113 protein-coding genes and 1 pseudogene (1 of these 114 cut by a window edge) are annotated in these 113,023 nt (G+C 72.3%); 60 read left to right on the top strand and 54 right to left on the bottom strand.

Annotated features, from left to right (window positions below; all coding sequences use genetic code 11):
• The 4 genes from BLV76_RS23130 to BLV76_RS13305 all read right to left on the bottom strand — a co-directional run.
• Positions 1–278 carry the 5' portion of an LCP family protein gene (locus tag BLV76_RS23130; protein ID WP_245734922.1) on the bottom strand. 451 nt of this gene lie to the left of the window's left edge, so only the first 278 of its 729 coding nucleotides appear in the window; its start codon is at positions 276–278; the stop codon falls past the left edge of the window.
• Positions 275–1,108, bottom strand: coding sequence for a hypothetical protein (locus BLV76_RS23125; protein ID WP_245734670.1), 834 nt, complete (start codon positions 1,106–1,108; stop codon positions 275–277). The genes BLV76_RS23130 and BLV76_RS23125 overlap by 4 nt, the downstream gene beginning before the upstream one ends.
• Before the next feature lie 103 nt (positions 1,109–1,211).
• On the bottom strand, positions 1,212–1,814 hold the full coding sequence (locus tag BLV76_RS13310) for a GNAT family N-acetyltransferase (RefSeq protein ID WP_090969560.1): 603 nt from the start codon (positions 1,812–1,814) through the stop codon (positions 1,212–1,214).
• 7 nt (positions 1,815–1,821) lie between these two features.
• Positions 1,822–2,319, bottom strand: a complete 498-nt coding sequence (locus BLV76_RS13305) for an acyl-CoA thioesterase (RefSeq protein ID WP_090972699.1) — start codon at positions 2,317–2,319, stop codon at positions 1,822–1,824.
• A 25-nt stretch (positions 2,320–2,344) separates the two neighbouring features.
• On the opposite strand from BLV76_RS13305, the gene BLV76_RS13300 reads away from it, so the two are divergent.
• The 6 genes from BLV76_RS13300 (at position 2,345) to BLV76_RS13275 (ending at position 8,121) form a co-directional block, all read left to right on the top strand.
• The gene (locus BLV76_RS13300; RefSeq protein ID WP_090969559.1) at positions 2,345–3,559 is read left to right on the top strand and encodes an LCP family protein; all 1,215 of its coding nucleotides are present in this window, start codon (positions 2,345–2,347) and stop codon (positions 3,557–3,559) included.
• A gap of 209 nt (positions 3,560–3,768) precedes the next feature.
• On the top strand, positions 3,769–4,539 hold the full coding sequence (locus BLV76_RS13295; protein WP_090969558.1) for a PadR family transcriptional regulator: 771 nt from the start codon (positions 3,769–3,771) through the stop codon (positions 4,537–4,539).
• Positions 4,536–4,979 (top strand): DUF1707 SHOCT-like domain-containing protein, encoded by a 444-nt coding sequence (locus tag BLV76_RS13290; protein ID WP_090969557.1) that lies wholly within the window; start codon positions 4,536–4,538, stop codon positions 4,977–4,979. Before BLV76_RS13295 ends, BLV76_RS13290 begins: the two co-directional genes overlap by 4 nt.
• A gap of 51 nt (positions 4,980–5,030) precedes the next feature.
• Positions 5,031–5,582, top strand: coding sequence for a hypothetical protein (locus BLV76_RS13285; protein WP_139306572.1), 552 nt, complete (start codon positions 5,031–5,033; stop codon positions 5,580–5,582).
• Between the two features lie 78 nt (positions 5,583–5,660).
• Complete coding sequence (locus BLV76_RS13280) at positions 5,661–6,422, top strand: YcnI family copper-binding membrane protein (RefSeq protein ID WP_090969555.1); 762 nt, start codon at positions 5,661–5,663, stop codon at positions 6,420–6,422.
• 7 nt (positions 6,423–6,429) lie between these two features.
• A complete protein-coding gene (locus BLV76_RS13275) occupies positions 6,430–8,121 on the top strand; it encodes a copper resistance protein CopC (protein ID WP_090969554.1) in 1,692 nt (563 codons plus the stop codon).
• Here the strand turns inward: BLV76_RS13275 and BLV76_RS13270 are convergent.
• Together BLV76_RS13270 and BLV76_RS13265 are read right to left on the bottom strand one after the other, a co-directional pair.
• A complete protein-coding gene (locus BLV76_RS13270; RefSeq protein ID WP_090969553.1) occupies positions 8,099–8,941 on the bottom strand; it encodes a hypothetical protein in 843 nt (280 codons plus the stop codon). The genes BLV76_RS13275 and BLV76_RS13270 overlap by 23 nt on opposite strands.
• 15 nt (positions 8,942–8,956) lie before the next feature.
• Positions 8,957–9,646 (bottom strand): GntR family transcriptional regulator, encoded by a 690-nt coding sequence (locus BLV76_RS13265; RefSeq protein ID WP_090969552.1) that lies wholly within the window; start codon positions 9,644–9,646, stop codon positions 8,957–8,959.
• A gap of 105 nt (positions 9,647–9,751) precedes the next feature.
• Here BLV76_RS13265 and BLV76_RS13260 point away from each other — a divergent pair, with 105 nt between their 5' ends.
• The 3 genes from BLV76_RS13260 to BLV76_RS13250 are packed head-to-tail and all read left to right on the top strand — an operon-like array spanning position 9,752 to position 13,837.
• The gene (locus BLV76_RS13260; protein WP_090969551.1) at positions 9,752–12,013 is read left to right on the top strand and encodes an alpha-ketoacid dehydrogenase subunit alpha/beta; all 2,262 of its coding nucleotides are present in this window, start codon (positions 9,752–9,754) and stop codon (positions 12,011–12,013) included.
• Positions 12,014–12,032: 19 nt separating this feature from the next.
• Complete coding sequence (locus BLV76_RS13255) at positions 12,033–13,265, top strand: dihydrolipoamide acetyltransferase family protein (protein ID WP_245734669.1); 1,233 nt, start codon at positions 12,033–12,035, stop codon at positions 13,263–13,265.
• On the top strand, positions 13,262–13,837 hold the full coding sequence (locus tag BLV76_RS13250) for a VOC family protein (protein ID WP_090969549.1): 576 nt from the start codon (positions 13,262–13,264) through the stop codon (positions 13,835–13,837). Before BLV76_RS13255 ends, BLV76_RS13250 begins: the two co-directional genes overlap by 4 nt.
• Before the next feature lie 20 nt (positions 13,838–13,857).
• Here the strand turns inward: BLV76_RS13250 and BLV76_RS22585 are convergent, their stop codons facing one another.
• The 17 genes from BLV76_RS22585 to BLV76_RS13165 all read right to left on the bottom strand — a co-directional run bounded on the left by BLV76_RS22585 (position 13,858) and on the right by BLV76_RS13165 (position 30,507).
• Complete coding sequence (locus tag BLV76_RS22585; protein ID WP_175539673.1) at positions 13,858–14,460, bottom strand: TetR/AcrR family transcriptional regulator; 603 nt, start codon at positions 14,458–14,460, stop codon at positions 13,858–13,860.
• 89 nt (positions 14,461–14,549) lie between these two features.
• Entirely contained in the window at positions 14,550–15,362 is an 813-nt protein-coding gene (locus tag BLV76_RS13240) for an SDR family NAD(P)-dependent oxidoreductase (protein ID WP_090969548.1), read from the bottom strand.
• Positions 15,359–16,516 carry an acyl-CoA dehydrogenase family protein gene (locus BLV76_RS13235; RefSeq protein ID WP_090969547.1) on the bottom strand — a complete coding sequence of 386 codons (1,158 nt, stop codon included), beginning with the start codon at positions 16,514–16,516 and terminating at the stop codon, positions 15,359–15,361. The genes BLV76_RS13240 and BLV76_RS13235 overlap by 4 nt, the downstream gene beginning before the upstream one ends.
• Entirely contained in the window at positions 16,513–17,907 is a 1,395-nt protein-coding gene (locus tag BLV76_RS13230) for an acetyl-CoA carboxylase biotin carboxylase subunit (protein WP_090969546.1), read from the bottom strand. The genes BLV76_RS13235 and BLV76_RS13230 overlap by 4 nt, the downstream gene beginning before the upstream one ends.
• A complete protein-coding gene (locus BLV76_RS13225; RefSeq protein WP_090969545.1) occupies positions 17,904–19,049 on the bottom strand; it encodes a thiolase family protein in 1,146 nt (381 codons plus the stop codon). Before BLV76_RS13225 ends, BLV76_RS13230 begins: the two co-directional genes overlap by 4 nt.
• Position 19,050: 1 nt before the next feature.
• Positions 19,051–19,425 (bottom strand): Zn-ribbon domain-containing OB-fold protein, encoded by a 375-nt coding sequence (locus BLV76_RS13220; RefSeq protein ID WP_090969544.1) that lies wholly within the window; start codon positions 19,423–19,425, stop codon positions 19,051–19,053.
• A gap of 14 nt (positions 19,426–19,439) precedes the next feature.
• Positions 19,440–20,642, bottom strand: a complete 1,203-nt coding sequence (locus BLV76_RS13215; RefSeq protein ID WP_175539672.1) for a CaiB/BaiF CoA transferase family protein — start codon at positions 20,640–20,642, stop codon at positions 19,440–19,442.
• Between the two features lie 25 nt (positions 20,643–20,667).
• Positions 20,668–22,134, bottom strand: coding sequence for a hypothetical protein (locus BLV76_RS13210; protein ID WP_090969542.1), 1,467 nt, complete (start codon positions 22,132–22,134; stop codon positions 20,668–20,670).
• A 2-nt stretch (positions 22,135–22,136) separates the two neighbouring features.
• Positions 22,137–22,667, bottom strand: coding sequence for an acetyl-CoA carboxylase biotin carboxyl carrier protein (gene accB, locus BLV76_RS13205; RefSeq protein ID WP_090969541.1), 531 nt, complete (start codon positions 22,665–22,667; stop codon positions 22,137–22,139).
• A gap of 170 nt (positions 22,668–22,837) precedes the next feature.
• Positions 22,838–23,632: an MBL fold metallo-hydrolase gene (locus BLV76_RS13200; protein ID WP_090969540.1), complete on the bottom strand. Its 795-nt coding sequence runs from the start codon at positions 23,630–23,632 to the stop codon at positions 22,838–22,840.
• Positions 23,625–24,098, bottom strand: a complete 474-nt coding sequence (locus BLV76_RS13195; protein WP_090969539.1) for a Zn-ribbon domain-containing OB-fold protein — start codon at positions 24,096–24,098, stop codon at positions 23,625–23,627. The genes BLV76_RS13200 and BLV76_RS13195 overlap by 8 nt, the downstream gene beginning before the upstream one ends.
• Positions 24,095–25,252 (bottom strand): thiolase family protein, encoded by a 1,158-nt coding sequence (locus BLV76_RS13190; protein ID WP_090969538.1) that lies wholly within the window; start codon positions 25,250–25,252, stop codon positions 24,095–24,097. The genes BLV76_RS13195 and BLV76_RS13190 overlap by 4 nt, the downstream gene beginning before the upstream one ends.
• Before the next feature lie 7 nt (positions 25,253–25,259).
• Positions 25,260–25,760, bottom strand: coding sequence for a MaoC family dehydratase (locus tag BLV76_RS13185; protein WP_090969537.1), 501 nt, complete (start codon positions 25,758–25,760; stop codon positions 25,260–25,262).
• 36 nt (positions 25,761–25,796) lie between these two features.
• Positions 25,797–27,791 (bottom strand): acetoacetate--CoA ligase, encoded by a 1,995-nt coding sequence (locus BLV76_RS13180; protein WP_245734668.1) that lies wholly within the window; start codon positions 27,789–27,791, stop codon positions 25,797–25,799.
• Between the two features lie 45 nt (positions 27,792–27,836).
• The gene (locus BLV76_RS13175) at positions 27,837–29,090 is read right to left on the bottom strand and encodes an acetyl-CoA C-acetyltransferase (protein ID WP_090969536.1); all 1,254 of its coding nucleotides are present in this window, start codon (positions 29,088–29,090) and stop codon (positions 27,837–27,839) included.
• 79 nt (positions 29,091–29,169) lie between these two features.
• Positions 29,170–29,883: an SDR family NAD(P)-dependent oxidoreductase gene (locus BLV76_RS13170; protein ID WP_281246181.1), complete on the bottom strand. Its 714-nt coding sequence runs from the start codon at positions 29,881–29,883 to the stop codon at positions 29,170–29,172.
• An 81-nt stretch (positions 29,884–29,964) separates the two neighbouring features.
• Positions 29,965–30,507 (bottom strand): 2,4'-dihydroxyacetophenone dioxygenase family protein, encoded by a 543-nt coding sequence (locus tag BLV76_RS13165; RefSeq protein WP_217630338.1) that lies wholly within the window; start codon positions 30,505–30,507, stop codon positions 29,965–29,967.
• A 208-nt stretch (positions 30,508–30,715) separates the two neighbouring features.
• Between BLV76_RS13165 and BLV76_RS13160 the strand changes: the two genes are divergently transcribed.
• From BLV76_RS13160 to BLV76_RS13115, 10 genes are all read left to right on the top strand, one after another.
• On the top strand, positions 30,716–32,323 hold the full coding sequence (locus tag BLV76_RS13160) for a thiamine pyrophosphate-binding protein (RefSeq protein WP_090969533.1): 1,608 nt from the start codon (positions 30,716–30,718) through the stop codon (positions 32,321–32,323).
• 160 nt (positions 32,324–32,483) lie between these two features.
• Complete coding sequence (locus BLV76_RS13155; RefSeq protein ID WP_090969532.1) at positions 32,484–33,317, top strand: ABC transporter ATP-binding protein; 834 nt, start codon at positions 32,484–32,486, stop codon at positions 33,315–33,317.
• A complete protein-coding gene (locus BLV76_RS13150; RefSeq protein WP_090969531.1) occupies positions 33,314–34,171 on the top strand; it encodes an ABC transporter permease in 858 nt (285 codons plus the stop codon). The genes BLV76_RS13155 and BLV76_RS13150 overlap by 4 nt, the downstream gene beginning before the upstream one ends.
• 145 nt (positions 34,172–34,316) lie before the next feature.
• The gene (locus BLV76_RS13145) at positions 34,317–35,444 is read left to right on the top strand and encodes an ABC transporter substrate-binding protein (RefSeq protein WP_090969530.1); all 1,128 of its coding nucleotides are present in this window, start codon (positions 34,317–34,319) and stop codon (positions 35,442–35,444) included.
• A 109-nt stretch (positions 35,445–35,553) separates the two neighbouring features.
• Positions 35,554–36,960 (top strand): FAD-binding oxidoreductase, encoded by a 1,407-nt coding sequence (locus BLV76_RS13140; RefSeq protein ID WP_090969529.1) that lies wholly within the window; start codon positions 35,554–35,556, stop codon positions 36,958–36,960.
• A gap of 84 nt (positions 36,961–37,044) precedes the next feature.
• Positions 37,045–38,517: an NAD-dependent succinate-semialdehyde dehydrogenase gene (locus tag BLV76_RS13135; RefSeq protein ID WP_090969528.1), complete on the top strand. Its 1,473-nt coding sequence runs from the start codon at positions 37,045–37,047 to the stop codon at positions 38,515–38,517.
• Positions 38,518–38,544: 27 nt separating this feature from the next.
• Positions 38,545–39,429: a transketolase gene (locus BLV76_RS13130; RefSeq protein WP_090969527.1), complete on the top strand. Its 885-nt coding sequence runs from the start codon at positions 38,545–38,547 to the stop codon at positions 39,427–39,429.
• The gene (locus tag BLV76_RS13125) at positions 39,426–40,382 is read left to right on the top strand and encodes a transketolase family protein (RefSeq protein ID WP_090969526.1); all 957 of its coding nucleotides are present in this window, start codon (positions 39,426–39,428) and stop codon (positions 40,380–40,382) included. Before BLV76_RS13130 ends, BLV76_RS13125 begins: the two co-directional genes overlap by 4 nt.
• Before the next feature lie 14 nt (positions 40,383–40,396).
• Positions 40,397–41,401: a zinc-dependent alcohol dehydrogenase gene (locus BLV76_RS13120; protein WP_090972693.1), complete on the top strand. Its 1,005-nt coding sequence runs from the start codon at positions 40,397–40,399 to the stop codon at positions 41,399–41,401.
• A gap of 10 nt (positions 41,402–41,411) precedes the next feature.
• Positions 41,412–41,738 carry a carboxymuconolactone decarboxylase family protein gene (locus BLV76_RS13115; RefSeq protein WP_245734666.1) on the top strand — a complete coding sequence of 109 codons (327 nt, stop codon included), beginning with the start codon at positions 41,412–41,414 and terminating at the stop codon, positions 41,736–41,738.
• Here BLV76_RS13115 and BLV76_RS13110 read toward each other — a convergent pair whose 3' ends face one another.
• The gene (locus BLV76_RS13110; protein ID WP_090969525.1) at positions 41,739–42,650 is read right to left on the bottom strand and encodes a LysR family transcriptional regulator; all 912 of its coding nucleotides are present in this window, start codon (positions 42,648–42,650) and stop codon (positions 41,739–41,741) included.
• Positions 42,651–42,721: 71 nt separating this feature from the next.
• Between BLV76_RS13110 and BLV76_RS13105 the strand changes: the two genes are divergently transcribed.
• From BLV76_RS13105 to BLV76_RS13095, 3 genes are all read left to right on the top strand, one after another.
• Complete coding sequence (locus BLV76_RS13105) at positions 42,722–43,768, top strand: YeiH family protein (RefSeq protein ID WP_090969524.1); 1,047 nt, start codon at positions 42,722–42,724, stop codon at positions 43,766–43,768.
• A 91-nt stretch (positions 43,769–43,859) separates the two neighbouring features.
• A complete protein-coding gene (locus tag BLV76_RS13100; RefSeq protein ID WP_090969523.1) occupies positions 43,860–44,222 on the top strand; it encodes a hypothetical protein in 363 nt (120 codons plus the stop codon).
• Between the two features lies 1 nt (position 44,223).
• A complete protein-coding gene (locus BLV76_RS13095) occupies positions 44,224–45,348 on the top strand; it encodes a hypothetical protein (RefSeq protein WP_090969522.1) in 1,125 nt (374 codons plus the stop codon).
• 33 nt (positions 45,349–45,381) lie between these two features.
• On the opposite strand, the gene BLV76_RS13090 is transcribed toward BLV76_RS13095, so the two are convergent.
• Positions 45,382–46,125, bottom strand: a complete 744-nt coding sequence (locus BLV76_RS13090; protein ID WP_245734665.1) for a dienelactone hydrolase family protein — start codon at positions 46,123–46,125, stop codon at positions 45,382–45,384.
• A 137-nt stretch (positions 46,126–46,262) separates the two neighbouring features.
• Between BLV76_RS13090 and BLV76_RS13085 the strand changes: the two genes are divergently transcribed.
• Positions 46,263–46,895 (top strand): isochorismatase family protein, encoded by a 633-nt coding sequence (locus tag BLV76_RS13085; protein ID WP_217630337.1) that lies wholly within the window; start codon positions 46,263–46,265, stop codon positions 46,893–46,895.
• 27 nt (positions 46,896–46,922) lie between these two features.
• On the opposite strand, the gene BLV76_RS13080 is transcribed toward BLV76_RS13085, so the two are convergent.
• The 3 genes from BLV76_RS13080 to BLV76_RS13070 are packed head-to-tail and all read right to left on the bottom strand — an operon-like array spanning position 46,923 to position 50,922.
• Positions 46,923–49,613 carry an FtsX-like permease family protein gene (locus BLV76_RS13080; RefSeq protein ID WP_090969520.1) on the bottom strand — a complete coding sequence of 897 codons (2,691 nt, stop codon included), beginning with the start codon at positions 49,611–49,613 and terminating at the stop codon, positions 46,923–46,925.
• The gene (locus tag BLV76_RS13075) at positions 49,610–50,329 is read right to left on the bottom strand and encodes an ABC transporter ATP-binding protein (protein WP_090969519.1); all 720 of its coding nucleotides are present in this window, start codon (positions 50,327–50,329) and stop codon (positions 49,610–49,612) included. Before BLV76_RS13075 ends, BLV76_RS13080 begins: the two co-directional genes overlap by 4 nt.
• Positions 50,326–50,922, bottom strand: coding sequence for a PadR family transcriptional regulator (locus BLV76_RS13070; RefSeq protein ID WP_090969518.1), 597 nt, complete (start codon positions 50,920–50,922; stop codon positions 50,326–50,328). Before BLV76_RS13070 ends, BLV76_RS13075 begins: the two co-directional genes overlap by 4 nt.
• A gap of 119 nt (positions 50,923–51,041) precedes the next feature.
• On the opposite strand from BLV76_RS13070, the gene BLV76_RS23120 reads away from it, so the two are divergent.
• Together BLV76_RS23120 and BLV76_RS23115 are read left to right on the top strand one after the other, a co-directional pair.
• Positions 51,042–51,896 carry a hypothetical protein gene (locus BLV76_RS23120; RefSeq protein ID WP_245734664.1) on the top strand — a complete coding sequence of 285 codons (855 nt, stop codon included), beginning with the start codon at positions 51,042–51,044 and terminating at the stop codon, positions 51,894–51,896.
• Positions 51,893–52,342 carry a SigE family RNA polymerase sigma factor gene (locus tag BLV76_RS23115; RefSeq protein WP_245734663.1) on the top strand — a complete coding sequence of 150 codons (450 nt, stop codon included), beginning with the start codon at positions 51,893–51,895 and terminating at the stop codon, positions 52,340–52,342. Before BLV76_RS23120 ends, BLV76_RS23115 begins: the two co-directional genes overlap by 4 nt.
• Position 52,343: 1 nt before the next feature.
• Here BLV76_RS23115 and BLV76_RS13060 read toward each other — a convergent pair whose 3' ends face one another.
• Positions 52,344–53,111, bottom strand: coding sequence for an NADPH-dependent F420 reductase (locus tag BLV76_RS13060; protein WP_090969517.1), 768 nt, complete (start codon positions 53,109–53,111; stop codon positions 52,344–52,346).
• A gap of 6 nt (positions 53,112–53,117) precedes the next feature.
• Between BLV76_RS13060 and BLV76_RS13055 the strand changes: the two genes are divergently transcribed.
• Both BLV76_RS13055 and BLV76_RS13050 read left to right on the top strand, forming a co-directional pair.
• Positions 53,118–53,699 (top strand): DUF6636 domain-containing protein, encoded by a 582-nt coding sequence (locus BLV76_RS13055; RefSeq protein ID WP_139306570.1) that lies wholly within the window; start codon positions 53,118–53,120, stop codon positions 53,697–53,699.
• A gap of 91 nt (positions 53,700–53,790) precedes the next feature.
• On the top strand, positions 53,791–55,206 hold the full coding sequence (locus BLV76_RS13050) for an HNH endonuclease signature motif containing protein (protein ID WP_139306569.1): 1,416 nt from the start codon (positions 53,791–53,793) through the stop codon (positions 55,204–55,206).
• A gap of 55 nt (positions 55,207–55,261) precedes the next feature.
• Here the strand turns inward: BLV76_RS13050 and BLV76_RS13045 are convergent, their stop codons facing one another.
• From BLV76_RS13045 to BLV76_RS13035, 3 genes are all read right to left on the bottom strand, one after another.
• On the bottom strand, positions 55,262–56,131 hold the full coding sequence (locus BLV76_RS13045) for an HAD-IIB family hydrolase (RefSeq protein WP_175539671.1): 870 nt from the start codon (positions 56,129–56,131) through the stop codon (positions 55,262–55,264).
• A gap of 93 nt (positions 56,132–56,224) precedes the next feature.
• A complete protein-coding gene (locus BLV76_RS13040) occupies positions 56,225–57,397 on the bottom strand; it encodes an acyl-CoA dehydrogenase family protein (RefSeq protein ID WP_090969513.1) in 1,173 nt (390 codons plus the stop codon).
• 24 nt (positions 57,398–57,421) lie between these two features.
• On the bottom strand, positions 57,422–58,276 hold the full coding sequence (locus BLV76_RS13035) for a 3-hydroxybutyryl-CoA dehydrogenase (RefSeq protein ID WP_090969512.1): 855 nt from the start codon (positions 58,274–58,276) through the stop codon (positions 57,422–57,424).
• A 44-nt stretch (positions 58,277–58,320) separates the two neighbouring features.
• Here BLV76_RS13035 and BLV76_RS13030 point away from each other — a divergent pair, with 44 nt between their 5' ends.
• On the top strand, positions 58,321–59,013 hold the full coding sequence (locus BLV76_RS13030) for a TetR family transcriptional regulator (protein WP_090969511.1): 693 nt from the start codon (positions 58,321–58,323) through the stop codon (positions 59,011–59,013).
• Positions 59,010–59,438, top strand: coding sequence for a CoA-binding protein (locus tag BLV76_RS13025; protein ID WP_245734661.1), 429 nt, complete (start codon positions 59,010–59,012; stop codon positions 59,436–59,438). Before BLV76_RS13030 ends, BLV76_RS13025 begins: the two co-directional genes overlap by 4 nt.
• On the opposite strand, the gene BLV76_RS13020 is transcribed toward BLV76_RS13025, so the two are convergent.
• Genes BLV76_RS13020 through lhgO form a run of 3 tightly spaced genes read right to left on the bottom strand, consistent with a single transcriptional unit; the run spans position 59,435 to position 62,524 of the window.
• Positions 59,435–60,298 (bottom strand): phosphotransferase enzyme family protein, encoded by an 864-nt coding sequence (locus tag BLV76_RS13020; protein WP_090969510.1) that lies wholly within the window; start codon positions 60,296–60,298, stop codon positions 59,435–59,437. The two genes, BLV76_RS13025 and BLV76_RS13020, sit on opposite strands and share 4 nt — an antisense overlap.
• Positions 60,295–61,293 (bottom strand): Gfo/Idh/MocA family protein, encoded by a 999-nt coding sequence (locus tag BLV76_RS13015; RefSeq protein WP_090969509.1) that lies wholly within the window; start codon positions 61,291–61,293, stop codon positions 60,295–60,297. The genes BLV76_RS13020 and BLV76_RS13015 overlap by 4 nt, the downstream gene beginning before the upstream one ends.
• Positions 61,294–61,318: 25 nt before the next feature.
• Positions 61,319–62,524, bottom strand: coding sequence for an L-2-hydroxyglutarate oxidase (gene lhgO, locus BLV76_RS13010; RefSeq protein ID WP_090969508.1), 1,206 nt, complete (start codon positions 62,522–62,524; stop codon positions 61,319–61,321).
• 79 nt (positions 62,525–62,603) lie between these two features.
• Between lhgO and arfB the strand changes: the two genes are divergently transcribed.
• Positions 62,604–63,038 (top strand): alternative ribosome rescue aminoacyl-tRNA hydrolase ArfB, encoded by a 435-nt coding sequence (gene arfB, locus BLV76_RS13005; protein ID WP_090969507.1) that lies wholly within the window; start codon positions 62,604–62,606, stop codon positions 63,036–63,038.
• On the opposite strand, the gene purE is transcribed toward arfB, so the two are convergent.
• The 6 genes from purE to BLV76_RS12975 all read right to left on the bottom strand — a co-directional run bounded on the left by purE (position 63,035) and on the right by BLV76_RS12975 (position 67,537).
• Positions 63,035–63,571 carry a 5-(carboxyamino)imidazole ribonucleotide mutase gene (gene purE, locus BLV76_RS13000; RefSeq protein ID WP_090969506.1) on the bottom strand — a complete coding sequence of 179 codons (537 nt, stop codon included), beginning with the start codon at positions 63,569–63,571 and terminating at the stop codon, positions 63,035–63,037. The two genes, arfB and purE, sit on opposite strands and share 4 nt — an antisense overlap.
• Before the next feature lie 18 nt (positions 63,572–63,589).
• On the bottom strand, positions 63,590–64,759 hold the full coding sequence (locus tag BLV76_RS12995; RefSeq protein WP_090969505.1) for a 5-(carboxyamino)imidazole ribonucleotide synthase: 1,170 nt from the start codon (positions 64,757–64,759) through the stop codon (positions 63,590–63,592).
• Between the two features lie 21 nt (positions 64,760–64,780).
• Complete coding sequence (locus BLV76_RS12990) at positions 64,781–65,098, bottom strand: winged helix-turn-helix domain-containing protein (RefSeq protein WP_090969504.1); 318 nt, start codon at positions 65,096–65,098, stop codon at positions 64,781–64,783.
• Positions 65,099–65,202: 104 nt separating this feature from the next.
• On the bottom strand, positions 65,203–66,225 hold the full coding sequence (locus tag BLV76_RS12985; protein WP_090972683.1) for an adenylate/guanylate cyclase domain-containing protein: 1,023 nt from the start codon (positions 66,223–66,225) through the stop codon (positions 65,203–65,205).
• A complete protein-coding gene (locus BLV76_RS12980) occupies positions 66,215–66,724 on the bottom strand; it encodes a PH domain-containing protein (protein ID WP_090969503.1) in 510 nt (169 codons plus the stop codon). Before BLV76_RS12980 ends, BLV76_RS12985 begins: the two co-directional genes overlap by 11 nt.
• Positions 66,725–66,739: 15 nt before the next feature.
• Positions 66,740–67,537, bottom strand: coding sequence for a biotin--[acetyl-CoA-carboxylase] ligase (locus BLV76_RS12975; protein ID WP_090969502.1), 798 nt, complete (start codon positions 67,535–67,537; stop codon positions 66,740–66,742).
• Positions 67,538–67,604: 67 nt separating this feature from the next.
• Between BLV76_RS12975 and BLV76_RS12970 the strand changes: the two genes are divergently transcribed.
• From BLV76_RS12970 to BLV76_RS12945, 7 genes are all read left to right on the top strand, one after another.
• Positions 67,605–69,233, top strand: a complete 1,629-nt coding sequence (locus BLV76_RS12970) for an acyl-CoA carboxylase subunit beta (RefSeq protein WP_245734660.1) — start codon at positions 67,605–67,607, stop codon at positions 69,231–69,233.
• Positions 69,233–69,463, top strand: coding sequence for an acyl-CoA carboxylase subunit epsilon (locus BLV76_RS12965; RefSeq protein ID WP_090969500.1), 231 nt, complete (start codon positions 69,233–69,235; stop codon positions 69,461–69,463). Before BLV76_RS12970 ends, BLV76_RS12965 begins: the two co-directional genes overlap by 1 nt.
• A 116-nt stretch (positions 69,464–69,579) precedes the next feature.
• Complete coding sequence (locus BLV76_RS12960; protein ID WP_090969499.1) at positions 69,580–70,578, top strand: type IV toxin-antitoxin system AbiEi family antitoxin domain-containing protein; 999 nt, start codon at positions 69,580–69,582, stop codon at positions 70,576–70,578.
• 71 nt (positions 70,579–70,649) lie between these two features.
• Positions 70,650–72,341: a DUF885 domain-containing protein gene (locus BLV76_RS22855; protein ID WP_245734659.1), complete on the top strand. Its 1,692-nt coding sequence runs from the start codon at positions 70,650–70,652 to the stop codon at positions 72,339–72,341.
• Positions 72,338–72,934, top strand: coding sequence for a Maf family protein (locus tag BLV76_RS22850; protein WP_217630334.1), 597 nt, complete (start codon positions 72,338–72,340; stop codon positions 72,932–72,934). Before BLV76_RS22855 ends, BLV76_RS22850 begins: the two co-directional genes overlap by 4 nt.
• Positions 72,935–72,989: 55 nt before the next feature.
• Positions 72,990–73,604: a CDP-alcohol phosphatidyltransferase family protein gene (locus BLV76_RS12950; protein ID WP_090972679.1), complete on the top strand. Its 615-nt coding sequence runs from the start codon at positions 72,990–72,992 to the stop codon at positions 73,602–73,604.
• Positions 73,601–74,065 (top strand): VTT domain-containing protein, encoded by a 465-nt coding sequence (locus tag BLV76_RS12945; RefSeq protein ID WP_175539670.1) that lies wholly within the window; start codon positions 73,601–73,603, stop codon positions 74,063–74,065. The genes BLV76_RS12950 and BLV76_RS12945 overlap by 4 nt, the downstream gene beginning before the upstream one ends.
• Positions 74,066–74,077: 12 nt before the next feature.
• Here the strand turns inward: BLV76_RS12945 and BLV76_RS12940 are convergent, their stop codons facing one another.
• The 4 genes from BLV76_RS12940 to BLV76_RS12925 form a co-directional block, all read right to left on the bottom strand.
• A complete protein-coding gene (locus BLV76_RS12940) occupies positions 74,078–75,277 on the bottom strand; it encodes an ABC transporter permease (RefSeq protein WP_090969497.1) in 1,200 nt (399 codons plus the stop codon).
• A complete protein-coding gene (locus BLV76_RS12935; protein WP_090969496.1) occupies positions 75,274–76,155 on the bottom strand; it encodes an ABC transporter ATP-binding protein in 882 nt (293 codons plus the stop codon). Before BLV76_RS12935 ends, BLV76_RS12940 begins: the two co-directional genes overlap by 4 nt.
• Positions 76,156–76,236: 81 nt before the next feature.
• A complete protein-coding gene (locus tag BLV76_RS12930; protein ID WP_090969495.1) occupies positions 76,237–76,905 on the bottom strand; it encodes a response regulator in 669 nt (222 codons plus the stop codon).
• Positions 76,902–78,224 (bottom strand): sensor histidine kinase, encoded by a 1,323-nt coding sequence (locus BLV76_RS12925; protein ID WP_090969494.1) that lies wholly within the window; start codon positions 78,222–78,224, stop codon positions 76,902–76,904. Before BLV76_RS12925 ends, BLV76_RS12930 begins: the two co-directional genes overlap by 4 nt.
• A 62-nt stretch (positions 78,225–78,286) precedes the next feature.
• On the opposite strand from BLV76_RS12925, the gene BLV76_RS12920 reads away from it, so the two are divergent.
• Positions 78,287–78,787: a P-loop NTPase family protein gene (locus tag BLV76_RS12920; protein WP_090969493.1), complete on the top strand. Its 501-nt coding sequence runs from the start codon at positions 78,287–78,289 to the stop codon at positions 78,785–78,787.
• 84 nt (positions 78,788–78,871) lie between these two features.
• A complete protein-coding gene (locus tag BLV76_RS12915; protein ID WP_090969492.1) occupies positions 78,872–79,207 on the top strand; it encodes a YnfA family protein in 336 nt (111 codons plus the stop codon).
• Between the two features lie 24 nt (positions 79,208–79,231).
• Here the strand turns inward: BLV76_RS12915 and BLV76_RS12910 are convergent, their stop codons facing one another.
• Entirely contained in the window at positions 79,232–80,431 is a 1,200-nt protein-coding gene (locus BLV76_RS12910) for an acyl-CoA dehydrogenase family protein (protein ID WP_090969491.1), read from the bottom strand.
• Positions 80,432–80,592: 161 nt separating this feature from the next.
• On the opposite strand from BLV76_RS12910, the gene BLV76_RS12905 reads away from it, so the two are divergent.
• The 4 genes from BLV76_RS12905 to BLV76_RS12890 all read left to right on the top strand — a co-directional run bounded on the left by BLV76_RS12905 (position 80,593) and on the right by BLV76_RS12890 (position 86,739).
• A complete protein-coding gene (locus BLV76_RS12905; protein ID WP_217630333.1) occupies positions 80,593–82,320 on the top strand; it encodes an alkaline phosphatase in 1,728 nt (575 codons plus the stop codon).
• 170 nt (positions 82,321–82,490) lie between these two features.
• A complete protein-coding gene (locus BLV76_RS12900) occupies positions 82,491–84,272 on the top strand; it encodes an acetyl/propionyl/methylcrotonyl-CoA carboxylase subunit alpha (RefSeq protein ID WP_217630332.1) in 1,782 nt (593 codons plus the stop codon).
• A 143-nt stretch (positions 84,273–84,415) separates the two neighbouring features.
• On the top strand, positions 84,416–85,054 hold the full coding sequence (locus BLV76_RS12895) for a TetR/AcrR family transcriptional regulator (RefSeq protein WP_175539669.1): 639 nt from the start codon (positions 84,416–84,418) through the stop codon (positions 85,052–85,054).
• Complete coding sequence (locus BLV76_RS12890) at positions 85,051–86,739, top strand: FAD-binding dehydrogenase (RefSeq protein ID WP_090969489.1); 1,689 nt, start codon at positions 85,051–85,053, stop codon at positions 86,737–86,739. Before BLV76_RS12895 ends, BLV76_RS12890 begins: the two co-directional genes overlap by 4 nt.
• Here BLV76_RS12890 and BLV76_RS23345 read toward each other — a convergent pair.
• Positions 86,729–87,669: pseudogene (locus BLV76_RS23345) on the bottom strand (AraC family transcriptional regulator). The gene BLV76_RS12890 and the pseudogene BLV76_RS23345 overlap by 11 nt on opposite strands.
• Positions 87,670–87,749: 80 nt before the next feature.
• Here BLV76_RS23345 and BLV76_RS12880 point away from each other — a divergent pair.
• Complete coding sequence (locus tag BLV76_RS12880; protein WP_217630331.1) at positions 87,750–88,253, top strand: anthrone oxygenase family protein; 504 nt, start codon at positions 87,750–87,752, stop codon at positions 88,251–88,253.
• Positions 88,254–88,345: 92 nt separating this feature from the next.
• Positions 88,346–88,780: a VOC family protein gene (locus BLV76_RS12875; protein ID WP_090969488.1), complete on the top strand. Its 435-nt coding sequence runs from the start codon at positions 88,346–88,348 to the stop codon at positions 88,778–88,780.
• On the opposite strand, the gene BLV76_RS12870 is transcribed toward BLV76_RS12875, so the two are convergent.
• Positions 88,691–89,491 carry a TetR/AcrR family transcriptional regulator gene (locus tag BLV76_RS12870; protein WP_175539668.1) on the bottom strand — a complete coding sequence of 267 codons (801 nt, stop codon included), beginning with the start codon at positions 89,489–89,491 and terminating at the stop codon, positions 88,691–88,693. The genes BLV76_RS12875 and BLV76_RS12870 overlap by 90 nt on opposite strands.
• Positions 89,492–89,618: 127 nt before the next feature.
• Between BLV76_RS12870 and BLV76_RS12865 the strand changes: the two genes are divergently transcribed.
• Both BLV76_RS12865 and BLV76_RS12860 read left to right on the top strand, forming a co-directional pair.
• On the top strand, positions 89,619–90,572 hold the full coding sequence (locus BLV76_RS12865) for an NAD-dependent epimerase/dehydratase family protein (protein ID WP_090969487.1): 954 nt from the start codon (positions 89,619–89,621) through the stop codon (positions 90,570–90,572).
• 62 nt (positions 90,573–90,634) lie between these two features.
• Complete coding sequence (locus tag BLV76_RS12860; RefSeq protein ID WP_090969486.1) at positions 90,635–94,021, top strand: pyruvate carboxylase; 3,387 nt, start codon at positions 90,635–90,637, stop codon at positions 94,019–94,021.
• Positions 94,022–94,025: 4 nt separating this feature from the next.
• On the opposite strand, the gene BLV76_RS12855 is transcribed toward BLV76_RS12860, so the two are convergent.
• The 3 genes from BLV76_RS12855 to BLV76_RS12845 form a co-directional block, all read right to left on the bottom strand.
• A complete protein-coding gene (locus BLV76_RS12855) occupies positions 94,026–94,496 on the bottom strand; it encodes a hypothetical protein (RefSeq protein ID WP_175539667.1) in 471 nt (156 codons plus the stop codon).
• Between the two features lie 72 nt (positions 94,497–94,568).
• The gene (locus tag BLV76_RS12850; protein ID WP_175539666.1) at positions 94,569–95,510 is read right to left on the bottom strand and encodes an SGNH/GDSL hydrolase family protein; all 942 of its coding nucleotides are present in this window, start codon (positions 95,508–95,510) and stop codon (positions 94,569–94,571) included.
• Entirely contained in the window at positions 95,507–96,748 is a 1,242-nt protein-coding gene (locus BLV76_RS12845; protein ID WP_090969484.1) for a SpoIID/LytB domain-containing protein, read from the bottom strand. The genes BLV76_RS12850 and BLV76_RS12845 overlap by 4 nt, the downstream gene beginning before the upstream one ends.
• Positions 96,749–96,857: 109 nt before the next feature.
• Between BLV76_RS12845 and BLV76_RS12840 the strand changes: the two genes are divergently transcribed.
• The 7 genes from BLV76_RS12840 (at position 96,858) to BLV76_RS12810 (ending at position 104,603) form a co-directional block, all read left to right on the top strand.
• Entirely contained in the window at positions 96,858–97,517 is a 660-nt protein-coding gene (locus BLV76_RS12840) for a hypothetical protein (protein WP_090969483.1), read from the top strand.
• 122 nt (positions 97,518–97,639) lie between these two features.
• A complete protein-coding gene (locus BLV76_RS12835; protein WP_090969482.1) occupies positions 97,640–98,923 on the top strand; it encodes an MFS transporter in 1,284 nt (427 codons plus the stop codon).
• A gap of 41 nt (positions 98,924–98,964) precedes the next feature.
• On the top strand, positions 98,965–100,332 hold the full coding sequence (locus BLV76_RS12830; protein ID WP_245734658.1) for an FAD-binding oxidoreductase: 1,368 nt from the start codon (positions 98,965–98,967) through the stop codon (positions 100,330–100,332).
• 41 nt (positions 100,333–100,373) lie between these two features.
• Positions 100,374–102,065 (top strand): helix-turn-helix domain-containing protein, encoded by a 1,692-nt coding sequence (locus tag BLV76_RS12825; RefSeq protein ID WP_090969480.1) that lies wholly within the window; start codon positions 100,374–100,376, stop codon positions 102,063–102,065.
• A 63-nt stretch (positions 102,066–102,128) separates the two neighbouring features.
• Positions 102,129–102,944, top strand: coding sequence for an alpha/beta fold hydrolase (locus tag BLV76_RS12820; protein WP_090972670.1), 816 nt, complete (start codon positions 102,129–102,131; stop codon positions 102,942–102,944).
• Positions 102,941–103,681, top strand: a complete 741-nt coding sequence (locus BLV76_RS12815) for an alpha/beta fold hydrolase (RefSeq protein WP_090969479.1) — start codon at positions 102,941–102,943, stop codon at positions 103,679–103,681. The genes BLV76_RS12820 and BLV76_RS12815 overlap by 4 nt, the downstream gene beginning before the upstream one ends.
• A 31-nt stretch (positions 103,682–103,712) precedes the next feature.
• On the top strand, positions 103,713–104,603 hold the full coding sequence (locus tag BLV76_RS12810) for a DNA-formamidopyrimidine glycosylase family protein (RefSeq protein WP_090969478.1): 891 nt from the start codon (positions 103,713–103,715) through the stop codon (positions 104,601–104,603).
• Here BLV76_RS12810 and BLV76_RS12805 read toward each other — a convergent pair.
• Positions 104,539–105,930 carry an NAD(P)H-quinone dehydrogenase gene (locus BLV76_RS12805; RefSeq protein ID WP_090969477.1) on the bottom strand — a complete coding sequence of 464 codons (1,392 nt, stop codon included), beginning with the start codon at positions 105,928–105,930 and terminating at the stop codon, positions 104,539–104,541. The two genes, BLV76_RS12810 and BLV76_RS12805, sit on opposite strands and share 65 nt — an antisense overlap.
• Positions 105,930–107,330 (bottom strand): dihydrolipoyl dehydrogenase, encoded by a 1,401-nt coding sequence (gene lpdA / locus BLV76_RS12800; protein ID WP_090969476.1) that lies wholly within the window; start codon positions 107,328–107,330, stop codon positions 105,930–105,932. Before lpdA ends, BLV76_RS12805 begins: the two co-directional genes overlap by 1 nt.
• A gap of 66 nt (positions 107,331–107,396) precedes the next feature.
• Between lpdA and BLV76_RS12795 the strand changes: the two genes are divergently transcribed.
• Genes BLV76_RS12795 through BLV76_RS12775 form a run of 5 tightly spaced genes read left to right on the top strand, consistent with a single transcriptional unit; the run spans position 107,397 to position 110,956 of the window.
• On the top strand, positions 107,397–107,849 hold the full coding sequence (locus tag BLV76_RS12795) for a gamma-glutamylcyclotransferase family protein (RefSeq protein ID WP_090972668.1): 453 nt from the start codon (positions 107,397–107,399) through the stop codon (positions 107,847–107,849).
• A 17-nt stretch (positions 107,850–107,866) separates the two neighbouring features.
• Positions 107,867–108,667 (top strand): purine-nucleoside phosphorylase, encoded by an 801-nt coding sequence (locus BLV76_RS12790; RefSeq protein WP_090969475.1) that lies wholly within the window; start codon positions 107,867–107,869, stop codon positions 108,665–108,667.
• 15 nt (positions 108,668–108,682) lie between these two features.
• Positions 108,683–109,492, top strand: a complete 810-nt coding sequence (locus BLV76_RS12785; RefSeq protein ID WP_090969474.1) for an NAD-dependent epimerase/dehydratase family protein — start codon at positions 108,683–108,685, stop codon at positions 109,490–109,492.
• A gap of 44 nt (positions 109,493–109,536) precedes the next feature.
• Entirely contained in the window at positions 109,537–109,911 is a 375-nt protein-coding gene (locus tag BLV76_RS12780) for a MerR family transcriptional regulator (protein WP_090969473.1), read from the top strand.
• Between the two features lie 46 nt (positions 109,912–109,957).
• Positions 109,958–110,956 carry an aldo/keto reductase gene (locus BLV76_RS12775; protein WP_090969472.1) on the top strand — a complete coding sequence of 333 codons (999 nt, stop codon included), beginning with the start codon at positions 109,958–109,960 and terminating at the stop codon, positions 110,954–110,956.
• Positions 110,957–110,978: 22 nt separating this feature from the next.
• Here the strand turns inward: BLV76_RS12775 and BLV76_RS12770 are convergent, their stop codons facing one another.
• Positions 110,979–112,307, bottom strand: coding sequence for a DUF2252 domain-containing protein (locus BLV76_RS12770; RefSeq protein ID WP_090969471.1), 1,329 nt, complete (start codon positions 112,305–112,307; stop codon positions 110,979–110,981).
• Between the two features lie 54 nt (positions 112,308–112,361).
• Between BLV76_RS12770 and tpx the strand changes: the two genes are divergently transcribed.
• Positions 112,362–112,859, top strand: a complete 498-nt coding sequence (gene tpx, locus BLV76_RS12765; RefSeq protein WP_090969470.1) for a thiol peroxidase — start codon at positions 112,362–112,364, stop codon at positions 112,857–112,859.
• Positions 112,860–113,023: the final 164 nt, after the last annotated feature.

The following is a 113,023-nucleotide window of genomic DNA, read 5'->3' as shown; positions in this document are numbered from 1 at the left end:
TTCGTGAGCGCGGTCTGCGGGCTGACCTGGTCGAGCATCGCGCCCATCACGCACTTCTGCCGCGCCATGCGCGAGTAGTCGTCGGAGTCGTAGCGGGCGCGGGCGAACCAGAGGGTGTCGACGCCGTCGAGCGTGCGCGTGCCCGGCTCGATGTAGTGGAAGTAGGAGTCGCTCGGCAGGCCGACCGGGATCTTCTGGCGGACGTTGAGCTCGACGCCGCCGACGGCGTCGACGAGGTCCTTGAAGCCCTGGAGGTTGACCATCGCCCAGTAGTTCACGTCGAGGCCGGTGATGCCCTCGACGCCCTGGATGGTCGCGTCGACGCCGGGGTTGTCGGAGTCGGGGAACACGTCGGGGTGGTCGAGCGCCCAGGTCGCGAGGCCGTTGAGGTACATCCCTCCTCGTCGAACCCGTCGGGGAACTGCCCGGCCATCTCCGAGCCCTTCGGGAAGGGGAAGTTCTGCATGTTGCGCGGCAGCGAGATGAGCACCGTCTTGCCGGTCTCGGCGTCGATGCTCGCGACCGTCATCGAGTCGGGGCGCAGCCCCCAGCGCCCGGCGCCGGAGTCGCCGCCCATCAGCAGCACGTTGTAGCGGCCGTGGCTCGCGCCGACCGCGTCGCCGTTGCCGAACATGGTGATCATGAACTGGCGCTGCACGCCGACCATGTGGGCGCCGAAGAGCAGCGCGCCGGCGACGCTGAAGCAGAGGAAGCCGTTGACGCCGACGATGGCCAGGCGGTGCTGGCGCTGCAGCGTGAGGGGCTGGCCGAGGCGCCAGGCGTCGACGAACAGCCACGCCCACCCGACCGCGAGGGCCATCAGCCCGAGCCGCACGACCTGCAGGATCCAGGTGTTGGTGCCCGCCCAGAAGGCGATCCCGTGCCAGAAGTACGACGCCAGCGCGGTGCCCAGCGCGAGCGCGACCAGCGCGAAGAAGGTGCGCATCGCGATCATGCCCACGCGCCGCTTGCCCACCACGAGCTGGGCCGAGCCGGGGAGGACGAGCGTCATCAGCATCAGCGTCACCGCGCGGCGGAACCGGACGCGCTGCGCACGGTCGAGCGTGGTGAATCGCTGCTGCGACCCGGAGGGCGGGACGGGCGACATCGGGTACCTCTTCTGTGCTGGGGGAAGTCAGCCCGCCCAGTATCACCAGTCACACCCGTCCCACCGGGTCGCGACGCGCCGTCGCGCGCGGATCGGGCCCGCGTCAGGCCCGGACCAGCCCCGACCCGGGCATCGCGGCGGCCGCCATCGCGACGACGAGGAGGTCGTCGGGCTCGCGGTCGAGGAAGACGAGGCGTACGGCACCGGGGTCGGGGTTGCCGTCGTCCGGTCCGCGCCAGGCCAGGCGCAGGCCGAGCTTCTCCGCGGTCCGGCGGGACCCGACGTTGTGCTCGAGGAGGTAGGCCATCACCGGGCGGTCGGGGGCCACGTCGTGGGCCGCGTCGACCGCGGCGGCCCCCATCTCGGTGGCGTAGCCGCGGCCCACGACGCCCTGGTCGAAGCGGTAGTAGAGGTTCCACCAGCCGCGCCCGTCCGGCGGGGCGTCCGGGCCGAGGCAGCCGCCGCGGCCCACGACCGGACCGCCGTCCTCGTCACGCACCGACCAGTACGCCAGCCCGTCGCGGTCGAACCGGTGCCGGCTCGCGCCGACCATCGACTCCCCCACCGCCGGGTCGGTCAGCCTGCCGGACGGCAGGTGCACCCACGAGGCGGGGTCGCTGTGGATCTCGAAGAGGGCCCCGGCGTCGCCGTCGACCGGCTCGTCGAGCCACAGCCGCTCGGTGCGGACGTGGCGCCAGTCCCTCACCGCGTGCTCACTCCTCGCGCCCGCGGTCGATCTCGGCCTTCCTCGCCAGCCGGTGCGCGCGGCGGATCTCAGCCTCGCGCTGACGTCGTACGTCGTCGGGGGTCTCGGTCTCCAGCGGCGGCACGGGTCGCGGGTGGCCCTCGTCGTCGATCGCCACGAAGACGAAGTAGGCGCTCGCGACGTGCAGCGGCGCGTCGGCCGCGTCGCCCCAGGGCTGCGCCTCGACCCGCACCCCGATCTCCATCGACGAGGTGCCGGCCCAGTTGACCTGGGCGTAGGTCTTGATGATGTCGCCGACGTGCACGGGCTCCAGGAAGGTCATCTCGTCCATCGCCGCGGTGACGGCCGGACCGCCGCTGTGCCGGTAGGCCACCGCGCCCGCGGTCGAGTCGGCGAGCTTCATGATGTCGCCGCCGTGGACGTTGCCGAGGAGGTTCGCCTCGGTGCCCGAGGCCAGGATCCCGAGGCTCACCCGGCTGTAGGACGTGGTGCGGGCCTCGCTCATGATCCGCACGGTAGCGTCACTTCCCATGGCTGATCGACCACAGGGCTCCGGGATGCCCGAGAAGGGCACGCCCGAGTACGACTGGCTCTACGGGACCCAGTCCTCCGGCCCCTCCGGCGACGCCACGCAGCAGATGCCGGCAGGAGGGCGCAGCCAGGCCCGCCCCGACGAGACCCGGGTGATGCCAGTGGCCCGACGTGAGGCGCGCGCGTCCGGTGCGCAGCCGCCCTCCGGCAGCGGTCGTACGCCGACTCCCGCCCCGACCCCGGCCGGCGCGCGGCCGAAGAAGCGGCGGTGGCGTCCGCGGATGCGCCTCGTCCCGCTCGTGCTGCTGCTGGTCCTCGTCTACCTCCTCGGCGTGCCGCTCTACCACTGGACGAAGATCGACAAGGTCGACACCGAGCCCACCGGCCAGCGGCCGGGCGACCAGCCGGGCACGAACTACCTGATCGTCGGCTCGGACAAGGCCGACGACCTCACCGACGAGCAGCGCAAGGAGCTCGACACCCCCGAGCGCGGCGGCACCAACACCGACACGATCATCGTGCTGCACACGGGCTCGAGCGGCCGGACGATGATGTCGATCCCGCGCGACACGCTGGTCGACGTACCCGGCGGCGGCACGCAGATGATCAACGCGGCCTTCGCGAGCGGCGGCGCGCCCCTGCTGGTGCAGCGCGTCGAGGCGCTGACCGGCATCCACATCGACCACTACGTCGAGCTCGGGTTCGGCAGCGTGATCAACACCGTCGACGCCTTCGGGGGCGTGGAGATCTGCCCGAAGCAGGACATGGTGGACCCGATGGCGCGCCTCGACATCAAGAAGGGCTGCCAGGAGGTCGACGGCATCACCGCGCTGGCGTACTCCCGCTCCCGGCACGTCACCGCGCTCAGCGACCTCGACCGCGTGGCCCGCCAGCGCGAGGTGATCAGCGCGATCGGCGACGAGGCGCTGTCGCCGTGGACCTTCGTGAACCCGCTGCGCTACTGGCAGATCAACGACGCCGCCACCGGCGCGATCGTCGTCGACGAGGGGATGAACCCGCTCGACCTCGGCCGCTTCGCCCTCGCGATGACCGGCAAGAGCCAGACCTGCACGATGCCGAACCTCAACGCCCCGAGCGACCCGAACCGGATCATCGCCGACCCCGACCGGGCGCCCGCGCTCTTCAACGCGATCATCGACGACGCGAAGGTGCCGAAGTCGGCGTGCACGCCGACGGGTCGCGTCATCGGCTGACGACTCGCCTGGTCCATCGCCTGAGCGGTGAGTGAGCCACATTCCGCGCGCCTGGAACGTGGCTCACTCACCGCTCGGACAATTTCAGGACCCGCTCTTGAACGACAGGTTCCGCCGACGTACGCTCACGATATATCGCGATAGGTCACCGATAGATCTGCGATACATCACGAACTTCTCGGATCACCACACGTACGAAGGAGCACGACATGGGACAGCAGTGGCCCGGGTCCGACTGGCCCGAGAGCAACGACAGCGACAACGACGAGACCCGCGACCGGTACGACCGTCGCGGCCCGGCCCGCGGCGGCAACGACTGGACCGGCGGCTGGAGCGGCAGCTGGAGCCACGGCTGGGGCGGCCCGGGTGGTGGCGCAGGCGGGCACAGCAGGCGCGGACGCCAGAGCGGCCCGCCGCCGTGGCTCGGCGAGATCTTCGGCAACGCCTTCGCCCCGCAGCGTCCGCAGCCGCGCGGGCCCAAGGTCCGCCGCGGCGACGTCCGCACCGCGATCATCGACGTGCTGCACCGCGCGCGCCGTGCCGACGAGCCGATCAACGGCTACCAGGTGATCCAGGAGATCGCGGAGCTGAGCAACGGCGAGTGGCGCCCCTCCCCCGGCTCGGTCTACCCGACCATCCAGCAGCTGCAAGACGAGGGCCTGGTCGAGTCCGACGACGAGCGCGGCCGCCGCACCATCCGGCTCACCGACACCGGTGTCGCCTGGGCCGAGGACAACACCGACGAGCTGGCCTCGGTGTGGGCGCCCTTCGCCCGCGCGGAGGCCCCGGCCGACCAGCCGTCCGGCCACGCCGACATCAAGAGCGAGATCGCCCAGGTCGGCAGCGCGGTGTGGCAGCTCGCCACCCAGGGGTCGGAGCCCCAGAAGCGGGCCGCGCTCGACGTCCTCGTCGAGACCCGCCGCCGCCTCTACGGCATCCTCGCCGACGGCCGTGACGGAGACACCGAGGTCGAGCGATGAGCCAGCCCGACCCGCGCCTGCGCATCTCCGACGCCGACCGCGAGCGCGCGATGGCCGACCTCGCCGGCCACTACGCCGACGGACGCCTCGACCACGAGGAGTACGACGAGCGGCTCGACGCGATCTGGACGGCGCGCACCCGCGCCGACCTGGCGGTGCTCTTCAGCGACATGCCGCGCCCGCAGGCGCCGCAGCCGCCGGCCCGTGCGGTGCAGCGGGGCCGCGGGCGCGGCTCCCGGTTCCCGCTGATGCCCGTCCTGGCGGTCCTGATCGTGCTCAGCGTGCTGACCGACGCGCCGTTCTGGGTGCTGGTGTTCCCGCTGATGTTCTTCATGGGTCGTCGCCGGACGGCGTGCGCACCGGCCCGGACGGGACACGGCGGCCCGATGGGCCACGGCCCGGCCGACTACCGGCGCCCGAGGGGCTCGCGCGGCTGGTAGCCCGACCGGACGCCTCGCGCGCACATGGACCCCGTCTGGGACCATGTGCGCGTGACGTTCGAGGCCGAGGTGGTGCAGGCGCGTGCGCCGCATGCCCTGGCCCGCGCCCTCGCCGCGACCGCGGTGGTCGTGAGCGGCGCCGCGTCCGCCCACACCTGGGCCGGCGGCACGGTCCCGACCGGCCCGGGCCTGGCACTGGTCACCGTCGTCGTCCTGGCAGGTGGCCTCCTCCTCTTCACGCGCGACGTGCCCGTGTGGGCGCTCCTCCCGGCCGTCGCGCTCGCCCAGCTCGGACTGCACGAAGGCTTCGGGCTCGTCGCGCACCACGACCACGCGGCGATGGCGGCGATGCCCGGCATGCCCGAACAGGGCTGGACCTGGCAGATGGTCCTCGCCCACGGCTCCGTCACCCTGGCCACCGGGCTCCTGTGGTGGCTCGGCCGGCGGGCGGCGTCGTACGCCGTCGTGCTGCGCCGGCACGCCACCCTCCCCGTCGCGGGGCGTCCGCTGCCGGCCGCCACCGAGGCGCGCACGCACCCCCTGCAGGTCCACCTCCTGGTCCCGCCGAGGCGGGGGCCGCCGCGGGTCGTCGCTCCCGCCTGAGCCGCGAGGCCCGGGCGGGACACGCACGCCCCGACCTCACCCCTCAGGACCCCACCCCAGGACCACCAGGAGAAACCCGTGTCCACCCGCACCCTCGCGCGCCTCGGCGTGCTCACCGCCGCCACGTCGGCCATCGCCCTCTCGCTCGTCGCCCCGGCGAGCGCCCACGTCACCGCCACCCCGTCGAGCAGCGCCGCCGGCGCCTACACGGTCGTCACCTTCAGCGTCGGCCACGGCTGCGAGGGCTCGCCGACCACCGGCATCGAGATCCAGGTCCCCGAGTCCGTGCTCGCCGTGACCCCGAGCCGGAACCCGTTCTACGACGTCGAGAAGAAGATGGAGCAGCTCGCCGACCCCATCACCGACTCCCACGGCAACGAGGTCACCGAGCGGGTCGCCTCGATCGCCTACACCGCGACCACGCCGCTGCCCGACGGGCAGCGCGACTGGTTCGAGCTGTCGCTCCAGGTTCCCGACGCCGAGGGCGAGACGCTGTCGTTCCCGACCATCCAGACGTGCGAGAAGGGCGAGACCCGCTGGGTCGAGGTCCCGGCCGAGGGACAGGACGCCGACGCGCTCGAGAGCCCGGCGCCGGCGTTCGAGATCACCGCGGCGAGCGCCGAGGGCGACCACCACGGCGACGAGACCGCTGAGTCGGCGGACGAGTCGGCGGAGGAGTCGGCGGAGCAGACCAGCACCTCGACCGGGACCGGAGCCGACGCGGACGGCTCCGACTCCGACGAGGGCTCCTCCGCGCTGGGCTGGGCCGGCCTCGGGCTCGGCCTCGTCGGCGCCGTCCTCGGCGGCGTCGCCCTCGCCCGCACGCGCAGGACCGCGTGACCCGGGCGTGACGACGTACGCGCGACCGGCGCGGTGGCGCCGGATCCTCCGCACAGGGGTGGGTCCGGTCCTCGCCGCGCTGGTCGCGTGTGCCTGCGTGCTCCTCGGCAGCGCGCCGGCCTCGGCGCACGCCGAGCTGGTCGGCACCGACCCCGCGGAGGGAGCGGTCGTCGCGACCGCGCCCGGGTCGGTGAGCCTGACCTTCAACGAGCCGGTCCGGCTGACCTCGCAGGAGGTGGCCGTCTACGACGCCGAGGGCGACCCGGTCGACTCCTCGGCGGGCGCCAACGGCGACGTCGTCACCGTGACGCTGCCCGGGGCGGCCGACCTCGCCGACGGCACCTACGTCGTGTCATGGAACGTGCTCTCCGACGACGGCCACCCCGTCGCGGGTGCGCTGACCTTCTCGATCGGCTCGCCCAGCGCGTCGGTCGCGGCGCCGCCGGAGCCGTCGACCTCGTCGGCGGTCGTGACCGTGCTGCGCGACGTGGTCACCGTGGTGACCGTCGTCGGGCTGCTGCTCGCCGCCGGCCTGGCGCTCTTCGTCGCCTTCGTGCTGCCCCGGACGTGGGGAGGTGGCGAGGTGCGCTCGCGGCTGCGCCGCCTGACGTCGTACGCCGCCGGGGCGGGCGCGGTCGGCGCGGTCCTGCAGGTGCCGGTCGCGGCGGTCTACGGCCAGGGCCTCGAGCTCACCGACGTGGTCTCGTCGTTCGACGTCTCCCTCGTCACCAACGAGCTGCTCAGCGCCGCCCTGGTGGTCGTCGGGCTGGGTGTCGTGGTGCGCACGATGTCGGACGCGCCACCCGGACCCACGGCCGCGCGCGTGCTCGGAGCGGGCTCGCTGCTGGCGCTCGCCGGCCCGTCGATGGTCGGCCACACCCGCGCCTTCGCCCCGTCGCCGGTCCTCGTCTTCTACGACGTCCTCCACGTCACCGCCGGTGCCGTCTGGCTCGGCGGCCTGGTCGGGCTCGTGCTCACGCTCGGCGCGCTCGCCGGCCGGGAGCTGCTCGCCGCCCAGGCCCTGGCCCGCTTCTCGACGTTCGCGGCGGTCTCCCTGCTGGTCGTCGCGGGCGCCGGCGCCTTCCTGAGCTGGCGGATCCTCGGCTCGTGGGCCGGGTTCGTCGAGACGACCTACGGCCGCCTCCTGCTGGTCAAGATCGGGATCGCCCTGCTGGTGGCCGGGATCGGCGCGTGGAACCGGTGGCGGACGCTGCCCGCGGTCCGCGCGGCGACGGGCTTCGCCGACCGCGGGCGTGCGGCCGGGCTGGTCACGCGCGCCGTCCGCGTCGAGGCCGCGCTGCTGGTCGTGCTGCTCGGCGTGACCGGCTTCCTCGTCAACCAGTCCCCCCGTCCGGCGCCCGTCACCGCGGCGTCCGGCACCACCGGCGTCGGCGCCGCGACCGCCGGCGACCTGCGCGTGCTCGCGGTCCTCGACCCCCGGCGTACGGGCTCCAACACCGTGCTCGTGCAGGTGCAGGACGCCAGCGGCGAGCCCTACGACCCGCCGTCGAACCCGGTGGTGGAGCTGCGCACCGAGGGCCTCGACATCGGCGCCGTCGCGGTGGTGCCGATCGCCGCCGGCACGTACCGCGGCAGGGTCGTGATCCCGCGCGCCGGCGAGTGGGAGGTGCAGGTCAGCATCCCGCTGAGCCGCTTCGAGAACCCCGTGACGACGGTCAGGCTGAGCGTGCGACCGTGAGCTCGACGGGCACCGTGTGCAGGAAGCCGTCGACGCGCACCTGCACGAACAGGCGGTACTCGCCGGCCTGCTCGATCTCGGAGTGGAACGTCAGCTCGGAGCCGGCCTCGGTGATCTCGGGCGCGTCGAGCGGGTGCAGGTGCACCATCGCGCCGGTCTCGGTGTTGAAGCCGGTGACGTGGCTGTAGGCGCCGAGGTACGTGCCGAGGTTGACCGGCCGGCCGTCCGCATCCCGCACGACGAGCCGGAGCTCGCCGTCGGGACCCGTGGTCGGCGACTCCGAGACGGTCACGCCGACCACCGCGTCGTCGGCGACCGTGTCACCCGGGTCACCGGGCGGCAGGGCGAGCGGTCGGCCGAGGATGACGTGGTCGCCGTTGCCACCCTCGTCCACCGCGGTGAACTCGGTCACGGCGCGGTAGCCGCCGGCGTCGGGCACGTCGAACGGCGCCGACCAGGTGCCCTCGTCGTCGAGGGTCGGGTGGAGGTGCCGGAAGACGGTGAGGTCGTCGTTGACGACGTAGAGGTGGAGGTCCTTGGTGAGCTCCTCGACGTAGTCGGTGACCGGGTCGCCGTCGTAGTCGTCGATGCGGAAGCGCAGCTCGCCGATGCCGTCGGCGCGCTCGCGGACCTGGAGCCCGTCGAGGGAGTAGCCGACCTCGCTGACGCGCGTGCCGTCGCCCACCGGGAGCGAGGTGTGGCCCTGCCCGGGAGCGTGGGTGTGTCCGGCCTCGACCTGCCCGTCCTCGTCGGACCCGTCGCCGGCGCTGCACCCCGTGGCGAGCAGCGCGGCGAGCGCGAGCGGGAGGAGGGCCTTCACGCCGACGATCCTCCCCTACCGCTCCAGCGAGCTGTCCGCCAGGCGGATCCTGCTGCGCTGGACGTGCCCGGCGAGGAGGTGCCCGGCCTGTGCCCCGTCGCCCTCGCGGATCGCCGCCAGCATCAGCCGGTGCTCGGCATCGGCGATCCACCAGCCGGCGTCGTCGGCCTCGCCCTCGTCGCCGAGCAGGCGGGTGTAGAGCCGTCGGTAGTGCTGGGTGGTGTCCCAGAACCGCTCGACCATCTCGAGCATCGACTCCATCGGGCAGCCGGCGTAGGTGAGCAGGTGGAAGCGGCGGTCGAGGTCGAGGAACTCCTCCACGTCCCGGGTCCCGGCGATCTGCTGCTGGAGGTCGCCGAGCTCGGCGACCTGCTGATCCGTCAGGTGCGGGACCGACTCCGCCAGGACGATCGGCTCCACCTGCTCGCGCACCCGGTAGATCAGGTCGCACTCGGCCGGGTCGAACGGCATCACGCTCGCGCCGGAGTTGGGCTTGAGGCGCACCAGTCCCTGGTGGCGCAGGATCTGCAGCGCCTCGCGCACGGGCAGCCGGCTCGAGCCGAGCTCCGCGGCGACCTCCTCCTGCCGGATCCGGGCGCCGGGGGCGAGGGCGCCGGACAGGATCAGGCCCCGCAGGTGCTCGACGACCTTGCCGCTGGCGAAGCGGCCGTCCTGCGACGGGTCCGGGGTGACGGGCTGACTCACGCGCCACAGTATGACTCTTCCCTTTTTGGATCCAATATGTGATCGTCATCGCGTGGCCACCGCAGATGCGAGGGCCGTAGGCGATGGATTGGATTCGATCTAGCGATGCCGCACCGCTCTCCGCTCACCACGGATGTCCCGTGGACCGCGCTCTCCGCGACCGACGCCGACTGGGCGGAGGCCGAGCCCACGCTCCTGCGGACGATGCACGCCCAGCTCGTCCTCGTCCGCGCCTTCGAGGAGTCCGTGCTCGACCTCGCCGGCAACGGACTCGTCCACGGCCCCGCGCACTCCAGCATCGGGCAGGAGGGCGGGGCGGTCGGCTCGATCGTGACCCTGCGGTCCGGCGACACGGTGAACGGATCCCATCGCGGCCACCACCAGTTCCTCGCCAAGGCACTCGCGCACGTCAGGCCCCTCGGCGACGGCGGTGCGGGCAACGGTCTCGACCCGCGCGACAAGGTCGAGCCCGAGGTCCGCGAGGTGCTGCACCGCACGCTGTCCGAGATCTGCGGCCTCGCCGCCGGCTACTGCAACGGCCGGGGCGGCTCGATGCACCTCAAGTGGCAGGAGGCGGGGGCGATGGGCACCAACGCCATCGTCGGCGGCGGCGTCCCCCAGGCGGTCGGCTTCGCCTGGTCCCACCGCCAGGCAGGCACCGACGACGTCTCGGTCGCCTACTTCGGCGACGGCGCGATGAACATCGGCTCCGTCCTGGAGAGCCTCAACCTCGCGGCCGCGTGGCGCCTGCCCGTCCTGTTCTTCGTCGAGAACAACCAGTACGCCGTCGCCACGACCGTCGCGGAGTCCACTGCCGAGGTGCGGCTCTCGGCCCGCGGACCGGGCTTCGGCATCCCGAGCTGGCGCGTCGACGGGATGGACCCGCTCGCGGTCCACCTCGCGACGCAGGAGGCGCTCGACCACCTGCGCTCGGGCCGGGGCCCCGCGATCATCGAGGCCGACGTCTACCGCTACTTCCACCAGAACGGCCCGTTCCCCGGCAGTGCCTTCGGCTACCGCGAGAAGTCCGAGGAGAAGGCCTGGCGCGAGCGGGACCCGATCGCGATGGTGAGGCGTCGCCTCGTCGACCTCGGCCTGCACACCGACGCCGAGCTGACGGCGTACGACGAGCACGTCCGTGCCGTCATGGCCGACGTCACCGCCGAGATCGTCGAGCCCGCGCCCGGCGGCAGGCCCGGCGAGCGACGGATCCGCGCGTCGGCCTGGCCGGACCCCGGCTTCGTCGACGTCGGCCTCGTCGGCGACCTGTCCGAGCTGGCCGCCGTCGAGTCCGTCGAGGAGGAGTCGTGGCCCGGCGAGCTCGCCGAGAGCGGCTTCATCGACGTGGTCGCCGAGGTGATGGGGCGCCGGCTCGAGAGCGACGTGCGCGTCGTCGTGATGGGCGAGGACATCCACCGGCTCAACGGCGGCACCAACGGCGCCACCCGCGGCCTGGCCGCTCGCTTCCCCGACCGGGTCCTCGGCACGCCGATCTCGGAGAACGCCTTCACCGGCCTCGCCGGGGGCATCGCGCTCGACGGGCGCTACCGCCCGGTCGTGGAGCTCATGTTCGCCGACTTCATGTGGGTGGCCGCCGACCAGGTCTTCAACCAGATCGGCAAGGCGCGGCACATGTTCGGCGGCGACGACGCCGTCCCCCTGGTGATCCGCAGCAAGGTCGCGGCCGGCACCGGCTACGGCTCCCAGCACTCGATGGACCCAGCCGGCGTGCTGGCGATGTCACCCGGCCTGCGGATCTGCGCTCCGACGACCCCGTTCGACTACGTCGGCATGATGAACGCCGCGCTCACCTGCGACGACCCCGTCGTCGTGCTCGAGCACGTCGACCTCTACGCGTCGAAGGGGCTCGCCCCGGTCGAGGACCGCGACTACCTGCTCGAGGTCGGTCGGGCGCGCGTGCGCCGCAGCGGTGAGCACCTCACCGTCCTCACCTACCTGTCGATGGTCGACACGACCCTCCGCGCGGCGGAGGTGCTCCACGCCGAGACCGGCCTCGACGTCGAGGTGGTCGACCTGCGCTGGCTCGACCGGCACTCCCTCGACTGGGACACGATCTCGGAGAGCGTGCGCCGCACCACCAACGTCGTGGTCGTCGAGCAGGGCGCGCGGGCGACGTCGTACGGTGCCTGGCTGGCCGACGAGGTCCAGCGCCGGCTCTTCGACTGGCTCGACCAGCCCGTGCAGCGGGTCACCGGCGCGATGGCCTCGCCCAGCATCAGCAAGGTGCTCGAGGCGGCTGCGCTCGCGCAGGAGGCCGACGTCGTCGCGGCGCTGCGGGCGATGGATCCGCGGATCTCGCCGTCCTCCTCCGAGGCGACCTCCTCGCTCGAGGGCGGGGTGGCCTGACGTGCCCACGCTCATCCGGATGCCTGCCGTCGCCGCCGGCGCCACCGAGGTGGTGCTCGCCGAGTGGCCGGTCGCCGAGAAGGAGTCCTTCGCCTCGGGCGAGGGCTACGCGGTGATCGAGACCGACAAGGCCGTGGTCGACCTCGAGGCCGAGTCCGACGGCGTGCTCGTCCGGACGCTCGTCGCCCCCGGCGCCAAGGTGCAGGTCGGCGACCCGATCGCCCTCGTGGCTGCACCCGGCGAGACCGTCGACGACGTGGAGGCCGCGCTCGCCGCGCTCGGGTTCTCCCCCGCCCCGAGCGGAGCCGTCCCCGTCCTCGTTCCCGCCCCCACGCCGGCTGACGCCCGGCGCGTGTTCGCCAGCCCGCTGGCCCGGCGGCTGGCGCGCGACGCCGGCCTGACGACGGACGACCTGGTGGGCACCGGGCCGGGCGGTCGCGTCGTACGCCGCGACGTGGAGCTCGCGATCGCGGCGAGGCACGCGACGCCGGGCGACGCGCCCGCCGCGCCCGCCGCGCCCGTCGTCGTACCCACTCCCCCGACGCCAGCCGCAGCGGCGCCGGCACCGACCGCCGGGACGACGGAGGTCCCGCACACCCGGCTGCGGCGGGCGGTGGCCAGCAGGCTCGTGCAGAGCACGCAGGAGGCGCCGCACTTCTACGTCTCCGGCACTGCGCGTGTCGACCGGTTGCTCGCGCTCCGCGCCGAGGTCGCCGACGCCACCGGCACCAGGGTCTCGGTCAACGACCTCGTCGTGCGCGCCGTCGGCCGGGCCCACGAGCTCGTGCCCGAGCTCAACGTGACGTGGACCGAGGACGCCGTCGTCCAGCACTCGCGCGTCGACGTCGGGATCGCCGTCGCCACCGCGCGCGGCCTGGTGACGCCCGTCGTCACCGACGTGACCGGCCGGTCGCTGCTCGACCTCTCCGCGGCCACGAAGGACCTCGCGACCCGGGCCGCCGGCGGCGGCCTGCGCCAGCACGAGCTCGAGGGCGGGACCGTCGCGGTGTCCAACCTGGGCATGTTCGGGGTGGAGGAGTTCAGCGCGATCATCAATCCTCCGCACTCCTCGATCCTCGCGGTCGGCGCCGCGCGCCAGGAGGCGGTCGTCGTCGACGGCGCGCTCGAGGTCGCGACGGTGATGCGGTTCGTGCTCTCGGTCGACCACCGACCCGTCGACGGCGTGGTCGCGGGCCGCTGGATGCAGGCGTTCCTGCGCCTGGTCGAGCAGCCGCTGGGGATGCTGGCATGAGCACCAGCGAGAGCCGTCGCGAAGCCTCGGCGCGACCGGGGCTGCCCGGACTCCAGCGCCTCGACCACGTCGGCTTCACGGTCCCCGACCTCGCGCAGGCCCGGCACTTCCTCGAGGAGGTGCTCGGCTGCGAGTACCTCTACGCCAACGGCCCGTTCCGCGACGAGGAGGGGACGTGGATGTCGGACCACCTCGACGTGCATCCCCGCGCGACCTGCATGCTCCACTTCTTCCGTCTCGGCGGGCAGGCGATCTTCGAGGTGTTCGTCTACTCCTCGCCCGACCAGCGCCGGGTGTTGCCGGCCAACAGCGACGTCGGCGGTCACCATCTCGCGTTGTACGTCGACGACATCGATGCCGCGGTCTCGCACCTGCGGGCCCACGGCGTCCGGGTCCTCGGCGAGCCCACGACGAGCGGCGGTCCGAGCGCCGGCCAGCGGTTCGTCTACTTCCTCAGCCCGTGGGGCATGCAGTTCGAGCTGGTGTCCTACCCCGCGGGCAAGCAGTTCTTCCTCGACGAGGAGCGGGCCAGCGCCGCGTGGGCCGAGGCCGAGCGGGCGCTCGGGGACTGAGCCGCGCCCCTCCGGAGTGCTCAGGGGATGTCGAGGGCCTTGCAGCAGATGTCGGTCGCGACACGGAGGAGCTGGTCCTCGCCGCCGGTCCAGACGCCCTGGACCAGCGCGTGGAAGAACATCTGGTCGAGCATGACCACGAGCATCTGCACGCGGACCTTCATGTCGGCGCGGTCGTCGGCCGGGACGGTGACGAGGAACTGGGCGATCTCCTCGGAGAGCCGGTCGTAGCGCGGCTGGAACTCCTTGGCGAACTCCGGGTCGCTGGCCATCGCCTCGTGCTTGGACGGCATCAGGTTGGCGTTGTCGCGGGCCCAGTGGGTCAGCCGGAGGATCCAGCGCGCCATCGCCTCGCGGGTGCCGGCCATCAGCGCGGTGTTGAGCTCGCGCCAGTACTCGTCGGTGTGCATCCGATCGAGCGCGACGACCTCGCGGAAGACCGCGGCCTTGTCGGGGAAGTGGAGGTAGAACGTGGCGCGGTTGATCGCGGCCTCGGTGGTGATGAGGCCGATGGACGCACCGGCGTAACCCTGCTGCTCGAACACCACCCGCGCCGCGTCGATGATGCGCGAACGCGTCAGCGCCTTCTGCGCCTCCCTGAGGGACCCCGTGCCAGTCGTCACACGCGCACTGTAGGCGGTACGCCGTTCACTCGACAAGATGTTGCCTCTTTCGACAGGGAGTGGCTGGTTGGCTCGGACGTGCGGACCGCTCAGCCCTGGGGCGTGAAGTCGCGTCCGGCCTTGGAGGAGTGCGAGCCGCCGTCGACGAACAGCGACGTGCCCGTGGTGTACGCCGACAACGGGCTGGCCAGGTAGACGATGGCGTCCGCGACGTCGTTCGGCACGCCCAGCCGGCCGAGCGGCACCGACGTGCCGGGCTCGTCGGCGAGGTGCGTGTCCTGCTGGGTCATCGCGGTCTCGATGACGCCGGGGTGCACGGCGTTCACGCGGATCCCGCGCGGACCGAGCGAGGCGGCGAGCGAGTAGGTGAGCATCCGGACGGCGCCCTTGGAGATGTTGTAGGTCGGCATCGACGCCGACCCGAGCACGCCGCCGACCGACGAGATCGTGACGATCGCGCCCTCGCGGCCGCCGGCGACCATCGAGCGCGCTGCCGCCTGGCACGAGAAGAAGGTGCCCTTGACGTTGACGTCCATCATCGCGTCGTAGTCGGCCTCGCCGACCTCGAGCACGTCCTCCATCCGCAGGATGCCCGCGGCCGGGACCATGATCGTGACGCCACCGAACGCGTCGGCCGCAGCGACAGCCTCCTCGATCGAGGCGGGCGAGGTGACGTCGCACCGGACGAAGACCGACGGGACGCCGAGGTCGGCGAGGGCCTTCGTCGTCGGGTCCCCGCCCTCGCGCGGGTCCTCGCGGAGGTCGGCGACGACCACGGCGGAGACTCCGGCCTCGGCCAGCCGCAGGGCGGTCGACCGGCCGAGGCCGGAGGCGCCGCCGGTGACGACGGCAACCTGACCGGCGAGGAGGTCGGCCGGCCAGGAGCCCTGGCCGGGCTTCACGAGACGCCCGACGTGAAGGGCTTGAGGATCTGCGAGCCGATCAGGTTGCGCAGCGCCTCGGTGGTGCCGCCGCCGAGGGTGAACATGCGCGCGTCGCGGTAGAGCCGCTCGACGCGGATGTTGCGCGAGTAGCCCAGCGCACCGTGCAGCTGCAGCGCGGTGGAGCTGACCGTGATGGCGTTCTCGGCGGCGTGCAGCTTGGCGAGCGCGGCGAGCTCGGGGTCGGGAAGGCCCGACTCCGACAGCGACGCCGAGGCGGCGGCCCGGTGGATCAGCAGGCGCGAGGCGTCGAGCGCCAGGCGCATGTCGACGAGCTTCCAGCGCAGGCCCTGGAAGTCGGAGATCGGGTGCCCGAACTGCTGGCGCTGCGTCGTGTAGTGCAGCGCGTCCTCGTACGCCGCCTGGGCGAGGCCGAGCGCGACCGTGGCCGCGCCGACGCGCTGGTTGTTGTAGCGACCCATGATGTCCTTCAGGCCGAACATGAGGACGTTCGAGCGCGGGACGACCAGGTCGTTGAAGTGGACGTCCATCTCGGGGATGCCGCGCAGGCCCATCATGTAGTTGCGCTTGCCGAGGTCGAAGCCCTCGTCGTCGCGCTCGCAGTAGACCGCGCACAGACCCTTGTCCTCGCCGTCCTCGACCAGCTTGGCGACGACCACGTTGACGACGGAGTCCTTGGCGCCGGTGATCCAGGTCTTGGTGCCGTTGAGCACGACGGTGTCGCCGCGGACCTCGGCGGTGGTCGTCATCGCGTTGACGTCGGTGCCGCCGGCCGGCTCGGTGATCTGGATGACCGGCTTGTCGCCGCCCAGCACGAGGTCGGCGACGTGCTTCTTCAGCTCCTCCGAGCCCGCCCTCATGATGATGCTCAGCGCGCCGAGGTTGCCGTCGACGACGATGCGACCCGAGACGCCGCAGCCCTTCGCGATCTCCTCGATCACCAGCACCACGTCGTACAGCGACAGGCCGGGGCCGCCGTACTCCTGCGGGATGGTCATGCCCATGAAGCCCGCGGCGGCGAGCTCCTTGGCGTTCTGCATCGGGTAGTCCTCGGTGCGGTCGACCTCGGTCGCACGCTCCTTGAACACCTCGGAGAGCTCCCGCGCGCGGGCCTGCAGGTCGAGCTGCGCGGCGGTGGGGGTGGGGACGGTCATCGGGGTTCTCCTACGAGGTCGGTGGTCTCGAGCCAGGTCGTGGTGTGCCGGGAGCCGGCGAAGTCGGGGTGGGCCAGGACGCCGAGGTGCAGGGGCGCGGTCGTGGTGGGTCCGTCGATCCGCAGCTCCTGGAGTGCGCGGCTCATCCGGGCGATCGCGACGTCGCGGGTCGGGCCCCACGCGATGACCTTGGCGATCATCGAGTCGTAGTAGGGCGAGATCGTGTAGCCGGCCGTGCAGTGCGTGTCGATGCGTACGCCGATGCCGCCGGGCAGGTCGAGCTCCGTGATGGTGCCGGGGCGCGGCATGAACGTGCGCGGGTCCTCGGCGTTGATGCGGCACTCGATGGCGTGCGCGGCGGGCAGCTGCGAGGCGGGCTCGGTGATCGGGACCTCGCCGGTCGCGGCGAACCACAGCTGGGCGGCGACCAGGTCGACGCCGTGCACGACCTCGGTGACCGGGTGCTCGACCTGGATGCGGGTGTTCATCTCGATGAAGAAGAACTCCCGCGAGTCCATGTCGTAGAGGAACTCGACCGTGCCGGCCCCGGAGTAGTTGATGCCGGACGTCAGGGCGCGCGCTGCCTCGGTGAGCGCCGTCCGGGTCTCGGGCGAGAGCACCGGCGACGGCGACTCCTCGACGAGCTTCTGGTGGCGTCGCTGGACCGAGCAGTCGCGCTCGCCGAGCACCACCACTCCCCCGGCTCCGTCGCCGAAGACCTGCACCTCGACGTGGCGCGCGGCCTGGACGTAGCGCTCGACGTACATCTCGCCGGAGCCGAAGACCGCGAGCGCCTCGGCGCTGGCCTCGAGGTACTGGTCGACGAAGTCCTCCCGGCGCAGCACCGGGCGGATGCCCTTGCCGCCGCCTCCGGCCGCTGCCTTGAGCAGAACGGGGAAACCGACGGCCGCCGCGGCCGCGAGCGCCTGCTCGGGAGTCGCGTCGGTCAGCGTCGCGCCGGGCACCACCGGCACCTCGAGCTTCTCGGCGGCCTCGCGGGCCGCGATCTTGTCGCCCATGGTGTCGATCGCCTCGGCGCTGGGGCCGACGAAGGTGAGCCCGGCCTCGGCGATCGCCCGCGCGAAGGCGGCGTTCTCGGCGAGGAAGCCGTAGCCGGGGTGGATCGCGTCGCAGCCGGCCGCCTCGGCGACGGTCACGATGGTCTCGATGGAGCGGTAGCTCCTGGTGACGTCGGCCGGGCCGATGCACACTGCCCGGTCGGCGAGGCGGACGGCGAGGCCGTCGCGGTCGACGTTGCTGTGCACCACGACCGTCTCGAAGCCGAGCTCCTGGCAGGCGCGGACGATGCGGACGGCGATCTCGCCGCGGTTGGCGACCAGGACGCGGTAGCGCTCGCCGGCCCGGCCGACCGGGGCGGGTGCGGCGCTCATCGGCGGGCCAGCACGTGGACGGCTGCGGCGCCGTTGTCGACGCCCCAGATGCCGCCGCCGGTGCAGTGGGCGACGCCGACCCGGGCGCCGTCGACCTGGTTGGCACCGGTCTCGCCGCGCAGCTGGGCGACGAGCTCGACGACCTGGACCACGCCGGTCGCGCCGAGCGGGTGGCCGCGCGAGAGCAGGCCGCCGCCCGTGTTGACGGCAGTCTTCCCGGCGAGCGCCGACCGGCCGGAGAGCACGAAGGCCGCGCCCTCGCCCCGCTCGCAGAGTCCGAGCGCCTCGTAGTACATGACCTCGCCGATCGCTGCGGCGTCGTGGACCTCGGCCACGTCGACGTCCTTCGCGGTGATGCCGGCCTGGCCGTAGGCCTGCTCGACCGCGCGGAGGGTGATGTCGGGCCAGGCCATGTCGCGCCAGCCCTGGAAGAACTGCCCGCTGAGCACGGCCGAGGAGAGCACCTCGACCGAGCGCGCGTCGCCGACGGCAGCCGGGTCGCTGGTCACGACGACCGCGGCGGCGCCGTCGGCGTTGGGGCACATCTGGAGCAGGGTGATCGGGTCGGCGACCAGGCGCGACTCCATCACCTCGTCGATGGTGACGGGCGTGCGGTACTGCGCGTTCGGGTTGCGCGAGGCGGCGTCACGGCTCTTCACCGAGACCTGCGCGATGTCCTCCGGCTTGCCCCCGAAGCGGGAGAGCCACGACTCGGTGCGCATCGCGTAGGCGGCCGGCATGGTGAGGCCGGCCTTGATCTCGGGGTCCCCCGGGCCGATCGGCAGCAGCCCGCCGCCGAGCGCGCTGAGCTGCTCGACGCCGATCACGAGGACGGTCGTGAACTCGCCGTTCCTGACGGAGCGGTAAGCCTGCGCGAGGGCGCTGGCACCGCTGGCGCAGGCGTTCTCGAAGTTGTAGCAGGGCAGGCCGTCGAGGCCCATCTCCTTGCCGATGCGCTGGCCGACGAGCGAGCCGGCGTAGGCGTTGCCCGAGAAGAGCGCCTCGATGTCGGTGCGCTGGAGACCTGCGTCGCGGACGGCGGCGATGCCCGCCTCGACAGCGAGCGACTCCAGGGTGCGGTCACGGAACTTCCCGAACGGCGTCGTGGCCGCGCCCACGATGCGGGGGGTGGTGACAGCCATGTCAGGCCTCCTGCTCGGTCGGCGCGGACGCGTGGTCCACGGTGAAGAAGTGGTCACCGGTCTCGGCGTCGGCGTGGGTGGTCACCGTCATGCCGGGGGCGAGGGGCTGGTCCTCGGACCAGTTCACGACGCGGCCCAGGACGCGCACGTCTCCGGCGAAGTCGGCGTAGCAGAGGGCGTAGGGCACCTCGAAGAGCTTGCCCATCCGGACGACGGTCCAGGTGGCGATCGTGCCGGTCGGTGCGAGGTCCTGGGCGGGCAGGTCGGTCGCCCAGCACGTCGGGCACAGCTCGCGGGCGGGGTAGAAGCCGCGGTCGCAGGTGGCGCAGTGGGTGCCGGTGAGCGGGACCACGGCGAGGTCGAGGGTGTCGGTCATGGTTCTCTCCAGACTCAGGCGGGGACGGCGCCGGTCGCGCGGGCGAGCTGCTGGGTGTCGAGGCCGAGGGCGCCGAGGACGGCGTCGTTGTCGGCACCGAGCCGGGGCACGGTGCCCGCGGGGACGGGGCCCATGTCGCTCATGGTGAAGGGGGCGTGCGGCATCTTGATCTCGCCGACGTCGGGATCCTGCACGCGGACGAACATGCCGCGCGCCTCGAGGTGCGGGCAGCCGGAGATGTCGGCGGAGTCCTGCACGATGCCGGCCGGCACGCCGCCCTTCTCGAACGCGGCGACGACGTCGGCGCGGGAGCGCTCCTTCATCCAGGCGAGCATCGCCGGGAGGTAGCCGTCGGGGTTCGCGGCGCGGGCCGCGCCGGTCGCCGTGGCCGGGTCGGTGCCCAGCTCGGGACGGCCGATGATCGTCGCCACCCGACGCCACATCAGGTCGTTGGGCACGACCAGGGAGATGAAGCCGTCCGCGCACTCGTAGGCGCCCATCGGCGCCTGGAAGCGGTCGGGGCCGCGCGTGATGACGTCACCGGTGAAGGCGTGCTGCATCAGCGGGCGCTCGTTGAGCGCGACCATCGTGTCGTACATCGACACGTCGATCAGGCGGCCCGTGCCCGTGCGGGTGCGGTCGTAGAGCGACATGAGGATCTGGTAGCCGGTGAGGATCGCGGTGGTCATGTCGGCCAGGCCGTACATCGGCAGCTCGGGCGGCAGGTCGCCGCTCCGACCAGTCATGTGGGTGATGCCGGCCATGCCGAGGATCGCGGCGTCGAACGCGGGGCGACCGGCGTACGGGCCCTCGCTGCGGCCGTAGCCGGACACGGCGGCGTAGATGAGGCCGGGGTTGTCCGCGCTGAGGTCGGCGTAGCCGATGCCGAGCTTGTCGGTGGCGCCGGGACGCAGGTTCTCGACGACCACGTCGGCCGTCGCGACCAGCGCCTTGTAGGCCTCGCGGCCCTCCTCGCTCGCCAGGTCGAGGGTGACGCTCCGCTTGTTCCGGTTGAACGAGAAGAAGCCGCCCGAGACCGATGCGCCGTCCTCGCCGGTGAGCTGCGGCATGAACACGCGGCGGGGGTCACCGCCGTCGGGGCGCTCGACCTTGACCACCTCGGCGCCGGCGTCGGCCAGCCACATGGTGCAGTAGGGGCCGGAGATGTACTGCTCGAGCGCGACCACGCGGACGCCTTCGAGGGGCAGTCGGGACACGGGGACTCCTAGTTCGTGGATGGTTTCAGCGACTGACGTCGATGCGGACGTCGAGCCGGGAGATGTCGTCGCGGCCGGCGAGGTGGCCGACCAGGGCACCGAGCGGGCTGAGCTCGCGCACGGGCAGCTCGTCGGCGGGGTGCTGCCGCACGCTTGCGACCTGCGCCGGCTGGCAGAAGAGGGCGAAGAAGAGGTCGTCGTCGGTCGCGTCGGCCGGCAGGGTCGCGCGGATGCCCGGCAGCATCGGCTCGGCGTAGGCCGCCATCGGGTCGACCACCGGCTCGTCGCCGAGGATCCGGTCGAGCACGTCGGGGTTGATCGGACCGGGCGGCTCGCCGTAGTGGCCGGCGGCGTAGGTGCGCAGGTCGGCGGGCACGGTGTGGAACCGCTTGCCGTCGAGCACGTTGAGCATCGCCTGGACGCCGACGAGCTGGCTGAACGGCGTGACCATGCCGGGGCAGCCGAGGTCGACCCGCACCCGGGCTGCCTCCTCGAGCACCTCCGGGAGCCGGTCGATGAGTCCGAGCGACTCCAGCTGACCGACGTAGTGCGACATCATCCCGCCGGGGATCTGGTGCCCGACGTAGTCGCGATAGTTGTCCTCGTCGTAGGCGACGTGCGGCGCGAGCTCCTTGCCGTAGTCGTAGGCGACGTAGCGGAAGTAGGAGTCCATCCACGCGACCTCGTCCTCGTCGAGGTCGACGCGCACGCCCTCCTCCCTGGCGACGGCGATCAGGTCGGTCGTGGAGGGGACCGAGTTGCTGCCCGCGACGGAGCGAGCGGCGCTGGACAGGGCGGTGACGCCGTGGCGCAGAGCCTCGCGGTAGCACTCGAGGGCGAGGCCGGTCTGGTCGTGGACGTTCATCTCGATCGGGAGGTCAGGCGCGGCCGCACGGATCGCGGTCAGCAGGGGCCCGACGCGCTCAGGGCGCAGCACGCCACAGGCGTCGTAGAGCAGCAGCGCGGAGGCACCGTAGGACGCGAACTCCTTGGCCTTCGTGGCGAAGTAGTCGTCGGTGTGGATCGGCGACTCCGAGTAGATCAGGCAGGCCGAGCTGTGCAGGCCGAGCCGGGCGCCCTCGCGGATGTGGTGCTCGACGTTGCGGGTGTCGTTGAGCGCATCGAACATCTCGAACTCGTCGAGACCCATGCTCGCGAGGTGCTCGAAGAAGAACGTCACGGCGTCGTCGGAGTAGCGCTTCCAGCCGAACAGGTGACGGCTGCGCACCAGGATGGTGCTCGGGGTCTCCCCCATCAGCTGGCGCAGCAGCCGGAAGCGCTGGAGCGGGTCCTCCTCGAGGAACGACACCGCGACCTCGAAGCCGACGCCGCTGAGCAGGTTGCTGCGGGTGAACCCCGCGTTGGCGGCGTGCGGCGCCGCGGGGAGCATGTGCCGGGTCCGGAGCCGGTTGGCCCACAGCGACTGCGGACCGTCGCGGAACGTCTCGTCCGCGACCTTGAGGGTGAGCTGCTCGCTCGCGTCAGCGGGCACGATCAGGCCTCGATCCGGACCAGGACCTGCTCGAACTCCACGAGCTCGGCGTTGTCGACGCAGACCTCGACGACCGTGCCCGTGATGCCCGCACGGACGGTGTTCATCAGCTTCATCACCTCGACGATGCCGATGACGTCGTCGGCCGAGACCTGCTGGCCGACCTCGACGAAGGCCGGGGCGTCCGGGCTGGGCGCGCGGTAGAAGACGCCGGCGATCGGAGCGGTGACGGGCTCACCGCGACCCTCGGAGTCGGCGGCGACCGCAGGGGCGTCGTGCACCGGGGCGGCGGGAGGAGCAGGAGCGGCAGCCGGTGCGGCAGGAGCGGGAGCCGGAGGCGCGGCGACGAGCGCCGGCGCGGGAGCCGGGGCGGGGACCGGGGCGTGGACCGTGCCGCGCTCGACCTCGAGGCGGAGCGGGCCGTCCTTGTAGACCACGCGGGTCGGCAGGTCGGAGCCGTCGAGCATCGTCAGCAGCTCGACGACGGTGTCGAAGGTGAGCCCGCTGGAGGCCTTGCCGGACGTCTTGGCCATCGTCTTGTTCTCCTTCTCAGCACTGTCGGACCGACCGACGAGTGACGGCTGTCACGTTATGAGTCAACACTATGTCGTGTCAAGAGACATGGTGTCGTCTCTTGTGGGTACGACGACCCGGCGCGAGGAGGTGTGGCTCCCCGCGCTGGTCGCCGGCGGACCGGGTGGGGCTACTTCAGGTCGTAGGTGTGGAACTGCCGCGCGAGCCGGTAGTGCCCGATGTCCTCGCTCGGCTGGTCCGGGTCGTCGTCGTAGGCGCCGTCGGCGTAGTGCACCATCAGGGTCTTCTCCTGGAAGTCCTGTGGCATCGAGAGCAGGTCCTCGATCGGCGAGTGCAGGTTGCGGATGTCGGCGCCGAGGGCGTCGGTGGGTCCGAACCACGCGTCGTGCATGACCAGGTCGCAGTCGTCGAACCAGGCCCACTTCTGCTTGTCGACCCCGGCGTCGGGCGCGTAGCCGAACTTCACGCCGCCGAAGTCGAACTTGTACTGCAGGCACCGCGGGTGGTGCCGGGTCTCGGTGAAGTCGACGGTGAAGCCGCCCAGGTCCATCCCCGGCTCGATCGGCTGGGCGTCGAAGAACCAGTCGAAGTTCGCCAGCCCGCCGTCACCGCGTGCGGACTCCTCGAGCGAGGGACGCAGGCTCGACCAGATGTCGCTCAGCAGCCACTGCGGGGCGTACAGCTTGATCGGGTTCTCCGTCACGTAGTACTGGAGGTAGGCCAGCTCCTCGAGCCCGTTCACGTGGTCGGCGTGCATGTGCGTGATGAAGATTTCCCTGTACTGCGTGTGCTCGACCTGGCGGGTGCCCTCGCGATTGTTGGTCGCGAGCATCTTGGGCAGGTAGGGCGGGCAGTCCAGGAAGACCTCGCGCCCGTCGATGTCCATCAGCACGTGGGTGTTGAAGTGCCGCGTGGTGAAGGCGTCGCCCACGCCCAACGTGTAGAGCTTGACCGAGTCAGCCATGTCCGTGCCTTTCTGGAGAGGTGCTCTCGACGCTATTGCGGACCCGGAAGAACGGCAGGACCCACTCCCCGACCCGTGTCGGTACGACGTCGCAGCGGTCGCCGACGCGCGGGCGGCGGTCGTCGGGCAGGTCGTCGGTGAGCAGGTGCGTCAGCAGGGTCGCGCCCTCCTCGAGCCGGACGAGACCGACGTAGTAGGGAGCGAGCACGCCCCAGGAGGCCTGGCCCGGACGATGCACCTCCGAGTGGGTGACGAGCTCGGCCCGGCCGGTCGCGTCGACCAGTGAGAGGTCGTCGGACCAGCAGCGCACGCACCGGGTGCGGGGATAGCCCTGCGCCGCGCCGCACGCACCGCACGACTGGACCGTGAATCGGCCCGCGCGCAGGGCGTCCCACCAGGGTTGCGACTCCGCCGTCGGGGTCGGCGGTGCGACGGACAGGTCCGCGAAGGTCTCGAGGATGGTCACGGGGTCCCTCCCAGGACGACGGCGGCGGCCTCGCTCAGGGTCGCGCCGTTGCCCGTGACCATGCTGAGCCGCGGGTCCGGGACCTGGCGCTCCCCCGCCTCGCCGCGGAGCTGGCGCACCGCCTCGACGACGTGGGACATCGGCCCGGCCAGGCCGCACTGGCTGAAGCCGAGCTGGCCGCCGTGGGTGTTCAGCGGGAAGTCGCCGGTCGGCGAGAAGTCGTGGTCGGCCAGCCAGGGCCCGAACTTGCCGGGCCCCACGACACCGAGGTCCTCGAGGGTGACGCCGACGACGATCGTGTAGCAGTCGTAGAGCTGGTAGTTGCCGAGGTCGGCGAGGCCCACGCCGGCCTGGGCCATCGCGCGGGCCATCGCGTCCTTCAGGGGACCGGTGGTGATCGCCGGCGCACCCGACAGCGCTCGGTGGGTGACCTTCTCCCCCGCCCCGAGCAGGTGGGCGCCGGCCCGGCCGAGCGAGGTGGCCCGCTCGGGCGAGACGACGACGAAGGCGCTGGCGCCGGCGGCCTCCATGACAGCCTCGAGCATGTGGATCGGTGCGCTCACCATCGGCGAGTCGAGCACGTCGTCGACGGTGATCGGCGTGCCGTGGAAGATCGCCGCCGGGTTGAGCTGCGCGTTGGCACGCGCCCGCACGGCGATCTCGGCGAGCTCCTCGGCCGTCGTGCCGTAGGTGTCCATGTGCGCCTGCGCGATCATCGCGTACGTCGTGTTGGCGCCGCTGGCGCCGAAGGGGACGTCGTACTCCCGGATCGGGGCGCGGTAGCTCGACTTCGGGAACCCCGTCGCGGGACGAGCCGCACCGCCGACGCACAGCACCACCTCGCACATCCCCGCCCGGATGGCGGCCGCCGCGCGCCACACCATGCCGGCGGCGCTCGCGCCGCCGAGGTCGACGACGTTGGCCATCGTCGGGTGCAGCCCGAGGTACTCCGCGACCGAGGCGGGCACGTGCATCGGCATCTCGCCGTACTGCTGGCCGACGAGGAGGCCGTCGACGTCGTCGTGGCCGAGCCCCGCGTCGGCCACCGCCAGAGCGGCCGCCTCGGCCATCAGGCCGAGGGAGCTCTCACCGGTGGTGGACCGCCGCGGGGTCAGCTCGCCGATGCCGACGATCGTGGCAAGTGGCGCTCTCACGGGAGGCTCAGGAGGTCTTCTCGGCCTCGGCCGCGGCGACCAGCGACTTGCGGGGCGACATGTAGGTCAGCACCTCGCCGTCGAGCACGACCTGGCCGTCGGAGCGGGTCACGGTCTGCTTGAGCTTGGCGATCGGCTTGTCGTGGCGCACCTCGAGCACCTCGACGCGGGAGACGACCTCGTCGGGGATGTAGACCGGCGCGACGAAGCGCCAGTTCACCGAGAGGAAGACGCTGCCCGGGCCGGGGATGTCCTGGGCGCCGACCTCGCTGATGGCGCCGATGATCAGGCCGCCGTGGGAGATCCGGCCCTCGAACATCGTCGAGTCCTCGATGAAGGCGTCGTCGAAGTGCAGCGGGTTGTAGTCGCCGCTGGCCTTCGCGAACGCGTCGACGTCGTCCTGGGTGATGGTCCGGGTGCGCTCCGCGGTTTCGCCGACCACGAGGGGGCGGCCGAGGAAGGTGTTGTGCCAGACGGAGTTGGTCTCGTCGTAGGTGCTGTCGGGCATGGGTCGTTCTTCTCCTCTACATGGGGGGATGGTGGTTCAGGACCGCACCGCGAACGCGGTGAACTGGTCCAGCGAGTCGGGGTTCTGCATGGCACCGGGGGTGGCGACGTCGGCGACGGCGGCCCCCTCGAGGATCTTCTTGACCGGCACCTCGAGCCGCTTGCCGGTGAGGTTGCGCGGCACGTCGCGGATCGCGAGGACCTCGTCGGGGAGGTGGCGCGGCGACAGGTTGGACTTGATCGCGCCGCGGATGCGGCCGAGCAGGTCGTCGTCGAGCGCGTGGCCGTCGGCGAGCACGAGGAAGAGCAGCAGCCTGCCGCCTTCGCCGGGGCTGGGCTCGGCGTGCACGACGAGGGCGTCGTCGACCCCGGGCATCGCGTCGAGCAGCTCGTAGTACTCCGCCGTCCCGAGGCGCACACCGTCGCGGTTGAGGGTCGCGTCGGAGCGACCGTAGATCGCGCAGGACCCGTCCTCCCAGAAGGTGATCCAGTCGCCGTGGCGCCACATCCCGGGGAAGTCCTCGAAGTAGGCGGCCCGGTAGCGCGCGTCGTCGACGTCGCCCCAGAAGCCGATCGGCATCGAGGGCATCGGCCTGGTGATCACCAGCTCGCCCTGCTCCCCCACGAGCGGCGTGCCGTCTGCGGCGTACGCCGTCACCGCGACCGCGGGGTACGCCGACGCCATCCGGCCGGTGCGCACGTCCTGGGCCGGCGAGTCCCCGACGAAGCCGGAGCAGATGTCGGTGCCACCCGACCCGGACATGAGGCGCACGTCGTCGGAGATCGACGCACACCCCCACGCGGCCAGGTCGCCCGGGCATGCCGTGCCGGTGACGCCGAGCTGGAGGATCGCGGACGTGTCGACCTCCTCGCGCGGCACGAAGCCGGCCTTGCGGCACAGCTGGAGGAAGCCGGGCGAGGTGCCGAAGTGGGTGATGCCGGCGTGGTCGGCGATCCGCCAGAGCGCACCCACGTCGGGGGCGGTCGGGTTGACGTCGGTCGTGACGACGGCGGCGCCGAGGCCGAGGCCGGAGACGACGAGGTTCCACATCATCCAGCCGGTGGTGGTCTGCCAGAAGATCCGGTCGCCGGGCTGCACGTCGTGGGCGAAGGCCAGCGACTTGAGGTGCTCGAGGGTGATCCCGCCGTGGCCGTGGACGATCGCCTTCGGCAGGCCCGTCGTGCCGGACGAGAACAGGACGTAGAGCGGGTGGTCGAACGGCACCCGCTCGGCGACCGGCTCGGCGGGCGTCGCGACGAGCTCGGCCCAGGTCGCCGTCGCGCCCTCGACGGCCGGCGCACCGGCGAGGTAGGGCAGCACCACGAGCCGCTCGACCGACGGGAGCGAGGCCACGATCGAGGCGACCTCCTCGTGCCGGGCGACGTCCTTGGTGCCGTAGCGGTAGCCGTCGATGGCGACCACGACCTTCGGCTCGATCTGGCGCCAGCGGTCGATCACGCTCTGCACGCCGAACTCGGGAGCACACGAGGTGAACACCGCGCCCACACCGGCGCTGGCGACGAGCAGGGCGACCGTCTCGGGGATGTTGGGGAGGTAGGCCGCGACGCGGTCGCCCCGGCCGACCCCGGCGGCGCGGAGGCCCTCCTGGATCCGGCCGACCAGGTCGCGGAGCTCTGCGACGGTCAGCGTGGAGTCGGCGCGGCTGTCGGAGTAGCCCAGCAGGGCGACGTCGTCGTCCGCGCGACCCGGCATCGCCAGCATCCACTCGGCGTAGTTGAGCTCGGCGTCCGGGAACCACTCCGGCTTGAAGACCTGGTCACGCTGCTCCGGTCGCAGCGCGACGTGCCCGGTGCCGGGCAGGCCGCCCCAGTCCCACAGCAGCGACCAGAACGTGTCGTGCTGGTCGACCGACCACTCGAGGAACGCCTCGTAGCCGTCGAAGGACAGGTCGTGGTGCTCGACGAGCCAGGCGAGGAAGCCGTCGAGCGCGGTGGCGCGGCGGCCGTCGGCCGGCGTCCACAGCACCTCGGAGGGCGCCTGGTCCAGGTCGGGGGCAGCGGTGAGGGTCAACGGGGTGGCTCCAGGATCAGAGGGGGTGGGAGTACGACGACTCGGTCAGACGCGCTCGATGACGAGGGCCATGCCCTGGCCGCCGGCGACGCACATGGTGGCGAGGCCGGTCTGCTGGTCGCGCGCCTCGAGGGAGTGGAGGAGGGTGGTGACCAGCCGGGTGCCGGTCATCGCGAACGGGTGCCCGATGGCGATGGACCCGCCGTGCACGTTGAGCTTGTCGTCGGGGATGCCGAGGTCGTCGGCGCACGGGATCGCCTGCGCCGCGAAGGCCTCGTTGAGCTCGACGAGGTCGAGGTCGTCGATGCTCATCCCGGCTCGGCGCATCGCCTGGCGCGAGGCCTTGATCGGGGCCAGGCCCATGATCTCGGGCGAGAGGGCGCTGACGCCGCTGGCGACGATGCGGGCGCGGGGCCGGATGCCGAGCTCGAGGGCCCGCGACTCCCGCATCACGATGATCGAGGCGGCCCCGTCGTTGAGCGGGCACGCGTTGCCGGCGGTGACGGTGCCGCCCTCCTCGGCCGACCGGAAGACCGGCTGGAGCGCCGCGAGCTCCTCGATCGTCGAGCCCGGACGCGGTGACTCGTCGTCGGTGATCCACTCACCGGCGGCGTTGCGGACCGGGGTGATGTCGGTCTTGAAGAATCCGGCCGCGATGGCCGCCTCGGCCTTCCGCTGGCTGTGCAGGGCGAACTCGTCCTGCACCCGGCGCGAGACACCCTTCAGCCCGGCGACGTTCTCGGCGGTGCGGCCCATCTCCATGTAGACGTAGGGCAGCTCGCCGCGCTCGCGCGGGTCGCTCCAGAGGTCGCCGGCCTGCTCGTGGGCACGGGCCCGCGCGTCGGCCTCGTCGTACCCGGGGTGCTTCCAGCTGCCACCGACGAGCGCCTGCGCGTCGGCCGGCAGGTGGTCGCTCGTGCCGCGGCGGTGGCGGCTCTCGAGCTCCAGACCGCCCGTCACGAAGACGTCGCCCTCCCCCGCCGCGATCGCGTGGTGGGCCGTGCGCAGCGCCTGGATCGACGCTGAGCAGTAGCGCGTCATCGTCATGGCCGGGACGGTGTCGAGGCCCATCTGCACGGCGATGACCCGGCTGATGTTGCTGCCGTGCTCGCCGCCCGGCTGGCCGCAGCCGAGCACGATGTCGTCGATGGTGTGCGGGTCGAGCTCGGGAACCTGGGCGAGCGCGGCCTCGATGACCTGCCGACCGAGGTCCTCGGGTCGGGTCCCGGCGAACGCGCCCTTGTAGGCGCGCCCCATGGGCGATCGAGCGGCTGCGACGATCACGGCCCGGTCCGACATGCGCTCTCCTCACCTGCTGTGACGGGTGTCACGCGATTGGGTCAACATAGTGACGAGTGAATCGTCGCCATGTCAACGGCTACGCCCTCACGTCCCGGATCGTGTTCGACATGAAGCCGCCGTCGACCAGCAGGTCGTGCCCGCAGACGTAGGACGACTCGTCGCTCGCGAGGTAGACCACCGCAGCCGCGATGTCCGCCGGCTCGCACGTGCGACCGAGAGGCGTGGCGTCACTGAACGAGCGCACGAGGTTCGGCGCGTTCTCCGTCAGTGGGGTCGGCACGAAGCCCGGCGACACCGAGTTGACCCGCACCCCGCGCGCACCCAGCTCGTCGGCGGCAGTCTGCGTCAGCCCGCGCACGGCCCACTTGGAGGCGGCGTACGACGCCGCGCGGTAGCCGGTGTAGGACGCGAACGAGGCGATGTTGACGATGCTCCCGCCGCGGTTGCCGACCATCGACCGGCCCGCGTGCTTCATGCCGAGGAACACGCCGGTGAGATTGACGCCGATCACGCGGTCCCAGTCCTCGAGGGCGGTCTCCAGGACACCGAACCGGTTGGTGATGCCGGCGTTGTTGACGAGCGCGTCCACGCCCCCGACCTCGGCCTCGAGCCGCGCGACGAGGGCCTGCCAGGACGGCTCGGAGGCCACGTCGAGCACAGCGCCGACGGCACCGACACCGGACTGGCGCAGAGCGGCGGCGGCCGCCTCGACGCGCGCCTCGTCGAGGTCGGCCAGCACCACGGTGCCGGCCCCCTCGCGGGCAGCGAGGGCGACGGTCGCCGACCCGATCCCCCGAGGGCGCCGGTCACCAGGACGGTCTTGTTCTTCAGTCGGTCGGTCATGCGGGTGCTCCAGTTCAGGGATCGGGGGTCAGCGGACGAGGGCGTCGACAGCGTCGAGGCCCAGGCCGGTGGACTCGTAGTGGGTGCGGGCGGCGGTGAGCTTGGAGAAGACGTCCTCGACCCCGACGGGAGTGCCGTCGACGTCGACGTAGATGTAGGCACCCGAGACGTGGAACAGCGTGCGCATCTCGACGCAGTCGTCGGGCACCTCGAGCGTGTGGATGTCACCCGGCGGCTCGAAGGCGTACGACCCCTGCTCGGCCCACCAGTCGTGCTCGAGGTAGTGCCAGCGGCCCATGAGGGTCAGCGCATGGACCGGGCCGGCGTGGCGGTGGCGCGACAGGATGCCCGAGCGGCGCACCCGCAGGATGTTGACCCAGTAGCCCTGGGTGACGTTGAGCAGCAGTGGACGGAAGTCCACCCCGGGCGCCTGGGGCACCCAGAGCCGCTCGTCGACGTCCTCGTGGAGGGCGCCCCCGACGACGAGGTCGTCGACGACGAACGGCAGCGGGTCCCCGGCGTAGGGGACGGCGTCCTGGTCGGGTCGGGCGGAGGGTGCGGCGGTGCTCACGGGCTTCGTTCTCCTTCGGGGTCGGCTCTCGAGACGTTCTCGATCAGCTCTCCGGCATGTGCAGTGGACCGCCACGCGGATGACCCATGTCACCAGTGGAGGGGGGTATCCGATTTTCGAATGACACCTTGACGAATTGCACAACAGCCTGTTGTGTGTGGCGAGCATCACTTCTACCACAGATGCCTCTGCCGCCGGAAGGACCGAGATGTACTACCACCAGGCGCTGGCCCGGGCGATGGCCGACCAGGGCATCACCGACGTCTTCGGTGTCCTCGGCGACGCCAACCTCTACTTCATCCAGGCGTGGGAGAGCGCGGGCGGGCACTACGTCGCCGCCGCCCACGAGGGTGCCGGCGTGCTCGCCGCGACCGGCTACGCCTCGACCGCCGACCGGGTCGGGGTCGCCACCGTGACCCACGGCCCGGCACTCACCAACGCCCTGACCGCGCTGGTCGACGCCACCCGCGCCCGGATGCCCGTCCTGGTCATCGCCGGCGACACCGACCCCGAGGTCCGCGGCCACCTCCAGAGCATCGACCAGCACAGCGTCGTGCAGGTGAGCGGCGCCGGCTGGGAGCCGGCGACCACCCCGGAGAACGTCGCAGTCGACCTCGCCCGCGCGCTGCGCCGGGCCTGGGCCGAGTCGCGGCCGATCGTGCTGAACATCCCGATCACCTTCCAGTGGACCGAGGTCGACTACACCCCCGTGCCGCCCGCCTCGGTGCGCCATCGTCGTACGCGCCCCGACCAGGACGCGCTCGAGGAGGCCGCCGGCATCCTCGCCTCGGCCCGCCGTCCCGTCGTGCTCGGCGGTCGCGGCGCCCGGCACGCTCGCGACCAGCTGGTCGCCCTGGCAGAACGCATCGGTGCGCCGCTGGCGACGTCGCTGCGCGGCAAGGGGCTGTTCTCCGGCCACCAGCACGACCTCGGCATCTGCGGCACGCTCTCCCACGAGACCGCGCTCGCCACGTTGGACCGCGCGGACTGCGTGGTCGCGTTCGGAGCGGCGCTCAACGACTTCACGACGGCCGAGGGCTCGCTGCTCCAGGGCAAGCGGGTCATCCACGTCGACACCGACGCCGGCCGCCCCGACCTGTGGTCGTCCGCGGACGTCGGCGTGGTCGGCGACGCCGGTGCCGTGGCCGACGCGCTCGTCGAGCTCCTCGACGAGATCGAGCACTCCCCCACCGGCTTCGCCGACGACACGCTCGCCCTCGCCCTCAAGGACCCGCGCCCCGCGCTGCGTTCCACGAGGACCGGCGGGCTCGACGTCGTCGCCGTGCTGCGGCGCATCGACGAGGCCTTCCCGGCCGAGCGCACCCTCGTCATCGACGACGGCCGCTTCATCCTCACCGCCTACGCCGAGCTCGGCGCGCCGCACCCGTCGGCCTACGTCCACACCTGCAGCTTCGCCTCCATCGGCCTGGGCCTGGGCAACGCGATCGGCGCGTACGCCGGCGCGCCCGGGCGACCGGTGCTGGCCGTGGTGGGCGACGGCGGCTTCATGAGCGCCGGACTCAACGAGCTCAACACGGCCGTACGGGCCGGCACCGACCTCGTGCTGGTCGTCGTCAACGACAAGGCCTACGGCGCCGAGCACGTGCAGCTGGTCAACAAGGGCATCGACCCCGCGATCTCCACCTTCGACTGGCCCGACTTCGCACCCGCGGCCGACTCACTCGGTGCGCGCGGCCTCACGGTGCGCTCGCTGGAGGACCTCGAGGCCGCGCTGTCGACCCTGGCCGAGCGCGACCGCCCGGTCCTCATCGACGTCCAGGTCGACCCCTACGACGTGCCGGGATCGTTCGTGTGACGACCACCCCAAAACACCCCGCCTCATCCATTGACATGTTGCCGATTCACCCAACAAGATGTTGCCCGAACCGAGCTGTGACCGCGATCACACCCCCGCACCACCGATGCACCCGTCGCGGACACCACCCGGTCACACCCCTCGATGAAACGGAGTCCTGATGGTCTCTGCACCACCCGAGAAGCTCCTCGCCCACCCGCACGTGGGCGGCGCCGAGCAGATCGCGATCGACTCAGCGGCCAAGACCTACCTGCGCCGCGGCGCGTCGCCGGTGGAGGCCCTCCGCCCCACCGAGCTCGTCGTCAAGCCTGGTGAGTTCGTCAGCCTCGTCGGCCCCAGCGGTTGCGGCAAGACCACCCTGCTGAAGCTCGTCGCCGGTCTCGACCACGCCACCGGCGGGCGGATCGTCGTCGGCGAGCGCACGGTCCGGAAGCCCGACCCCCAGGTGTCCGTGGTGTTCCAGAAGGCGGCGCTGCTCAAGTGGTACACCGTCGAGCAGAACGTCCTGCTGCCCGCGAAGATCGCCGGCACGCTCACGAAGGAGACCCGCCAGCGGGCAGCCGAGCTGCTGGAGTTCATCGGCCTGGCGGACTTCAAGGACCGCTATCCCGGCGAGCTGTCCGGCGGCATGCAGCAGCGCGTCTCGATCGCACGTGCCCTGGCCGGCGAGCCCAAGGTGCTGCTCATGGACGAGCCGTTCTCCGCGCTCGACGAGTTCACCCGCGAGGTGCTGCACGACGAGCTCCTGCGCCTGTGGACCAGCCACCCCAAGACGGTCATCTTCGTGACCCACAACATCAGCGAGGCGGTCTACCTCTCCGACCGCGTCGCCGTGATGGCGCCGCGACCGGGCCGCATCGAGGCCGTCGTCGACATCGACCTGCCCCGTCCGCGCACGTCCGCACTGCGCACCGACCCGCAGTTCTTCGAGATGGTCTCGACCATCCGCTCCCACTTCAGCAAGGCCGGCGCCCTCGGAGGTGAGTCCGCATGACGATGACCGCAGAGCCCACGTCCACCCTCGACGAGGGCAAGGGACCGAAGAGCCGCAAGGCCCAGCCCGACGTGCTGCCCACGCCCAGCCGGGCCGGCGTCCTCGCCAAGAACCTCGGCCTCCGGCTGATCGTCCCCGCGATCGTGTTCCTGGCCTGGTGGTACACCACCTCCAACGACATGGTGTCCGCGCTGATCGTGCCGGCGCCTGCCGACGTGTGGGACGCGCTCAGGAGCTACCTGTTCGGCGGCGTGTGGAACGAGGACATCATGTCCAGCGCCCGCGGCACGCTGTGGAGCTTCGCGATCGGCCTCGTGCTCGGCATCGTGGGCGGCTCGATCATGGCCTTCATCGCCTCGGTCAAGACGGCCGTCTACCCCTACATCCTCGCCTTCCAGGCCTTCCCGAAGATCGCGGTCGCGCCGCTCTTCGTGGTCTGGCTCGGCTACGGCGACGGACCGAAGATCATCATCGGCACCTCGCTCGCCTTCTTCCCGGTCATCAGCGCGACCATGGCCGGCCTCCTCGACGTGGACCCCGACGAGCACAACCTGATGCGCTCGATCGGCGCCAGCAAGCGCCAGGAGCTGCGCCACCTGCGGCTCCCCCGCGCGATGTCGTACGTCTTCCCCGCCCTCGACATCGCCGTGGTCGGCGCCCTGCTGGGCGTCATCACCGCCGAGATCGTCGGCACCGAGTACGGCCTCGGCCGCGTCATCACCGAGCGAGCCGCCTACGGCGACTCGGCCGCGGTCTACGCCGTCCTCATCGTCCTGGCCGTGGCGGGAGCGATCCTCCACCTGGCCGTCAGCATCCTCCACAAGGTGATGCCCCGGTCGATCGTCCCGAAGTAGCGGACGCCCGACCACCAGCACGTCCGACCGCGAAGGCGGGCACCGGCGAGCACTCACCACCGCTCGTCCGGCGTCCGGCTGGTCAGCCCTGCCCGCACGCGGGCGCCTCTCGGGTCCTACCCACATCACAGGAAGTCTCACGACCATGACCCTCTCCACCACCCGCCGCGCCCGGCGCGGCCTGGCCACGGCGCTCGTGCTCTCGATCGCCTCCGTGTCCCTCGCCGCCTGTGGCGGTGGCGGCGACGAGGCCAACGCCGATGGCACCACCTCCCTCTCCGGGGTGAACGGCGACCCGTCCAACGGCCCGTCGGGCGCCCCGTGGGGCTCGGTCCAGATCCAGGAGGGCTGGGACAAGGCGGACGGCTACACCCTCAAGTGGGACGTTGCGCAGAGCGCGGCGGCCGGCCTCCAGCTGCTCAGCGCCGGCAAGGTCGACATGGCGCAGGGCTCCGCCCCGACGGCGTACGCCGCCGCGAAGCTCGACCCGGACCTGCGCATCATCGGCTTCCTCAACGGCCCGGCCTACCTGATGGTCGCCCCCGAGGGCAGCGGCATCGAGACCGCCGCGGACCTCAAGGGCAAGAAGATCGGCGTCCTGGCCCTCGGATCGGCCTCCGACATGATGGTCCGCGGCTCGCTGGCCGAGGTCGGGCTCGACCCGGACAAGGACGTCAAGATCCTCCCGATCGGCGTGGGCGCGCCGATGGCCGAGGCGCTCAACTCCGGCACGGTCGACGCGATCGCCGGCTGGGAGGGCATGTGGCAGAGCATCTCCGCGCTGACCGACGCGCCGCTCCAGCCGGTCGAGGCGGCCATGTCCGACCTCCCCGGGATGATGCTGCAGACCACGACGCAGGAGGTGCTCGACACCAAGCACGACGCGCTCGTGGCCTACATGCGCAACTTCTACAAGGGCTGCCAGATCGGCGCCGACGACCCCGAGCGCGTGGTCGCCGACCACTGGGACGTCTTCTCCAACGTCGCCCCGCCCGCCGACAAGTACGACGAGCAGCTCGCCGACCAGGCCGACTGGAACCAGAACTTCTTCTCGATCTGCGCGGCGCCCGGCGCCGACACCGACACCCCCGGCGTGCTCTCCGACGCCGAGGTCAAGGAGGTCTACGACTGGCTGCGCAAGTACAACATCCTCGAGGACGACGTCGACTACTCGACCATCGTCGACACCTCGGTCACCGAGGAGGCCATGAAGGGCCTCGACCTCACCTCGTGGGCGACCGACTACCTCAAGGACAACCCCGACCAGGGCTGATCCCGGCGCGACTCCCCGTGGCGGCGGGTGCACCTCCACCCGCCGCCGCGGCGGCACCGCACGTCCCGACACCTGTCACCCCCGCTGGCACGAGATCAGGAGCGACCCCATGTCCGTCACCGCCACCGCCCGGTCCGCGGTCGACGCCCTGGTCTCCGCCCTCCCCGCCGGGGTCGTCGTCACCGACGCCGTGCGCGTCGAGAAGTACCGCCACGACCGGTTCGAGGACCTGGCCGCCGGCATGCCGTGCGCCGTCGTACGTGCCGAGAGCACCGAGCAGGTCCAGGTCGCGCTGCGGTGGGCCACCGAGCACCGCGTACCGGTCGTGCCCCGCGGTGCCGGCACCTCCCTGTCCGGCGGCGCGACCGCCGTCGACGGTTGCCTGGTGCTGACCCTCGAACGGATGAGCGGCATCCGCGTCGACCCCGACCGCCGGGTCGCGCACGTCGAGCCCGGCGCCCTCAACATCTCCGTCAAGGAGGCCGCCGCGGGCCACGGGCTCTGGTACCCGCCCGACCCCGGCTCCTACCGGATCTCCACCATCGGCGGGAACATCGCGACCAACGCCGGTGGCCTGTGCTGCGTGAAGTACGGCGTGACCGCTGACTACGTCCTCGGCCTCGACGTCGTCCTCGCCGACGGCCGGCTGCTCCGGCTCGGCGGCGAGACCATGAAGGACGTCGCCGGGCTGAACCTCCGCCAGCTCTTCGTCGGCAGCGAGGGCACCCTTGGCGTGGTGACCGGCGCCGTGCTGCGCCTGGTCCCCCAGCAGGGCGAGGTCTCGACCCTCGTGGCGAGCTTCCCCGACCTCGTCTCCGCCGGCACCGCCGTCACCCGCATCGGGCGCACGGTCCGTCCCGCGATGCTCGAGCTGATGGACCGGGTCTCGATCAACGCCGTCGAGGACCACTCTCCGCGCGGCCTCGACCGCGAGGCCGGCGCCCTGCTCATCGTGCAGTCCGACGCACCGGGCCGCTCCCGCGCCGAGGAGATCGCGACCGTCGAGGCGCTGTGCGAGGAGGCCGGCGCGACGGAGGTCGCCACCACCGACGACGCCGACGAGGGACTGATGTTCGTCGACGCGCGCCGCAGCGCCGGCGACGCGACCGAGGCGCGCGGCACCCTCCTCGCCGAGGACATCTGCGTGCCGGTCGACCGGCTCCCGGAGGTGCTCGCCGAGATCAGCGCCATTGCCGTCCGCCACGACCTCGAGATCCCCGTCGTCGCCCACGCCGGCGACGGCAACCTGCATCCCGGGATCGTCTACCCGCCCGGCGACGCGGCCGCGCGCGACCGCGCCTGGCTCGCCTTCGACGACCTCATGGCGCTCGCGACGACCTTCGGCGGCACCGTCACCGGCGAGCACGGGGTCGGCCGCACCAAGACCCGCGGGCTCGCCGCCCAGGTCGGCCCGGACGTGCTCGCGGTGTCGCACGCGATCAAGGCGACCCTCGACCCGCTCGGCCTGCTGAACCCCGGTGCGCTCCTCCCCCGGGACCCCGCGGAGGGGTCGTGACCGGCGGAGTCCCACCGGGCTGATGAAGCCCCTCGTCGACCACCCCGACCACCCCGACCACCCCACCCCGCACAGGAGCCCCGCATGAGCGCCACTGCCGGCGTGACGACCGACCCCGTGACCGGGCCGCTCCCCCGGATCCCGCTCGACCTGCTGGTCGGGGGCGCCTGGGAGTCGACGGCCGAGCGGTTCACCGTCGACGACCCGGCCAGCCTGACCACGATCGCGCGCGTCGCCGACGCCGGCGAGGCCGAGGCCCGGGCGGCCGTGACGGCCGCGCACGACGCGTTCGGGCCGTGGGCCGAGCGGGCTCCGCGCCAGCGCGCCGAGGTGCTGCGCCGGGCCCACGAGCTGATGGTCGCCGAGGCCGAGACGGGCGCCCTGCTGATCACCCGCGAGAACGGCAAGGCGTGGCGCGACGCGCTCGGCGAGGTGACCTACGCGGCCGAGTTCTTCCGGTGGTTCGCCGAGGAGGCGGTGCGGGTCCGGGGCGACTTCCGCACGGCGCCGGGCGGCGACAAGACGATCATCGTCGACCACCACCCGATCGGGGTGGCGTACCTCGTCACGCCCTGGAACTTCCCCGCCGCCATGGCGACCCGCAAGATCGCGCCCGCGCTCGCTGCCGGGTGCACCTGCATCCTCAAGCCGGCGGCGGAGACGCCCTTGACGGCGCTGTGGATCGGCGACGTGCTGCAGAGGGCCGGCGTGCCGGCCGGTGTGGTCAACATCCTCCCGACCTCCGACCCCGGCCCGCTCTCCGACGTGATCCTCGGCGACGCGCGGGTCGCGACGCTCTCCTTCACCGGCTCGACGCCGGTCGGCAAGCAGCTGATGGCGAGCACGGCCTCGCGCGCGCTGCGGGTCTCGATGGAGCTCGGCGGCAACGCGCCGTTCCTCGTGCTCGAGGGCGCGGACGTCGACCAGGCTGTCGAGATCGCTGTGGTCGCGAAGATGCGCAACGGCGGCAGCGCCTGCACCGCCGCGAACCGGCTCTACGTCCACGCCTCCCTCGCCGAGGATCTCGGCCACCGGCTCACCGCCGCCTTCGCGGAGCTGCGGATGGGGCCGGGCGCCGACCGCGCGACCGAGCTCGGCTCGATGGTCTCGACCCGCGAGCAGGCCAAGGTCCACCAGCTGCTCGAGGTCGCGGAGTCCGAGGGCGGGCGGGTCGTCCAGGCCCAGGCCGCGCCCGACGGCGGCGCGTTCGTGGCGCCGTACGTCGTCCACGACGTCGCCCACGGCGGCACCCTCACGAGCACCGAGATCTTCGGGCCGGTCGCCCCGATCATCGCCTTCGACTCCGTCGACGAGGCGGTCCGGATGGCCAACGACACGACCTTCGGGCTCATCTCCTACGTCGTCTCCGGCGACACCGGCCGCGGCATCCAGGTGGCGCGCCGGATGGAGAGCGGGATGGTCGCGGTCAACAAGGGCGTCCTGTCCGACCCCGCCGCCCCGTTCGGCGGCATGAAGGAGTCCGGCATCGGCCGCGAGGGCGGCTTCGCCGGCATCCACGAGTTCCTCGAGTCGCAGTACATCGCGGCCGACCTCTGACCCGCACCCACCACAGGAGACCTCCGCATGACGGTCAGCGCACCACCCCCGCCCACCGACGCCGAGCTGGCTGCCCTTGCCCGGCAGGTCCGTTGGCACGTCCTCCACACCGTCGCGGGCGCGGGTGCCGGCCACGTCGGTGGCCCGATGTCGGCCACCGACCTGCTGGTGACGCTCTACTTCGCCCAGCTCCGCACCGACCCGGCCGATCCGCAGGCGCCGGGCCGCGACCGCTTCATCCTGTCCAAGGGCCACTGCGCGATCGCGCTCTACGCCACCCTCGCGCTGCGCGGCTACTTCCCCGTCGAGGAGCTCGCGACGTTCGACCAAGGCGACTCGCGGCTCCAGGGCCACCCCGACATGCGACTCACCCCGGGGATCGACGTCTCCACCGGCTCGCTCGGCATGGGCCTCTCGGTCGGCGCGGGGATGAGCCTTGCCGCCCGGCGCGCCGGCACCGACCAGCACACGTGGGTGATGGTCGGCGACGGCGAGCTCCAGGAGGGCATGGTCTGGGAGACGGTCATGTCCGCGCCCCGCTTCGGCCTCGACAACCTCACCCTGGTCGTCGACCTCAACGGCCTGCAGCAGTACGGCTGGCACCCGCAGCCGGGCGACCGCTTCGACCGCAGCGAGCCTCAGGGCCACGTCGACCTGCCGGCGGTGTTCCGCGGCTTCGGCTGGCACGTGCTCGTGGTCGACGGTCACGACCTGCCGCAGATCCGGGAGGCGTACGCCGCCGCTGCCGCTGCCCGCGGCGTCGCCGGTCGCCCGACCGTCATCGTCGCGCGGACGACGAAGGGAGCGGGCGTCTCGTTCACCGCCGGCAGCTACCGCTGGCACAACGGCATCGCGACCGCCGACGAGCTGACGGTGGCCCGCGACGAGCTGGGCATCGGGGTCCTCGCGTGAGCCGCTCGCAGCGCGAGGTCTTCGGGGAGACGCTCGCCGAGCTCGCCGCCGCCGACCCGCGCGTCGTCGTCCTCGACGGCGACCTCGCCACCTCGACCCGGGCCGACATCGTCGCCGAGCAGGCGCCCGACGCCTTCGTCCAGGTCGGCATCGCCGAGCAGAACATGGTCGGCATGGCCGTCGGGATGGCCACCTCCGGCTACGTGCCGTGGCTCTCGTCGTTCGGCGTCTTCCTCACCCACCGCGCCGTCGACCAGGTGCGGATGCTGGTCTCGCAGACCCGGCTCCCGGTGCGGGTCGTGGCGTCCTACGCCGGCCTGCTGAACGGTCGCACCGGCAAGACACACCAGGACGTCGAGGACCTCGCGATCATGCGGGCGATGCCGCACATGACGGTGCTCGCGCCTGCCGACGAGCACGAGGCCGAGGCGATGATCCGGTGGGCGGCGGACTTCGACGGACCGGTCTACCTCCGGCTCGCGCGCGACCGGGTGACTCCGGTCTTCGAGGCCGGCCACGTCTTCGAGCCCGGTCGGACCCACGTCGTCCGGGACGTCGACGCCGGTGCCGACGTCACGCTCGTGTCGACCGGCACCCAGACCACGCGCGTCCTGGCAGCCGCCGACCTGCTCGCTGCCCGCGGCATCGCAGCCCGCGTGCTGCACGTCCCGACGGTCAAGCCACTCGACACGGCGGGCTTCCTCGCCCTGCTCGACGAGTCACTCGTCGTCACCGTCGAGGAGCACTCGGTGCTCGGCGGCCTCGGCGGACTGGTCTCGGAGATCACCTCGACCCACGCCCCGCGTCACGTCGTCCGGTTGGGTCTCGCGGACGGCTGGGCCGAGTCGGCGCCCGACGACTTCCTGCTCGACCGCTACGGGCTGTCCGCGGAGCGGGTCGCCGAGCAGGTCGAGGCGGCGGTCCGGTCGCAGGTGGCCGTGGTGCCGGCGTGACCTCGGGGGCGCAGATGCAAGCCGTCGTGAAGACGGCCGACGGAGCTGCCGGGATCGAGGTGCGACCGGTTCCCCTTCCGGTCCCCGGTCCCGGTGAGGTGAGGGTGCGGGTCCTGGCCGCCGGGGTGTGCGGCACGGACCTGCACCTCGCCGACGACGAGTACGCCCACGCGCGTCCCGTCGTGATGGGCCACGAGGTCACCGGCGTCGTCGACCTCGCGCCCGGCCACGCGGAGTGGGTGGGCCGTCGGGTCGCGCTCGAGACCTACGCCAGCACGTGTGGCTCGTGCCCGATGTGCCGCGACGGACGGCCGAACCTCTGCCCCGGGCGTCGGTCGATCGGCTCGTTCGTGAACGGCGGCTTCGCCGGGCACGTCGTCGTACCCCTCCACAACCTGCACGCCCTCCCCGACCACGTCGCGGAGCTCGACGGTGCGCTGGCCGAGCCGCTCGCGTGCGTCGCGCACTGCCTGCTCGACCCACCGCGGGTCCAGGCCGGCGACCGGGTGCTGGTCACCGGGCCCGGCACGATGGGCCAGCTCACCTCGCGTGTCGCGACCGCCCTCGGTGGTGCCGTCACGCTCGTGGGACTCGACAAGGACGCCGACCGGCTGGCCGTCGCGGAGCGCCACGGCGCCTACACCCTGCTGCCCGGCGACGTCCCCGAGGGGCAGTACGACGTCGCGGTCGAGGCGTCCGGCAGCGCGCCCGCCCTCGCCACGGCCCTCGCCGGGCTGCGACGCGGCGGCCACCTCGTGCTGATGGGGATCATGGGCCGGCCCGTGGAGGTCGACCTCGACGTCGTCTTCTACAAGGAGCTCACGATCTCCACCGGCTTCGCCTCCACCCCCGACTCGTGGCGCCGCGCGCGGACGCTGCTCGAGACTGGTGCGGTCAGCCTCACCGACCTCGTCACCACCACCCGCCCGCTCGAGGAGTGGGGCGCGGCGCTCGACGACGTCCGCGCCGGCCGCGGGCTCAAGACGGTCCTGGTGCCCGCCAGGGACCGACGACCCTAGAAGGAGAGACGTGCACTTCCACGACACCGAGGACAGCCAGTACCACCGCACCCTGCGCCAGGCCGCGCCCGAGATGGTCGAGGCGTTCGGCGCCTTCGACGCGGCCGTGTTCGGCACCGAGGGTGCCCTCGACGCGAGGACCAAGGAGCTCATCGCGATCGCCGTCGCAGCCACCACCCAGTGCCCCTACTGCATGGACGCCCACGTCACCGCCGCCAAGAAGGCCGGCGCCACCGAGCCCGAGGTTGCCGAGGCCGTGATGGTCGCCTCCGCACTCCGCGCCGGGGGCGCGCTGACGCACGGCTGGCTCGCGCTCAAGCAGTACGACCAGCCCTGATCAGGTGGGCCGCGTCCCGCCGGCCGCGCGGCACGCGATCCGCAGCAGCGCGGCGGCGGGGCCGTCGAGGGGCCGGTCGCGGCGCCAGATCGCGGTGAGCGGCCGCTCGAGGTCGAGGTCGTGGCGCACCTCGACGAGCTCGCCCGTGTCGAGCCCGGCGCGCACGGCGTACGGCGTCACGACGGCGGGTCCGACGCCGGCGAGCGCGGCACCGACCATCGCCGTCGTCGACGTGGCGACCATCGCGATGCGGGGCTGGGCGGCGAGGGCTCGCTCGAACGTGCTGCGGGTGCCGCTCCCCTCCTCGCGCACGACGAACTCGGCGGCGAGCAGCTGGTCGCGTGACAGCGGCGTGCTGCGCCGCGCCCACGGGTGCGCGGCGGGCACCACGATGACGAGGCGGTCGGTGCCCACGACCCGCCTGGCGAGGTCCTCCGACACGCGCGTCGACTCGACGAAGCCGATCGCGCAGTCGCCGGAGTGGACGAGGTCGTCGACCCGGTCGGAGTTCTGCACCTGCAGGCGGAGGTGAACCTCGGGCATCGAGGCGCGCAGCTCGCCGATCCACCGCGGGAGCACGAACTCGGCCACCGTGAGGCTCGCCGCGACGCCGAGGTCCGAGCCGCCCTGGGACCGCCGGGCGCTCAGCGCCTGGAGGCCGCCTCGCATGGTGTCGATCTGGTGGAGCACGTCTCGCGCCCAGGCCGCGACCGTCACGCCGTCGGGGGTGAGCCGGGTGCCGCGCGGCGTCCGCTCCGCCACGCGCAGCTGCCAGCGCGTCTCGAACGCGCGGAGCGAGATGCTCGCCGCAGGCTGCGTGATGCCGAGGCGGCGGCCGGCGGCGCCGAGGCTGCCCTCCTCCTCGAGGAGGACCAGGAGGCGCAGCGCCTGGAGGTCCAGCTCCTTGCTCATAAGCAACGATTATGACCTGCCCCCGGGTCCGCGTCTAGTCGACACTATGTCGTGCGAAACATCCTTGGACCGTGGCCCTCCTCCCTCCCGAGACCGTCTCGACCCCGACGTCGCCCGCGCCCCCGTCCGCCACGACGCCGTCGCGACGCGCCACCTACCTCCGCCGCGCGATCCTCGCCTTCGCCGTCGCGGGCGTCGCCCTGGCGATCAGCACCGCGGCGCCCCTCATGGGCCCGCTGCTGGTCGCGCTCGTCATCGGCGTCGCCGCCGCGAACACCCCGGGCCTGAGCCGTTACGTCGTCGGCACAGCGCCCCGGCTCGACAAGCTCCTCCTCCGCTCGGGCATCGTGCTGCTCGGCCTCAAGATCGCCATCACCGACGTGCTGGCCCTCGGCGCCTCCGGCATCGCGGTCGTGCTGGCGACGGTCGTGACGACGTACGCCGCCACCCAGCTCGCCGGCCGGCTCCTGGGACTCGAGCGCGACCTGGTCACCCTGATCGCCGCCGGCTTCTCGATCTGCGGCGCGGCCGCCGTCGCCGCCGTGGAGTCCTCGATCCGGGCCAGGCCCAAGGACGTCGCGCTCGCGGTCGCCCTGGTCACCGTGTTCGGCACGATCATGATCGGCGCGGTCCCCGCGCTCGGCAGCGCCTTCGGCCTGACCGACGAGCAGACCGCGGTCTGGGCGGGCGCCAGCATCCACGAGGTCGCCCAGGTGATCGCCGCCGCGTCACTCATCGGCGCGGGCGGGGCGACGGTCCTGGCCACCGCCACCACGGTCAAGCTCGCCCGCGTCGCGCTGCTCGCACCGGTGCAGCTCGTCTCGGCCCGGATCTGCCGCTCGGAGGACGCGACCCGTCGAGGCCCGCTCGTCCCGCTCTTCCTCCTCGGCTTCCTGGCCGCCGTCGCGGTCCGCACGACCGGGGTCCTCCCCCAGGGCGTCCTCGACCTCGCAGGCCAGCTGACCACGCTCCTGCTCAGCGCCGCGATGTTCGGCCTCGGCACCGGCATCGTCGCCCGCTACCTGTGGCCGGTCCCGGTCCGCGCCCTGCTGCTGGCGACGATCTCGACCCTCGTGGCAGCCACTGTGGCCCTCGCACTCGTGACCCTGCTCGTCTGACCGTCCCGCCGCCCTGCGACTCCCCGGTTCCGGGTGTGTTTCCGCGACGCCCGGCACGGGTACGAACGGAGCACACCGAAGGGACGCACACATGACCGTGATCGACATCAAGATGAGCGCGATCTACCGCGCCGCGCACGAGGAGCTCCCGGCCAGGGCCGCGGACTTCGCAGCGCACGCCACCAGCGACTCGGGCGCGATCAACCCGATCGCCGCCCAGCTGGCCCTCGCCGGCAACCACCCGATCGCCGGCGACCTCTCCGACATCTCCGTCGAGCTCTTCCTCCACCTGCGCTCGATGGTGCGCACCTTCAACGACAGCGCGACCGCGCTCGACCTCATCGCCGACGACTTCGTGGCCGTCGACGCCGAGGCCCAGGCGTGGTTCGACCAGCACACGCAGTACGTCGGCGACCCCGAGCTCGCCACCGAGCCGACCGGTCCGGAGGTCTGACGTGGCCGGGATCCTCGACCAGCTCGACCCCCTGTTCACCGAGATCGTCGACGGCATCGGCGAGCTCGACGGCAACGAGGGGTGCGCCGACCTGTTCGAGGGCGAGCAGGGCCGCACGCTCGAGGAGGGCTGGTGCTGGATGCCCGGCTACTTCAGCATCCCGGGTTCGCACGCCTGGGAGACCCAGGCCAACTACGTCGGCATGCACCCGACGCACCCCGACTGGTACGAGCAGACCGTCACCAACGCCGACCGTGAGCGACTGTTCCAGGAGGCCCTGACCTCGGTGTGGAACCAGCGCCACGACAGCTGGGTCAACAGTGCCGTCACCACCGTCTACCGCAGCGCCACCCGCGACGTGTGGGAGCCCGACGCCGAGGCGATGCACGCGCCCGTCGAGTCGCTCTACGCCCTCACCCAGTGGCTCCACCAGCAGCTGGAGCCCGAGGCGGGCTGGGCCGCGCCCGGCGACCCCCACGCCCCCCAGTGGCTCACCGACCTGCAGCAGCACTGGCCGGCGACCTCGCAGAGCTCGGAGTCGTTCTACGACTTCTGGACCGACGTCAACGAGAAGTGCGCCCTCTACGTCCAGGCGGCCGCGCGGCTCGCCTCCTCGAGCGCTCAGGTCGCCACGGCCATCTCCCGCTACCAGAAGAACATGGTCAAGGCGTCGACCAAGTGCCGCGACCGGGTGGTGGAGGCGCTCGAGCAGTGGCAGGCGTGGAAGGACCGCAGCGGTGCCTGGCCGACCGGGGCGATGACGAGCAACGAGGGCGTGAAGGACATCCTCGGCCACGTGAGCACGGTGACCGGTCTGGTCGCGCTGTTCCCGCCGGCTGCCGCCGTCAGTGGTGGCGTCAGCCTCGTCACCGGCCTGGTGACCTACGTGATCCCGGACGAGAGCATCGAGATGGAGGTGCTCAGTGCCGCGACCGCCTCCGACATCCACAACGGCTTCCTCAACGACCTCAAGCGGATCACCGAGGAGATGATCAAGACCCTCGACCAGCTGCGCACGGAGCGGCCGGGCGACACGACCGGCTTCGCCGACATCGGGCTGCAGTCCTACGCGGCCGACGTCGTCGCCAACCACCGCGACTGGACGCCGCCGCCGGTGCACCTCTAGGTCACCGGTCGTCGGCGACCGGGCGTGCGGGAGTCAGCCCCGCAGGGTCGAGTCGAGCAGCGCCCGGAGGCTGTCGAAGTGCCGCTCGGCGGACTCCTCGTCGTACATCGACGTGTCCGACATCGAGTAGCCGTGCGGGCCGGGGAAGACCTCGTTGGCGACCGTCAGCCCGGCAGCGTCGATCGCCTCGCCGAGCGCGGTGACGGCCTCGGGCGGCATCGACCCGTCGTTCGAGGCGTGGCCGAAGGCGAAGGTGGCCCGGGCGGTCGCGATCGCGAGGTGTGGGCTGTCGGGCTCGTCGGTGACGAGACCGCCGCCGTGCCAGCCGCCGACGGCCACCACGCCGGGGTCGGCGCCGGCCGCGCGGATCGCGATCCGCGCACCCATGCAGTAGCCCGTGGCGCCGACCTCGTCCCCCGACACCTCCGGGCGCGAGCGGAGGGCGGAGAGGTACGCCGGGAGGTCCCGCGCGATGAGCTCGGGGGTCAGTCCTCGGACGCGCTGCATCGCCTCGCCCATGAACGCCTCCCGGTTGCCGGGCTCGCGCAGGTCGGCCTTCGGTGCGACGTCGGCGGCGCGACCGTCGCGGTAGAAGACGTTGGGCGCCAGCACCGTGTAGCCCCACGACGCGATCCGGTCTGCCATCTCCTCGATCCGCGGCCGCAGCCCGATCGCGTCGATCACGAACAGCACCCCGGGTGCGGGGGCTCCGTCGGGCGCGGCGGCGAGGTAGGCCTCGGCGTTGCCGTCGGGCATGGTCAGCGTCAGTGTGGGCACGCGCCCGAGGCTAGCCGGACGACGGTCAGGCCGGCACCGGCAGCAGCCGCTCTCGACCAGGCGAACCTCGGATGCGTGCTCAGGCACGAGCGGCCATGCTGGAGGCCCTGCCCCCACCCCCGCCCAGGAGAAGATCCGTGCCCAGCAAGCGTGCGCTCATCGTCGTCGACGTCCAGAACGAGTACTTCGACGGCGTGCTGCAGATCCAGCACCCCGACCGCGACGAGACGCTGGCCAACGTCGTGCGTGCCCTCGACCTGGCCAACGAGCGGGGCATCCCGGTCGTGCTCGTGCAGCACGAGCTGCCCGAGGGCGCCCCGATCTTCGCCGTCGGCTCGCACAGCTGGACCGTCCACCCCGAGGTCGAGTCGCGCGCGACCGAGGCGTGGAAGCGGGTCACGAAGGACAGCTCGAGCGTCTTCGCCGGCACGGACGTCGCCGCGTGGCTCTCGGCGCAGGGTGTCGACACGATCTCGCTCGTGGGCTACATGACCAACAACTGCGACATCGCCACGGCCGTCTCGGCCGAGGAGCTCGGCCTCGAGGCGGAGGTGCTCTCGGACGCGACCGGCGCCATCCACCTCGCCAACGAGGCCGGCAAGGTCTCGGCCGAGCAGCTCCACGACGTGCTGATGGTGCTGCTGCACTCCAACTTCGCGGCCGTCGCCACCACCGACGCCTGGATCACCGCAGCCACCGCCGGCGACCCGCTGCCGAAGAGCGACCTCGGGACCTCGGCAACCGAGGGGCGATCCGTCTTCGCCGGGTGAGTCCCGCCGGCAGTCGGCGCCGGGAGCTCAGCCGGTGCGACGGACCATCGTGAGCCGCGTCGAGGTCGCCAGCCATCCGGCCACCCAGGCCAGCAGCGGCACGAGCGGCAGGCCGAGCAGCACCAGCCACGGGATCCCCGTGCCCGGCATGCCGTCGACCTGCATCAGGGCAGCCCCGGCCGGCAACCCGATGGCCGCGCCGAGCAGCGCACCGACCACCCCGATGAACAGCCCGTGCATCGCGCCGACCAGCCGCCGTCGCCACGGCCCCGCACCGACCGCCGCCATGGTGGCCTGGTCCGCGCGCCCCTCGGCGGCCGAGAGCGAGACCGCGATGCCGACGACCACCAGTGTCAGCAGTGCGGCGGCGCCGAGTGCCGCGAAGCGCAGCAGGCTGGCGGTGTCGAGGTCGCGCACCACCGTCGAGGGCGTGATGCCCTCGACGGCCAGCGCGTCGAGGTCGGCGCCGGTGATGTCGCGCGGCGTCAGCACGGTCACGGTCTGCGGGGAGACCACGAACCCGAGACCCTCTGCCGTGTCAGGCGACATCCACGCGCTGCCGCCGTCGTACCCGCGGTCGGCGCCCGTGGCCCGCGCCGCGATCGCGGGCAGCTCCCACGAGTCGCGCTGCGTGCGGTCACCGGGGTCGAAGCTCACCCGGACCTGGCCGTCGACCACCGATCCCGTCGAGGTGGTGACGACGACCCCGTCCGCGAAGGCGGCGAGGACGTCGTCGTCCACGTCGACCAGCTGCCGCAGGGACTCCTCATCGACGACGCGCACGCCGTCGCCGGGCATGGAGCGGGAGCCGAGGAAGGGCTCCACGTAGGGCACGCCCGGCATCGTCGCCCGCGACGTCACGTAGGTCGTGCTCGTCCCGACCTGGTCCTCGACAGCAGCGATGACGCCGGCCACCCGCTGCGCTCCGGCCGCCGGCCCGACCTCCTCGGGCAGCTCGTCGGTCGCGACGGTGATCGACATCCAACGCCTCCCCGCGTCACCGGCCTGGCTCGCGAGCTCGGCGGACGCGGCCTGCACGGCGAAGCCGGCAAACACCATGCCCGCCACCGTGATCATCAGCGACACCGCGCTGGCGGCCGTCCGGAACCGGTGCCGCGACGCCTCGCGCAGGGCGAACCTGCCCGAGACCGACAGCCACCGCGACGCCCCGGCGATGCGGCGTACGACGTGCGGGGACAGCCACGTGAGTCCACCGATGAGCAGCACCAGGCCGACGGCGCCGATGACGACCGGGACCCCCGAGGGCTGCGACCGGTAGGGCTCGGTCGGCACGCTCGTCCCGACCGCGGCGAACTCCGCGGAGATCCACCACCCGCTCGCGACGAGCACCACCAGCCCGAGGATCGCGAGGCCGGTGGCCGGCCGGTGCGTGCGGAGGTCTCCCGAGCCGCCGACGCTGAAGCGCCCGGAGAGCGCATCGACCGGGCTCATCCGGCCGATGCTCCACGCCGGCGCGAGCGCGGCGGCGAGGCCGGTGACCGCGCCCAGCAGCGTGAGCACCGAGACGAGGAACCAGTCGACGTCCTGCGTCCAGACCCGCGTGTGGGCGACGACCTCGTAGACCGGGACGCCGAGCCGGAACACCACGACCCCGGCCACCGCACCCAGCGCGGACGCCCCGACCCCGAGGACGAGACCCTGGGCGAGCAGCACCCGGCGCACGTCACCCGCCGCTCCCCCGTTGGCGGCCACGAGGCCGAGGTCGCGCACCTGGCGACGGGCACCGACGGCGAAGGCCGAGCCCACCAGCAGCACCACCTCGATGAGGCCGAACAGCACCACCAGGGCGCCGACGGCGAGCGCCGCGGCGTCCACCGGCCCGTCGTCGGCGTACTGCACGTCCCACTCCTGAGGGTCGAACATCGCCTGACGGGGCATGGCCGCGACCCCCTGCGCCGCCAGCGTGTCGACCAGCTCGTGCAGGTCCGCGCCCGAGGTGCCGGGCAGGTCCACCAGGAAGCGGTACGACGCCGCCTCGTCCTGCTGCTGGGCTGCGAGGGCCTCCGTGGCGACGACTCCCCCGGGCGGGGCGATCATCTCGACCCCCTCGGCGAAGACCTCCCGCTCGCGCGGGTCGACGACCCCCACCACCCGGACGGTGGTGCCGTCGAGCAGCTGCAGGGACGCGTCGGGCAGCGGGTCGCCGTCGTCGTCGAGGAGCTCCAGCGCCCGGGCCGATCCCGCGTCGAGGGCGACCTCGTCGGGGGCGATCGGTGCCGCGCCGCGGGACACCCAGCCCAACCCCTCGGCCATCGGATCGCTCGCGTCGATGACCTCCACGCTGGCTTGGCCACCGCTGGCGAGGACGACCCAGCCGTAGCTTCGGTGGTCGATCACGCGGCTGCCCTCGGGCATCAGCGCGGCGACGTCGACGGAGGACGCGTCGCGCTGCGGCTTCGGGCTCCGGTCGGCCCGGGCCGGCTCACCGTTCGGCTTGACGGCCGTGTAGCCCATGTCGCCCGACCAGTAGGTGACCTCGACGCGGTCCCAGGGCGAGACCTCGACCATGAGGTCGGCACCACCCATCGCGGCCCGCGCCGCCTGCTCGCCGGTCCAGCGGAGGTTGGTGTGGAACTGCGCGACGGTCACGGCGACGAGGACCGGCAGCGCGACGAGGAACGCCATGAGCAGCGAGCGGCCCTTGTGGGACCAGAGGTCGCGGCGCGCCATCCGCAGTGCCGGGAGCCAGCGGGTCACTCGCGACCCACCAGCAGCGACTGCGGCGAGGACCGCTGGGTCTCGTCGACCGCGACACCGTCGCGGAGGAACACCACCCGGTCGGCCCACCCGGCGTGCCGTGCCTCGTGCGTGACCAGCAGCGCGGCGCTGCCGGCCTCGCAGCGGGCACGCAGCAGCGCGAGGACCTGCTCGCCGGTCTCCGAGTCGAGAGCGCCCGTGGGCTCGTCGGCCAGCACGAGGCAGCGCTCCCCGACCACCGCACGTGCGATGGCGACCCGCTGCTGCTGGCCACCGGACAGGTGCGCCGGGAACCGGTCGTACAGGCCCTCGAGCCCGACCTCGTCCAGGACGGCGCGCGCCGTCCGCAGCGCCTCGCGCGACCTGACCTTGTCGAGCTCGAGCGGCATCGCGACGTTCTCCTGCGCGGTGAGCGACGGGATCAGGTTGTAGTCCTGGAAGACGTAGCCGACCCGGCGGCGCCGCAGCGACGCGAGCGCACCCTGCGACATCGACCCGAGCTCCTCGCCCTGCACCCGCGTGCGACCTGCCGTGGCCTGGTCGAGGCCGCCGGCGAGGTTGAGCAGGGTGGACTTCCCCGAGCCCGACGGGCCCATCACGGCGACCATCTCACCGGGCATGACCGTCAGGTCGAGCCCGCGCAGCGCATGGACCGCCGCGTCGCCACGGCCGTGGATCCGGCTCACGTCCTGCATCTCGAGCACCGGCTGCGTCATCGCCGCGCCCCCTTGCCCGTCGTCGCGCGGTCCTTCGCCGGTGCTGCCGCGTGTGCGGGTGCACCACGCTTCGCCGCGCGCGCGACCATCGCTTCACAGTGGTCGAGCCAGCGCACCTCGGCCTCCGCGGCGTACCTCAGGTTCTCCAGCACCAGCGACCACGCGAGGCCGCCCGGCTCCTCTCCCGGCTCCCCCTGTGACTTGAGCCGGGTGAGGTCCTGCAGGCGGCCGATCGTCGCGGCCCGCTGGTGCTGGATCAGGGCCGCGACGTCCACCCCGGGGACGGTCACGGCGAGCGCGAGCTTGATCGAGAGCTCGTCGCGCGGCCGGTCCTGAGCCGTCACGGCGGAGGCGAACCAGTCGAGCAGCTCGGCCCTCCCCGCGCCGGTGATGGCGTAGCGCGCGCGGCCCTGCTCGTCCTGCCCCGCGGGCTCGACGAGTCCGTCGCGCTCGAGGCGCGACAGGGTCGAGTAGACCTGCCCGATGTTGAGGGGCCAGGCGTCGGCGGTGACGGCGTCGAAGTCGGCGCGCAGCTGGTAGCCGTAGCCCGGGCCGCGCTCGAGGAGGGCCAGGAGTCCGTGACGGATCGACATGGATACGGAGTATGCATACTCAGTACGCAATCTGCAAGGACCACCTGACACTGCAACGCACCCGGGCGTCGCTCCGTATCCCTGTCGAGAGGTTCCGCATACTGCACCCGGAGGCACCCATGGACCTGCGCGAGGAGATCGAGCGCGACCTCAGCACCGAGCCGGTCGACCGGTTCGCGATCGAGGACGCGCTCCGGGCTGGTCGGCGCACCGTCGTACGCCGTCGCGCCCTGTCGGCACTCGCCGCGACGGTGGCGTCGGTGGCGATCGCAACGAGCCTGGTCGTGGCCCTCGACCCCGGTGCGGCGCCGTCGGGCGATCGCGTCGCGTCGCGGGGAGCCGACCGGTGCGACCTGCCGAGCGCCGGACGGACGTCGGCGGAGTGCGAGGGCTACCAGCTCCTCCAGGACGACCCCGTGGCCTACACCTCCAGCGGCACGCTGGTGATCCGCGACGGCTGGACCTACACGGCCCGCATCATGGACCCCCTCGTGGGAGTGGATGCCGCAGCCGTGGAGGTCACCGACGGCGCGGACACCGACTGGGCGCTGCTCAAGGAGCCCGGCGCGGACGGGAGCCTCTTCGCGCAGCACGCCGATCCTGCCGACCTGCGTGGCGACCTGACGTTCGGCGCCTGGGTCTCCTACGTCGCGTCGCGATGGCAGGGCACGCCCGCGACCCTTCTCGTCGCCTACACGCGTGGCGGAGACCTCGAGGCGCTGCCCGGCTGGGCCATCCGGCAGCAGGCGACGGGACTGACGATGCCCGCCGGCTACCGCGGTCCGACCGGGGTGGACGCGGTCGTGCAGCTCGACGACGACGCGCGCACCTGGTACCTCGTGCAGCGCGCAGGGGGGATGGCGCTGGCGTTCCCGCTGTTCGGTCGCTTCGGGAGCGTCGAGGACGTCCTCGCCCACGTCTCTTCCCCCGCCTACGACCCCGACCGCCAGTGCATGCTCGGGGAGGCCCAGTGAGGAAGGCCGAGCGGGAGGCGGCCTACGTCATCTGCGGCGACTGGGACCGCGCCGACGACCTGCTCCAGCAGGCGCTGGTGAAGCTCTACGTCGCCTGGCCGCGGGTCCGACGCGACGGCCGGGAGGAGGCGTACGTCCGGCAGATCCTGCTCCGCGCCCACATCGACGAGCACCGCCGACCCTGGCGACGGGAGCAGGCGACCGACCGCCTGCCCGAGCGTGCAGCACGTGAGCCCTTCCCCGTGGAGGAGCGCACGGTGCTGATGCAGGCGCTGGAGCAGCTGAGCGCCATGCAGCGCGCGTGCGTGGTGTCGCGGCACTGGCTCGGCCTGAGCGTCGCCGAGACGGCGACCGACCTCGGCATCCCCGAGGGCACGGTGAAGAGCCACACCTCGCGCGGGCTCGCGGCGCTCCAGGGGATGCTGGAGCCCGATCGCCGGGCCTGAGTCACATGTCGCGGTAGCGGACCGCCTGCGCGAGGAGGGCCTCGAGGTCGGCGGACGTGGCACGCCGGGTGCCGGTGGCGAAGTCCTCGGCGTCCGGCTGTGCGTACGGGGCGACATAGGCCGCCGTGTCGCGCTGGTAGCGCCAGCCCTCGGCGAGCGGGCCGACGTCGTGGGCGTCGTAGCCGAGGGAGTCGAGGAGCTCGGTGACGGCCTGCTTGGCACCGGCGTCGTCGCCCGCGATGGCGAGGGCGGACCGCTCCGGGTCGCCGTGCGGGCGGGCGAGCGTGGCCAGGTGCGCGAAGAAGATGTTGTTGAAGGCCTTCACCACGTGCGACTCGGGCAGGTGCGCCTGGAGCAGCTCGGAGGTGGTCGTCGACTCGTCGTCCAGCTCGGCGATCCGGCCGTCGCGGTCGGGGTAGTAGTTGTTCGTGTCGATCACGGTCTTGCCGCGCAACGGCTCGACCGGCACCTCGCGGTAGGCCTTGAGCGGGACCGTCACGACGACGATGTCACCGGCCGCGGCCGCCTCCTGCGCAGTGGCTGCGCGAGCCCGGTCGCCCAGCTCGGCGACGAGGTCGGCGAGGGTCTCGGGACCCCTGCTGTTGCTGAGCACGACGTCGTGCCCGGCGTCGAGCGCCAGCCGCGCGACGGTGCTGCCGATGTTTCCGCTGCCGATGAGTCCGATGGTTGCCATGTCCAGCCCAACCGACGCGCGGAGGCGGGCATTCCACGCGAGCGGTTGACAGAGATCCGTCCCCGCTTCGAGCATCGGTCCATGCGGAGGGGGACGGGTCGGCGCGCGATGGCGTACGCCGCGGTGGTGGTCGGGCTCGCACTGTCCGGCTGCTCCAGTGGCGGAGGCGAGAGTGCCGACGAGTCCGCCGCACCGACCGTGACGCAGACGGTGACCGAGACCGCGTCACCGACGGAGACGTCCACCTCGCCCACCACCCAGACCCCGTCCGGGTCGATCACCCCGACCGCCGGCGCTCCTGCCGTCGACGGCCCGGTCGTGGCGCAGGATCAGCTGAGCTCCCCGAGCGGCAACATCTGGTGCTCGCTCGAGTACGGCATCGAGTGCGAGGTGAAGGAGAGCTCCTACCAACCCCTCCCCAAGCCCGCTGACTGCCGGCTCGACTGGGCCGACAACCAGTTCCGGGTCGACCGCAGCACCGGCGCCCGCGGCATCTGCCGCGGCGACGTGACCTTCACCGAGCAGCCGCCCGAGCTGACGTACGGCACCACCTCCGTGGTCGGCGACCGCGCCTGCCAGAGCACCGAGACCGCGATGACCTGCTGGGACACCGGCTCCGGGCACGGCTTCCGGGTCTCGCGCGACGACTACCAGCTCTTCTGACCTGACGCCGGCGCCAACCAGACCATCCCTTGACCGAACCTCGCACCTCCGAGCATGGCCACTGTCGGACCCGTCGCCTACAATCGAACACATGAGCGAAGTGCTGGCAGCGGTCCGCGAGGCAGGGGTCGACGACCTCACTGCCTTCGCCCTGCTCGCTGCCCTGCGCGACCGCAAGGCCGTCGAGGACCAGGCAGCCGCCGACCAGCTCGACCTCGCCGCCCGCTGGGCCGACCTCCACCCACCCGAGTCGATCCACCTCGCCGCAGCCTTCACCACACCAGGCTCGGAGCACGAGGAGCCGATCGCCGGCGACGGCTGCCCGCTGGTAGCGGAGTTCTGTGTGGCCGAGCTCGGAGCCGTCCTCGGCATCAGCACGACCGCGGCGAAGAAGCTCATCGGGCACGCCCTCGAGCTCCGCCACCGCCTCCCCAGGCTGTGGTCCCAGGTCCACGCCGGTGCGGTGCCCGCGTGGCGGGCGCGGTCGGTCGCGGAGGCGACCATCCACGCGGTTCCTTCGCTGACCCGTGACGCCGCGAGCTGGGTCGACGACCAGGTCACGGCTGTCGCGGGAAAGGTCGGTGTCGCGCAGCTCGACCGCCTCGTCGCAGAAGCCATCAAGAGGTTCCAGCTCGCTCAACCGGATCGGGCGGCTGACCCGGACGACGGCTACCTGTACGTCGACCCCCGCCACGTCACCGTCCTGGATCAGGACGTGCACTTCGCCGGCACCGTCCACGTCGAGGCCGACCTCGACCTCGCCGACGGCATCGACCTCGACCACGCCCTCAGCCGTGACGCCGCGACGCAGAAAGCCCTCGGCTCCACCGAGACCCTCGACGTGCGGCGGGCCAAGGCCCTCGGCAACCTCGCCCGCACCCAGACCGCCCTCGACCTCTTCCACGCCCGCGGCGCCACGACCACCACCTCGACGGACGACCGGAAGGACGACCTCCCCGTCGCGCGGGAGGTCGTGCTCCACGCCCACTTCGACGCAGACCTGGTCGAGGAGACGACGGTCTTCGGTCCCACCGGACGGATGGAGAACCGGCAGAAGCTCCTCCTGTTGGAGCAGCTCCAGTCCTGGTGCTCCGACAGTCGGACGAAGGTGACCGTGAAGCCGGTCATCGACCTCAACCACAACCTGAGCGCGCCCGGCTACGAGATCCCCGACCGCATCCGCGAACAGGTCATCCTGCGCGACCGCACCTGCGTCTTCCCCCACTGCACCAGGCCAGCCAGGGCCTGCGACATCGACCACATCAGCCCGTACGACCACGACGCCGAAGCCGAAGGCCGACCACAACCCGGACCCACACGGTCCGACAACCTCGCCTGCCTGTGCCGCTCCCACCACCGACTCAAGACCTTCACCAGCTGGCACTACGCCATGGTCGAGCCCGGGGTCTTCGAGTGGACGTCACCCCACGGCCACCAGTTCAGACGCGACCGATCAGGCACCACCCCGATCAACCACATCGAGCCCCCACCGCCCGCACGACCGTGACCCCGCCCCGCACCCCGCCCGTCACCACGACGGCGGGGTCACAGGCACGTTCGCGTCAGCCTTGACTGGCGACGTCGTCCAGGATCCGGCGCATGACGGCCTGCACCGGCTCGACCACGTCGGGCAGCTGGTGGCGCGCGATCGCGGCGACCTCGGGCTGCGCGTGGGCGACGGCGAAGGAGTGCGTGGCCTCGCCGAACATCTCGAGGTCGTTGAGGTGGTCGCCGAACACGGCCGTCTGGTCGGGACCGACTCCGAGGCGTGCCTGCAGGTCGCGCAGCGCCTGGCCCTTGGTCACGCCGAAGGCGGTGACGTCCGCCCAGTGGGTGCCCGACCGGGTCACCTGAGCGCGGTCCGCGAAGTGCACCAGCACGTCACGGTCGACCGCCTCGGTGCTCTCGAGGTCGATGATCGCCACCTTGATGACGTCGTCGGTGACGTCCTCGAGGCGAGCCACCCGGGTCAGGGTCGGGTGGTAGTGGAGGGCCTCGTCCCAGATCTCGCCGTCGACCTCGACCCACGCGCTGTCGACGCCGCACACGACGGCGGTCGCCCGCCGGCCCTCGGCACGGGCGTACTCCCGGACCGCGTCGACGAGCTCGCGCACGAGCGACTCGTCGAGGGTCCCCGTCGCCCTGGCCTCCCCGTGCTCCACGAGGACCGCACCGTTGTCGGCGATGTAGGTGTCGACGAGCGGGACCTCGGCGAAGAGCTCGGCCTGCGAGGCGTGCGCCCGCCCGCTGGCCGGCACGAACGTGAGGCCCGCGGCGACCAGGTCGGCGACGAGCCCACCGGTGCTGGACGGAAGCGTCCGGTCCGGCGCCAGCAGCGTGCCGTCGAGGTCCGACACCACGAGTCGTACGCCGGCGAGCGCGCCGGGTGCGAGGTCGTCGAGGACGGAGACGGCGGGGGCAGGTGAGCTCACACCACGACGGTATTCAGCCGCACCGCCCGCAGCGGCATCGGCAGCCCCCGACGGGGCGTGGATGAGGCGCACGTCTCACCGGCGCCGGCCGGCTCAGAGCTCGGACTGCACCCCGGCGAGGAGCTGGCGCGCCATCACGATCCGCTGGACCTGGTTGGTGCCCTCGTAGATCTGGGTGATCTTGGCGTCGCGCATCATCCGCTCGACCGGGTAGTCGCGGGTGTAGCCGTAGCCGCCGAGGACCTGCACGGCGTTGACGGTGACCTCCATGGCGACGTCGGAGGCGAAGCACTTCGCGGCGGCGCCGAAGAAGGTGAGGTCGTCGTCGCCGCGCTCGGAGCGGCCGGCGGCGGCGTAGGTCATCTGGCGTGCGGCCTCGACCTTCATGCCCATGTCGGCGAGCATGAACTGCAGGCCCTGGAAGTCGGCGATCGACGTGCCGAACTGCTCCCGCCCCTTGGCGTAGTCGAGGGCGTGGTCGAGCGCCCCCTGGGCGACGCCGACGGCCTGCGCGGCGATGGTGACGCGGGTGTGGTCGAGGGTCTTCATGGCGGTGGTGAAGCCGGTGCCCTCCTCGCCGATCATCCGGTCGGCGGGGATGCGGACCTTGTCGAGGTAGACCTCGCGCGTCGGCGAGCCCTTGATGCCGAGCTTCTTCTCCGGGGCGCCGAAGGAGACGCCCTCGTCGGACTTCTCGACCACGAAGGCCGAGACACCGCCGCGCGTCTTCTTCTCGTCGTCGGTCACGGCCATGACGGTGTAGAACTCCGACTCCCCCGCGTTGGTGATCCAGCGCTTCACGCCGTCGAGCACCCAGTGGTCGCCGTCGCGCACCGCACGGGTCTTCATTCCGCCCGCGTCGGAGCCCGCGTCGGGCTCGGAGAGGCAGTACGAGAAGCCGCCCTCGCCGCGGGCCAGCGCGCCGAGGTACTTCTGCTTGAGCTCCTCCGAGCCGGCGATCTGCACCGGGAGCGAGCCGAGCTTGTTGACCGCCGGGATCAGGGACGACGACACGCACGCGCGCGCGACCTCCTCGATCACCAGCACGGTGGCGAGCGCGTCGGCACCGGCACCGCCGTACTGCTCCGGCACGTGCGGGGCGTGGAAGTCGGACGCGAGCAGGGCCGCCGCGGCCTCGTGCGGGTAGCGGGCCTCCTCGTCGACCTCGGCCGCGTGGGGCGCGATCTTCGCGTCGGCGACGGCGCGGACCGCCTCGCGGATGGCCTGGTGCTCCTCGGAGAGGGCATACATCGGGAACTCGTTCATCGGATGACTCCTGGTGCGGACGGATCAGTAGGTGTAGAAGCCGCGGCCGGTCTTGCGGCCGAGGAGGCCGGCGTCGACCATCCGGTTGAGCAGCGGCGGGGCGGCGTAGAGCGGCTCCTTGAACTCCTCGTAGAGCGACTCCGCGACGGCCTTGGTCGTGTCGAGGCCGATCAGGTCGGCGAGCGCGAGCGGACCCTGCGGGTGGGCGGCGCCCAGCACGAGGCCGCGGTCGATGTCCTCGGCGGTGGCGAAGCCCGACTCGAGCATCCGGATCGCCGAGAGCACGAACGGGATGAGCAGCGCGTTGACCACGAAGCCCGCGCGGTCCTGGCTGTCGATCGCCTGCTTGCCGAGCGAGGTCTCGACGAAGTCGCGGGCGCGAGCCGTGGTCTCCGCCGAGGTCAGCAGGCTCGGCACCAGCTCGACCAGCGGCAGCACCGGCACGGGGTTGAAGAAGTGCACGCCGATGACCTGGGCCGGGCGGGAGGTGACCACGCCGAGCTTCATGATCGGGATCGAGGAGGTGTTGGAGGCGAGGATGGCGTCGGGCGAGGTGACGATCTCGTCGAGCCGGGCGAAGAGGTCGGTCTTGGCCGACTCGTCCTCGACGATCGCCTCGACCACGAGGTCGCGGTCGGCCAGCTCGCCGAGGTCGGTGACGACGCGGATCCGCTCCAGCACGGCGGCTGCGGACTCGATCTTGCCCTTCGACTCGGCACGCGTGAGCGACTGCTCGAGACGCGCCCGGCCCGCGTCAGCGGCCGCCTCGGACGACTCGGCGACGACCACGTCGAGGCCGGCGCGCGCCGTCACCTCCGCGATGCCCGCACCCATCAGTCCGCACCCGACCACACCGACGTCCTGCACTCCAGCACTCATGGAAACTGAGTGTACGTGATGTGGTACTGAGTACCATCGCCACCATGTCCCCCGTGACCAGCACCCGCGACCGGCTCATCGACGCGGCCTTCGCGCTCTTCGAGGAGCGCGGCTTCGACGAGACGACCGTCGACGACGTCGCGGCGCGGGCCGAGGTCGGGCGCACCACGTTCTTCCGGGCCTTCCGGTCCAAGGAGGACGTGATCTTCCCCGACCACGACGCCATGCTCGGCGCGGTCTCCGCGCGACTGGCGACCGCCACCTCCGCGACGGTCGAGGTCGCGGTGACCGAGGCGGCGCACCTGGTCCTCGCGCACTACGTCGCCGAGGGCGCCCGCGCGCAGCAGCGCTACCGCCTCGCCCGCAACGTGCCCGCGCTCCGCAGCCGCGAGACGGCCGGGCTGCTGCAGTACCAGCGGCTCTTCCGCACCTTCCTGGACCAGTGGACGGGCGACGGCGACCGGCCGGACCTGATCGGCGATCTCCGTGCCGAGCTGCTCGCCAACGCCGTCGTGACCGCGCACAACCACGTGCTGCGGCGCTGGCTGCGCGGGACCATCACCGCCGAGCAGGCCGAGGCCGAGTTCGCCGTCGCGATGGAGGAGGTCTTCCGTGCGTCCCGGCCCTCCGGCGACACCGCGGTCGTCGTGCTGCGCAGCGACGTGCCGGTGGAGAGGCTGCTGCCCGCCCTGCGGGAGGTCGTCGCGGACGCGACACCGTCCTACGATGAGGCGTGACCACGTCGGAGCGGCTCAGCTGGCAGGACCCCGCGAGCATCGAGCGGATGCTCGACGAGGGGCAGACCTGGGCCGTCGTCGGACTCTCCGACAACCCCGAGCGCACGGCGTGGTCGATCGCGAAGCTGCTGCAGGACCGCGGCAAGCAGATCGTCCCGATCCACCCCTCGGCCGCGACCGTGCACGGCGAGCAGGGCTACGCCACCCTCGCTGAGGTGCCCTTCCCGATCGACGTCGTCGACGTCTTCCGGCGCTCCTCGGCCGCCGGCGAGTTCGCCGACCAGGCGGTGGAGATCGGCGCGGGCGGGGTCTGGTTCCAGCTCGGCGTCGTCGACCCCGAGGCGTTCGAGCGCACGATCGCGGCGGGCGTGCCGATGGTGATGAACACCTGCCCCGCGATCGAGTGGCGCAAGCGCGGGCGCTAGCCGAGCCCGGCCAGCCGGCGACGTGCGTCGTCGAGCCCCCGCTGGTTGTCCGCGACCTCCACGCCGCCCGTCCGGTCGTCGGTGGCGAGGCGACCCGCGAAGTAGACGCCCTGGACCGCCTCCCGCAGCCGGCTGAACGCGTCGAGCTGCCGCAGCTCGTCGGCCGCCAGCGGGCCGCGGTCGGCGTACGCCGCCAGGAAGGCCGACGCGCGCGCCCGTCCGCCGAGGTACATCACTGCCGAGGCGACGTCGTAGAGCACCGGGCCGCGCCGGGCGCCCGCCCAGTCGATCAGCCCGGTGACACCTGTCGCGTCGTCGTGGACGAACGCCTCGGGCGCCGGGTCGGTGTGCAGCACCGACCAGGTCAGCGCGAGCGGGTCGGTCTCCTCGCGGACGTGGGCGATCGCGGTGACCAGCCAGTCGTGCTCGCCGACCCCGGGAGCGTGCGGGTCGAGCCAGTCGGTCGCGAAGACCGAGGTCGCGGGGCCGGGTGCCGCGTCCGTCGCGTGCACCCCGGCCAGCACCCGGGCGATCCACTCCTGCTCGTCCTCGGAGTCGCCCTCGAGCTCGCGGCCGGGCACGTGCTCGAGCAGGGCCAGGCCAGCCTCGGTCACGACGAGGCGTCCGTCGCGGGCGGCCACCGGACGACCCGTGGTGAACCCGGCGTCGGCGAGGGTCCGGGCGACCTCGGAGCCGGCCAGCAGCGCGTCGACGCCGCCGGGCGGGACGTGCTTGGCGACGTAGGCAGTGCCGTCGTGCTCGACCAGCCAGGTTGTCGAGTTCATGCCGCCGTCGAGCGACCGCACGCGCGGCGCCGTCAGGCCCCAGTGCTCGGCGAGCAGGTCGCGCGGGTCGTTCACGCGAGCTCCACGGAGCCCTCCGGGATGTCGATGCCGAGCTGTGCGAGGCACTCCCCCAGGATCCACTGCACGTCGAGCGTGTCGGCGAGCGGCATCACGGGGCTCTCGGTGAGCCCGGCCGCGAGGCACGCCTGCACCTCGTCGACCTGGTGGGTGTAGCCGCGACCGACGGCCGACCGCTCGACCGTCTCCGGCTCCTGCCCGTTGCGTCGTACGACGATGCGGCTGGGGTGGTGGAACGGCGGCTCGAGCTCGATGGAGCCGCCGGTGCCGCTGATGACCGCCCGGCCCGGGGTCTGGCTGGCGAGCGTGCAGGTGAGCGCGGCGGCCCGCCCGTCGTCGTACGACAGCTGGATCGCGGCGGACGCGTCGGCGCCGTTGGGGAACAGCGTGCCCGTGGCCGTGACCCGGTCCGGGCGGCCGAGGAAGTGCTGGGCGAGCGAGATCGGGTAGACGCCGAGGTCGAGGACCGAGCCGCCGCCGAGCGCGAGGTCGAAGAGCCGGTCCGCGGGGTCGAACGCGCGGTGGGCGCCGAAGTCGGCCTGCACGAGCACGAGGTCGCCGATCGCACCGGAGGCCACCAGCTCGCGCGCCTGCACGAGCGCGGGCTGGAAGCGGGTCCACATCGCCTCCATGCAGAACACGCCGGCGGCACGGGCCGCGTCGACGACCTCCTGGGCGCCGGCGACGGTCGCCGTGAAGGCCTTCTCGACGAGGAGCGGGGTGCCGGCCTCGATCGCGGCGAGCGCGAGGTCGCGGTGTTGCGGGTGCGGGGTCGCGACGTAGATGACGTCGACCTCCCCGGCCCGGCCGGCGTCGACCAGGTCCCGGTAGGTGCCCGCCCCACCGGCGCCGAACCGCCCCGCGAAGTCGTCGGCCGACTCCGCGGACCGGCTGCCCACGAAGGCCAGCTCGGCGTCGGGCACGAGGGCGAGGTCGGTGGCGAAGACCTGCGCCATCTTCCCGGTGGCAGCGATTCCCCAGCGAGTCGTCATGCCCCGACCCTAGTGACCCGTGGCGTCAGGCGGGGCCCCACGCCTGGTCGAGCACGTGCTCGGCGATCGCGAGGCTCGACGTCGCCCCGGGCGAGGGCGCGTTGCGCACGCACGTCACGCCGTCCGCGCTGGTGATCCGGAAGTCGTCGACGAGGCTCCCGTCGCGGTCGACCGCCTGGGCGCGTACGCCGCTGCCCGCCCGCCGCACGTCGGCGACCCCGATGTCCGGGACGTAGGCCGAGGCCCGCTTCATGAAGGCACGCTGCGACGCCGAGCCGATCACCTCGTCGATGCCGGTGCGCCAGTGGGCACGGGCGAGGTGCCAGAAGCCGGGCCACGCGAGGACCTCGCGCAGGTCGCCCGCCGAGACGTCGCGGAGCCGGTAGCCCTCCCGCTTGGTGGCGAGCACCGCGTTGGGCCCGACCTCGAGCGTGCCGTCGACGCGGCGGGTGAAGTGCACGCCGAGGAAGGGGTACTGCGGGTCGGGCACCGGGTAGACCATGCCGCGCACCATGTCCTGCTTGGCGGCGCTGACGCCGAGGTACTCCCCGCGGAACGGCAGGATCGCCGGCGCACGCTCGCCGTCGACGAGCGCGGAGACCCGGTCGGCGTAGAGCCCCGCGGCGACCACGACGTGGTCGAAGCGCAGCGGCGCCGGGTCACCCTCGACCCGCACCGTCACCCCTCCCGCGTGCCGCTGGATGTCGACGACCCTCGCACCGAGGCGCACCTCTCCGCCGGCGGCCACGACCTCGTCGGCCAGCGCCCGGGTGATCGCCGGGTAGTCGGTGATCGCGGTCTCGGGCGAGTGCAGCGCGGCCAGGCCGACGGCGTGCGGCTCGACCTCGCGGATCTCCGACGGCCCGACCCGTCGCAGGCCGGGGACCTTGTTCTCCGTCGCGGTCCGCTCGAGCGCGTCGAAGCGCCCCATCTCGGCCGGGTCGACGGCGACGACGAGCTTGCCGCAGGCGTCGTACGCGATCGCGTGCTCGGCGCAGAAGTCGCGCAGCAGGCCGCGGCCGCGGGTGCAGAGCTCGGCCTTCAGGCTGCCGGGCTTGTAGTAGATGCCGGCGTGCACGACGCCGGAGTTGTGCCCGGTCTGGTGGGCGGCGAGGTGGTCCTCCTTCTCGAGGACCACGACGTGCGTGCCGGGGCGTCGGCGGACGACCTCACGCGCGATCGCGGCCCCGAGGATGCCTCCGCCGACCACGCCGATCCTCTGCTCCCCCACCGCACTCCCCACAGGGAGGACGGTGGTGCGTGCCGCGGGCCGCGTCAAGCCGGACGGCCCGACCTCCCACAATGGGGGTATGCGCGACCTCCACGTGCCCGCCGGACCGGGCCTGCCCGACGGCCTGGTCGTGCCCGCTTCCGAGCTGGTCGAGCGGTTCTCGAGGTCGCCGGGACCGGGCGGTCAGTCCGTGAACACGAGCGACTCGCGGGTGGAGCTCGACTACGACGTCGCGTCCTCGACGGCGCTCACCGACACCCAGAGGTCGCGGGCCCTGCGCCGCTGGCCGTCCGGCACCGTGAGCATCGCGGCGTCCGAGCACCGCTCGCAGCACCGCAACCGGGTGGCCGCCCGCGAGCGGCTGGCCGAGCAGCTCCGCTCCGCCCTCGCTCCGCCGCCGCCCCCGCGCCGGCCGACGAAGCCGTCACGCGGCGCGAAGGAGCGCCGGCTCAGGGCGAAGAAGGAGCGCGCCTCGACGAAGTCGCTGCGCGGCCGGGTGCGCGAGCGCGACTAGAAGCCGACCTTGCGGGTGCCGCCGGTCGCCGCCTGGCGCACGACGTCGCCCTTGGCGTGGGCGGTCTCGGCGAGCTGGTCCTGGTAGTCGACGAGGCGCTGCTGGAGCCCGGCGTCGCTGGTGCCGAGGATCCGCGCGGCGAGGATGCCGGCGTTCTTGGCGTTGCCGATCGCGACGGTGGCGACCGGGATGCCACCGGGCATCTGCACGATCGACAGCAGCGAGTCCATGCCGTCGAGGTACTTCAGCGGCACCGGCACGCCGATGACGGGCAGCGGCGTGACGGACGCGAGCATGCCGGGCAGGTGGGCCGCCCCGCCGGCGCCGGCGATGATCACCGAGAGCCCGCGCGTGTGCGCCTCCTGGCCCCACGCGATCATCTCGGTCGGCATCCGGTGCGCCGAGACCACGTCGGCCTCCCACGCGACGCCGAGCTCGGTGAGCACCTCGCCCGCGGCCTGCATCACCGGCCAGTCGGAGTCGGAGCCCATCACGATCCCGACCCTCACGGGCTGCTGCTGCGTCTCACTCATCGTTCACTCTCCCCCTGATCAAGCACTGACGTTGCCGAGGTCGCCACGGAACCACGCGGCGGCGTGCCGGGCGCGCTCGAGGCAGTCCTCGAGGTCGTCGCCGTAGGCGTTGACGTGTCCGACCTTGCGGCCGGGCCGCAGGTCCTTGCCGTAGAAGTGCACCCGCAGCCGCGGGTCGCGGGCCATCGCGTGCGGCAGGCCGTCGTACAGCCTCCCGGTGTCGGTGGGTCCACCGAGGATGTTGACCATCACGGTCCAGCGCTCACGCGGGGCCGGCGAGCCCAGCGGGAGGTCCATGACGGCGCGGAGGTGGTTCTCGAACTGGGACGTCACGGCGCCGTCCTGGGACCAGTGGCCGGTGTTGTGGGGGCGCATGGCCAGCTCGTTGACCAGGATCCGGCCGTCGGCGGTCTCGAAGAGCTCGACGGCGAGGATGCCCGTGACGTCGAGCGCACCGGCGATGCGCAGGGCGATCTCCTGCGCCTCCCCGGCCAGGGCGGGCGCGAGGTCGGGTGCGGGGGCGACGACCTCGTGGCAGATGCCGTCGAGCTGGGTGGAGGCCACGACCGGGTACGCCGCCGCCTGGCCGCTGGGCGACCGGGCGACCAGCGCCGACAGCTCGCGGCGGAAGTCGACGAGCTCCTCGGCCAGCACCTCCACGCCGGCGGCCGCGGCCGCGTCGAAGGCGGCCTGTGCCTCGTCGATCGCACGGACGACCCAGACGCCCTTGCCGTCGTAGCCGCCGCGCGTGGTCTTGAGGACGCACGGCAGGCCGAACTCCTCGACGTCGGCGGCCGTGGTGACGACCGCGTTGCGGGGGCACGGCACGTCGAGCTCGGCGAGCCGTCGACGCATCACGGCCTTGTCCTGGGCGTGGACGAGCGCGTCCGGCCCGGGGCGGACGGCGATCCCGTCGGCGACGAGCGCGTGCAGGTGCGCGATCGGGACGTGCTCGTGGTCGAACGTGACGACGCTGGTGCCCGCGGTGACGGCGCGCAGGGTGTCGAGGTCCGTGTGGTCGCCGACGAGCTGGTCGGGGATGACCTGGGCGGCGGAGACGCCCTCGGCCTCGGCGAGCAGCCGCAGGGGGAGGCCGAGTGCGATCGCGGGCTGGGCCATCATCCGGGCGAGCTGGCCGCCCCCGATGACGGCGAGCGTGGGAGCACGGTGGGAACCGGTCGAGGACACGACCGGGAGCCTATCGGGGCGTCAGGACGCGACCGTGTCGGCCTTGGTCTCGAAGCGCAGGCCGCGACCGCGGTGGGTGGTGATCAGCGTCGGGTTGCGCGGGTCGTCGTCGAGCTTGCGGCGCAGCCAGCCGAGGTGCACGTCGATGGTCTTGGAGTTCGTGTAGAACGAGGTCTGCCACACGTCCGCCATCAGCTCGCTGCGGGTCACGATGTGCCCCGGGCGCACCATCAGGGCATGCAGGAGCTGGAACTCCTTGCGCGAGAGCCTGATCTCGCGCTCGCCACGCCACACCTGTCGGGTGGTCGGGTCCAGTCGCACGTCTTGCACAGCCAACACGAGCCCGAACGTAGGGATTCGCGGCCGCGGAGGCAGCCCTTTTGGGTGAGTTGTGGACGAGTGGTCCAGACCGTTGACAGGCGCCTCCTGACGCCGGGGCGGGCTCAGCGACGGCGTACGGCGACCGGCTCCACGAGACCGAAGCCCCGGACCGGACGGGCCGGGAGGCGGCGGTGCTCCCACTCGTCGGTCGGGAGGAGGTCGGCGGTGTTCTGGTCGACGATGAGCCGGTTGCGGCGCGCCACCTGGGTGAGCCGCGCGGCCATGTTGACCGGCGGCCCGAAGATGTCGCCGAGGCGCTGGATCACCGGTCCGCTCGCGAGGCCGAGGCGCACGTCGGGCATCTTCGCGTCGCGACCGATGACGTTGATGATCCCCTCGGCCACCCCGACCGACTCCTCGGCGGTGTTGGTGACGAAGAGGACCGAGTCGCCGAGGCTCTTGATGATCCGGCCGCCGTAGCGGGCCACGACGTCCTGGCAGCGTGACTCGAAGACCTCGACGAGGTCGCCGATCTCGTCGCGGTCGAGCGTGTTGGACAGGGCCGTGAAGGAGACCAGGTCGGCGAAGCCGACGGTCACGTCGATGGTGTGGAGGTCCTCGTCCTTCGCGCCCATCGCCTCGATCCGGCCGACAGCGGCGGCGAGGTGGCGCCGCCACGCGTAGACGACGAGCCGCTCGAAGGGCGGGTTGACCTCGTTGATCAGCTGCAGCGCGCTGTGGACCCGCGAGCTGTTGGCCTCGTCGCCGGCGGCCATCTCCTCGACCCTCGTGACCAGGGTCGAGACCTCCCAGTCGGCGAGCCGGGCCATCGTCTGGCCCACGCCGCGGGTGAGGTTCACCGCGGTGTCGAAGTCGACCGCGCCGGCGTCGACGAAGCTCATCAGCGTGGAGACGGCCTCGATGTCGGCGGCGGTGTAGGCCTTCTCGCCGCTGAACTCCGGGAAGCCGAGGGCGCGCCAGAGCCGCCGCGTCTCCTCGATGGTCACACCGGTCTCGGCGGCCACCTCGAGGGCGTTGAAGCGCGGCTTGCTGCGCAGGATCGCCTCGTCGAGCCGCTCACCCGGACGCTGCTGGCGGGTCGCGGGGTCGGGCTGCTCGCCCTGCTCGCTGGGATCAGGTGCCATCGTCCCGGCGGTGCGCGTCGCCACCCGAGAGGCGGTGCAGCTCGTCGGAGACCTGGAGCTGGACCTTCTCGACGTCGGGGATGTCGTAGAGCTCGACGCTGCCGTCCGTGCTGGCGTCGGAGACGACGAGGGTCCCGCAGCCGAAGATGCGGTCGATGACGCCGATCTCGAAGTCGACCCCGCTGATCCGGTTGAGCGGGATCGTGCGGCCCTCCTTGGCGATGAAGCCGGAGCGCTTGATGAAGCGGCGGTTGGTGAACGTGTAGGTCGTCGTCAGCCACTTCAGGAACGGCCCGACCAGGAACCACACCAGGACCGCCAGGAACAGCACCCAGACGACGATCCTGACGACCGAGTTGTCGACGAGGCCGTTGAGGAACAGCGCGACGGCCAGCGCGACGAGCACCACGAGACCCGGGAGGATCAGCGACTTGACGTGCGTGCGGGTGGTGACGACGACGTGCTCACCCTCGTTGAGGAGCTTGCTGGGATAGGCCACGCGCCGATCATGTCACTAGGCGGGCCGCACGTGCACGACATCTCCGGCGGCGACGGTGAAGGCTCCCTCGTCGGTCCCGACCACCAGCGCACCGGTCGCGTCGATGTCGAGCGCCTCCCCGCGGCGTACCTCTCCCCCGGGCAGGTGCACGTCGACCGTCTTGCCCAGGGTCACGCACACGTCGGCATAGGCCCGGCGCAGCGACTCGGTGTCGTCGAGCAGCCCCTGGAGGCCGTGCAGCGAGCCGAGCACCTGCCCCAGCAGGCCTGTGCGCTCCACCGGCTCCCCGGTCTCCAGCGCGACCGACGTGGCCAGCGCGATCGGCAGCTCGTCGAGGGTCTGGTCGACGTTGATCCCGCACCCGATGACCGCCATCGGCCCCGCCTCCGTCTCGACCCGCTCGACGAGGATGCCGCAGACCTTGCGGCCGACGCCGGTCCCGCCGTCGACGAGGACGTCGTTGGGCCACTTCAGCGCGATGTCGGGCAGCCGGTCCGCGAGCGCGGCCTGGACGGCGTACCCGGTCAGCAGCGGCAGCCACGACCACGACGTCGGGGGTACGTCGGGTCGCAGCAGCACCGAGAACGTGAGGGACGAGCGGGCCGGTGTCTCCCACACGCGGTCGAGCCGGCCGCGACCGGCGGTCTGGTGCTCGGTGACCACGACGAGCCCGGGCTCCTCGCCGCCGCGGGCGCGCGCCGCGACCACGGCGTTGGTCGAGGGCGTCGCCTCCTCGACCTCGACGCGCCAGCCGATCGGCGCGACCAGCCGGGCGGGGTCGAGGGGTGGGCGCTCTGCAGGGCTGTGCGTCATGGGGTCTAGATTGCCCGACAGATTCGGACAACAGGTAGTAGACCCAGTGCGACCAGGAGGCCATCGCGTGAGTGCACAGCCGGGTGAGGGCACGGACGTCCCCCCTCAGGAGACGGACATCGACATCCACACGACGGCGGGCAAGCTCGCCGACCTGGAGCGGCGCCTCGACGAGGCGGTCCACGCCGGCTCCGCGAAGGCGATCGAGAAGCAGCACGCGAAGGGCCGGGGGACCGCCCGCGAGCGCATCGAGATGCTCTTCGACGAGGGCACCTTCGTCGAGCTCGACGAGCTCGCCCGGCACCGCTCGACCGCGTTCGGCCTGGAGAAGACCCGGCCCTACGGCGACGGCGTCGTCACCGGCTACGGCGAGGTCAACGGCCGCCCGGTGTGCGTCTTCAGCCAGGACTTCACCGTCTTCGGCGGCTCCCTCGGTGAGGTCTACGGCGAGAAGATCACCAAGGTGATGGACCTCGCGATCAAGACCGGCTGCCCGATCATCGGCATCAACGAGGGCGCCGGCGCGCGCATCCAGGAGGGCGTCGTCTCCCTGGGCCTCTACGGCGAGATCTTCCGCCGCAACGTCCACGCCTCCGGCGTGATCCCCCAGATCAGCCTGATCATGGGCAACTGCGCCGGCGGGCACGTCTACTCCCCCGCCGTCACCGACTTCACGATCATGGTCGACCAGACCTCCGCGATGTTCATCACCGGACCCGACGTCATCAAGACGGTCACCGGCGAGGACGTCACGATGGAGGACCTCGGCGGCGCCCGGACCCACAACACCAAGTCCGGCAACGCCCACTACATGGCCACCGACGAAAAGGACGCCATCGAGTACGTCAAGTCGATGCTGTCGTTCCTCCCCCAGAACAACCTCGACGAGTCGCCCTCGTTCGCCGACTCGCCGGAGATGGAGGTCACCGACCTCGACCGCGCGCTCGACACGATCATCCCGGACGGCGCGAACCAGCCCTACGACATGCACGACGTGATCACCGCCGTGCTCGACGACGAGGACTTCCTCGAGGTCCAGGAGCTCTTCGCCCCCAACATCCTCGTCGGCTTCGGCCGCGTCGAGGGCCAGTCCGTCGGCATCGTGGCCAACCAGCCGATGCAGTTCGCCGGCTGCCTCGACATCGACGCCTCCGAGAAGGCCGCCCGGTTCGTCCGGTTCTGCGACGCCTTCAACATCCCGGTCCTGACGTTCGTCGACGTGCCCGGCTTCCTGCCCGGCACCGACCAGGAGTGGGACGGCATCATCCGCCGCGGTGCGAAGCTCATCTACGCCTACGCCGAGGCCACCGTCCCGCTGATCACCGTGATCACGCGCAAGGCCTACGGCGGCGCCTACGACGTGATGGGCTCCAAGCACCTCGGCGCCGACATCAACGTCGCCTGGCCCACCGCCCAGATCGCCGTGATGGGCGCCCAGGGTGCCGCCAACATCGTGCACCGCCGCACCCTCAAGGCCGTCGAGGACCAGGGCGGCGACGTCGAGGCGAAGCGCGCCGAGCTCATCGACGAGTACGAGACCACCCTCGCCAACCCCTACATCGCGGCCGAGCGCGGCTACGTCGACGCCGTCATCGCGCCCCACGAGACCCGCGTCGAGATCATCCGCTCGCTGCGCCTGCTCCGCTCCAAGCGCGAGACCCTGCCGGCCAAGAAGCACGGGAACATCCCGCTCTGATGGACACGCCTTCCGAGCAGGAGACGCCTGCCCCGCTGCTGCGGGTCGTCAACCCCGACGCCACTCCGGAGGAGGTCGCCGCCCTCGTGGCGGTCTTCTCCGCGCTCGGGTCCGCCGACGGCGAGGCGCCCCGCCCGACGCGACCCTCCTGGAACCATCCCGCCCGCGGCGTCCGGCGTACCCACCGCAACGGCACCGGCGGCTGGCGCGCCAGCGGCCTGCCCCGCTGACCCCACTCGACAGTGGAGCCCGCGGCCCGACCTAGCGGCCGGGAGCTCCACTGTCGCTCTCCACAGGTCCTCGCGAGCCATGGCGGACGGCCTGCCCCGGGACTCATCGTCGTGGGATGCCGAAGCGCACGACGAGCACCCTCGACACGACGGGGCTCGCCCGACTCCTCAGGCGCCAGGACGGCGTGGTCTCACGCCAGCAGCTGGTCGACCTTCGGGCCTCGCGGGCGGACGTACGCCGTCTCCTCGCGCGCGGTGAGCTGGTGGAGATCCACCCGCGGGTGTACGTCGACCACAACGGCCGCCCGTCCAGGAAGCAGCGGGAGTGGGCGGCCGTTCTTGCCTGCAGCCCGGCCGCGCTCCACCGCGAGTCCGCTCTCGACGCACACGGGATGACGCGCGACCGCGGTCGGGTCGAGGAGCCGCGGCAGATCCACCTGCTCGTCGACCGGGAGAGGCGCATCACTCCGCCGGCCGGCGTGACGGTCGAGCGCGTTGCCGACCGGGAGGCGTGGACCCAGGTCAACAGGCGGCCACCGCGCGCGACGTTCGACTTCGCCGTCCTCAAGGCGGCGAGCGACCAGGACGAGGCCGACGCCGTCGGGCTGCTGTCCGACGCGGTGCACCAGGGGATGACCACCGCCGCGCGGCTCGTGGAGACGATCGATCGGTTGCCGCGGCTCCGCCAGCGCGCGATCCTCCGCGAGATCCTGGCCGACATCGCCGCAGGCACACGTTCGGTGCTCGAGAGGCGCTATCTCCGCGATGTCGAACGGGCACACGACCTCCCTCCCGGTGATCGGCAGCTGCGCGTCGGCACTCCCAGCGGCGTGGTCCTGCGCGACGTACGACACGCTCCCGAGCGCGTGCTGATCGAGCTCGACGGCGCCTTCGGCCACCGCGACAGCGTCGACCGGTGGGCCGATCTGCAGCGTGACCTCGACGCTGTCGTCGACGACCACGTCACCCTCAGGCCCGGATGGGCACAGGTCCTCCAGCCGTGCCGCCTCGCGGCGATCGTCGGCGGGGTGCTCCACCAGCGGGGATGGGACGGCCGACCACGCGCCTGCGGTCCCGCATGCACCATCGACAGTGGAGCCCGCGGCCCGACCTAGCGGCCGGGAGCTCCACTGTCCGACTCGAAACCGGACTGTTGGCTGTCACGGAGCGGGCTAGGGTCGGCCGCGTGAGCCAGACACGTGCCATCGATGCCCTCTGCGACGCCTACGTCGACGACTTCTGCGCGCTCGACCCGCTGACCGCGACCTCGATCGGGGTGGCCGGCCACGAGCACGCGATGACCGACTACTCCCCCGCCGGCTTCGACGCCCGCGAGGCGCTCAACCGCGCCGCCGTGGCCGCGGTCGAGGCGGCGACGCCGGTCGACGACCGCGAGGCCGCGGCGAAGGACTCGTTCCTCGAGCGCACCCGCCTCGAGATCGAGCTCGAAGAGGCGGGCGTGGCCCGGTCGCGGATGTCGGTGCTGTGGAGCCCGCTCCACGAGATCCGCGGCGTCTTCGACCTGATGCCGACCGAGGGCGAGGAGGCGGTCGCCGCGATCGCCGCCCGGCTCGCGCTGGTGCCCACCGCGCTCGAGGGGCTGCGGGTCACGCTGTCCGACGAGGCGCGCAAGGGCAACGTCGTCGCCTCGCGGCAGTACGCCGAGGTGGCCGAGCAGGTGCGTCGCTGGACCGGCCAGGCGGGCGAGGCCGGCGACTTCTACCTCGGCCTGGTCGAGCGGCTGGACGCTGCCGACCAGGACGAGCTCCGCGCGCTGGCGCGGGCCGCGAGCGCGGCCACGGCGGCGTTCGGGCTGTTCCTCAGCGACGAGCTCGAGCCGCAGGGCCTGGCGAAGGAGGGCGTCGGTCGCGAGGTCTACGCGCTGGCCAGCCGCTACTTCCTCGGGGCCGAGGTCGACCTCGACGAGACCTACGCGTGGGGCTGGACCGAGCTCCAGCGGCTCTCCGACCTAAGGCACGCCACGGCCGATCGCATCCAGAGCGGCGCCGACGTCGACCAGGCCGTGGCGCACCTCGACGCCGACCCGTCTCGCGTGGTGCACGGTCGCGAGGAGTTCCGCGACTGGATGCAGGCGCTCGCGGACCGCACGATCGAGGCGATGGCGGACGTGCACTTCGACATCCCCGAGCCGATCCGCCGCATCGAGTGCATGCTCGCCCCGACCAACGACGGCGGCATCTACTACACCAGCCCCTCGGAGGACTTCGAGCGCCCGGGACGCATGTGGTGGTCGGTGCCCGACGGCATCGAGGCCTTCCACCCGTGGCGCGAGGTCACGACGGTCTTCCACGAGGGCGTCCCCGGCCACCACCTCCAGGTCGCGCAGACGGCCTACCGCTCCGACACGCTCAACCGATGGCAGCGGCTCATGTGCTGGTGCAGCGGGCACGGCGAGGGCTGGGCGCTCTACGCCGAGCGGCTGATGGAGGAGCTCGGCTTCCTCGACGACCCGGCCGACCTGCTCGGGATGCTCGACGGCCAGTCGCTGCGCGCTGCGCGCGTGATCGTCGACATCGGCATGCACCTCGAGCTGACCATCCCCGAGGACAACCGGCTCGGCGCCGGCGGCACCGCGTTCCACCCCGGCGAGACGTGGACGCCCGAGCTCGGCCTCGAGTTCATGCGGCTGCACTGCCGGATGGACGACGAGTTCATCCAGTTCGAGGTCAAGCGCTACCTCGGCCTCCCCGGCCAGGCGCCGTCCTACAAGGTCGGCGAGCGGATCTGGCTCGAGGCGCGCGCCGGGGTGCAGGAGCGACAGGGCGACGACTTCGACCTGAAGGCCTTCCACCGCGCCGCGCTCGACCTCGGCTCGCTGGGCCTCGACCCACTACGCGCGGCGCTGGAGCGCCTGTGACGCAGCTGGTCCTCGCGTCGGCGTCGCCGGCGCGACTCGCCACGCTCCGCAGCGCCGGCATCGAGCCGACCGTCATCGTCAGCGGGGTCGACGAGTCGCAGCTGAGCGACCTGCCGCCGGCCGAGCTGGCGCTCGGGCTCGCCGAGCTCAAGTGCGCGGCGGTCGCGGCGCGCGACGACGTGCCCCCGGGCGCCCTCGTCCTCGGCTGCGACTCGGTGCTCGAGCTCGACGGCGAGGCGCACGGCAAGCCCCACGACCCCGCCGAGGCGAGGCGCCGCTGGCAGGCGATGCGCGGGCGCTCCGGCGTCCTCCACAGCGGGCACTGCCTGCGTGACGTGGCGACGGGTCGGGTGGCCGCGGCCACGGGTTCGACCCTCGTGCACTTCGCCGACGTGAGCGACGACGAGATCGACGCCTACGTCGCCACGGGCGAGCCGTTGGAGGTCGCCGGGGCGTTCACGATCGACGGGATCGGCGGGGCGTTCGTCACCGGGATCGAGGGCGACCACCACAACGTCGTCGGCGTCAGCCTGCCCCTCCTGCGCGAGCTCGTCGTCGAACTCGGGCACGGGTGGCCGAGCCTGTGGACCTGACCCGATAGCATTCCGGACCGTGGGGAGCGGGTCGGGAGTGGCGTCGAAGCAGGTCGTGGCACAGCCGGACCCTGATCCCGACGACCGCTACGGCGTCCGCGACGAGCGGCTCCTGACCGGCGCGACCGTCATCACCGCGGTCCGCACGATCGCCTCGGTCGTCCTCGCCGCCACCGCTGCCCACCAGGAGAGCCTGACCCTGCTGGTGGTCGCGCTCGTCGTCTACTGGCTCGGCGACATGCTCGACGGTTTCTACGCGCGCGTGCGCGACTGCGAGACCCGGATCGGCGCGGTGCTCGACATCATGTGCGACCGGCTCAACGCGGCCGCGTTCTACATCGGCCTGGCGTGGCTCCAGCCCGACCTCTCACCGGCGATCTTCGTCTACCTCGCCGAGTTCATGGTGGTCGACTGCTTCCTGTCGATCGCGTTCCTCGCGTGGCCGGTGCGCAGCCCCAATTACTTCTTCGTGATCGACCGGCCGATCTGGCTGTGGAACTGGTCAAAGCCCGCCAAGGCGGTCAACAGCGCACTGTTCGCCGTGCTGCTGCTCGTGACCGGCTGGATGTGGGTCGGCCTGGTGATCGCGACCGCGCTCCTGGTGCTGAAGTGCGTCTCGCTGCACCGGTTGGTGCGGATCGGGCTGCCCGTACCGGGAGCCCGCGGTTGACGCTGTTCTGGAGCGTCCTGGGCGCGTCGATCGGCTCTGCCCTCCTCCCGCTGATCAACATCGAGATCATCCTGACCGGGGCGGTCAGCCAGGCCCCCGGCCACGAGTGGGCGCTGGTCATCGCCGCGACGATCGGCCAGATGCTCGGCAAGATCCTCTGGTACTGGGGCGGCACCCACGTCGAGCGCGCACCCTGGGTCAACCGGCAGCTGCAGAAGCCGGCGGCCAAGGCGTCGCTCGACAAGTGGCACGAGCGCGCAGAAGGCCGGCCGTGGTTCACGGCCGGCCTCCTCTTCGTCTCGGCGTTCAGCGGCTTCCCGCCCTACGCCGTGACGGCCGTGCTCGCCGGGATCCTGCGGGTGCCGATGTGGATCTTCCTCGTCACCGGCACCCTCGGACGCGGACTGCGCTTCTGGGTGGTCGTCTTCGGAGCCTCGTCGCTCTTCGGCTGGCTCTCCTGACCTACTCCTGACCTACTCCGCGCTCGACCACGCCTGCCGCAGCGTGACCCGGCCGCCCGTCTGGAGCAGCGCCCGGCGGTAGAGCCGCTCGCCGACCATCACGGTGATCGCGGCGAAGACGGCCAGCAGGCCCAGCGCGACCAGCGGCTCCCACCAGTCGACACCCCCGGCGAGGATCCGCTTCGGCATCACGACCGCCGAGACCGGCGGGATGAACGACGCGATCACCTGGCCGCGTCCGTCGAGCGAGAGGCCGCCGAAGAACATCGCCAGCATCAGCATCGTCAGCGGCGTCGAGGTCGCCTGCAGGTCCTCGGTGCGCGAGGCCAGCGACCCGGCGACCGCCCAGAGGCACGCCAGCGCCACGAACCCGGCGAGGAAGAACGCGATGAACCACACGGTCGGCCCCGACAGCGCGGGCACGTAGGACTTGTACGACGTGAAGCTCAGGCCGACGAGTCCCACCGCGACGTAGACGAGCAGCTGCACGACCGCGAGCGCGGTGTTGCCGAGGACCTTCCCGGCGAGGAGGTGCCGCAGCGGGATCGCGGCGGCGATGATCTCGACGATCCGGCTCTGCTTCTCCTCGATGACCGACGACGCGAGCTGCATGCCGAAGATCAGCGCGGCGAAGTAGAACAGGAAGACGAAGACGAAGCCCACGGCCTCCGCCACGCTCGCCCTCTCGGCGTCGCCGCGCAGGAAGTCGGTGCTGACGGTGCTGCCCGCCTCGAGCTGCTCGACCGACGAACCGGCGGCCGTGGCGTTCTCGGTGAGCACCTGCTGGCGTACGACGCCCTCGACGACCGTGGTCAGGGAGTCCTGCTCGCTCGACTCGGACGTCAGCTGCCAGCCGTCGTCGGTCGGGTGGAGCCAGGCGTCGACGTCCTCGTCGCGCAGCGCGGCCTTGGCGGCGTCCTCGTCGGCGACCTCGACCAGCTTCACGCTGACCTTGTCGTCGATCGCCGAGGCGTTGTCGGCGACGGCGGTCGCCATCGCGACCGCGTCCGGTGTCGCGGCGAGGTCGTAGTCGCTGGTGCGCTCGTCCTGCCAGGCGGTGAAGCCGATGAACCCGACGAGCATCACGACCATCAGCGCCGTGCCGATGAGGAAGGACTTGTCGGTGATCCGCGAGACGACCTCGCGGCGGGTGACGAGGAGCCAGCCCGGCTCCCCGGTCTGGCGGTCACGATTGGTGTCGGTGGTGCTCATGCGGTGGCCTCCCGGTAGATCTCGCTGAGGGCCGGGCGGACCCGGACGAACTCGTGGACGGCGCCGCGGCTCGTGGCCTCGGCGATGAGGTGCTGCTCGGCCCCGTCCTCGGCCACCTCGACCAGGACGCTGGAGCCGTCGAGGTCGAGCACGTCGAGCCCGCCCAGGTCGCGGACCCAACCGGCGTCGCCGCCGAGGACCAGTCGGAAGCGCGGCACCCCCGCGTCGCGCAGCTCCGACACGGTCCCGGCGGCGACCCGGCGTCCCTGGGACAGCACGACCAGGCGGTCGCACAGTCGCTCGACGAGGTCGAGCTGGTGGCTGGAGAAGAGGACCGGCACACCGTCGCGGGTGTACTCCCGCAGCAGGTCGACCATCGAGTCGACGGCCAGCGGGTCCAGGCCGGAGAACGGCTCGTCGAGGATCAGGGCGGCCGGCTTCGGCAGCACCGAGGCGATGATCTGCACCCGCTGCTGGTTGCCCAGCGACAGCTTCTCGAGGTGGTCCTTGGTCCGCTCGCCGAGGCCGAACCGCTCCAGCAGCTCCTGCACCGCGCTCCGCGCCTCGGTCCGCTCCATGCCCTTGAGCTGGGCGACGTACACCAGCTGGTCGAGGATCGGCTGCTTCGGGTAGAGGCCCCGCTCCTCCGGCATGTAGCCGAACGTGCGGCGGTCCAGCCGGGTGATCGGCCGGCCCTGCCACAGCACCTCGCCCTCGTCGATGCCGAGCACGCCCATGACCATCCGCATGGTCGTGGTCTTGCCGGCACCGTTGCCACCGACGAAGCCGGTCATCAGCCCCGGTGGCACCTCGAAGGACACGTGGTCGACGGCGGTGTTCTCGCCGAACCGCCTGGTCAGCTCTCGGATCTCCAACATGGCTCCGACGCTAGGCGGGGGCGACCCTCCTGGGATCCCCCGCGCGACGGAACCTGGGGGTGGAGGTGCGACCCTCCTGGGTCAGTCCTCCGTCGGGAGGACGAGGCCGGCCTCGTAGGCGTAGATCACGGCCTGCACCCGGTCGCGCAGGTGGAGCTTGGCGAGCACGTTGGACACGTGGGTCTTCACCGTCGCCTCCCCGAGCACCAGCTCGGCCGCGATCTCGCCGTTGGACAGGCCCCGCGCGAGCATCACCAGCACCTCGCGCTCGCGAGCGGTGAGGTGCGCGAGCTCGGCCGGCTCCGGCCGGTCGACGGCCGCGTCCTCTCCGGCCATCCGGCCGATGACCCTCCGCGTGACCTCGGGCGCGAGCAGGGCGTGCCCACGTCCGGCGGCGCGTACGGCGTCGAGGAGCTGCTCCGGGCCGGCGTTCTTCAGCAGGAAGCCGCTCGCTCCGGCCTGCAGCGCGTCGAAGAGGTAGTCGTCGCGGTCGAAGGTCGTCACGATCACGACGTGCCCGAGGTCGTCGGCGACGAGGTGGCGGGTGGCCTCGATGCCGTCCATGCGCGGCATCTGGACGTCCATCAGCACCACGTCGGGCCGCGTCCGGCGCGCCAGCTCGATCGCGTCGAGGCCGTCGGCGGCCTGCCCCACGACCTCGATGTCGTCCTCGACCGACAGGACCATCGCGAAGCCCGAGCGGACCATCGCGTGGTCGTCCACGAGCAGGACCCTCAGCACGTCGCTCATCGCGACACCGCCAGCGGGTAGCGCACCCGCACGCGGTAGCCGCCGGTCACCCGGGGCCCGATGTCGACCTGTCCGCCGTGCGTCGCGGCGCGCTCCCGGATGCCGAGCTGGCCGAGCCCGCTGCCGGACGTACCGTGCCGCGGGCGGCCGTTGTCGACGACCTCCACCTCGGCGTAGGGCCGCGGCTGGGACTCGTCGATGCGGACGACGACCGACACGGTGTCCGCGGTCGAGTGCCGGCGGACGTTGGTCAGCGCCTCCTGGACCGTGCGGTAGACCGCCAGCCCGATCCCCCGCGAGAGCCGCCCCGCCGCGTCGGCCTGCGCCTCGACGACGTCGAGGTTGACCGCCAGTCCCTGCCCGGCGACGTCGGCGACGAGGTCGGGGAGGTCGCGGACCCCGGCGTCGGTCGTGCGCTCGGTGCGCTCGGCCGTGCCCTCGCGCAGCGTGCCGAGGAGGTGGCGCATCTGGGTCACCGCTTCGCGCGAGGCCTCCTCGACGTTCGCGAGGGCCGTACACGCCGCGTCGGGGTCGCGGTCGAGCACCCGTCGCGCCGCGCCCGCCTGGATCCCCATCGCGGAGACCCCGTGGGCGACCACGTCGTGGAGGTCGCGGGCGATGCGGAGCCGTTCGTCGACGACCGCCTGGTCGCGCAGGCGCCCGGCCTGGGCCGCGATCGTGACGGCCTGCTCCTCGAGCCGGCCGCGCTGGCGTGCGGCCCGCCACGAGACGCCGCCGCCGATGATCGCGCCGCCGAAGTAGATGACGTTGATGAGCAGCGTGATCGCGATCGCCGCCGGGATGGGCGGGAAGAAGCCGATGTGCTCCGAGAGCTCCTCGTCGTCGAGCCAGTCCTGCACGGACGAACCGAGGGCGAACTGCCAGGTGATCCAGGCGAACATGAAGAGCACGATCAGGCCCATCACCAGCACCATGGCGCGGCGGTCGCGCGCCCACGCGACGCCACTGAGGATCGCGACGAAGTAGATGATCTGCAGCGACACCTGACCCATCACCTCGGGCATCGTGACGCCCGCGACGAACATGTGCACGGAGGCGATCAGCGCGACCGTCAACGGCCAGCGGCGTCGGCCGAGCAGCAGCACGGCACCGCTCGAGACGGCGAACCACTGCGCCCAGACCGGGACATCGGTGTGCGAGAAGCCTCCGGCGCTCCTGACCAGCTCCAGGGCGAGCAGGCTGACCGCCTCCACGAGGACGGCGAGGAGGACGTCGCTGCGACCGATCGGCGGGCGCCCGCGCTCGAAGGCGTCGTCGACGCCGAACCACTCGAGGACGCGGGCGGTCGGGTGGGGCATGGGCCGAGGGTAGATCGCGCCACCCGCGCGCGGATCCGTCGGGAGGGGGAGATCATGCAGGCATGGGTCGGTGGAACTTCCTGGTGGAGGGCGCGTCGGGCACGGGCAAGACGTCGGTGTGCCACGAGCTGCGCCGGCGGGGGCACGACGCCGTCAACGGCGACACCGACCTCGCGGTCCGCCTCTCCCCCGACCTCGCGCCGACGACGGCCGCCGAGATCCACGGCAACCACGGCTGGGACGCGACCCTCGTGCGAGCGCGGGCCGCCGACACGAGCGCGCGGCTCACGTTCTTCTGCGGTGGCTCGCGCAACGCGGCGAGCTTCCTGGACGTGTTCGACTCGGTGTTCGTGCTGGAGGTCGATCGCGCGACCCTCGTGCGTCGCCTCGACCAGCGCGCTGACGACGACTGGGGATCGACGCCGGAGCAACGCGAGCTCGTGCTGCGACTGCACGCCGCCGGCGACGACGTACCGCCCGGGACGGCCATCGACGCCACCGCTCCCCTCGCGGACGTCGTCGACGCGCTCCTGGCAGCGGCCGAGGCCATCGCCCGGCGGTGACCGGCCGGTCGCGGGCCCCACTGGTCCTCGAGCACTTCCTGACCGGATGGCTCCGCCGCGCGGCAGCGCTGCGACACTGCCGCCATGACGGTCGCCAAGTCGCTCATCCTGTTCGCGCTCGCCGCCGTCGCCGAGATCGGCGGTGCGTGGCTGGTGTGGCAGGGCGTGCGCGAGCACCGCGGCTGGCTGTGGATCGGCGCCGGGTTCGTCGCGCTCGGCGTCTACGGACTGGTCGCGACCCTGCAGCCCGACGCGAACTTCGGCCGGATCCTCGCGGCCTACGGCGGGGTGTTCGTCGCCGGCTCGCTCGCCTGGGGCATGGTCGTCGACGGCTTCCGGCCGGACCGGTACGACGTCGCCGGCGCGTTGATCTGCCTCGTCGGGGTCGCGGTGATCATGTACGCGCCGCGGCCGGCGTAGGCGGGTCGCTCCGACCCTCCTGGGTCACTCGACCGGCAGGCCGAGCCCCCGCGCGATCAGCATCCGCTGGACCTCCGAGGTCCCCTCGCCGATCTCGAGCACCTTGGCGTCGCGGTAGAACCGGACGACCGGGTACTCCTCCATGAAGCCGTAGCCGCCGAAGACCTGGGTCGCGATCCGCGTCGCGGTGACCGCGGACTCCGTGGTGTAGAGCTTCGCGACGGCAGCGGCCTGCTTGAACGCGGCGGTGGAGACCGAGCTGGCGCCGGCGTCCATCGCGTCCTTCATCGCGGCGGCCTTGTAGGTCAGCAGGCGCGAGGCGTCGAGCATGACCTGGAGGTCCGAGACCTGGAACGCGAGCCCCTGCTTGCGCCCGATCGGCCCGCCGAACGTCTGTCGCTCGCCGGCGTACTGCAGCGACATGTCGAGGCACGCCTGGATGCAGCCGACCGCCAGCGCAGCGATCGCGACCCGACCGTCGTCGAGGGTCGCGAGGAACTGCGCGTAGCCGCGACCACGCTCACCGAGGAGGTTCTCCTCGGGGACCCGCGCGTCGGTGAAGGACAGCGGGTGGGTGTCGGACGCGTGCCAGCCGAGCTTGTCGTACGCCTTCTCCGCGACGAAGCCAGGAGTGTCGGACGGGACGACGATGGTCGAGATCTCCGGCCGGCCGTCGGGCCGCTCGCCCGTGCGCGCGGTCACGGTGACGAGCGAGGTGATCGACGATCCCGAGTTGGTGATGAACTGCTTGGCGCCGTTGACCACCCACTCGCCCTCGTCGAGCACGGCCTTCGTCTTCGTCGCCCCCGCGTCGGAGCCGGCGCCGGGCTCGGTCAGCCCGAAGCCCGCGACGTGCTCGCCGGCCACGAGGGTCGGCAGCCAGTCCTTCTTCTGCGCCTCGGTGCCGTAGGTCAGGATCGGGTTGATCCCGAGCCCGACGGCGGCCTCCAGGGTGATCCCCATCGACTGGTCGACGCGGCCGATCTCCTCGATCGCCAGGCACAGCGACGTGAAGCCGCCGTCCTCGCCGGCCATCCCCGCGCCGCCGAACTCCTCGGGCGCCGTGAGCCCCATCAGCCCGAGCGCGCCCATCTTCTGGACCACGTCGGTCGGGAAGTGGTGGTCGCGGTCCCACTGCGCGGCGTGCGGGGCGATCTCGGCCTCGGCGAAGTCGCGGACGCTGCGGCGGAACTGCTCGTGCTCGGGGGACAGCTCGAAGGTCATGCTCGGCACCCTAACCCCAAAGGTTAACGATCGCTAACCCTGCGCACGAGGGTCGCCTCGGCGACGTACGACGGTCACGCAATCGTCACCGGACCGCCGCGCCCCGGTCGCCGCGGACGACCAAAGTCGGACTGTTGCCCACATCGAAAGGACCACCGGACGTGAAGCGTCTCTCCGTTCCCGCCATCGCCGCCGGCACCGCTGCCGTCGTCGCCCTCGGCATCGCCGCTGCGAGCGCCGTACCCATGGGATTCACCCAGGACCGCTCGGCAGACCTGGCCCAGCAGATCAACCCGGCCAGGCCCAAGAGCGTGATCCTGCTCATCGGCGACGGCATGGACGACTCGATGATCACCGCTGCGCGCAACTACTCCAAGGGCGCCTCGGGCCGCCTCGTGCTCGACGAGCTCCCCTTCACGGGCGCGATGACGACGTATGGCCTCAAGGTCGGCGCCGGCCCGAAGTACCCGATCGCCTACGTCTCCGACTCCGCTCCGACCGCCAGCGGCTGGTCGACCGGCAAGAAGACCGTCGACGGTCGCATCTCGCAGGGCCCCTCGACCGCGGACACCGTGCCGGGTGAGAACTACCAGACCGTGCTCGAGAAGTTCAAGGCGATGGGCAAGCTCACCGGCGACGTCTCCACCGCCGAGATCACCGATGCCACCCCGGCCGCCGCCGCGTCGCACATCAACGCGCGCGCCTGCCAGGACCCCAGCGTGATGACCAACTGCCAGGCCGCGCTCAAGTCGCAGAACGGCCTCGGCTCGATCGCCGAGCAGCTCGTCGACAACAAGGTCGACGTCCTCCTCGGGGGCGGGCAGAACCGCTACGCCAAGACGCTCGAGGGCAGCTCGACGACGGTCCTCGACTACGCCAGGAACACCAGGGGCTACCGCTCCGTCACCACGGCCAGCGAGCTGGCCGGCGTCACCAGCCTCTCCGGCGGCCCGGTCCTCGGCCTCTTCAGCCCCGGCAACATGACCCGCAAGTACGCCCCGCGCCTCGCGGTCAACGGCGGCACCTCCGACACCGGCCCGTGCGTCGAGCAGAGCCGAGGCACCCAGCCCACGCTGGCCGCGATGACCACCGAGGCGATCTCGCTGCTCGACAACCCCAACGGCTTCTTCCTGCAGGTCGAGGGCGCGAGCGTCGACAAGGCCGAGCACGAGCGCGACATCTGCGGCGCGATCGGCGAGCTCGAGGAGCTCGACCTGGCCGTCAAGGCCGCGCTGGACTACCAGAAGGCGCACCCCGACACGCTCGTCATCGTTACCGGCGACCACGCCCACTCGACGCAGATCGTGATGGACAACTTCGGCGGCAGCGCCACGGCGACCGTCACCACCGCCGACGGCGACCCCATGACGGTCGCGTACTCGTCGTCGTACGCCGGCACGCCGCCGCAGCAGGCCACGCACACCGGCTCGCAGATCCGCGTCGCGGCGATCGGCCCGCAGGCCGCCAACGTCACCGGCGTGATCGACCAGACCGACCTCTTCAACACCATGATGGGTCGTACGCCGAGCACGCTGCCGACGCAGCCCACCGCGACCGCCACCACCACGGTCACCACGACGCCGTCGCCGACCACCCCGGCGCCGACCAGCACCCCGACGAGCACCCCGGTCGAGGAGCCGACCATCTGGCTGGCGTCGCCGAAGAAGGTCGCTCGCGGCTCCGAGACCTGGATCTCGGTCACCGTGGACGGCGCGACCTCGGTGAAGGTCAAGATCAAGCAGGGCAAGGACGTCGTCGTCCGTGAGCTGTCGAGGAAGGGTGGCTCGGTGAAGCTGCCGAGGCTCGACCGCGGCTCCGCCCAGATCAAGGTCATCGCCGTCGGCGCGGGTGGACGCACCGAGGTCAAGCGCACCCTCACCGTGCGCTGACCGGGCACCGAACCTCCACCTGCTGCGGCCGTGGCCCCTCCCGGGGGGTCGCGGCCGCAGTTGTCTCGACAGGGTGTTGTCCGTCACAACGGGCACCCGTCACGCCGCGGCCGGGGCGCGGTAACCTGCCGAGCGGTACGTCGCCGTTCTGCTGACCCAGGAGTCCTCGCGTGAGCTTGAAGAAGGTCCTCATCGCCAACCGCGGCGAGATCGCCGTCCGCGTCATCCGCGCCTGCAAGGACGCCGGTATCAGCTCCGTCGCGGTCTACGCCGACCCGGACCGCGACGCGCTGTTCGTGCGGCTCGCGGACGAGGCCCACTCCCTCGGCGGGGCCACCCCGGCCGAGTCCTACCTCGACATCGCCAAGATCATCAAGGTCGCCACCGACACCGGCGCCGACTCCGTGCACCCCGGCTACGGCTTCCTCGCCGAGAACGCCGACTTCGCGCAGGCCGTGCTCGACGCCGGCCTGATCTGGATCGGTCCCCCGCCGGCCGCGATCGAGGCCCTGGGCGACAAGGCCAAGGCCAAGCACATCGCCGACCGCGCCAACGCCCCGCTCGCGCCGGGCACCAAGGACCCCGTCGCCGGCGCCGACGAGGTCGTCGAGTTCGCGAAGGCCAACGGCCTCCCGGTCGCGATCAAGGCCGTCTTCGGTGGCGGTGGCCGCGGCCTCAAGGTCGCCCGCACGCTCGAGGAGATCCCCGACGCCTACGAGTCGGCCGTCCGCGAGGCCGTCACCGCGTTCGGTCGCGGCGAGTGCCTGGTCGAGAAGTTCCTCGACAAGCCGCGCCACGTCGAGACCCAGTGCCTGGCCGACCAGCACGGCAACGTCGTCGTCGTCTCCACCCGCGACTGCTCGCTCCAGCGCCGCAACCAGAAGCTCGTCGAGGAGGCGCCCGCGCCGTTCCTGTCGCAGGAGCAGCTCGACGAGCTCTACGAGTCGTCCAAGCGGATCCTCAAGGAGGCGGGCTACTACGGCGCCGGCACGTGCGAGTTCCTCGTCGCGCAGGACGGCACGATCTCCTTCCTCGAGGTCAACACCCGCCTCCAGGTCGAGCACTGCGTCTCCGAGGAGGTCACGGGCATCGACCTGGTCCGCGAGATGTTCCGCATCGCCGCCGGTGAGGAGCTCGGCTACGGCGACCCCGAGATCCGCGGCCACTCCATCGAGTACCGCATCAACGCCGAGGACGGCGGCCGCAACTTCATGCCCGCGCCCGGCACCCTGTCCGCGTGGGCACCGCCGTCCGGTCCCGGCGTACGCCTCGACGGGGGCTACGAGAACGGCGAGACCGTCCCCGGCTCGTTCGACTCCCTCATCGCCAAGCTCATCGTCACCGGCACCACCCGCACCCAGGCCCTCGAGCGCTCGCGCCGCGCCCTCGACGAGTTCGTCGTCGACGGCATGCCGACCGTCATCCCGTTCCACCGCGCGGTCGTGCGTGACCCGGCCTACGTCGGCCCCTCGACTCCGTCGGGCGAGGGCGAGTTCACGGTATACACCCAGTGGATCGAGACCGAGTTCGACAACCAGCTCGAGCCCTACGCCGGCGACTCGGCCGAGGCGGAGGAGGCCGGCGAGCGTCAGAAGGTCACGGTCGAGGTCGGCGGCAAGCGCCTCGAGGTCGTCCTCCCGGCTGGGCTCGGCGGGCTCTCCACCGGCGGCGGCGCTGCCGGCGGTGCCAAGAAGGCCGGCAAGCGCACCGCGAAGAAGGCCGGCGCCGCGGCGTCCGGCGACGCCGTCACCTCCCCCATGCAGGGCACCATCGTGAAGGTCTCCGTCGAGGACGGCCAGAGCGTCGCTGAGGGCGACGTCATCGTCGTCATGGAGGCGATGAAGATGGAGCAGCCCCTCAAGGCCCACAAGGCCGGCACCGTCACCGGCCTCGCCGCCGAGGTCGGCGCCACAGTCACCAACGGCGCCGTGATCTGCGAGATCAAGGACTGATCGAGCGGCGAGGCCGACTTTGCACCCGAGTCTCCCGCTTGTCGGCCGAGATCTGGTGTGACAAGCGGGGCGGTCACCGGATATCCGGTGACTCCAGACAGACATAGATAGCAAGCACTCACTTTTTATGTGACACTTGCCGGGTGACCACGACTCGCGAACGGCGCACCCAGGCCGAGCGCCGCGAAGGCACGATCACCGCGCTCCTCGACGCGACGGTGGCGTGCCTGACCGAGCGGGGGTACGCCGCCACCTCGACCGCCGCGGTCTGCGCGGAGGCGGGCGTGAGCCAGGGAGCGCTGTTCCGGTACTTCCCGACGCGGCAGGCGCTGCTCGTCGCGACCGCCGAGCACGTCGCGACCCGCAACGTCGTGGCCTTCCGCACGACGGTCGGAGGTGCGTCCGTCGCGACCGCCGACGACGTCGCCGCCGTCCTGGGCCACCTCCGCCGCGCGGTCCTCTCCCCCGCCAACCAGACCTGGCGCGAGCTGCTCGTCGCGGCCCGCGCCGACGCCGACCTCCGGGTGGCGCTCCACCCCGCCCGGGAGTCCCTCCACGCACAGATGCTCGCCGCCGCGGCCGACCTGTGGGGCGAGCACCTCGGAGCCGACGACCTCGCCGCCGTCCTCAGCATCGTGGTCAACATGCTCGACGGGCTGGCGTTCTCCGCCCTCGACCCCGACCCGACGGCCCCACCGGGCCGCACCGTCGAGCGGGCACTGCGCCTGCTCGCCGAGATGATCGTCCGCCACTACCCCTCGCCGATGGAGCAGCACGCATGAGCACCTTCCACCCCGACGTCATCGTCGTCGGCGCCGGCCTCGCCGGCCTCGTCGCCACCCACGAGCTCGCCCTGGCCGGCAAGAAGGTGCTCGTCCTCGACCAGGAGAACCGCGCCAACCTCGGCGGCCAGGCCTGGTGGTCGCTCGGCGGGCTCCTGTTCGTCGACAGCCCCGAGCAGCGCCGGATGGGCATCACCGACTCCCCCGAGCTCGCGTGGCAGGACTGGCAGGGCTCCGCGCAGTTCGACCGGCTCGGCGACGGCACCGACGGCCCGGGGCGCGGCGAGGACTTCTGGCCGCGGCAGTGGGCGAAGGCGTACGTCGACTTCGCCCACCGCGAGAAGCGCGACTACCTCCACGACCTCGGCCTCAAGTCGCTGCCGTTCGTCGGCTGGGCCGAGCGCGGCGACGGCCGGGCCCTGGGCCACGGCAACTCCGTCCCGCGCTTCCACCTGACGTGGGGCACCGGCCCCGAGGTCGTCCGGATCTTCGCCGAGCCGGTCGAGAAGGCCGAGGCGGCCGGGCTCGTACGCTTCGCCTTCCGCCACCAGGTCGACGAGCTGGTCGTCGAGGACGGCGCGGTCGTCGGCGTGCGCGGCACGATCCTGGCCGACGACGACAGTGCCCGGGGTGTGAAGTCCAACCGCGACAAGGCCGGTGACTTCGAGCTCCGCGCCGCGGCGGTCGCCGTGACGAGCGGCGGCATCGGCCACAACCACGAGCTGATGCGCCGCAACTGGCCGACCGAGCGCGTGGGCGCCGCACCGGAGCACATGATCTCCGGCGTGCCCGCGCACGTCGACGGACGCATGCAGGGCATCGCCGAGACCGCCGGCGCCACGATGGTGAACAAGGACCGGATGTGGGCCTACGTCGAGGGCATCCACAACTGGGACCCGGTGTGGCCCGACCACGCCATCCGGATCCTGCCCGGCCCGTCGTCGATGTGGTTCGACGCCACGGGCAAGCGGCTCGAGGGCATGTCCGGCGTCCCCGGCGCGGACTCGATCGGCGCGATGAAGCAGATCCTCGCCGCGGGCCACGACTACTCGTGGTTCGTCCTGACCCAGTCGATGATCGAGAAGGAGTTCGCCCTCTCCGGCTCCGAGCAGAACCCCGACATCACCGGCAAGGACCTCAAGTTCCTGGCGCAGAGCCGCCTCGCCAAGGGCGCGCCCGGTCCGGTCGAGGCCTTCAAGGAGCACGGCGTGGACTTCGTCGTGGCCGACTCCCTGGACGAGCTGGTGACCGGGATGAACGAGCTCGCCCGCGGCCCGAAGCTCGACGTCGACGACCTCGAGCGGCAGATCGTCGCCCGCGACCGCGAGATGGACAACGCCTTCTCCAAGGACGTCCAGGTGATGGCGATCCACAACGCCCGCCGCAGTCGTACGGACAAGCTGATCCGGGTCGCCAAGCCGCACAAGGTCCTCGACCCCTCGCACGGCCCGCTCATCGCCGTCCGCCTCAACATCCTCTCCCGCAAGACCCTCGGCGGGCTCGAGACCGACCTCGACGGCCGGTGCATCGCCGCCGACGGGAGCGTCGTCCCGGGCCTGTACGCCGCGGGCGAGGTCGCCGGCTTCGGCGGGGGCGGCGTCCACGGCTACAACGCGCTCGAGGGGACCTTCCTCGGCGGCTGCATCTTCTCCGGCCGCGCGGTCGGCCGGGCCCTCACGCGCTGAGCGCGGCCCTCCGGTGGTCGCGCGGGCTGACACCACGCTCACGCTTGAACGCGGCGCTCAGCGCGAACGGGGTCGCGTAGCCGACCTGCCGTGCGACCGAGGCGACGGTGACGTCCGGGTCGAGGAGCAGGTCGGCGGCCAGGGAGATCCGCCAGTCGGTCAGGAAGGCCATCGGCGGGGCGCCGACGAGCTCGGTGAAGCGCCGGGCGAAGGCCGCGCGCGACACCCCTGAGCGATCGGCGAGCTCCACCACCGACCACGGGTGCTCGGGGTGGTGCTGCATGAGGCGCAGCGCCGGCCCCACGACCGCGTCGCCCTGCGCGGCGTACCAGCCCGGCGCGTCGGATCGCGACCGGGCGAACCAGGTGCGCAGGAGGCTGATCAGCAGCAGGTCGAGCAACCGGTCGAGCATCGCCTCCTGGCCGGGGGCGTCGCGGACCACCTCCTCGCCCAGCAGGTCGAGCAGCGGGGTGTCGAGCTCGTCCGCACGCAGCACCATCGTGCGCGGCAGGGCCCGGAGCAGGCGTCGCGTCACCTCGCCCTCCATCAGGTAGACGCCGGTGAGAAGCACCGTCTCCCCGGCCGCACTGTTGCCCCAGCTGCGCACTCCCTGGCTCATCTCCTCGACACGTCGTGGCCGTCGACCGTGGTGCACACCTGGCCGGGACGGATCACGACCTGGGTGGCGGTGCCCGGGTCGTCGGCGATCGACCAGTGCTCACCTCCCACCCACACCACCACGTCGCCCGCGTCCAGGCGGACCGGCTCCTCGCCGTCGGGGCACACCCAGAGGTGGCCACGCACCACCGACGTCACCGACAGCGGCGCCTCGTCCTCGAGGCGGACCGACCACGGGGCGTCGAGCAGGATCCGGAGCAGGAACGCTCCCCGGGCACGAGGACCGTCGAGCAGTCCGGTGAGGGCGTCCATGGAGAGAATGTAGACGCTCACGTATGGAGAGCGGCGGATCAACCATGGATACTCTCGGCCGGGCACGATGGACTGGTGCCATGACCACCACCCAGGACCTCCCGCCCCAGTCGCTCCTGTCGACCGTCGCCCTCGCCGCCGCCGTCCTCGTCGCCGGGCTCCAGGCCGGCACCTACTTCACGTGGTCCACCGGGGTGATGCCGGGCCTGGCCCGCGTGGACGACCGCACGTTCGTCGGCGCGCTGCAGCAGATCAACGTCGCCATCGTGAACCCGCTCTTCGTCGCGACCTTCGTGGGCGCGCCCGTCCTCGCCGCGGCGGTCGCCGTGCTCGGAGGCCCGCAGGCCCGGCCGTGGGCGATCGCCGCCACCGCACTCGCCGTCGGCACGGTGGCGATCACCGTCGCCGGCAACATCCCGCTCAACGACGCTCTCGAGGCCGCGGGCAGGGTCGACGCGATCCAGGACCTGGCCGCGGTGCGCGCGGACTTCGAGTCGCGCTGGGTCCTGCTGAACGCCGCCCGGACCCTCACCACTGCGGGCGCACTGGCGCTGCTGGGGATCGCGGCCCTGCGGACGAGCTGATCAGGGTCGCCGAGCGACCCGCAGCCGAAGAATCTGCGATCGGGTCGAGTAGAGGACACGAACTGACCTCTTCCCCCGGAAGAGTCACCCCCATGACGATCACCACGACACCCCACCTCAACTTCGACGGCAACGCCCGCGAGGCCCTGGCGTTCTACGCCACGGCCTTCGGCAGCGAGGCCATGACCATGACCTACGGCGCGATGGGCGCCACCGACGACCCCGCGTGGGCCGACCGCATCGTGTGGGGACAGGTCCAGTCGCCCTCCGGCATCCGCGTGATGGCGTTCGACGTGTGGCCGGGCCAGCCCTACGACCAGGGCACCAACGCCTCCTACGTCTACCTCAGCGGGACCGACGCCGATGAGATCACCCGCGCCTGGGAAGGCCTCCTCGAGGGCGCCGAGGTCCGTCAGGCGCTCGGCCCCGCCGCCTGGTCATCCCTCGCCGGCCAGCTGCGCGACAAGTTCGGCGTCATCTGGGCCCTCGACGTCGCCGCACCGGCCGGGGACGAGCACCGCGACTGACGGCTGGGCCAGGCCGACCGATTCGACCAGCGCCGCGAGGTGCTGCTCGAAGAGGTCGGCGGGGTCGGCGAAGGTGGCCGAGCCGTACTGCCCGAAGACCTCCCAGGTCACGCAGCCGAAGAGTGCGGCCCACGCGAAGAAGCCGCGCGCCATCAGCGCGTCGGGCACGGTCAGGCCCATCTCGCGTCGGATCCGGGCGAGGTCGCGGGCGAGGCGGCGAGGCTTCAGCGGACCCTCGTCGACCGCGACCGCGATCGCGCCCGCCTGCCAGGCGTCCTCCCAGACCTCGACGAGACGGCCGACGACGCGGACACCGGGGCCGGTCGTCTGCTCGGCGGGCGCCTCGTAGCCCGGGACGGGGCTGCCGAAGAGGAGGGCGTACGTCGCCGGCTCGGCGAGGCCCCACGCCCGGACGGCGCGGCCGATGGCCGTCATCCGACCGGCGAAGTCGGCCGGATCCACGGAGGCGAGGGCGGCGTCGACGGCGTCGCCGAGCTCGTCGTAGCCGTCGACGACGAGCAGCGTGAGCAGCTCGTCGCGGCTCGCGACGTAGCGGTAGACGGCCGACGACACGATCCCGAGGTCGCGCGCGACCGCCCGCAGCGACAGGGCCGCAGCGCCGTCGGTCGCGAGGTGCACGCGACCGATCCGCACGATGTCGCGCATCGTCTGCTCGCGGGCCCGGGCGCGCGGGGTGGAGGTGTCGATCATTCCTCCAGTGAAGCACATCTGCGAGCGTGCGTGACAAAAGAGAGCGCTGCTCTTGCTTTTCACCGGTGCGCGCGTCAGGATGGTCGAAACGAGAGCACCGCTCTCACTTTCTGACCAGGAGATCCGCATGAACACCATCCACGTCGTCACCGGAGCCGGACCCGTCGGCTCGACCGTCGCCCAGCAGCTCGCCGACGCCGGACACCAGGTCCGGCTGCTCACCCGCTCGGGCAGCGGCCCGGTCCACCCGCTCATCGAGCGCAGGAAGGTCGACGTCTCCCAGCGGTCCGCCCTCGAGAGCGCCTTCGAGGGTGCGGTCGCCGTGCACCACTGCATCCACGGGTCGGCGTACGACTCGAAGGTGTGGCGCGCGGAGCTGCCGAAGGCCGAGCAGGCGGTGCTCGAGGCCGCCGGACGCGTCGGTGCGGTCGTCGTCTTCCCCGAGAGCCTCTACTCCTACGGCCAGGTCGACGGCGTGATGACCGAGGCCACCCCGCGCACCGCGACGACGGGCAAGCTCGGCATCCGCACCGAGCTCCTCGCTCAGCGTGACGCGTCGAGCACGCCGACGGTCAGCGTCGCGGCGTCGGACTTCTACGGCCCCGCCGTCCGCATGGCGCACGCCGGTGAGCGGCTGGTCCCGACCGTGCTGGCGGGGAGGACGATGCGGGTCCTCGGCAGCATCGACCAGCCGCACTCGTTCACCTACGTCCCCGACCTGGCCGCCGCGATGATCACGGCCGCGGGCCGCGAGGACCTCTGGAACTCCTTCCTCCACGCCCCGACCGCGCCGGCGCTCACCCAGCGCGAGCTGGTCACGAGGGTCGCGCAGGTGGCCGGCGTCCGCACCCCGAAGATGTCCGCGATCCCGGTCGGCGTGATGAGCGCGATGGGCCTCGCCTCGCGGTCGATGCGCGAGATGGCGGAGACGGGCTACATGTTCAGCCGGCCGTTCGTCATGGACTCCAGCGCCAGCGAGCAGCGCCTCGGCCTGTCCCCCACGCCCCTCGACGACGGGCTGACCACGACGGTCGCGTGGTGGCGCGCGCAGGACGGCGCCCAGGATGCCAGCGCGGCATGACGCGATGCCCGGGTGACGGACACGTGCCCTCGCTCACACCCGGACTGGATAGCGTTCGGCCCATGTTCTCCAAGGTGCTCGTCGCCAACCGTGGCGAGATCGCAGTCCGGGCCTTCCGTGCAGCGCGCGAGATCGGTGCGCGCACGGTGGCCGTGTTCCCCCACGAGGACCGCGGGTCCGAGCACCGGATGAAGGCCGAGGAGGCCTACCAGATCGGGGAGGTCGGCCACCCGGTCCGCGCCTACCTCGACCCCGAGGCGATCGTGCAGGTCGCCGTCGACTGCGGGGCCGACGCGATCTACCCCGGCTACGGCTTCCTCTCGGAGAACCCGGCGCTCGCCGAGGCCTGCGCCGCGGCGGGCATCACGTTCATCGGTCCGAGCGCCGACGTGCTCACCCTGACCGGCAACAAGGCGCGCGCGATCGCCGCGGCCAAGGCCGCCGGCGTACCCGTGCTGGAGTCCGTGCCGCCGTCGACCGACGTCGAGGAGCTGCTGACGGCCGCCGAGGCGATCGAGGCCCCGCTCTTCGTCAAGGCCGTCGCCGGCGGCGGCGGTCGCGGCATGCGCCGCGTCGACGACCGCGCGGACCTGCGCGAGGCGATCGAGACCTGCATGCGCGAGGCCGAGGGCGCGTTCGGCGACCCGACCGTCTTCATCGAGCAGGCCGTGGTCGACCCGCGCCACATCGAGGTGCAGATCCTCTCCGACGGCACCGGCTCCGAGGGCGGCGTGATCCACCTCTACGAGCGCGACTGCTCGGTGCAGCGGCGCCACCAGAAGGTCGTCGAGATCGCCCCGGCGCCCAACCTCGACCCCGAGCTCCGCGACCGCATCTGCGCCGACGCGGTGCGCTTCGCGCGCGAGATCAACTACAAGAACGCCGGCACCGTCGAGTTCCTGCTCGACCCGTCGGGCAAGTACGTCTTCATCGAGATGAACCCGCGCATCCAGGTCGAGCACACCGTGACCGAGGAGGTCACCGGCGTCGACCTCGTGCAGTCGCAGATGCGCATCGCCGCCGGGGCGACCCTCGCCGACCTCGAGCTCACCCAGGACACCGTCGCCCCGCGCGGCTTCGCGCTCCAGTGCCGCATCACCACCGAGGACCCGGCCAACGGCTTCCGGCCCGACACCGGCCGCATCACGATGTACCGCTCCCCCGGCGGCCCGGGCGTGCGCCTCGACGGCGGCACCACCTACACCGGCGCCGAGATCAGCCCGCACTTCGACTCGATGCTCGCCAAGCTCACCTGTCGCGGCCGCACCTTCGAGGCCGCCGTGCAGAAGGCCCGCCGCGCGCTGCTCGAGTTCCGCATCCGCGGCGTCTCGACCAACGTCGGCTTCCTCCAGGCCGTGCTCGCCGACCCCGACTTCACCGCCGGCGGCGTCACCACGTCCTTCATCGAGGACCACCCGCAGCTGCTCAAGCAGCAGTTCGGCGGCGACCGCGCCACGCGCCTGCTCGACTTCCTCGCCGACGTCACGGTCAACCAGCCGCACGGCACGGCCCCGGTCTCGGTGGCACCGGTCAGCAAGCTCCCCCGGCTCGACCGCTCGCAGCCGGTGCCCGACGGCACCCGCCAGCTCCTGCGCGAGATCGGCCCGGAGGAGTTCGCCCGCCGCCTGCGGGCGCAGAAGAACGTCGCGGTCACCGACACGACCTTCCGCGACGCCCACCAGTCGCTGCTCGCCACGCGGGTCCGCACCCGCGACCTGCTCGCCGTCGCCGACCACGTCGCCCGCACCACGCCGCAGCTGTGGTCGGTCGAGTGCTGGGGCGGCGCGACCTACGACGTGGCCCTCCGCTTCCTCAACGAGGACCCGTGGGAGCGGCTCGCCGCCCTGCGCGAGGCGATCCCCAACATCGGCCTGCAGATGCTGCTGCGCGGGCGCAACACGGTCGGCTACACGCCGTACCCGACCGAGGTCACCGAGGCGTTCGTCCAGGAGGCCGCCGAGACCGGCATCGACGTCTTCCGCATCTTCGACGCCCTCAACGACGTCTCCCAGATGCGCCCGGCCATCGACGCCGTCCGCGCCACCGGCACCTCGGTCGCGGAGGTGGCGCTCTGCTACACCGGCGACCTGTCGTCGCCCGGCGAGAAGCTCTACACCCTCGACTACTACCTCCGCCTCGCCGACCAGATCGTCGAGGCCGGCGCCCACGTGCTCGCGATCAAGGACATGGCCGGCCTGCTCCGCGCCCCCGCCGCGCGCACCCTGGTGACCGCGCTGCGCGAGCGCTTCGAGCTGCCGGTCCACCTCCACACGCACGACACCCCCGGAGGCCAGCTCGCGACGCTGCTCGCGGCCATCGACGCCGGTGTCGACGCGGTCGACGGCGCGACCGCGTCGATGGCCGGCGGCACGTCGCAGCCCGCGCTGTCCGCGCTGGTGTCCGCGACCGACCACTCCGAGCGCGAGACCGGCCTCTCGCTCGCGGCGGTCAACGCGATGGAGCCCTACTGGGAGGCCGTGCGCCGCGTCTACGCGCCGTTCGAGTCCGGCCTGCCCGCCCCGACCGGCCGGGTCTACCGCCACGAGATCCCCGGCGGCCAGCTCTCCAACCTGCGCCAGCAGGCGATCGCGCTCGGCCTCGGCGAGAAGTTCGAGCAGGTCGAGGACATGTACGCCGCGGCCAACGACATCCTCGGCAACGTCGTGAAGGTGACGCCGTCGTCGAAGGTCGTCGGCGACCTGGCGCTCGCCCTCGTCGCCGCGAAGGCCGACCCGGCCGAGTTCGAGGCCGACCCGGCGTCGTACGACGTCCCGGACTCCGTCATCGGCTTCCTCAACGGCGAACTGGGCGACCCGCCCGGCGGCTGGCCCGAGCCCTTCCGCAGCAAGGCGCTGGCGGGCAAGACCTGGAAGCAGCCGGCCGAGACCCTCACCGCCGAGCAGCAGGCGAGCCTCGCGACCGACCGCCGCGAGACGCTCAACGAGCTGCTCTTCCCCGGCCCGACAGCCGCCTTCCACGAGTCGCGGGAGAAGTACGGCGACCTGTCCGGCGTCTCGACGATCGACTACCTCTACGGCCTGCGCCGCGGCGAGGAGCACCAGGTCCGCGTCCGCGAGGGCCGGGAGATGATCTTCGGCCTCGAGGCGATCAGCGAGCCCGACGAGCGCGGCTTCCGCAACGTGATGGCGACCGTCGACGGCCAGTTGCGGCCCGTGCAGGTGCGCGACCGCAGCATCTCCGCCGACGTCGCGTCGGCCGAGAAGGCCGACCCGGCCAACACCGGCCACGTCGCGGCGCCCTACGACGGCGCGGTCACCGTGACCGTCGCCGAGGGCGACACCGTCGAGGCCGGCCAGACCGTCGCGACGATCGAGGCGATGAAGATGGAGGCCTCCATCTCCGCCCCCGTCGCGGGCACGGTCCAGCGGCTCGCGATCCCGTCCACCAAGGCCGCCGAGGGTGGCGACCTGGTGCTGGTGATCGGCTGAGGCGTCAGCGAGGCAGCGGCGAGGCCTTCTTCAGCGCGCGCCTGGACGCCTTGGCACCGGACTTCGCCGCGGCGGAGATGCCCTGGGTCATCAGGGTCAGCCCCGCACCGACGAGCCACACGTCCTTGGCCACCGCGATGCCGTCCTGGCTGGGACGGATGCCGTCGTCCAGCGTCATCGACGGCGTCCGCAGGTACATGCCGACCAGGCTCGAGCCGAAGCCCGTCAGCGCCGCGCCGGCGACGGTGGCCGGGACCATCGGCGCGAGGAGGGCGGCGCCCACCCCGATCTCGCTCCAGGCGAGCAGGCGCGCGAACTTCGTGGGCTCCATGTCCTTGAAGAACGTGGGATAGGTGGACGCAGCCGCGCCGTGGAGGAACTGCGCGGTGCCCTCGTCGGCCCCGAGCTTGCCGATGCCCGAGTTGAGGATGAACGCGCCGGTGGCGAGGCGCAGCGGGACCTGGGTGAGGGACACGGGCTCTCCTGGGGGTGGGGTCTCTGGACCACCAGTGTGGCGCACGCCTCGCACCCCGTCCCGTGCGGCTCGCTACCCCTCGTTCAGCACGACCACGTCCGGGTCGGGCTCGGCGTACTCCGTGACGTCGGGCTCGTCCCCGGTGACCTGCTCGTAGACGGTCGCGGCCACGGCGCGCATGCCGTTGATCTTCGGGTGGAACGGCGCCGCGACCCCGATCCGGAACCGCGGTCCGTTGATCCAGGCCCGCCCCCCGGCGCAGACGTCGTGGCCGTCCGACACCGCCTCCATGTCGACGTACGACGCCCCGGCGGCCGTCGCGCCCTCACGGAGCGAGGCGTTGAGGGCGACCGCCACCTCGGCGATGGGCCCGAGCGCCTCGGCCTGGACCCCGACGGCCTTGCAGGTGCCCTCGGTCGGGAGGATGTCGGGGTAGCCGACGACGTAGACGTCCGCCTCGGGCGCCAGCGCCCGGATGTCGCGCACGGCCTTGCGGATGTTGCCGGCGACCTTGCCGGCGTCGGTGCGCAGGTCCGCGACCGGGCAGACCGCCAGGCGGCCGTCCTGGCACCGGATGAGCGAGTCGTAGATGCCGAAGTCGTTGCCGCCCATGCCGAGCGTGACGAGGTCGGTGTCGGCGGTGACCGCGTCGAGCTGCGGCGGGGCCGTGCCGCCGTCGTAGAGCGCCATCGTCCCGGTGAGGTCCTGCGTGGTGGCGGCCGAGCAGGTGACGTCGGTGTAGCTCTTCACGTCGAGCCAGTCGGCGAGGAAGGCCGGGTAGTTGTCCTTCGAGCGCGCGCAGCCCGCGGGGTCGGTGCGCATCGTGCCGATGAACGGGCCGGCGGAGAACGAGTCGCCGAGCGCGACGTAGTCGACGTCGGAGGTGACCTCGGCTTCGATGACCGGGTCGGGCAGGCCGCCGTCGTCACCGGGCGCCGCGGTGCCGCCGGCCGAGCAGGCGGACGTGACCAGGAGGGTCGCCGCGAGCCCCGCCCACAGCACGCGGAGCCTCACTCGCGCGCCTGGCCCTTCTGCCGGGGCATCACGGCGAAGGTGAACCAGTCCGAGTTGAGCCCGAACGCGGACCGGACGTCGTCGCCGTCGACGCGCACGGTGCCGGCCGTGCCGATGAAGGCCATGTCGAGGACCCGGCCGCCGAGGTCGCCGTTGCCGTCGCGGGCCGCCACCTCGATGCCGGTGAGGTCGCCGATCGCGGGCCACTGCCGCTCGACCTGGGTGTCGTCGAGGGTCGCGGTCCAGGTGGAGTACCTCGGGTTGTCGACGCCGTCGTAGGGATCGGCCTGCGCGACGAGGTAGGGCATCGACCCGGACGCGGAGAAGCCGCCGTTGCTCGCGGAGAACTGCGTGAAGGCCGGCCGGCCGCCGTAGAACAGGCCCTGCTTGGCGGTGGCCCTGATCGCCGCCGTCGCGGCGGGGTGCTCGGCGTCGACGCCGCCGTAGACCTGGCACGCCGAGGTGTCGCAGAGGTCGTAGTGGGCGGCCGAGGGGTGCGAGCGCTCGAACGCGGCATAGGTGCGGGCCGCCACCGACTGCGCGCTCACCGCTGCGGGCTGCCACAGCGCGGGCACCTCCTGCGGCACGACGCCACGGAGGTACGCCTCCATGCTGAGCTCGTTGACCGTCTCGCGCGTGGTGCTCTGCCGCGCGGCCGCGGACTGCAGCGTGCCGCGGTAGTCCCGTCGTGCGCCACCGGGGAGCACCAGGGTCAGCGGCTGGCTCGTCGTCGAGGAGAACTCGGCCTGCCCGCGCAGCTTCTTCCAGGTGCGCCACACGCCGCCCCTGGTCCACTGCACCTGGGTGTCGCTGCCGTTCCCGACGAGGCGCCACTTCGTGGCCCGGTCGGCCGGGAGCCGCCAGGTGCGCGGCCGGTCGAGGCTGCCGACGCGGAGGCCGGGGCGGGCGGCGACCTGCACGTCGCGGCCGGTGTCGGCGGTGATCAGGACCCGGATCCTGCCGGCGATGCGGCCCCAGTCCGTGCCCGGGTAGTAGAACTCGTCGATCTGCTGCCAGGTCAGTCCCTGCAGGGCCGCACCCTGGGCTCCGTACTGCGACAGGCCGTGCCCGTGGCCGTAGCCGTGCCCGGTGACGGTGATCGCGGTGCTGCCCGCGACGGTCCACGTCTCGACCTTCTTGCGCGGCGGGGCCTCGGCGCTCGCGGGGATGACCGGCAGCAGCAGCGCGCTCGCGAGGACCACGAGCAGCAGGCGGACCAGGTGGGTCGGACGGGGCACGGGACCTCCTCCAGCGTGCGGCAACAGAGCCACCCACCGTACAGGCGGGTCGCGAACCACGGACCCGAACGCCTCGTACGACGACCCCACCCCGTGGCACACTCCGAGGATGTTCGGGGGACGCAGGCGCAGGCGCGAGCAGGAGCTGGTCGAGAAGGACCGCTGGCGCGTCGCACGCAAGCTGGTGGACGAGGACGTCACCGTCCTCGGCGAGCAGGTCGCCGAGCTCCACGTCGACACGCTCGGCGACGACCTGGACCCCGGGGCGAGGGACCACTACCGGCGCGCGATCGAGCTCTACGACCAGGCCAAGCACCTCGTGGCGGCGAGCCGGACGGCCGACGACGTGACCTCGATCGAGCAGGTCGTCACCGACGCCCGCTACCACCGGGCCGCCGTCATCGCCCTGCGCGACGGCGAGCCCCTGCCCGAGCGCCGCGACCCCTGCTTCTTCAACCCGCAGCACGGTCCGTCGATGCAGGACGTCGAGTGGTCACCTCCGGGCGGCACCCCGCGCGTGATCGCGGTCTGCGCCGCGGACGCGCGCCGGCTGGCAGCGGGCGAGGAGCCGCTCGTCCGGATGGTCCGCATCGGTGACCGCTGGGTGCCGTGGCACCTCGCCGCGGGTGTCGACGGCGCGATCGACGCCGCCGCCCGCCTGGCGTCACGACCCGGTCACGGCGTGCACGGCCAGCAGAACCTCGCGCAGGCCTACCTGAACCAGGCGATGGGCAACAACAACGGCGTCGGCGGCTCACTGGGGCCGTGACCGGCAGACCCTCCATGACGAGCGTCACATGACGGAGAACTTCTCCATCGCCGACGCCCGGCGTCGTCCGTAGCGTCCCCGGCACCGGCGGCGACCAGCCGCCCCGGAGCCAGGAGCACACCATGGCGCTGACCGAGATCCCCACCCCCGCCTCGACGGCCGAGGCAGGCGCCGCGGCGCCCGAGCCCCGCCTGCGCCGGATGTCCTTCGGCCTGCTGATGGTCTACGTCGCGATCCTCGCGGTGAACTCCGGCGGCAACGGCATCCTGCTGCCCAACATCGTCTCGGGTCTCGACGAGGCGTCGAAGGTCGGCAACCTCGCCTTCGTCACCACGGTCGCCTTCGTCGCCAACATCTTCGCCCAGCCGGTCGCCGGCGCCCTGTCGGACGCGACCCGCTCGCGCTTCGGCCGACGCACGCCCTGGATGGTCGGCGGCGCCCTGCTGACCAGCGGCTTCCTCCTCGGCCTGCCGCTCGCCGGGTCGGTGCTCACCGTGGCCCTGGTGTGGCTGGTCGTGCAGGTCGGCGTGAACGCCCTGCAGGCCGCCGCGACCGCCCTCGTCCCGGACCGCTATCCCCCGACCCGGCGCGGCGGGGTGTCGGCGATGATCGGCGTGGGCATCACCATCGGCAACGCCGTCGGCGTCATCGTCGCCGGCGGCACCGCGACCCGGGGCCTCCTGCCCTACGCCGTCCTGGCGCTGCTGATGCTCGCCGTCGTCGGGCTCTTCGTCGTCGTCAACCGCGACCCCTCGAGCGCCGACCTCCCCCGCCAGCGCACGTCGGCGAAGGACTTCCTGCGCGGCTTCTGGATCAGCCCGCGCCAGCACCCCGACTTCGCCTGGGCCTTCGCCTCGCGCTTCCTGATGGTGATCGGCTTCTACGGCTCGCAGACCTACGGCCTCTACATCCTGCGCGACTACATCGGGCTCAGCGACGCCGAGTCGAACTCGTTCGCCGCCACGATGGGCGTCGTGCTGCTCGTCGGCGTGCTGCTGTCCGCGCTGGGCAGCGGCTGGCTGTCGGACAAGGTCGGGCGCCGCAAGCCCTTCATCGTCTGGTCGTCGGTCGTCATGTCGCTCGCGCTGGCCATCCCGCTCCTCGTACCCACCACGACGGGCGTGCTGGCGTACGCCTTCCTGCTCGGCCTCGGCTTCGGGGTCTACATCTCCATCGACCTGGCGCTGATGACCGAGGTGCTCCCCGCACGCCTCCAGGGCGAGAGCAGCGCCGGTCGCGACCTGGCCATCCTCGGCCTGGCGACCACGCTCCCCCAGGCGATGAGCCCGTCGATCGCCGCGGCGCTCGTCACGATCACCGGCGGCTACCCGGCGGTGTTCGTCTCCGGCATCGTCTTCGTGATGCTCGGTGCGGCCCTGGTCCGCCCGATCAAGGCCGTGCGATGACCCTGACGACACCGGTTGCGCACGGTGCGGAGACTGGGCGCGTGGACCTTGCCTCGCTCGTCGACCAGCTCCCCGCGGGCACGCTGCTCACCGACCCGGCCTCCACCGCCCGCTACAGCCACGACGAGGCCGAGTGGGCACCCTGGGCGCTCCCGCTGGCCGTCGCCCGGCCGGCGACCTCCGAGCAGGTGCGCACCATCGTCCGCTGGTGCGTGGCGCACGAGGTCCCCGTCGTCCCCCGCGGCGCCGGGACAGGGCTGTCCGGCGGCGCCAACTCCGTCAGTGGCGGGATCGTCGTCAGCTTCGAGCGGATGGCGGCCGTGACGCGGATCGATCCGGTCGAGCGGCTGGCCGTCGTCCAGCCCGGGGTCGTCAACGACGACCTCCGCGCTGCCGTCGCCGAGCACGGCCTGTGGTATCCCCCGGACCCGGCCAGCTCGCCCTGGTCGACCATCGGCGGCAACGTCGCGACCAACGCCGGCGGCGTCTGCTGCGTGAAGTACGGCGTCACCGGCGACTACGTCCTCGCCCTCGAGGTCGTCACCGGCACCGGTGAGCTCGTGCGCGTCGGACGTGAGACGGCCAAGGGCGTCGCCGGCTACGACCTGGTCTCGCTGCTGGTCGGCTCCGAGGGGACCCTCGGGCTGGTCACCGAGATCACGGTGCGCCTGCGTCCCGCGCGGCCGGCCGAGCAGACCGTCGTCGGCTTCTTCGACTCCCTGGTCGCCGCGGGCGAGGCGGTGGCCGCGGTGGCGCGTGCCGGCACCGTCCCCTCGGCGCTCGAGCTGCTCGACCGGCACTGCCTCACGGCCGTCAACGACTGGAAGGACCTCGGCATCGAGGCCGACTGCGAGGCGATCCTGCTCGCCCGCCTCGACGGCCCGGGAGCCGCCGGCGTGGCCGAGGCCGAAGCGGTCCTGGCCGCCTTCGAGGGCGCCGGCGCGACGTTCGCCGCGCGCTCGGAGGACGAGTCGGAGGCCGACGCGATGTTCGCCGCCCGCCGCCTGGCCTACCCCGCGCTCGAGCGGCTCGGGCCGGTGCTCACCGAGGACGTGTGCGTCCCGGTCGGCCGCGTCGCGGCGATGCTCGCCGCCGTGCAGGAGATCGCCCGGCGCCACGACGTCCTGATCGCCAACATCGCGCACGCCGGTGACGGCAACCTCCACCCGCTGATCATCACGCCGGCCGGCGACGACGAGGCGCGCGTGCGGGCCCAGCACGCCTTCGACGACATCATCGTCGAGGCGCTCGCCTGCGGAGGCACGGTCACCGGTGAGCACGGCGTCGGCCTGCTGAAGCGGGCCGGCCTGGCCGCCGAGCTGCCGCTCGCCGTCGTCGAGATGCACCGCGCGATCAGGCGGGCCCTCGACCCCCACGGCGTGCTCAACCCGGGCAAGGTCGTCACCTGAGCACTGGTCCCAGCACTGGTCCCAGCCCTGATCCTGACGCCATGGGCGAGGATGGGGCGATGGGCGCGACGGGCGAGGAGACGGCGTACGACGTCGCGGACCTGCGTCGCCGCGCCGACGAGCTCGCCGTCCTCAACGACCTCGCCCGGCGGCTCGCGGCCCTGCACGACACCCGCGACGTGCTGGACGAGGTGGCGCGCCAGGCGCGGAGGCTGCTCGTCGTCGACGTCGCCTACATCATGCTGCTGCGCACCGACGTGCTCCGGATCGAGGTCGTCGACGGCGCCATGGGGTCCGCGATGCGCGGCATCGAGCTGCGATCGGGGCAGGGCCTCGGTGGCCAGGTGCTCGCGACCGGCCGGCCGATGTGGAGCGACAGCTACCTCGCCGACGACCGCTTCCCCCGCACACCCGGGACCGAGTCGGCGGCGCAGAGCGAGCAGCTGGGCGGGATCCTCGGCGTCCCGCTCGTCGTGGGTGAGGAGATCCTGGGCGTGCTGCTGGCCGCCGACCGGCGACCGCGCGTGTTCGTCGACCACGACGTCGAGCTGCTCGCGGGCCTGGCCGCCCACGCGGCGCTGGCGCTGCGCACGGCCGACCTCTTCGACCGCGAGCGGACGGCCGCCGCCGACCTGCGCACGGCCAACGCAGCGCTTCGCGAGGCGAACGCGGGCAGGCAGCGCGCCAGCGACCTGCGCGACGTGCTCAACGAGGTCGTGATCCAGGGCGGCGGCCTGCCCGCGGTGGTCGCAGCGCTGGAACGCTCGGCCGGGATCGTCGTCGAGGTCCGGGACCACGAGGGCCGGACACTCGCCGGCGAGCGCTCGCCCGACGGCGGCCCCGTCGTGCCGGTCAACCTGCCGAGCGGCCACGCCGGCGACCTCGTCGCCTCCCTGGCGACCGACGACGAGGAGTCGCACCGGCTCCTGCGCATCGGCGCCACGACGGTCGCCGTCCTGCTCGCCTCCGAGCGCTCCGTCACCGAGGCCGAGCTCCGCACGCGCGGCGAGTTCGTCCACGCGCTGCTCTCCTCCGAGGCCGACGAGGCCAGCCTGCTCCGGCGGGCGCGCGCGATCGGCATCGACCTCCGCTCCGTGGCGACCGTCGCGGTCGTCGACCCCGAGCCGGTCGGCAGCGCCGCCGCGACCGCGTTCGCGGCCCGGCTCGCTGCCGACGTGCGCGGGTGGTCGGCCGCCCACGCCGGCCAGGTCGTCGTGCTGCTGCCGGCCGGCGTCGACGACGTGCGCGACGTCGTGGCCCGGCTCTCCGGCGCGGACGGCGCGACCCCCACGACCGGGCTGGCCTCGGGGCCGGGTGGGCCGGCAGGAGTGCGTACGGCCCACGAGGAGGCCCGGCAGACGGCGGCCCTGCTGCTCGCCCTCGACCGCGCGGGCGCGTGCGCCGTCAGCGACGACCTCGGGCTCTACCGCTCGCTGTTCAGCCGGTCCGGTCGCGGCGAGATCGCGGCCTTCGTCCGCACGACCGTGGGCCCGCTCCTCGACCACGACCGCGAGCGGCAGCGTGACCTGACGCTGACCCTGGAGACCTACCTCGAGCAGGCCCGCCACCACGCGCGCACCTGCGAGGCGCTCCACATCCACGCCAACACGCTCTACCAGCGGCTGGACCGGGTCACCGCGCTCCTCGGCCCCGGCTGGAAGGACCCGGGCCGGGCGCTGGAGCTGCAGGTCGCGCTCCGGCTGCACCGACTCATGGACACCCCCTCCACCTGACGTCGCCCGTGACGGGCGAGGTCTCCATCCCCGGGGGCCCGCGTGCGCGGCTACGGTCGGGTCATGCCGACCTTCCGCACGACCGACGACGTGGCGCTGGCCTACACCGACGAGGGCAGCGGGCCCGCCGTGGTGCTCGTCCACGGGTTCACCGCACCCGCGACCGCGTGGATCCTCACCGTCGACGCGCTCCTCGCCGCCGGCCACCGGGTCGTGACGTTCGACCGCCGGGCGCACGGCGAGTCCGAGACCCCCTCGCACGGCCAGCGGATGGCCCGCCACGGGCGCGACCTCGGCGAGCTCCTGGAGCACCTCGACCTGAGCGACGTGGCGCTCGTGGGGGCGTCGATGGGCGGCAACACCCTCTGGGCCTACGTCGACCAGTTCGGCCCCGCTCGCCTGTCCGGTGTGGTGGTCGTCGACCAGACCCCGAAGATGCTCAACGACGACACCTGGCCCCACGGCTTCTACGGCTACGAGCCCGGCAACGCCGCCACCTTCTTCGACCACGGCGTCCCCCAGCTCGACGGCGGCCGCACCGTGGACAGGTCCGGCCCGGCCGTGGCGCGGCTGGCCGAGCGCCTCGGCGGGTTCCCCTCCTTCCGCGACAGCACCGCACCCGAGACGCTGCCGCTGCTGCGCGACCACGCGCTGGCGGACTGGCGCGACGTCGTACGACGCTTCCCCCTCCCGCTGCTGATGGTCGCGGGCCGCGAGAGCCAGGTCTGGTCGTGCGAGCACGCGGAGGCCGCCGTGGCCGGGACGGCCCACGGCCGCGCGCTCGTCATCGAGGACGCCGGGCACGCGGTCAGCATCGACCAGCCCGACCGGTTCAACGAGGTGCTGCTGGAGTTCCTCGGCGAGGTCGCACCCCGATGAGGCTCGCGACCCAGCAGCACGGCACCGGTCCGCGGCAGGTCGTGCTCGTCCACGGCCTGGGCGCCGGCGGCGCGCTCTGGCGCGGGCTCACCGAGCGCCTCGTCGACGCCGGCGGCACCACCGTCACGGCCGTCGACCTGCGCGGCCACGGCGCGAGCGGTCGGTCGGTCGACTACTCCGTCCGGGCCTTCGCCGACGACCTCGTCGAGACGCTGCCGACCGGGCTCGACGTCGTCGTGGGCCACTCCCTCGGCGGCACCGTCCTCGAGCGAGCCGTCGCCCGACTGGCCCCCGCGCACGCGGTCTACCTCGACCCCGGGTTCCGGCTCGGCCTGCCGACCTCAGGCCTCGCGGGCCGGCTCTTCTGGGCCACGTCCCCGGTGAGCGTCGTCGGCGCAGCGCTCGTGCAGAAGCTGCGCAGCCGTGGCCGTCCGGCGATGTCCCCCGCGGACGTCGCGCTCCGGAAGGCAGCGACCGCGCGGTTCGACAAGGCCATGGCGGTCGGGGTGTTCCGCGAGATCGCCCACCACCCGGTCGCGGTGGCCACACCCGCCGTGCCGTCGACGCTCGTGCTGTCCGACGACTCCCCCGCCGTCCTCCCCGACGAGCTGGCGGACCGGCTCGCTGCCCTCGGCTGGGACGTACGCCGCCTGCCCGGCGTCGGGCACGACTTCTGGCTCCAGGACGCGGACCGCACGTGGGCGAGCGTCGCCGACCTGGTCGCCTCGCCGCACTGAGGCTGTCGTACCCGCCTGTGACACTGGTCGGGTGCCCGAGGGAGACAGCGTCTGGAAGCTCGCCCGCCGGCTGGACCGCCAGCTCGCCGGACAGGTCGTGGCGCGCTCCGACTTCCGGGTGCCCCGCCTGGCGACCCGTGACCTCGGCGGGCGCACGGTGCTGGGTCACGACACGCACGGCAAGCACCTGCTCACCCGCTTCTCCGCCACGGACTCCTCACCGGCGGCCACGCTCCACAGCCACCTGAAGATGGACGGGTCGTGGTCGACGCTCGCGCCGGGCAAGCGGCTCCCGGGCAGGGTCCAGCCGCACGTGCGTCTGGTGCTCGCCCTCGAGGACCGGCGCACCGTGCACGGCATCCGGCTGCACGACCTCGACCTGGTCGCCACCGACCGCGAGCACGACCTGGTCGGCCACCTCGGTCCCGACCCGCTGCGCGCGGACTGGGACGCCGACGAGGCGTCCCGTCGGCTCGGCGCCGACCCGGCCAGGCCGCTGGTGAGCGCCCTGCTCGACCAGCGGTCGATGGCGGGCCTGGGCAACCTCTGGGCCAACGAGCTCGCCTTCCTCACCGGCGTGAGCCCCTGGACACCCGTCGGCGACGTCGACGTCGATCGCCTCGTCGCGCGCGCGGCCGGGATGCTGCGCCACTCGGCGACGGTCGACGGCGCCTACCAGGTGACGACCGGGTCGTCCGCGAAGGGCGACGACCACTGGGTCGTCGGTCGCCAGCGCCAGGGGTGCCGCCGCTGCGGCGGACCGGTCAGCACGGTCGAGGAGATCCCCGGCGACGCTGCCAACCGGTGGACGTGGTGGTGCGCGGCCTGCCAGCCCGGTCCCGGCCCCGACGCGCGGGTCAGACGCGGTGCAGGCGGCGGGCCGCCTCGGCGATCGACCCGCTCATCGAGGGGTAGACCGTGAAGGCGTGGGCGAGCTGGTCGGCCGTGAGCGACTCCGCGACCGCGATCGAGACCGGGTGGATTAGCTCGGACGCGCGCGGGCCGACGACCACGCCGCCGACGACGATGCCGGTGCCGGGGCGGCAGAAGAGCTTCACGAAGCCGTCACGCACGCCCTGCATCTTGGCGCGTGCGTTGCCGGCGAGCGGCAGGGTGACGACCTCGGCCGCCATCTCGCCGGAGTCGACGGCCTGCTGCGACCAGCCGACCGTGGCGATCTCGGGCGAGGTGAAGACGTTGGAGGCGACCTTCTTGAGATCGAGCGGCGCGACCGCGTCACCGAGGTAGTGCCACATCGCGATGCGACCCTGCATCGCAGCGACCGAGGCCAGCATCAGCACGCCCGTGCAGTCACCGGCCGCGTAGATGCCCCGTGCGGACGTGCGCGAGACCCGGTCGACCTTGATGAAGCCACCCTCGTCGGTGAACACCCCCGCCTCCTCGAGGCCGAGGCCGGCGGTGTTCGGGACCGAGCCGAGCGCGAGGATGCAGTGGCTGCCGGTGACCGTGCGGCCGTCGGTCAGCGTCACGGTGACCTCGTCGCCCTCGCGGGTGACCGACTGCATGCGCGACTTCCCGAGGAGGTTCATCCCCCGCCGGGTCAGCACCTCCTCGAGGACGGCAGCGGCGTCGGCGTCCTCGCCGGGCAGCACCCGGTCGCGGCTGCTGACGAGCGTGACGTCGATGCCGAGCGAGAGGTAGGCACTGGCGAACTCCGCGCCCGTGACGCCCGAGCCGACCACGATGAGCTTCTCCGGCACCTCGGTCAGGTCGTAGACCTGCTCCCAGGTGAGGATGCGCTCGCCGTCGGGCTGGGCGCTCGGCAGCGTGCGCGGCGAGGCGCCGGTCGCCAGCAGGATCGCGTCGGCCTGGATGGTCTCCTCGCCGCCGTCGGTGTCGACGACGACCGTGAGGCCGGGCCCGAGGCGGCCGCGACCGGTGACGACGCGTACGTCGTCGCGCGCGAGGCCCGAGGCGATGTCGGTCGACTGGTCGGCCGCGAGCTGCTTGACCCGGGCGTTGACCCGGGCGAGGTCCACCACGATCGAGGTGGCCGCATCACCCTCGTGGTCGCGGAAGTTGACCCCGAGCTCCTGCGCCGCGGCCATGTCGGTCATCAGCTCGGAGGTGGCGATGAGGGTCTTGCTCGGCACGCAGTCGGTGAGGACCGCGGAGCCGCCCACACCGTCGGTGTCGACGACGGTGACGTCGGCGCCCAGCTGGGCGGCGACGTGGGCGGCCTCGTAGCCGCCCGGGCCGCCGCCGACGATGACGATGCGGTCGGTCATCAGAGGTTGATCATGTGGCCGGCGATGCCGTGGATGGCCTCCTTGACCGCCTCACCGAGCGTCGGGTGGGCGAAGACGTTGCGGCCCACCTCGTCGGCGGTGAGGTCCCACTTCTGTGCCAGCGTCAGCACGGGCAGCAGCTCGGTCACGTCGGGGCCGATCATGTGGGCGCCGATGATCTCGTTGTGCTCGGCGTCGGCGACGACCTTCACGAAGCCGACCGCCTCGCCCAGGCCCATGGCCTTGCCGTTGGCGGTGAAGGGGAACGTCGCGGTCTTGACGTCGTAGCCGCGCTCCTTGGCCTGCGGCTCGCTGTAGCCGAAGGACGCGATCTGCGGCATGCAGTAGGTCGCGCGCGGGACGAAGTCGTACTCGACCGGCATGGTCTCGGCGCCGTTGATGGTCTCCGCCACGACGATGCCCATCGCCTCGGCCACGTGGGCGAGCATCAGCTTGCCGGTGCAGTCGCCGATGGCGTAGACGTTCGGGACGTTGGTGCGGCCGAAGTCGTCGATCTCGATCGCGCCGCGCTCGGAGACCGTGACCCCGATGTTCTCGAGGCCGAAGCCCTTCACGCGCGGGGCGAAGCCGAAGGCGGCGAGGAACTTGCCGGCCTCGAGCACCTGCTCGTCGCCGCCGGCGGCGGGCGCGACGGTGACCTTGACCCCGGAGCCGGTGTCCTCGACCCGCTTCACCGCGGTGGAGGTCAGCACCTTCACGCCGAGCTTCTTGTAGTGCTTGGCGAGCTCCTTGGAGATGTCGGGGTCCTCGGTCGGGACCATCCGGTCGAGGAACTCCACGATCGTGACGTCGACGCCGAAGTTGGCCATCACGTAGGCGAACTCGACGCCGATCGCGCCGGAGCCGCCGATGATGATCGACTCGGGGAGCTGGTCGGTGAGGATCTGCTCCTCGTAGGTCACGACGTTGTCGCTGAGCTCGACGCCCGGCACCAGGCGGACGGTCGCGCCGGTGGCGAGGATCAGGTTGTCGAAGGTGTAGGACGTCTTCTCGCCGTCCTTCTCCACGTCGATCCCGGTCGCGCTGGTCACGGTGCCCCAGCCGTCGATCTCGGTGATCTTGTTCTTCTTCATCAGGAAGTGGACGCCCTTGACGATGCCGGCGCTCACGTCGCGGCTGCGCTTGTGCGTCGGGCCGAAGGACATCGTGGCGTCGCCCTCGATGCCGAACTTGGCCTTCTCGTGCTGGAGCGTGTGCGCCAGCTCGGCGTTCTTGAGGAGCGCCTTCGACGGGATGCACCCGACGTTGAGGCAGACACCTCCCCAGTACTTCTCCTCCACCACGGCCACCTTCTGGCCGAGCTGGGCTGCGCGGATCGCTGCGACGTAGCCACCGGGGCCGGCGCCGAGGACGAGGGTGTCGAAGTGCGTGTCTGTCACGTCCCCAGCCTAGTTGTCCCCTGTGCGGGACCGACACCGAGGTCGCGGGTCGATATCGTGATCCTCGTGACGCTCTACGCCGCCTACGGGACCAACCTCGATCCCGCCCGGATGAGCGAGCGCTGCCCGCACTCGATCCTGCACTCCACCGGGTGGCTGACGGGGTGGCGACTGACCTTCGGCGGCGAGGAGCACGGGTGGGACGGCGCTCTCTCCACGATCGTCCAGGACCCGTTCGAGCAGGTCTTCGTGGCGGTCTACGACGTCACCCCCGAGGACGAGCGGGCGCTCGACGGGTGGGAGGCCGCCGACACCGGGCTCTACCGCAAGACCAAGGTGCGGGTCTCGACCATGACCGGCGAGATGGTGGTCTGGTCCTACGTGCTCGACGCCTACGAGGGCGGGCTGCCGTCGGCGTCCTACCTCGGCGTGATCTCCGACGCCGCCGAGGCCGCGGGTGCCCCGGAGGACTACGTCGCGGCCCTGCGCCGGCGCTCGTGCCGCTCCACTGGCCTCTGACCCTTAGGCTGCCGCCCATGAGCGACCAGACCCCCTACGACCTCGCCCGGGCCGCCGCCGCGAAGCTCGCCGAGCTGACCGGCGTGGAGCGCCACGACATCGCCCTCGTGCTGGGCTCGGGCTGGCTCCCGGCCGTCGACGCGCTCGGCGAGGCCACCGCGGAGATCGACACCACCGACGTCCCCGGCTTCAGCGCCGCCGCCGTCGCCGGGCACAGCGGCAAGATCCGTTCGATCCGCAACGGCGACAAGAATCTCCTGGTGTTCCTCTCGCGCACCCACTTCTACGAGGGCAAGGGGGTCGCCGCGGTCGTGCACCCCATCCGTACGGCGGCCGCCGCCGGCTGCTCGTCGATCGTCCTCACCAACGGGTGCGGCGGCCTCAAGGAGGGCTGGCAGCCCGGCCAGCCGGTGCTGATCTCCGACCACATCAACCTGACCGGCCACAGCCCGCTGGTCGGGGCGAACTTCGTCGACCTCACCGACCTCTACAGCCCGCGCCTGCGCGCGATGTGCAAGGAGGTCGACCCGAGCCTCGACGAGGGCGTCTACGTCCAGTTCACCGGCCCCCACTACGAGACGCCCGCCGAGGTCCGGATGGCCGGGATCATGGGCGGCCACCTGGTCGGCATGAGCACCACGCTCGAGGCGATCGCGGCCCGCGAGGCCGGGATGGAGATCCTCGGCATCAGCCTGGTCACCAACCTCGCCGCCGGCCTGAGCGGCGAGCCGCTCGACCACGCCGAGGTCCTCGAGGCCGGCAAGGCCGCCGCCAGCCGGATGGGCGGCCTGCTCAGCCAGGTCGTCGCCCGGATCTGAGCGGAGGGGTCCGACATGCGCGTCCTCGTCTCGGGAGCCGCCGGCAGCCTCGGCCGGGTGATCACCGTCGGCCTGGAGGGACTCGGCCACGAGGTGGTCGGCCTCGACCTGGTGCCGGCACCGGAGGGCACGACCTTCGACTGGCACGAGGCCGACTGCGCCGACGCCGACGCGGTCGAGGCGGTCTTCGCCGCCCTGTCCACCGGAGGCAGGCTCGACGCGGTCGTGCACCTGGCGGGCGTGCCGGAGGAGGCCTCGCTCCCCGACGAGCTCACCTCCCACGTGATCACCACCGCCGCGCTGCTCGACGCGATGGTCGCGCACGACGTGCCCCGGCTGGTCTACGCCTCCTCCAACCACGCCGTCGGCCGCACCCCGCGCGCGTCCGGCGTGCTCACGGAGGCCGCGCTCCCGCGCCCCGACACCTACTACGGCGTCGCCAAGGTCGCGGCCGAGGCGCTGATGCAGCTCTTCGCCGACCGCCACGGCATCGACGCGGTGGCCTGCCGGATCGGTTCCTTCCTCGAGGAGCCCGCCAGCATCCGCGGCCTGTCGACGTGGCTCTCCCACGGCGACGGCCTGCGCATGGTCGAGGCCGCGCTCACCACGCCCGCGCCCGGCTTCGCCGTCCTCTACGGCATCAGCGCCAACACCCGCGCCTGGTGGGACCTCGAGCCCGGCCGGCGGCTGGGCTACGACCCCCAGGACGACGCGGAGGCGTACGCCGACACGGTGCAGGCCGGCCCCCACGACGAGGCCGAGGCGGAGTTCGTCGGCGGCCCCTTCGCGACCGCGGAGTTCGTCCGACCGGCCCTGCGCGACTGACCCGCCCTTGACTTGGAGTGCACTCCAAGTCAGACACTGGTCGGATGACCAGCCTGACGATCGCCGAGGCCGCCGAGAAGACCGGGCTCACCGCCCACACGCTGCGCTACTACGAGCGTGACGGGCTGCTCCTCCACGCGGTCGACCGCGCCCCGTCGGGGCACCGTCGCTACACGGACGCGGACCTGCGCTGGATCGAGATGGTGACGCGGCTGCGCTCCACGGGCATGCCGATCCGCGACGTACGACGCTATGCCGAGCTGGTCCGCACCGGGGACGGCAACGAGGCCGAGCGCCTGGCGCTGCTGCTCGCCCACCGCGAGGTCGTCGAGCGCCAGCTCGCCGAGGTCACCTCCCACCTGCGGGCGATCGACTACAAGATCGCGCTCTACGAGGGCACCCTCGACAAGTCCGCCTGAGGGACCGCTTGACTTCGAGCGCACTCCAAGGAGTTGTCTGGGTGCCATGAGCATCCAGAAGCGCACCCTCGGCACCACCTCCTCCCTCACCGTCAGCTCGCTCGGGCTCGGCTGCATGGGGATGTCGGAGTTCTACGGCACCCCCGACGAGCAGGGCGGCACCGACACCATCCACCGCGCCCTCGACCTCGGCGTGACCTTCCTCGACACCGCCGACATGTACGGCCCCTTCACCAACGAGCAGCTGGTGGGCAAGGCGATCGCCGGTCGACGCGACGAGGTCCAGCTGGCCACCAAGTTCGGCAACGAGCGGCTCCCCGACGGCACGATGGTCGGCATCAACGGCTCGCCCGACTACGTCCGCAAGGCGTGCGACGACTCGCTCCAGCGCCTCGGTGTCGACCACATCGACCTCTACTACCAGCACCGCGTCGACCAGACGGTCCCGATCGAGGAGACGGTGGGCGCGATGAAGGAGCTCGTCGAGGCCGGCAAGGTGCTGCACCTCGGCCTGTCCGAGGCCTCGGCCTCGACCATCCGCAAGGCCCACGCCGTGCACCCGATCACGGCGCTGCAGACCGAGTACTCCCTCTTCACCCGCGACCTCGAGGACGAGATCCTGCCGGTCCTCCGCGAGCTCGGCATCGGCCTGGTGCCGTACTCCCCCCTCGGCCGCGGCCTGCTGACCGGCGCGATCACCGCGGACGGCGGCGCCGACGGCGAGGCCGACCGCCGCCGCTCGGAGTACTTCCCGCGCTTCCAGGGCGAGGCGCTCGACGCCAACCTCGTGCTGGTCGACAAGGTCCGCGAGATCGCCTCGGCCAAGGGCTGCACGCCCGGCCAGCTCGCGCTGGCGTGGGTGCTCGCGCAGGGCGAGGACGTCGCGCCGATCCCCGGCACCAAGCGCGTGAAGTACCTCGAGGAGAACGTGGGCGCCGCCGACGTCGAGCTCACCGCCGACGACCTCGCCGCCCTCGAGCAGGCCGTCCCGCGCGACGCCGTCCAGGGCGACCGCTACGGCAACATGGGCACGATCGACGCCTGATCGACCGCGCACACCGCGGGGGTCAGGTGGCGGCGATGCCCACCTGGCCCTCGCGGAAGGCGTCGACGAAGAGCGCGTGATCGGCGCGGACGCGCTCGGCGTACGCGATCCCCCAGTCGCACAGCCACGTGACGAAGTCGTTGCGCCGGCCCTCGAGCGAGCGGGCGATCGCCTCCTCGACCTGGAAGTCGACGAGGTCCTGCTGGCTGTCCTCGTCGGAGGCGCAGTGGATCTTCGCCGTCGCCCGGCCGAGCAGGTCGACGACCGACCTCATGTCGGCCGGCTCGTTGATCTCCGACCAGTCGAGGTCGACCTCGTAGGGCGAGACCTCGGAGACGACGTAGCCGACGCCGCCGATGCTGGTGTGACCGAGCAGCGGGTCGGTGTGGACCTGGAGCGCGCGCTGGCTGACGACGGTGCGGTGGCCCTCGTGGTCGAAGTACGCATCGACCTCGCTGGTGTCGACGAAGCGGCTCAGCGCCGGGACGTTGGCCTGCTTCATGCTGAGCACGACGTCGTTGTCGAGCGCCTGGCTGTAGCCCTCGACCAGGACGCTGTAGGCCGGCAGCCCGGCGCTGCCGATCCCGAAGCCCGACTTCCCGACCACGTCGCGCAGCTCGTAGAAGAGTGCGCGGTCGAAGCGCTTCGACTCCGGGATGGTGTCGAGGTAGGCCCGGAACGCCGCGACCACCTCGGCGCGCTCCTCGCGCGGGAGCCGGCGCGTGGAGGCGTCGTCACTGAACGAGCGGCTCCCCCTCTGCATCAGGGTCATCGAGTCGAGCAGGTCGGCGCGACGCATGGCGCGCGCCTCCTCCAGCGCGACGAGCACCGGACCCTCGGCGGTGTCGAGGGTGAGCTCGAAGTCGTCGTCGGTGTCCGAGGCGACGTAGTGGTTGACCTGGGCCAGGTAGGAGCGGACGTAGCGCGCGACGAGCTTGCGGATCGCGTCCTCGGGCAGGGCCTTCTGCCACGCCACGAGGGCCAGGCTCGCCGCGAAGCGCTGGAGGTCCCACGTGAAGCGACCGACGTAGGCCTCGTCGAAGTCGTTGATGTCGAAGACCAGCCGGCCGTCGGAGTTGAGGTAGGTCCCGAAGTTCTCCACGTGCAGGTCGCCGTGGATCCAGATCCGCTCGGAGCCGTGCTGCGCCCAGCCGTGCGGGTCGGGCTCGGAGGTCACGTCGTGGCAGAACAGGCACGCGGTGCCGCGGTAGAAGGCGTGCGGGTCGCGCGCCATCTTGCGGTACTTCGCGCGGAACGCCGCCGGATCGGCGCGCATGAGCGGCGCGAAGGCGTCGCGCAGCACCTCGACGATGACGGTCGTACGGTCGCTCTCCTGCTTGCCGGCTGCCATCTCGCCACCCTAGGTCAGGTCCCGTGGCGACCGGCCGGCCACTAGGTTGGGCGCATGGCAACCACTCTTCTGGGCGACAACACCATCTCCACCGTGGGCGAGCTCCCCGCGGTCGGCTCCAAGGCTCCGGGCTTCGACCTGGTCGACGCGAAGTTCGGTGCGCTCACCGACGCCGACGTCGCGGGCAAGCGCGTGGTCCTCAACATCTTCCCGAGCATCGACACCGGCGTGTGCCAGGCGAGCGTCCGGAAGTTCAACGAGCTCGCCTCGGACCTCGAGAACACCGCGGTCGTCTGCGTCTCGCGCGACCTCCCCTTCGCCCAGGCCCGCTTCTGCGGCGCCGAGGGCATCGACGCCGTACTGGTCGGCTCGGCCTTCCGCTCCTCCTTCGGCCAGGACTACGGCATCGCGATCGACGGCGGCGGCTGGGACAGCCTCTTCGCCCGCGCGGTCGTCGTCCTCGACACCGACGGCACCGTGCTCCACACCCAGCTGACCGACGCCGTCGGCGAGGAGCCCGACTACGACGCGGCGGTCGCCGCCCTGGGCTGACCCAGAGGGCTGATCCAGCCCCGGCACCAGCTCGAAGAACTGCGGCCGTACGACACCCCGGATCCGTCCGGGGTCGTCGTACGGCCGCAGTTCTTCGTGTCTCCGGACGCTAAGGAGTGGACCTGGGGTGACATGGCCCCACGAAGTGAGGTTAGGCTCTGCTT

Source organism: Nocardioides exalbidus (assembly GCF_900105585.1).
Classification (GTDB): Bacteria; Actinomycetota; Actinomycetes; order Propionibacteriales; family Nocardioidaceae; genus Nocardioides; species Nocardioides exalbidus.
The sequence above is the reverse complement of the archived record's forward strand: the minus strand, read 5'-3'. Positions and strand labels throughout refer to the sequence as shown.

Excerpts from the sequence above, each read along its gene's own strand:
- BLV76_RS23125 (WP_245734670.1), bottom strand. The coding sequence starts at position 1,108 with ATGTCGCCCGTCCCGCCCTCCGGGTCGCAGCAGCGATTCACCACGCTC.
- BLV76_RS13305 (WP_090972699.1), bottom strand. The coding sequence starts at position 2,319 with ATGAGCGAGGCCCGCACCACGTCCTACAGCCGGGTGAGCCTCGGGATC.
- BLV76_RS13300 (WP_090969559.1), top strand. The coding sequence starts at position 2,345 with ATGGCTGATCGACCACAGGGCTCCGGGATGCCCGAGAAGGGCACGCCC.
- BLV76_RS13295 (WP_090969558.1), top strand. The coding sequence starts at position 3,769 with ATGGGACAGCAGTGGCCCGGGTCCGACTGGCCCGAGAGCAACGACAGC.
- BLV76_RS13290 (WP_090969557.1), top strand. The coding sequence starts at position 4,536 with ATGAGCCAGCCCGACCCGCGCCTGCGCATCTCCGACGCCGACCGCGAG.
- BLV76_RS13260 (WP_090969551.1), top strand. The coding sequence starts at position 9,752 with ATGCCGCACCGCTCTCCGCTCACCACGGATGTCCCGTGGACCGCGCTC.
- BLV76_RS13255 (WP_245734669.1), top strand. The coding sequence starts at position 12,033 with ATGCCTGCCGTCGCCGCCGGCGCCACCGAGGTGGTGCTCGCCGAGTGG.
- BLV76_RS13250 (WP_090969549.1), top strand. The coding sequence starts at position 13,262 with ATGAGCACCAGCGAGAGCCGTCGCGAAGCCTCGGCGCGACCGGGGCTG.
- BLV76_RS13235 (WP_090969547.1), bottom strand. The coding sequence starts at position 16,516 with ATGACCGTCCCCACCCCCACCGCCGCGCAGCTCGACCTGCAGGCCCGC.
- BLV76_RS13230 (WP_090969546.1), bottom strand. The coding sequence starts at position 17,907 with ATGAGCGCCGCACCCGCCCCGGTCGGCCGGGCCGGCGAGCGCTACCGC.
- BLV76_RS13225 (WP_090969545.1), bottom strand. The coding sequence starts at position 19,049 with ATGGCTGTCACCACCCCCCGCATCGTGGGCGCGGCCACGACGCCGTTC.
- BLV76_RS13220 (WP_090969544.1), bottom strand. The coding sequence starts at position 19,425 with ATGACCGACACCCTCGACCTCGCCGTGGTCCCGCTCACCGGCACCCAC.
- accB (WP_090969541.1), bottom strand. The coding sequence starts at position 22,667 with ATGGCCAAGACGTCCGGCAAGGCCTCCAGCGGGCTCACCTTCGACACC.
- BLV76_RS13200 (WP_090969540.1), bottom strand. The coding sequence starts at position 23,632 with ATGGCTGACTCGGTCAAGCTCTACACGTTGGGCGTGGGCGACGCCTTC.
- BLV76_RS13185 (WP_090969537.1), bottom strand. The coding sequence starts at position 25,760 with ATGCCCGACAGCACCTACGACGAGACCAACTCCGTCTGGCACAACACC.
- BLV76_RS13175 (WP_090969536.1), bottom strand. The coding sequence starts at position 29,090 with ATGTCGGACCGGGCCGTGATCGTCGCAGCCGCTCGATCGCCCATGGGG.
- BLV76_RS13160 (WP_090969533.1), top strand. The coding sequence starts at position 30,716 with ATGTACTACCACCAGGCGCTGGCCCGGGCGATGGCCGACCAGGGCATC.
- BLV76_RS13155 (WP_090969532.1), top strand. The coding sequence starts at position 32,484 with ATGGTCTCTGCACCACCCGAGAAGCTCCTCGCCCACCCGCACGTGGGC.
- BLV76_RS13150 (WP_090969531.1), top strand. The coding sequence starts at position 33,314 with ATGACGATGACCGCAGAGCCCACGTCCACCCTCGACGAGGGCAAGGGA.
- BLV76_RS13145 (WP_090969530.1), top strand. The coding sequence starts at position 34,317 with ATGACCCTCTCCACCACCCGCCGCGCCCGGCGCGGCCTGGCCACGGCG.
- BLV76_RS13140 (WP_090969529.1), top strand. The coding sequence starts at position 35,554 with ATGTCCGTCACCGCCACCGCCCGGTCCGCGGTCGACGCCCTGGTCTCC.
- BLV76_RS13135 (WP_090969528.1), top strand. The coding sequence starts at position 37,045 with ATGAGCGCCACTGCCGGCGTGACGACCGACCCCGTGACCGGGCCGCTC.
- BLV76_RS13130 (WP_090969527.1), top strand. The coding sequence starts at position 38,545 with ATGACGGTCAGCGCACCACCCCCGCCCACCGACGCCGAGCTGGCTGCC.
- BLV76_RS13120 (WP_090972693.1), top strand. The coding sequence starts at position 40,397 with ATGCAAGCCGTCGTGAAGACGGCCGACGGAGCTGCCGGGATCGAGGTG.
- BLV76_RS13110 (WP_090969525.1), bottom strand. The coding sequence starts at position 42,650 with ATGAGCAAGGAGCTGGACCTCCAGGCGCTGCGCCTCCTGGTCCTCCTC.
- BLV76_RS13100 (WP_090969523.1), top strand. The coding sequence starts at position 43,860 with ATGACCGTGATCGACATCAAGATGAGCGCGATCTACCGCGCCGCGCAC.
- BLV76_RS13075 (WP_090969519.1), bottom strand. The coding sequence starts at position 50,329 with ATGACGCAGCCGGTGCTCGAGATGCAGGACGTGAGCCGGATCCACGGC.
- BLV76_RS13070 (WP_090969518.1), bottom strand. The coding sequence starts at position 50,922 with ATGTCGATCCGTCACGGACTCCTGGCCCTCCTCGAGCGCGGCCCGGGC.
- BLV76_RS23120 (WP_245734664.1), top strand. The coding sequence starts at position 51,042 with ATGGACCTGCGCGAGGAGATCGAGCGCGACCTCAGCACCGAGCCGGTC.
- BLV76_RS13060 (WP_090969517.1), bottom strand. The coding sequence starts at position 53,111 with ATGCTCGAAGCGGGGACGGATCTCTGTCAACCGCTCGCGTGGAATGCC.
- BLV76_RS13055 (WP_139306570.1), top strand. The coding sequence starts at position 53,118 with ATGCGGAGGGGGACGGGTCGGCGCGCGATGGCGTACGCCGCGGTGGTG.
- BLV76_RS13050 (WP_139306569.1), top strand. The coding sequence starts at position 53,791 with ATGAGCGAAGTGCTGGCAGCGGTCCGCGAGGCAGGGGTCGACGACCTC.
- BLV76_RS13040 (WP_090969513.1), bottom strand. The coding sequence starts at position 57,397 with ATGAACGAGTTCCCGATGTATGCCCTCTCCGAGGAGCACCAGGCCATC.
- BLV76_RS13035 (WP_090969512.1), bottom strand. The coding sequence starts at position 58,276 with ATGAGTGCTGGAGTGCAGGACGTCGGTGTGGTCGGGTGCGGACTGATG.
- BLV76_RS13030 (WP_090969511.1), top strand. The coding sequence starts at position 58,321 with ATGTCCCCCGTGACCAGCACCCGCGACCGGCTCATCGACGCGGCCTTC.
- BLV76_RS13015 (WP_090969509.1), bottom strand. The coding sequence starts at position 61,293 with ATGACGACTCGCTGGGGAATCGCTGCCACCGGGAAGATGGCGCAGGTC.
- arfB (WP_090969507.1), top strand. The coding sequence starts at position 62,604 with ATGCGCGACCTCCACGTGCCCGCCGGACCGGGCCTGCCCGACGGCCTG.
- purE (WP_090969506.1), bottom strand. The coding sequence starts at position 63,571 with ATGAGTGAGACGCAGCAGCAGCCCGTGAGGGTCGGGATCGTGATGGGC.
- BLV76_RS12985 (WP_090972683.1), bottom strand. The coding sequence starts at position 66,225 with ATGGCACCTGATCCCAGCGAGCAGGGCGAGCAGCCCGACCCCGCGACC.
- BLV76_RS12975 (WP_090969502.1), bottom strand. The coding sequence starts at position 67,537 with ATGACGCACAGCCCTGCAGAGCGCCCACCCCTCGACCCCGCCCGGCTG.
- BLV76_RS12965 (WP_090969500.1), top strand. The coding sequence starts at position 69,233 with ATGGACACGCCTTCCGAGCAGGAGACGCCTGCCCCGCTGCTGCGGGTC.
- BLV76_RS12960 (WP_090969499.1), top strand. The coding sequence starts at position 69,580 with ATGCCGAAGCGCACGACGAGCACCCTCGACACGACGGGGCTCGCCCGA.
- BLV76_RS12940 (WP_090969497.1), bottom strand. The coding sequence starts at position 75,277 with ATGAGCACCACCGACACCAATCGTGACCGCCAGACCGGGGAGCCGGGC.
- BLV76_RS12935 (WP_090969496.1), bottom strand. The coding sequence starts at position 76,155 with ATGTTGGAGATCCGAGAGCTGACCAGGCGGTTCGGCGAGAACACCGCC.
- BLV76_RS12930 (WP_090969495.1), bottom strand. The coding sequence starts at position 76,905 with ATGAGCGACGTGCTGAGGGTCCTGCTCGTGGACGACCACGCGATGGTC.
- BLV76_RS12925 (WP_090969494.1), bottom strand. The coding sequence starts at position 78,224 with ATGCCCCACCCGACCGCCCGCGTCCTCGAGTGGTTCGGCGTCGACGAC.
- BLV76_RS12920 (WP_090969493.1), top strand. The coding sequence starts at position 78,287 with ATGGGTCGGTGGAACTTCCTGGTGGAGGGCGCGTCGGGCACGGGCAAG.
- BLV76_RS12915 (WP_090969492.1), top strand. The coding sequence starts at position 78,872 with ATGACGGTCGCCAAGTCGCTCATCCTGTTCGCGCTCGCCGCCGTCGCC.
- BLV76_RS12910 (WP_090969491.1), bottom strand. The coding sequence starts at position 80,431 with ATGACCTTCGAGCTGTCCCCCGAGCACGAGCAGTTCCGCCGCAGCGTC.
- BLV76_RS12890 (WP_090969489.1), top strand. The coding sequence starts at position 85,051 with ATGAGCACCTTCCACCCCGACGTCATCGTCGTCGGCGCCGGCCTCGCC.
- BLV76_RS12880 (WP_217630331.1), top strand. The coding sequence starts at position 87,750 with ATGACCACCACCCAGGACCTCCCGCCCCAGTCGCTCCTGTCGACCGTC.
- BLV76_RS12875 (WP_090969488.1), top strand. The coding sequence starts at position 88,346 with ATGACGATCACCACGACACCCCACCTCAACTTCGACGGCAACGCCCGC.
- BLV76_RS12870 (WP_175539668.1), bottom strand. The coding sequence starts at position 89,491 with ATGATCGACACCTCCACCCCGCGCGCCCGGGCCCGCGAGCAGACGATG.
- BLV76_RS12865 (WP_090969487.1), top strand. The coding sequence starts at position 89,619 with ATGAACACCATCCACGTCGTCACCGGAGCCGGACCCGTCGGCTCGACC.
- BLV76_RS12860 (WP_090969486.1), top strand. The coding sequence starts at position 90,635 with ATGTTCTCCAAGGTGCTCGTCGCCAACCGTGGCGAGATCGCAGTCCGG.
- BLV76_RS12840 (WP_090969483.1), top strand. The coding sequence starts at position 96,858 with ATGTTCGGGGGACGCAGGCGCAGGCGCGAGCAGGAGCTGGTCGAGAAG.
- BLV76_RS12835 (WP_090969482.1), top strand. The coding sequence starts at position 97,640 with ATGGCGCTGACCGAGATCCCCACCCCCGCCTCGACGGCCGAGGCAGGC.
- BLV76_RS12825 (WP_090969480.1), top strand. The coding sequence starts at position 100,374 with ATGGGCGAGGATGGGGCGATGGGCGCGACGGGCGAGGAGACGGCGTAC.
- BLV76_RS12820 (WP_090972670.1), top strand. The coding sequence starts at position 102,129 with ATGCCGACCTTCCGCACGACCGACGACGTGGCGCTGGCCTACACCGAC.
- BLV76_RS12815 (WP_090969479.1), top strand. The coding sequence starts at position 102,941 with ATGAGGCTCGCGACCCAGCAGCACGGCACCGGTCCGCGGCAGGTCGTG.
- BLV76_RS12805 (WP_090969477.1), bottom strand. The coding sequence starts at position 105,930 with ATGACCGACCGCATCGTCATCGTCGGCGGCGGCCCGGGCGGCTACGAG.
- BLV76_RS12790 (WP_090969475.1), top strand. The coding sequence starts at position 107,867 with ATGAGCGACCAGACCCCCTACGACCTCGCCCGGGCCGCCGCCGCGAAG.
- BLV76_RS12785 (WP_090969474.1), top strand. The coding sequence starts at position 108,683 with ATGCGCGTCCTCGTCTCGGGAGCCGCCGGCAGCCTCGGCCGGGTGATC.
- BLV76_RS12780 (WP_090969473.1), top strand. The coding sequence starts at position 109,537 with ATGACCAGCCTGACGATCGCCGAGGCCGCCGAGAAGACCGGGCTCACC.
- BLV76_RS12775 (WP_090969472.1), top strand. The coding sequence starts at position 109,958 with ATGAGCATCCAGAAGCGCACCCTCGGCACCACCTCCTCCCTCACCGTC.
- BLV76_RS12770 (WP_090969471.1), bottom strand. The coding sequence starts at position 112,307 with ATGGCAGCCGGCAAGCAGGAGAGCGACCGTACGACCGTCATCGTCGAG.
- tpx (WP_090969470.1), top strand. The coding sequence starts at position 112,362 with ATGGCAACCACTCTTCTGGGCGACAACACCATCTCCACCGTGGGCGAG.